The organism is Saccharospirillum sp. HFRX-2, assembly GCF_043196805.1.
Taxonomy (GTDB): Bacteria; Pseudomonadota; Gammaproteobacteria; order Pseudomonadales; family Natronospirillaceae; genus Saccharospirillum.
Genome location: NZ_JBEBMU010000004.1, coordinates 1 through 112369, shown reverse-complemented (window position 1 = coordinate 112369; position 112369 = coordinate 1). Strand labels below are relative to the sequence as shown.

General features: G+C 56.2%; 114 protein-coding genes (1 of these 114 cut by a window edge). 53 read left to right on the top strand and 61 right to left on the bottom strand.

Features of this window, described 5'->3' with window-relative positions; all coding sequences use genetic code 11:
* On the bottom strand, positions 1-474 hold the start of the coding sequence (locus ABMA60_RS10510) for a tetratricopeptide repeat protein (protein WP_392802583.1). 957 nt of this gene lie to the left of the window's left edge; 474 of the gene's 1431 nt are visible here — the first part of the coding sequence; its start codon is at positions 472-474; its stop codon lies off the left edge, out of view.
* 260 nt (positions 475-734) lie between these two features.
* Here ABMA60_RS10510 and ABMA60_RS10505 point away from each other — a divergent pair, with 260 nt between their 5' ends.
* The 4 genes from ABMA60_RS10505 to ABMA60_RS10490 all read left to right on the top strand — a co-directional run bounded on the left by ABMA60_RS10505 (position 735) and on the right by ABMA60_RS10490 (position 5254).
* Positions 735-2390, top strand: a complete 1656-nt coding sequence (locus ABMA60_RS10505) for a response regulator (RefSeq protein WP_392802581.1) — start codon at positions 735-737, stop codon at positions 2388-2390.
* 11 nt (positions 2391-2401) lie between these two features.
* Positions 2402-3094, top strand: a complete 693-nt coding sequence (locus ABMA60_RS10500; RefSeq protein ID WP_392802579.1) for a sensor histidine kinase — start codon at positions 2402-2404, stop codon at positions 3092-3094.
* A 91-nt stretch (positions 3095-3185) separates the two neighbouring features.
* Positions 3186-4505 carry a guanine deaminase gene (gene guaD / locus ABMA60_RS10495; RefSeq protein WP_392802576.1) on the top strand — a complete coding sequence of 440 codons (1320 nt, stop codon included), beginning with the start codon at positions 3186-3188 and terminating at the stop codon, positions 4503-4505.
* Between the two features lie 89 nt (positions 4506-4594).
* Positions 4595-5254, top strand: coding sequence for a TetR/AcrR family transcriptional regulator (locus ABMA60_RS10490; protein ID WP_392802574.1), 660 nt, complete (start codon positions 4595-4597; stop codon positions 5252-5254).
* A gap of 6 nt (positions 5255-5260) precedes the next feature.
* Here the strand turns inward: ABMA60_RS10490 and yfbR are convergent, their stop codons facing one another.
* Positions 5261-5875 (bottom strand): 5'-deoxynucleotidase, encoded by a 615-nt coding sequence (gene yfbR / locus ABMA60_RS10485; RefSeq protein WP_392802571.1) that lies wholly within the window; start codon positions 5873-5875, stop codon positions 5261-5263.
* Positions 5872-6501, bottom strand: a complete 630-nt coding sequence (locus tag ABMA60_RS10480; RefSeq protein WP_392802568.1) for a helix-turn-helix transcriptional regulator — start codon at positions 6499-6501, stop codon at positions 5872-5874. The genes yfbR and ABMA60_RS10480 overlap by 4 nt, the downstream gene beginning before the upstream one ends.
* A gap of 154 nt (positions 6502-6655) precedes the next feature.
* Between ABMA60_RS10480 and ABMA60_RS10475 the strand changes: the two genes are divergently transcribed.
* Together ABMA60_RS10475 and ABMA60_RS10470 are read left to right on the top strand one after the other, a co-directional pair.
* Entirely contained in the window at positions 6656-7708 is a 1053-nt protein-coding gene (locus ABMA60_RS10475) for a S66 peptidase family protein (RefSeq protein WP_392802565.1), read from the top strand.
* A gap of 57 nt (positions 7709-7765) precedes the next feature.
* Positions 7766-8923 carry a 1-acyl-sn-glycerol-3-phosphate acyltransferase gene (locus tag ABMA60_RS10470; protein WP_392802562.1) on the top strand — a complete coding sequence of 386 codons (1158 nt, stop codon included), beginning with the start codon at positions 7766-7768 and terminating at the stop codon, positions 8921-8923.
* Here ABMA60_RS10470 and ABMA60_RS10465 read toward each other — a convergent pair.
* The 4 genes from ABMA60_RS10465 to ABMA60_RS10450 all read right to left on the bottom strand — a co-directional run bounded on the left by ABMA60_RS10465 (position 8917) and on the right by ABMA60_RS10450 (position 12948).
* Positions 8917-9540, bottom strand: a complete 624-nt coding sequence (locus ABMA60_RS10465; RefSeq protein ID WP_392802560.1) for a hypothetical protein — start codon at positions 9538-9540, stop codon at positions 8917-8919. The genes ABMA60_RS10470 and ABMA60_RS10465 overlap by 7 nt on opposite strands.
* The gene (locus tag ABMA60_RS10460) at positions 9512-10186 is read right to left on the bottom strand and encodes a class II aldolase/adducin family protein (protein WP_392802557.1); all 675 of its coding nucleotides are present in this window, start codon (positions 10184-10186) and stop codon (positions 9512-9514) included. The genes ABMA60_RS10465 and ABMA60_RS10460 overlap by 29 nt, the downstream gene beginning before the upstream one ends.
* Positions 10187-10636: 450 nt before the next feature.
* Positions 10637-11197: a lipoprotein insertase outer membrane protein LolB gene (gene lolB, locus ABMA60_RS10455; RefSeq protein ID WP_392802555.1), complete on the bottom strand. Its 561-nt coding sequence runs from the start codon at positions 11195-11197 to the stop codon at positions 10637-10639.
* Positions 11194-12948, bottom strand: coding sequence for a tetratricopeptide repeat protein (locus ABMA60_RS10450; RefSeq protein WP_392802552.1), 1755 nt, complete (start codon positions 12946-12948; stop codon positions 11194-11196). The genes lolB and ABMA60_RS10450 overlap by 4 nt, the downstream gene beginning before the upstream one ends.
* A gap of 270 nt (positions 12949-13218) precedes the next feature.
* Here ABMA60_RS10450 and hemA point away from each other — a divergent pair, with 270 nt between their 5' ends.
* From hemA to prmC, 3 genes are all read left to right on the top strand, one after another.
* Positions 13219-14475 (top strand): glutamyl-tRNA reductase, encoded by a 1257-nt coding sequence (hemA, locus tag ABMA60_RS10445; protein ID WP_392802549.1) that lies wholly within the window; start codon positions 13219-13221, stop codon positions 14473-14475.
* An 82-nt stretch (positions 14476-14557) separates the two neighbouring features.
* Positions 14558-15640, top strand: coding sequence for a peptide chain release factor 1 (prfA, locus tag ABMA60_RS10440; RefSeq protein WP_392802547.1), 1083 nt, complete (start codon positions 14558-14560; stop codon positions 15638-15640).
* Entirely contained in the window at positions 15637-16455 is an 819-nt protein-coding gene (gene prmC / locus ABMA60_RS10435) for a peptide chain release factor N(5)-glutamine methyltransferase (protein ID WP_392802544.1), read from the top strand. Before prfA ends, prmC begins: the two co-directional genes overlap by 4 nt.
* A 23-nt stretch (positions 16456-16478) precedes the next feature.
* Here prmC and ABMA60_RS10430 read toward each other — a convergent pair whose 3' ends face one another.
* The 4 genes from ABMA60_RS10430 to ABMA60_RS10415 all read right to left on the bottom strand — a co-directional run bounded on the left by ABMA60_RS10430 (position 16479) and on the right by ABMA60_RS10415 (position 21713).
* Positions 16479-17150 carry a MaoC family dehydratase gene (locus ABMA60_RS10430; RefSeq protein ID WP_392802541.1) on the bottom strand — a complete coding sequence of 224 codons (672 nt, stop codon included), beginning with the start codon at positions 17148-17150 and terminating at the stop codon, positions 16479-16481.
* Between the two features lie 183 nt (positions 17151-17333).
* On the bottom strand, positions 17334-18272 hold the full coding sequence (locus ABMA60_RS10425) for a D-2-hydroxyacid dehydrogenase (protein ID WP_392802538.1): 939 nt from the start codon (positions 18270-18272) through the stop codon (positions 17334-17336).
* Positions 18273-18374: 102 nt separating this feature from the next.
* A complete protein-coding gene (gene pta, locus ABMA60_RS10420) occupies positions 18375-20513 on the bottom strand; it encodes a phosphate acetyltransferase (RefSeq protein WP_392802535.1) in 2139 nt (712 codons plus the stop codon).
* Positions 20514-20516: 3 nt separating this feature from the next.
* A complete protein-coding gene (locus tag ABMA60_RS10415; protein WP_392802532.1) occupies positions 20517-21713 on the bottom strand; it encodes an acetate/propionate family kinase in 1197 nt (398 codons plus the stop codon).
* A 60-nt stretch (positions 21714-21773) separates the two neighbouring features.
* Here ABMA60_RS10415 and ABMA60_RS10410 point away from each other — a divergent pair, with 60 nt between their 5' ends.
* The 3 genes from ABMA60_RS10410 (at position 21774) to ABMA60_RS10400 (ending at position 27457) form a co-directional block, all read left to right on the top strand.
* A complete protein-coding gene (locus tag ABMA60_RS10410) occupies positions 21774-23258 on the top strand; it encodes an alpha/beta fold hydrolase (protein ID WP_392802529.1) in 1485 nt (494 codons plus the stop codon).
* Positions 23259-23448: 190 nt separating this feature from the next.
* On the top strand, positions 23449-24669 hold the full coding sequence (locus ABMA60_RS10405) for an ABC transporter substrate-binding protein (protein ID WP_392802526.1): 1221 nt from the start codon (positions 23449-23451) through the stop codon (positions 24667-24669).
* Between the two features lie 316 nt (positions 24670-24985).
* On the top strand, positions 24986-27457 hold the full coding sequence (locus tag ABMA60_RS10400; protein WP_392802524.1) for a kelch repeat-containing protein: 2472 nt from the start codon (positions 24986-24988) through the stop codon (positions 27455-27457).
* Between the two features lie 221 nt (positions 27458-27678).
* Here ABMA60_RS10400 and ABMA60_RS10395 read toward each other — a convergent pair whose 3' ends face one another.
* Entirely contained in the window at positions 27679-28428 is a 750-nt protein-coding gene (locus ABMA60_RS10395) for an SDR family oxidoreductase (protein ID WP_392802522.1), read from the bottom strand.
* 101 nt (positions 28429-28529) lie between these two features.
* On the opposite strand from ABMA60_RS10395, the gene ABMA60_RS10390 reads away from it, so the two are divergent.
* Complete coding sequence (locus ABMA60_RS10390) at positions 28530-29453, top strand: AraC family transcriptional regulator (RefSeq protein WP_392802521.1); 924 nt, start codon at positions 28530-28532, stop codon at positions 29451-29453.
* Positions 29454-29513: 60 nt separating this feature from the next.
* Here ABMA60_RS10390 and ABMA60_RS10385 read toward each other — a convergent pair whose 3' ends face one another.
* From ABMA60_RS10385 to lnt, 5 genes are all read right to left on the bottom strand, one after another.
* The gene (locus tag ABMA60_RS10385) at positions 29514-30779 is read right to left on the bottom strand and encodes a branched-chain amino acid ABC transporter permease (protein ID WP_392802518.1); all 1266 of its coding nucleotides are present in this window, start codon (positions 30777-30779) and stop codon (positions 29514-29516) included.
* The gene (locus tag ABMA60_RS10380) at positions 30779-31771 is read right to left on the bottom strand and encodes a branched-chain amino acid ABC transporter permease (RefSeq protein ID WP_392802516.1); all 993 of its coding nucleotides are present in this window, start codon (positions 31769-31771) and stop codon (positions 30779-30781) included. Before ABMA60_RS10380 ends, ABMA60_RS10385 begins: the two co-directional genes overlap by 1 nt.
* Before the next feature lie 18 nt (positions 31772-31789).
* The gene (locus ABMA60_RS10375; protein ID WP_392802513.1) at positions 31790-32494 is read right to left on the bottom strand and encodes an ABC transporter ATP-binding protein; all 705 of its coding nucleotides are present in this window, start codon (positions 32492-32494) and stop codon (positions 31790-31792) included.
* Positions 32481-33284 (bottom strand): ABC transporter ATP-binding protein, encoded by an 804-nt coding sequence (locus ABMA60_RS10370; protein WP_392802510.1) that lies wholly within the window; start codon positions 33282-33284, stop codon positions 32481-32483. The genes ABMA60_RS10375 and ABMA60_RS10370 overlap by 14 nt, the downstream gene beginning before the upstream one ends.
* Positions 33285-33625: 341 nt before the next feature.
* Positions 33626-35164 (bottom strand): apolipoprotein N-acyltransferase, encoded by a 1539-nt coding sequence (lnt, locus tag ABMA60_RS10365; RefSeq protein ID WP_392802507.1) that lies wholly within the window; start codon positions 35162-35164, stop codon positions 33626-33628.
* Positions 35165-35335: 171 nt separating this feature from the next.
* Here lnt and ABMA60_RS10360 point away from each other — a divergent pair, with 171 nt between their 5' ends.
* From ABMA60_RS10360 to ABMA60_RS10330, 7 genes are read left to right on the top strand one after another with little or no spacing between them, the layout of a single operon-like run.
* Positions 35336-36082 (top strand): outer membrane lipoprotein-sorting protein, encoded by a 747-nt coding sequence (locus tag ABMA60_RS10360; RefSeq protein ID WP_392802504.1) that lies wholly within the window; start codon positions 35336-35338, stop codon positions 36080-36082.
* A 15-nt stretch (positions 36083-36097) separates the two neighbouring features.
* Positions 36098-37324, top strand: coding sequence for an ABC transporter permease (locus ABMA60_RS10355; RefSeq protein ID WP_392803113.1), 1227 nt, complete (start codon positions 36098-36100; stop codon positions 37322-37324).
* Positions 37321-38544: an ABC transporter permease gene (locus ABMA60_RS10350; RefSeq protein ID WP_392802501.1), complete on the top strand. Its 1224-nt coding sequence runs from the start codon at positions 37321-37323 to the stop codon at positions 38542-38544. Before ABMA60_RS10355 ends, ABMA60_RS10350 begins: the two co-directional genes overlap by 4 nt.
* Positions 38545-38561: 17 nt before the next feature.
* On the top strand, positions 38562-39251 hold the full coding sequence (locus tag ABMA60_RS10345) for an ABC transporter ATP-binding protein (protein ID WP_392802499.1): 690 nt from the start codon (positions 38562-38564) through the stop codon (positions 39249-39251).
* Positions 39244-40383 (top strand): hypothetical protein, encoded by a 1140-nt coding sequence (locus tag ABMA60_RS10340; protein ID WP_392802496.1) that lies wholly within the window; start codon positions 39244-39246, stop codon positions 40381-40383. Before ABMA60_RS10345 ends, ABMA60_RS10340 begins: the two co-directional genes overlap by 8 nt.
* A gap of 19 nt (positions 40384-40402) precedes the next feature.
* The gene (gene hisI / locus ABMA60_RS10335) at positions 40403-40813 is read left to right on the top strand and encodes a phosphoribosyl-AMP cyclohydrolase (RefSeq protein WP_392802494.1); all 411 of its coding nucleotides are present in this window, start codon (positions 40403-40405) and stop codon (positions 40811-40813) included.
* Positions 40814-40851: 38 nt separating this feature from the next.
* Complete coding sequence (locus tag ABMA60_RS10330) at positions 40852-41739, top strand: DMT family transporter (RefSeq protein ID WP_392802491.1); 888 nt, start codon at positions 40852-40854, stop codon at positions 41737-41739.
* Here ABMA60_RS10330 and ABMA60_RS10325 read toward each other — a convergent pair.
* Positions 41736-42839: a citrate/2-methylcitrate synthase gene (locus ABMA60_RS10325; protein ID WP_392802489.1), complete on the bottom strand. Its 1104-nt coding sequence runs from the start codon at positions 42837-42839 to the stop codon at positions 41736-41738. The genes ABMA60_RS10330 and ABMA60_RS10325 overlap by 4 nt on opposite strands.
* A gap of 137 nt (positions 42840-42976) precedes the next feature.
* On the opposite strand from ABMA60_RS10325, the gene ABMA60_RS10320 reads away from it, so the two are divergent.
* Positions 42977-43861 carry a LysR family transcriptional regulator gene (locus tag ABMA60_RS10320; protein WP_392802487.1) on the top strand — a complete coding sequence of 295 codons (885 nt, stop codon included), beginning with the start codon at positions 42977-42979 and terminating at the stop codon, positions 43859-43861.
* Here the strand turns inward: ABMA60_RS10320 and ABMA60_RS10315 are convergent.
* Positions 43843-44751, bottom strand: a complete 909-nt coding sequence (locus tag ABMA60_RS10315; protein WP_392802484.1) for a hypothetical protein — start codon at positions 44749-44751, stop codon at positions 43843-43845. The genes ABMA60_RS10320 and ABMA60_RS10315 overlap by 19 nt on opposite strands.
* 181 nt (positions 44752-44932) lie before the next feature.
* Between ABMA60_RS10315 and ABMA60_RS10310 the strand changes: the two genes are divergently transcribed.
* Entirely contained in the window at positions 44933-46009 is a 1077-nt protein-coding gene (locus ABMA60_RS10310; RefSeq protein ID WP_392802482.1) for a PA0069 family radical SAM protein, read from the top strand.
* Between the two features lie 8 nt (positions 46010-46017).
* Here the strand turns inward: ABMA60_RS10310 and ABMA60_RS10305 are convergent, their stop codons facing one another.
* Positions 46018-47202: an aromatic amino acid transaminase gene (locus tag ABMA60_RS10305; protein WP_392802479.1), complete on the bottom strand. Its 1185-nt coding sequence runs from the start codon at positions 47200-47202 to the stop codon at positions 46018-46020.
* Positions 47203-47332: 130 nt separating this feature from the next.
* Between ABMA60_RS10305 and ABMA60_RS10300 the strand changes: the two genes are divergently transcribed.
* Together ABMA60_RS10300 and ABMA60_RS10295 are read left to right on the top strand one after the other, a co-directional pair.
* Positions 47333-47788 carry a YbjN domain-containing protein gene (locus ABMA60_RS10300; protein WP_392802477.1) on the top strand — a complete coding sequence of 152 codons (456 nt, stop codon included), beginning with the start codon at positions 47333-47335 and terminating at the stop codon, positions 47786-47788.
* 27 nt (positions 47789-47815) lie between these two features.
* Positions 47816-48769 carry a zinc transporter ZntB gene (locus ABMA60_RS10295; RefSeq protein WP_392802474.1) on the top strand — a complete coding sequence of 318 codons (954 nt, stop codon included), beginning with the start codon at positions 47816-47818 and terminating at the stop codon, positions 48767-48769.
* A gap of 5 nt (positions 48770-48774) precedes the next feature.
* On the opposite strand, the gene ABMA60_RS10290 is transcribed toward ABMA60_RS10295, so the two are convergent.
* From ABMA60_RS10290 to cueR, 3 genes are all read right to left on the bottom strand, one after another.
* Entirely contained in the window at positions 48775-49611 is an 837-nt protein-coding gene (locus ABMA60_RS10290; protein ID WP_392802471.1) for a mechanosensitive ion channel family protein, read from the bottom strand.
* A gap of 24 nt (positions 49612-49635) precedes the next feature.
* Positions 49636-50262: a LysE family translocator gene (locus ABMA60_RS10285; protein ID WP_392802468.1), complete on the bottom strand. Its 627-nt coding sequence runs from the start codon at positions 50260-50262 to the stop codon at positions 49636-49638.
* Positions 50263-50379: 117 nt separating this feature from the next.
* Positions 50380-50781, bottom strand: a complete 402-nt coding sequence (gene cueR, locus ABMA60_RS10280) for a Cu(I)-responsive transcriptional regulator (RefSeq protein ID WP_392802465.1) — start codon at positions 50779-50781, stop codon at positions 50380-50382.
* A gap of 123 nt (positions 50782-50904) precedes the next feature.
* Between cueR and ABMA60_RS10275 the strand changes: the two genes are divergently transcribed.
* A complete protein-coding gene (locus ABMA60_RS10275; protein WP_392802463.1) occupies positions 50905-51159 on the top strand; it encodes a DUF4404 family protein in 255 nt (84 codons plus the stop codon).
* Positions 51160-51214: 55 nt separating this feature from the next.
* Here ABMA60_RS10275 and ABMA60_RS10270 read toward each other — a convergent pair whose 3' ends face one another.
* A complete protein-coding gene (locus ABMA60_RS10270) occupies positions 51215-52009 on the bottom strand; it encodes an iron chelate uptake ABC transporter family permease subunit (protein ID WP_392802461.1) in 795 nt (264 codons plus the stop codon).
* Complete coding sequence (gene znuC / locus ABMA60_RS10265) at positions 52002-52757, bottom strand: zinc ABC transporter ATP-binding protein ZnuC (protein WP_392802458.1); 756 nt, start codon at positions 52755-52757, stop codon at positions 52002-52004. The genes ABMA60_RS10270 and znuC overlap by 8 nt, the downstream gene beginning before the upstream one ends.
* 128 nt (positions 52758-52885) lie before the next feature.
* Here znuC and ABMA60_RS10260 point away from each other — a divergent pair, with 128 nt between their 5' ends.
* Genes ABMA60_RS10260 through ABMA60_RS10230 form a run of 7 tightly spaced genes read left to right on the top strand, consistent with a single transcriptional unit; the run spans position 52886 to position 56950 of the window.
* Positions 52886-53818, top strand: a complete 933-nt coding sequence (locus ABMA60_RS10260) for a zinc ABC transporter substrate-binding protein (protein ID WP_392802455.1) — start codon at positions 52886-52888, stop codon at positions 53816-53818.
* Positions 53815-54498 carry an HAD family hydrolase gene (locus tag ABMA60_RS10255; RefSeq protein ID WP_392802453.1) on the top strand — a complete coding sequence of 228 codons (684 nt, stop codon included), beginning with the start codon at positions 53815-53817 and terminating at the stop codon, positions 54496-54498. The genes ABMA60_RS10260 and ABMA60_RS10255 overlap by 4 nt, the downstream gene beginning before the upstream one ends.
* Positions 54495-54899: a YiiD C-terminal domain-containing protein gene (locus ABMA60_RS10250; RefSeq protein ID WP_392802450.1), complete on the top strand. Its 405-nt coding sequence runs from the start codon at positions 54495-54497 to the stop codon at positions 54897-54899. The genes ABMA60_RS10255 and ABMA60_RS10250 overlap by 4 nt, the downstream gene beginning before the upstream one ends.
* A gap of 12 nt (positions 54900-54911) precedes the next feature.
* A complete protein-coding gene (locus tag ABMA60_RS10245; RefSeq protein WP_392802447.1) occupies positions 54912-55217 on the top strand; it encodes a hypothetical protein in 306 nt (101 codons plus the stop codon).
* Between the two features lie 41 nt (positions 55218-55258).
* Positions 55259-55993, top strand: coding sequence for a pyridoxine 5'-phosphate synthase (locus ABMA60_RS10240; RefSeq protein ID WP_392802444.1), 735 nt, complete (start codon positions 55259-55261; stop codon positions 55991-55993).
* A gap of 26 nt (positions 55994-56019) precedes the next feature.
* On the top strand, positions 56020-56679 hold the full coding sequence (can, locus tag ABMA60_RS10235) for a carbonate dehydratase (RefSeq protein WP_392802441.1): 660 nt from the start codon (positions 56020-56022) through the stop codon (positions 56677-56679).
* 4 nt (positions 56680-56683) lie between these two features.
* Complete coding sequence (locus ABMA60_RS10230; protein WP_392802438.1) at positions 56684-56950, top strand: hypothetical protein; 267 nt, start codon at positions 56684-56686, stop codon at positions 56948-56950.
* Between the two features lie 101 nt (positions 56951-57051).
* Here ABMA60_RS10230 and ABMA60_RS10225 read toward each other — a convergent pair whose 3' ends face one another.
* Genes ABMA60_RS10225 through ABMA60_RS10215 form a run of 3 tightly spaced genes read right to left on the bottom strand, consistent with a single transcriptional unit; the run spans position 57052 to position 58941 of the window.
* On the bottom strand, positions 57052-57489 hold the full coding sequence (locus ABMA60_RS10225) for a VOC family protein (protein WP_392802436.1): 438 nt from the start codon (positions 57487-57489) through the stop codon (positions 57052-57054).
* A complete protein-coding gene (locus ABMA60_RS10220; RefSeq protein WP_392802433.1) occupies positions 57489-58010 on the bottom strand; it encodes a GNAT family N-acetyltransferase in 522 nt (173 codons plus the stop codon). Before ABMA60_RS10220 ends, ABMA60_RS10225 begins: the two co-directional genes overlap by 1 nt.
* A gap of 31 nt (positions 58011-58041) precedes the next feature.
* Positions 58042-58941: a LysR family transcriptional regulator gene (locus tag ABMA60_RS10215; RefSeq protein WP_392802430.1), complete on the bottom strand. Its 900-nt coding sequence runs from the start codon at positions 58939-58941 to the stop codon at positions 58042-58044.
* Between the two features lie 110 nt (positions 58942-59051).
* Here ABMA60_RS10215 and ABMA60_RS10210 point away from each other — a divergent pair, with 110 nt between their 5' ends.
* Positions 59052-59669, top strand: coding sequence for an FMN-dependent NADH-azoreductase (locus ABMA60_RS10210; protein WP_392802427.1), 618 nt, complete (start codon positions 59052-59054; stop codon positions 59667-59669).
* A 147-nt stretch (positions 59670-59816) separates the two neighbouring features.
* Here the strand turns inward: ABMA60_RS10210 and ABMA60_RS10205 are convergent, their stop codons facing one another.
* Genes ABMA60_RS10205 through ABMA60_RS10195 form a run of 3 tightly spaced genes read right to left on the bottom strand, consistent with a single transcriptional unit; the run spans position 59817 to position 61524 of the window.
* On the bottom strand, positions 59817-60224 hold the full coding sequence (locus tag ABMA60_RS10205) for a DUF3052 domain-containing protein (RefSeq protein WP_392802424.1): 408 nt from the start codon (positions 60222-60224) through the stop codon (positions 59817-59819).
* Positions 60225-60257: 33 nt separating this feature from the next.
* Positions 60258-60614: a nuclear transport factor 2 family protein gene (locus ABMA60_RS10200; RefSeq protein ID WP_392802421.1), complete on the bottom strand. Its 357-nt coding sequence runs from the start codon at positions 60612-60614 to the stop codon at positions 60258-60260.
* 16 nt (positions 60615-60630) lie between these two features.
* On the bottom strand, positions 60631-61524 hold the full coding sequence (locus ABMA60_RS10195; protein ID WP_392802418.1) for a LysR family transcriptional regulator: 894 nt from the start codon (positions 61522-61524) through the stop codon (positions 60631-60633).
* Between the two features lie 179 nt (positions 61525-61703).
* On the opposite strand from ABMA60_RS10195, the gene ABMA60_RS10190 reads away from it, so the two are divergent.
* Both ABMA60_RS10190 and fghA read left to right on the top strand, forming a co-directional pair.
* The gene (locus ABMA60_RS10190) at positions 61704-62819 is read left to right on the top strand and encodes an S-(hydroxymethyl)glutathione dehydrogenase/class III alcohol dehydrogenase (protein WP_392802416.1); all 1116 of its coding nucleotides are present in this window, start codon (positions 61704-61706) and stop codon (positions 62817-62819) included.
* A 73-nt stretch (positions 62820-62892) separates the two neighbouring features.
* Positions 62893-63723, top strand: coding sequence for an S-formylglutathione hydrolase (fghA, locus tag ABMA60_RS10185; RefSeq protein WP_392802412.1), 831 nt, complete (start codon positions 62893-62895; stop codon positions 63721-63723).
* A gap of 219 nt (positions 63724-63942) precedes the next feature.
* On the opposite strand, the gene ABMA60_RS10180 is transcribed toward fghA, so the two are convergent.
* The 13 genes from ABMA60_RS10180 to ABMA60_RS10120 form a co-directional block, all read right to left on the bottom strand.
* Positions 63943-64356: a cupin domain-containing protein gene (locus ABMA60_RS10180; protein WP_392802409.1), complete on the bottom strand. Its 414-nt coding sequence runs from the start codon at positions 64354-64356 to the stop codon at positions 63943-63945.
* Between the two features lie 205 nt (positions 64357-64561).
* Positions 64562-65098 (bottom strand): alpha/beta hydrolase, encoded by a 537-nt coding sequence (locus ABMA60_RS10175; RefSeq protein WP_392802406.1) that lies wholly within the window; start codon positions 65096-65098, stop codon positions 64562-64564.
* Between the two features lie 184 nt (positions 65099-65282).
* Entirely contained in the window at positions 65283-65978 is a 696-nt protein-coding gene (locus ABMA60_RS10170) for an SDR family oxidoreductase (RefSeq protein ID WP_392802404.1), read from the bottom strand.
* 149 nt (positions 65979-66127) lie between these two features.
* Complete coding sequence (locus tag ABMA60_RS10165; RefSeq protein WP_392802401.1) at positions 66128-66520, bottom strand: hypothetical protein; 393 nt, start codon at positions 66518-66520, stop codon at positions 66128-66130.
* Positions 66521-67554: 1034 nt separating this feature from the next.
* Positions 67555-67980, bottom strand: coding sequence for a hypothetical protein (locus ABMA60_RS10160; RefSeq protein WP_392802398.1), 426 nt, complete (start codon positions 67978-67980; stop codon positions 67555-67557).
* Between the two features lie 593 nt (positions 67981-68573).
* Positions 68574-68846: a hypothetical protein gene (locus ABMA60_RS10155; protein WP_392802395.1), complete on the bottom strand. Its 273-nt coding sequence runs from the start codon at positions 68844-68846 to the stop codon at positions 68574-68576.
* 1145 nt (positions 68847-69991) lie between these two features.
* Positions 69992-70405: a hypothetical protein gene (locus ABMA60_RS10150; protein ID WP_392802392.1), complete on the bottom strand. Its 414-nt coding sequence runs from the start codon at positions 70403-70405 to the stop codon at positions 69992-69994.
* A 48-nt stretch (positions 70406-70453) separates the two neighbouring features.
* Positions 70454-70762, bottom strand: coding sequence for a hypothetical protein (locus ABMA60_RS10145; RefSeq protein ID WP_392802389.1), 309 nt, complete (start codon positions 70760-70762; stop codon positions 70454-70456).
* A 544-nt stretch (positions 70763-71306) separates the two neighbouring features.
* A complete protein-coding gene (locus tag ABMA60_RS10140) occupies positions 71307-74159 on the bottom strand; it encodes a valine--tRNA ligase (protein ID WP_392802386.1) in 2853 nt (950 codons plus the stop codon).
* 90 nt (positions 74160-74249) lie between these two features.
* Positions 74250-74705 (bottom strand): hypothetical protein, encoded by a 456-nt coding sequence (locus ABMA60_RS10135; protein WP_392802383.1) that lies wholly within the window; start codon positions 74703-74705, stop codon positions 74250-74252.
* Positions 74705-75133, bottom strand: coding sequence for a DNA polymerase III subunit chi (locus ABMA60_RS10130; protein ID WP_392802380.1), 429 nt, complete (start codon positions 75131-75133; stop codon positions 74705-74707). The genes ABMA60_RS10135 and ABMA60_RS10130 overlap by 1 nt, the downstream gene beginning before the upstream one ends.
* A gap of 109 nt (positions 75134-75242) precedes the next feature.
* A complete protein-coding gene (locus tag ABMA60_RS10125; RefSeq protein ID WP_392802377.1) occupies positions 75243-76715 on the bottom strand; it encodes a leucyl aminopeptidase in 1473 nt (490 codons plus the stop codon).
* 119 nt (positions 76716-76834) lie between these two features.
* Positions 76835-77302, bottom strand: a complete 468-nt coding sequence (locus ABMA60_RS10120; protein WP_392802375.1) for an RDD family protein — start codon at positions 77300-77302, stop codon at positions 76835-76837.
* 138 nt (positions 77303-77440) lie between these two features.
* On the opposite strand from ABMA60_RS10120, the gene ABMA60_RS10115 reads away from it, so the two are divergent.
* Complete coding sequence (locus tag ABMA60_RS10115; protein WP_392802372.1) at positions 77441-77758, top strand: ArsR/SmtB family transcription factor; 318 nt, start codon at positions 77441-77443, stop codon at positions 77756-77758.
* A gap of 267 nt (positions 77759-78025) precedes the next feature.
* Entirely contained in the window at positions 78026-78424 is a 399-nt protein-coding gene (locus tag ABMA60_RS10110; protein WP_392802370.1) for a hypothetical protein, read from the top strand.
* A gap of 53 nt (positions 78425-78477) precedes the next feature.
* Here the strand turns inward: ABMA60_RS10110 and ABMA60_RS10105 are convergent, their stop codons facing one another.
* The 3 genes from ABMA60_RS10105 to ABMA60_RS10095 are packed head-to-tail and all read right to left on the bottom strand — an operon-like array spanning position 78478 to position 81640.
* The gene (locus ABMA60_RS10105; RefSeq protein WP_392802367.1) at positions 78478-78873 is read right to left on the bottom strand and encodes a diacylglycerol kinase; all 396 of its coding nucleotides are present in this window, start codon (positions 78871-78873) and stop codon (positions 78478-78480) included.
* A complete protein-coding gene (gene hrpB, locus ABMA60_RS10100; RefSeq protein WP_392802364.1) occupies positions 78870-81245 on the bottom strand; it encodes an ATP-dependent helicase HrpB in 2376 nt (791 codons plus the stop codon). The genes ABMA60_RS10105 and hrpB overlap by 4 nt, the downstream gene beginning before the upstream one ends.
* Positions 81242-81640, bottom strand: a complete 399-nt coding sequence (locus tag ABMA60_RS10095) for a hypothetical protein (RefSeq protein ID WP_392802362.1) — start codon at positions 81638-81640, stop codon at positions 81242-81244. Before ABMA60_RS10095 ends, hrpB begins: the two co-directional genes overlap by 4 nt.
* A gap of 133 nt (positions 81641-81773) precedes the next feature.
* Between ABMA60_RS10095 and ABMA60_RS10090 the strand changes: the two genes are divergently transcribed.
* Complete coding sequence (locus tag ABMA60_RS10090; protein WP_392802359.1) at positions 81774-82157, top strand: hypothetical protein; 384 nt, start codon at positions 81774-81776, stop codon at positions 82155-82157.
* 5 nt (positions 82158-82162) lie between these two features.
* Here ABMA60_RS10090 and ABMA60_RS10085 read toward each other — a convergent pair whose 3' ends face one another.
* The 4 genes from ABMA60_RS10085 to bcp all read right to left on the bottom strand — a co-directional run bounded on the left by ABMA60_RS10085 (position 82163) and on the right by bcp (position 84721).
* Positions 82163-83146 (bottom strand): asparaginase, encoded by a 984-nt coding sequence (locus ABMA60_RS10085; protein ID WP_392802357.1) that lies wholly within the window; start codon positions 83144-83146, stop codon positions 82163-82165.
* A gap of 67 nt (positions 83147-83213) precedes the next feature.
* Entirely contained in the window at positions 83214-83588 is a 375-nt protein-coding gene (gene folX / locus ABMA60_RS10080) for a dihydroneopterin triphosphate 2'-epimerase (RefSeq protein ID WP_392802354.1), read from the bottom strand.
* Entirely contained in the window at positions 83585-84145 is a 561-nt protein-coding gene (gene folE / locus ABMA60_RS10075; protein WP_392802351.1) for a GTP cyclohydrolase I FolE, read from the bottom strand. Before folE ends, folX begins: the two co-directional genes overlap by 4 nt.
* 99 nt (positions 84146-84244) lie before the next feature.
* Positions 84245-84721 carry a thioredoxin-dependent thiol peroxidase gene (gene bcp, locus ABMA60_RS10070; RefSeq protein ID WP_392802348.1) on the bottom strand — a complete coding sequence of 159 codons (477 nt, stop codon included), beginning with the start codon at positions 84719-84721 and terminating at the stop codon, positions 84245-84247.
* Positions 84722-84932: 211 nt separating this feature from the next.
* Between bcp and ABMA60_RS10065 the strand changes: the two genes are divergently transcribed.
* From ABMA60_RS10065 to ABMA60_RS10045, 5 genes are all read left to right on the top strand, one after another.
* Positions 84933-86402: a Wadjet anti-phage system protein JetA family protein gene (locus ABMA60_RS10065; protein WP_392802345.1), complete on the top strand. Its 1470-nt coding sequence runs from the start codon at positions 84933-84935 to the stop codon at positions 86400-86402.
* A complete protein-coding gene (locus ABMA60_RS10060) occupies positions 86395-87222 on the top strand; it encodes a DUF4194 domain-containing protein (RefSeq protein WP_392802343.1) in 828 nt (275 codons plus the stop codon). Before ABMA60_RS10065 ends, ABMA60_RS10060 begins: the two co-directional genes overlap by 8 nt.
* A gap of 2 nt (positions 87223-87224) precedes the next feature.
* On the top strand, positions 87225-90857 hold the full coding sequence (locus tag ABMA60_RS10055; RefSeq protein ID WP_392802341.1) for an ATP-binding protein: 3633 nt from the start codon (positions 87225-87227) through the stop codon (positions 90855-90857).
* Positions 90858-90882: 25 nt separating this feature from the next.
* Positions 90883-91512, top strand: coding sequence for a uracil phosphoribosyltransferase (gene upp / locus ABMA60_RS10050; RefSeq protein WP_392802338.1), 630 nt, complete (start codon positions 90883-90885; stop codon positions 91510-91512).
* A 120-nt stretch (positions 91513-91632) separates the two neighbouring features.
* On the top strand, positions 91633-92346 hold the full coding sequence (locus tag ABMA60_RS10045) for a winged helix-turn-helix domain-containing protein (protein ID WP_392802335.1): 714 nt from the start codon (positions 91633-91635) through the stop codon (positions 92344-92346).
* A gap of 6 nt (positions 92347-92352) precedes the next feature.
* Here ABMA60_RS10045 and ABMA60_RS10040 read toward each other — a convergent pair whose 3' ends face one another.
* On the bottom strand, positions 92353-93327 hold the full coding sequence (locus ABMA60_RS10040) for a methyltransferase (RefSeq protein WP_392802332.1): 975 nt from the start codon (positions 93325-93327) through the stop codon (positions 92353-92355).
* 286 nt (positions 93328-93613) lie between these two features.
* Here ABMA60_RS10040 and ABMA60_RS10035 point away from each other — a divergent pair, with 286 nt between their 5' ends.
* Positions 93614-94228, top strand: coding sequence for a hypothetical protein (locus ABMA60_RS10035; protein ID WP_392802329.1), 615 nt, complete (start codon positions 93614-93616; stop codon positions 94226-94228).
* Between the two features lie 5 nt (positions 94229-94233).
* On the opposite strand, the gene ABMA60_RS10030 is transcribed toward ABMA60_RS10035, so the two are convergent.
* Positions 94234-94542, bottom strand: a complete 309-nt coding sequence (locus ABMA60_RS10030; protein WP_392802327.1) for a hypothetical protein — start codon at positions 94540-94542, stop codon at positions 94234-94236.
* A 509-nt stretch (positions 94543-95051) separates the two neighbouring features.
* On the opposite strand from ABMA60_RS10030, the gene ABMA60_RS10025 reads away from it, so the two are divergent.
* The 4 genes from ABMA60_RS10025 to ABMA60_RS10010 all read left to right on the top strand — a co-directional run bounded on the left by ABMA60_RS10025 (position 95052) and on the right by ABMA60_RS10010 (position 98201).
* Positions 95052-95771, top strand: a complete 720-nt coding sequence (locus ABMA60_RS10025; protein ID WP_392802324.1) for a hypothetical protein — start codon at positions 95052-95054, stop codon at positions 95769-95771.
* A gap of 138 nt (positions 95772-95909) precedes the next feature.
* Positions 95910-96605 carry a tRNA (adenosine(37)-N6)-threonylcarbamoyltransferase complex dimerization subunit type 1 TsaB gene (tsaB, locus tag ABMA60_RS10020; RefSeq protein ID WP_392802322.1) on the top strand — a complete coding sequence of 232 codons (696 nt, stop codon included), beginning with the start codon at positions 95910-95912 and terminating at the stop codon, positions 96603-96605.
* Positions 96606-96627: 22 nt separating this feature from the next.
* Positions 96628-97437 carry an undecaprenyl-diphosphate phosphatase gene (locus ABMA60_RS10015; protein ID WP_392802319.1) on the top strand — a complete coding sequence of 270 codons (810 nt, stop codon included), beginning with the start codon at positions 96628-96630 and terminating at the stop codon, positions 97435-97437.
* A 2-nt stretch (positions 97438-97439) separates the two neighbouring features.
* Positions 97440-98201: a class I SAM-dependent methyltransferase gene (locus ABMA60_RS10010; protein ID WP_392802316.1), complete on the top strand. Its 762-nt coding sequence runs from the start codon at positions 97440-97442 to the stop codon at positions 98199-98201.
* Here the strand turns inward: ABMA60_RS10010 and plsB are convergent.
* Both plsB and ABMA60_RS10000 read right to left on the bottom strand, forming a co-directional pair.
* Positions 98171-100657 carry a glycerol-3-phosphate 1-O-acyltransferase PlsB gene (plsB, locus tag ABMA60_RS10005; protein ID WP_392802313.1) on the bottom strand — a complete coding sequence of 829 codons (2487 nt, stop codon included), beginning with the start codon at positions 100655-100657 and terminating at the stop codon, positions 98171-98173. The genes ABMA60_RS10010 and plsB overlap by 31 nt on opposite strands.
* A gap of 131 nt (positions 100658-100788) precedes the next feature.
* On the bottom strand, positions 100789-100995 hold the full coding sequence (locus ABMA60_RS10000) for a SlyX family protein (protein ID WP_392802310.1): 207 nt from the start codon (positions 100993-100995) through the stop codon (positions 100789-100791).
* Between the two features lie 205 nt (positions 100996-101200).
* Here ABMA60_RS10000 and ABMA60_RS09995 point away from each other — a divergent pair, with 205 nt between their 5' ends.
* A complete protein-coding gene (locus ABMA60_RS09995; protein ID WP_392802308.1) occupies positions 101201-101662 on the top strand; it encodes a cold-shock protein in 462 nt (153 codons plus the stop codon).
* Between the two features lie 64 nt (positions 101663-101726).
* Here ABMA60_RS09995 and ABMA60_RS09990 read toward each other — a convergent pair whose 3' ends face one another.
* Together ABMA60_RS09990 and ABMA60_RS09985 are read right to left on the bottom strand one after the other, a co-directional pair.
* Entirely contained in the window at positions 101727-102131 is a 405-nt protein-coding gene (locus tag ABMA60_RS09990) for a hypothetical protein (protein WP_392802306.1), read from the bottom strand.
* Positions 102128-102418, bottom strand: a complete 291-nt coding sequence (locus ABMA60_RS09985) for a hypothetical protein (RefSeq protein ID WP_392802304.1) — start codon at positions 102416-102418, stop codon at positions 102128-102130. The genes ABMA60_RS09990 and ABMA60_RS09985 overlap by 4 nt, the downstream gene beginning before the upstream one ends.
* A 68-nt stretch (positions 102419-102486) precedes the next feature.
* Between ABMA60_RS09985 and dapE the strand changes: the two genes are divergently transcribed.
* Positions 102487-103617: a succinyl-diaminopimelate desuccinylase gene (gene dapE / locus ABMA60_RS09980; protein WP_392803111.1), complete on the top strand. Its 1131-nt coding sequence runs from the start codon at positions 102487-102489 to the stop codon at positions 103615-103617.
* Here the strand turns inward: dapE and ABMA60_RS09975 are convergent.
* Complete coding sequence (locus ABMA60_RS09975; RefSeq protein WP_392802301.1) at positions 103610-103996, bottom strand: DUF2721 domain-containing protein; 387 nt, start codon at positions 103994-103996, stop codon at positions 103610-103612. The two genes, dapE and ABMA60_RS09975, sit on opposite strands and share 8 nt — an antisense overlap.
* Positions 103997-104039: 43 nt before the next feature.
* Between ABMA60_RS09975 and ABMA60_RS09970 the strand changes: the two genes are divergently transcribed.
* Together ABMA60_RS09970 and ABMA60_RS09965 are read left to right on the top strand one after the other, a co-directional pair.
* Positions 104040-104477: a TerB family tellurite resistance protein gene (locus ABMA60_RS09970; protein ID WP_392802299.1), complete on the top strand. Its 438-nt coding sequence runs from the start codon at positions 104040-104042 to the stop codon at positions 104475-104477.
* 323 nt (positions 104478-104800) lie between these two features.
* A complete protein-coding gene (locus ABMA60_RS09965; RefSeq protein WP_392802296.1) occupies positions 104801-106123 on the top strand; it encodes a D-alanyl-D-alanine carboxypeptidase family protein in 1323 nt (440 codons plus the stop codon).
* A gap of 219 nt (positions 106124-106342) precedes the next feature.
* Here ABMA60_RS09965 and ABMA60_RS09960 read toward each other — a convergent pair whose 3' ends face one another.
* The 3 genes from ABMA60_RS09960 to ABMA60_RS09950 form a co-directional block, all read right to left on the bottom strand.
* Complete coding sequence (locus tag ABMA60_RS09960; protein WP_392802293.1) at positions 106343-107695, bottom strand: class II 3-deoxy-7-phosphoheptulonate synthase; 1353 nt, start codon at positions 107693-107695, stop codon at positions 106343-106345.
* A gap of 125 nt (positions 107696-107820) precedes the next feature.
* Entirely contained in the window at positions 107821-110877 is a 3057-nt protein-coding gene (locus tag ABMA60_RS09955) for an FAD-binding and (Fe-S)-binding domain-containing protein (RefSeq protein ID WP_392802291.1), read from the bottom strand.
* Positions 110878-111018: 141 nt separating this feature from the next.
* Entirely contained in the window at positions 111019-111507 is a 489-nt protein-coding gene (locus ABMA60_RS09950; RefSeq protein WP_392802288.1) for a CBS domain-containing protein, read from the bottom strand.
* A gap of 317 nt (positions 111508-111824) precedes the next feature.
* Here ABMA60_RS09950 and ABMA60_RS09945 point away from each other — a divergent pair.
* On the top strand, positions 111825-112369 hold a 545-nt coding region (locus tag ABMA60_RS09945; RefSeq protein WP_392802286.1), incomplete at its 3' end, for a hypothetical protein.

Here is a 112369-nt window from a genome sequence, read left to right as displayed (position 1 = left end):
GGCCTGAACCTGGGGCGGCGGATTGGTGGCCAGTACCCGTTCGAACTCGGTGCGGCTGCGTACCAGATTGTTGTTGGCGTAGTAGGCCCGGGCCAGGTCAAGGCGGGCGCGGTGTTGTTCCGGCTGCATGATGAGTACGCGTTCCAGCGCGAAGATGGCTTCGCGGGTGTCACCATCGTGCAGCAGCAATTGGGCGTAGTAGAAATCGAAGCGCGGCGTGCCTTCAAAGCGATCCAGCAGCTCTGGTGCCATGATGCGGGCCGGCTGCCACTGGCCGGCACGAATCATGCTGATAAATTCTTCGAGCACCGGGCCGTTAACATCCTGGTCCAACGGCACAACCGGACCGTTGGTGTTGGAGGATTCGGCAGTAGCGAGCAGCGGCAGGGACAGCGCGAAAGCGAGTGCTGAAGCAGAAATGATGCCGGTCCGGCGGCGGAAATGAGCAGAGAGATCCATTGATACTTCGTCCATGGCAAATGATCCCGTCCTCAATTGCAGCCCCAAATGGACGATAACTGCAATAATCGGGCTGGGAACTACTTAAGTTGAGCGTTGGTTGCTATGCTTAGGAGCAGTTTGCCTATCAGTTCACAAAGTAGACCTTTTCGGTCTGGCCAACCACGCGGTCAGTCCACTATTTGACTGGAAATTGTCCACTTTGTGATCAGTTTAACAGTGCGACCTTGTAATTGGTATTCCAGGCGTGCTGGTGCAGTAATAAAGGAGCCCTAATGGGTTTGGACCTATCTGATTCGCTCAATAAGCACGTCTTGTTGGTTGACGACTTTGCCAACGTGCGCAAGTCGATCAAAAGCATGATTACCTCCATTGGGCTTCGCAATGTTTTTGAAGCGGCACATGGTAACGAGGCGACCCGCATTGTGCGGGAGCAAAAGCTCGATATCGTCATGTGTGACTACAACCTGGAAAAGGGCAAAAACGGCTCTCAGTTGCTCGAAGAGTGGCGTAAGCGTGGCTGGCTGTCGCACGAAACCATCTTTGTGATGATCACCGCGGAAACTTCCCGTGACCGGGTGATGGGCACCCTGGAATTCCAGCCGGACGACTATCTGGCCAAGCCTTTTGCCATGGATACGCTGAAGCAGCGCCTGGTGCGCTGGATGGACCGCCAGGAAGAGCTGCGGCCGGTCAATGCCGCTTTGGATAAAGGCGACTGGGCGCAAGTGGCCAAGATGTGCCGCGATCTGATCAAGAACAAGAGCCGCTATCGTTCCTGGGCACAGCGCAAATATCACCAGGCGCTGTTGAAGCTGGACCGACTGGAAGACGCCACCAAGTTTCTGGGCATCGTACTCAAAGAACGAGAATACCCTTGGGCGCGCTTGGAAGTGCACCGCATTCAGGTTGCCCGCAAAGAACTGCAGAAGGCCGAGAAAGGCCTGCGTACTCTGATCAACAAAGAACCCAACCTGATCGACGCCTACGATCTGCTGGCTCAGGTGCAGAACATGTTGAAGCAGCCGGAGCATGTGCAGCACACCCTGGAGCAGGCATTGGAGCGCTCGCCGCTGAGCATTCCGCGGCAGCGCAGTCTGGCCAAGGTAGCAACCGGCAATGGCGATCTGGCGACGGCAACCCGCGCCTACAAAGAGGTGGTCAATCTGTGCGAAGGCACCATGCACGATGCGCCGGACGTTTATAAAGACGCCCTGCGCGCCACCCGGACCCGCATGGCGCTGGAAACCAATGAAGCCCAGCGCCGTCGGTTACGTCTGGATGCGATGACCTATCTAAAGAAGTTGATGAAAAACTTCCCCGACGATACCGATGCCGATCTGGTATCACGCGCGTACCGTTCTTTCCTCAACGATCCGCAGGATACGCGTGCCCGCGCCGATGGCTTTATTAAGGAGCTGGCGCAAAAGGCTTCGCGCAAGATGGAAGAGTTGTCGCAGGACAGCGCCGTGGACATCGCCGAGATCATCTACGAAAAAGGCGAGAACGAACTGGCGGACGAATTGATCGACAAGCTGCGCGATTATCACCGCTCGTCCAAGGCTTTCCTGGAACGCTTGAACCAGGTGCAGACCGAACCGACGACGACCGTGGAGACGCGCGAGAAAGCGCATCAGATGAACATTCAGGGCATCGAGCATTACAAGAAGAAGCGTTACACCGAAGCGGTGGGACAGTTCGAGGAAGCACTGGAATTGTCGCCGCGTCACCCGGGTATCATTCTCAATCTGGTGCAGTCGAGTCTGTTGGAAGTGGGCACCGGTTCGCCGACCAAACAGCGGCTCGATCAATGCGTGGAGCTGGTCAAACGACTCAGCTATCTGCCACGGGACCACTATCAATATGATCGTTACCTGACCATCCGCTCCAAACTCAACGACCTGACCGATGGCGCAGTCATCGCTCAATGACGAGGCAGTCGATGAATAAGCTGGAACTCGACATGAACACCATCATGGCGTCGACCGTTCATGATGTGAAAAACGCCCTGAGCCTGATCGACGATCAGATTCGCGATGTGATGACCGAAGTGGCACAAGCCAGTCCTGAAGGTGCGGCTTACTTGAATCGCATCCGTCTGGAAACCGGCCGCATTAATAACGATCTGGTGCACATGCTGGGTCTGTATCGCATGCATCAAAACACCTTCCATCCCAGCTTTGACGATGTACCGGTGGAAGAGGTGGTGCAGGACGCCAGTTCACGCTACACCGAAAGCCTGGCGGCGCTGGGCATCGAACTGAATATCCAGATGGATGACCGGGATTGCGTTTGGTATATGGACCCGGCGCTGATCGAAAGCGTGCTGGCGAATATTCTCACCAACAGCATTCGCTATACCAAGGATCGTGTGGATCTCTTCGTGTCTGAACGTGACGGTGGGCTGTCTATTCGCGTCATCGATAACGGCGAAGGTTATCCGGAAAAAATGCTCAATTTTATGGGCACCGAAGACGAACAGGGCGATGTGAATTTCCAGACCGGCAGCACCGGTCTGGGCTTGTTTTTCTGTTACCAGATTGCTGGCTTGCATCGTAATGGCAATCGTCACGGTACCATCAAGCTGTCGAACGACCCCAAGGGTGGCGCCAGCTTTGAACTCTGGTTGCCCTGAACGACTCGTAACCGCCGAGGCCAGGGAAGAGAGTTGACCGCATGGTCAGCTTTGCTATCCTTGGCCCGTATCAACTACCCCTCAGGCCGTCATGACCGAGACCGCCCTACCTGCTGGCGCTACGTTAGTGCTGGCTCAAACACTGGATTTCCCAACCCCGACTGAATGTCGTCATCAGCCACAGGCTGCGCTGGTAATGGCCGATGGCCGCATATACTGGCACGGTGATCGTGCCGATCTGCCCTGGCCACGCGACGCCTTCGATGCCATCTACGATTACGGCGCTGCCTGGCTGCTGCCCGGTTTTATCGACAGCCATGTTCACGCCGCCCAGATGCCGGTGATGGCCAGCTGGGGTGAACAGCTGCTCGATTGGCTGGAACGTTACACCTTTCCGGCGGAACGTCGTTTTGAGGATCCTGCGGTTGCCCGCCAGGCCAGCGGTGCCTTTCTCGATAACCTGCTGGCGCACGGCACCACCACAGCCATGGTATTCGGCACGGTGCACGAAGATGCCACCGATGCGTTGTTCGAGGCGGCACAACAGCGCGGCATGGCAATGATTGCCGGCAAGGTATTGATGGATCGCCATTGCCCGGATTTTCTGCGCGATACCGCCCAAAGTGGTTTTGATGCCAGCGCCCGCCTGATTGAGCGTTGGCATGGCCGTGACCGCTTGCGCTATGCGGTAACACCGCGTTTTGCGCCGACCTCGACCGAAGCTCAGCTGGAAAGCGCTGGCGCGTTGATGAAGTTAGCCGAGGGTCTGTATAGCCAGACTCACGTCTCGGAAAACCCGGACGAAGTCGCCTGGGTGCAATCGCTGTTTCCCGATGCCCAAGACTATGTCGACGTCTATGAACGCTACGGTCTGCTGAACGATCATGCGGTGCTGGCGCATGGCCTGCATCTGACTGATCGCGAATGGCGAACGCTGGCCAGCACCGGTACCCGCCTGGCGGTGTGTCCGACCTCGAATACCTTCCTCGGCAGCGGTTTGTTTGATTTTCAGCGCGCTGAAACTGAAGGCGTTGTGTTGAGTCTGGCGACCGATGTCGGCGGCGGTACTTCCTTGTCGCAACTGGTGTCGGCGGCCGAGGCTTACAAGGTGGCGCAGTTGCGCGGCAAGAAATTATCCGCCGGTTGGCTGTTGCATCAGATTACTCAGGGCAATGCGCAGGCGCTGCATCTGGGCGATCAGATCGGTACTTTGGATGTGGGTAAGCAAGCCGATCTGGTGGTGTTGAACCCGTCGGCCAGCCAGAATCTATCGATGCGTCTGGAGGGAGTCGAGGCGCTGGATGAACAGTTATTTGCGCTGGTGATTCTTGGCGACGAGCGTTTGACCGAGGCAACCTGGGTTGCCGGTGTGCGTCGTTATTGCAATGGCCAGACAACATCCATAAGCTAAAAACAACGCGGAATCAGTAAGTTAAGGACCTTCTGCGGGCTTTGCCGGAAGTTTCCTTAACCCACCCCTTTGCAGTGTAGGAATCCACCATGGTCGATCAGGCCCAGAAACGGCTGAAGCAAGAATTTCAGACCAAGGAAAAAGCCGGACGCATACGTCAGCAAAATGAAGCCGTCATTCTGAAAGCGGCGGAAATGGAATTTTCTCAGCATGGTTTTCGTGGTGCTTCGTTAAACGCCATCGCCGAACGGGCCGGCTTGCCCAAGTCGAACATCCTCTATTATTTCCAGAACAAGGCCGGGCTCTATGGCGCTGTCTTGTCGGACATTCTGGGCATGTGGAACCAAGCGTTTAACGACGCCACCGTCAATGACGACCCGGCCGAGGCCATCGGCGCCTACATTCGCGCCAAGATTCGTTATTCACGCAGCCATCCGCTGGCGTCGAAAATCTTTGCCATCGAAGTGATTCAGGGTGCGCCGCATTTGAAAAAATACCTGGCGGATGATCTGCACATCTGGGCGCGTGGTCGTGCCAAAGTTATCCAGGCCTGGATCGATGCCGGCAAGATGGACGCTGTCGATCCCTTGCATCTGATGTTTTTAATCTGGGGTGCCACTCAGCATTACGCCGACTTTGCGACCCAGGTGCAGTGGGCGCTGGACAGTGACGAATTGGATGAAGACGACTACAACACCGCCGTAGAAACGGTGACGCACGTGGTGCTGAAAGGCATCGGCCTGGGCTGATTTAACTCAGCCTTGTGGGTTGTTTTTCTCGTGCTGAATCAGTAATTCATCCAGCGTCAGTTGGTAGGATTCGACGAAGTGGGTCATAAAATAATCCGCTTCCGGATGTTCCAGCTTGCGGATCTTACGTTCGATATCGAGCGCCGCCCGGGAAAATTCCTGATTGTTGGCGTTGAGTTCTGACTGACACTTCAAATAGGCGCTGATCAGATCGGCCGCCTTCACCAGTTCGGCGACTTCCGGGTCCATTTCTTTATGGCGCAGATAGGGCGTATAAGCCTTGCGCATCCAGGCCGGTAATTGCTCCAGCATTTCCTGCTCGGCTTCATCTTCAATGGCTTTGTAAGCGGCGGTAATGGTGCTCGAGTGGTACTTGATCGGCGACGGCAAATCGCCAGTGATGATCTCGCCAACATCATGATAGAGGGCAGCAGTGGCGACGCTTTCCGGGGAACACTGGCCGCTGAACTGTTCGTTGCGAATCACCGCCAGAGCATGAGCGATGGTCGCCACCTGCCAGGAATGTTCCATAACATTTTCTTCGATGACATTGCGCTTCAGGCCCCAGCGTTTGATCCAGCGCAGTCGGCTCAAATAAGCGAAGAAACGGTAGGTGGTCATGGTTTCTCCCGGCGGCGAATGGCGTAACGGCAGCGCTGGCCATCGCTGAGCAGATGTTCGGCGCGTTCGACCTGAAAATCCGGCCCTAAGCTGTCACGAAATACCGACAATTCCGAACGACAGAAATTCTGACAATGCTCGGCCGCCGAGCAGATCGGACAGTGGTGTTCAATCAATTCCCAACCGCCATCGGTGGCGATGACTTCGGCCATATAACCTTCACGTGAGCGTTCACTGGCCAGGGCGTCCAGCTTGGCATCGGCATTGCCGGCAACCTTATTCAGCGCAGTGCGATAACGCTCGCGTTGACTGTTTTCGCGTTCGGCGATTAAACGCTCCAGTCCTTGCTCACCAAACAGCTGACGTACCTGGCTGATCAGTTCCACGGTTAAGCGGTCGTGACCATCGCCAAAGCGATCGTGTCCGCTGCGCGTCAAACGCCACAGCCGACGCGGCCGACCACGGCCACTGGGGGTATCCTGCCAGTGCACCAAGCCATCGCGTTGCAAGCGTTCCAGATGGCCGCGCGCGCCCATGCTGGTCAGACCGGTAGCGTCACCGACATCGGCCGCCGTCAGGGCATCGCTGCGTTTAAGCAGCTGCAAGATATCATCGCGGGCACTCATGGATTGGGCTATCTCGGTTTACAGGCTGGTTACAGCCTTAGGTGGTCTTCACGACAGACTTTTCAAGTCTGGCGCTTGGCGTGGGCGCTGACAAGGACTGGCAATCACCGGGATGGAATGTTGAGATAATCACTGATCGAATTCAGAGGTGATGATGTTGCAGTTAAGTATTCCTCGCGCCTTGCGCGCTGGTGATCGTCTGGCGGCGGTCAGTTCGTCCTGGGGTGGTCCGAGCGTTTTTCCGCAGCAATATGAATTGGGCAAGCGACAGTTGGAGACCGAATTCGGCGTCGAACTGGTGGCCATGCCTAATGCCCTGCGTGATGCCGATTGGCTGGCGCAAAACCCGGCGGCGCGCGCGGATGACTTGATGCAGGCCTTTGCCGATTCGAGCATCGCCGGCGTGATTTCGACCATCGGCGGGGATGATTCCATTCGACTGCTGCCGCATCTCGATGTCGATGTGGTGCGTGCTAACCCTAAGGTGTTTCTGGGCTATTCCGATACCACCGTCAGCCATCTGTTCTGTGTTCAGGCTGGCTTGCGCTCCTATTACGGCCCTTCAATTATGGCCGGCTTTGGTGAACGCGGTGGCTTGCTGCCTTTTATGGTCGAGTCGGTGCGCGCCACTCTGTTTGAACCGCAACCCACCTGGATATTACCCGCCAACGCCGACGTCTGGTCCACCGAGGTCGTCGACTGGTCCATCCCGGTGGCAGGCAGCCCAACCCGACCGCGCGAACAGCCGCTGCCTTGGCAATGGCTGCAAGGTGAGGGGCAAGTGCAAGGGCATTTGCTGGGCGGCTGCATGGATACCCTGGAAGGGCTCAGAGGCACACCGTTGTGGCCAACGCTCGACCAGTGGAGCAGCGCCGTGCTGTTTCTGGAAACCTCGGAAAATGCGCCGTCACCGAACCGTCTGCTGCGCTTTATCCGCTCGCTCGATGCCATGGGCGTATTACGCCGCTTGAATGGCATTCTGCTCGGCCGTCCCGGTGGTTGCCGGCCGGAGCGCTTTGCCGATTACGACGCTGCTTTGCTGCAAGGCGTACGTGCTGAGGCCGGGCTCGATATTCCGCTGGTCACCCAGCTCGACTTCGGCCATACCGATCCGATGTGGGTGTTGCCGATGGGTGCGCAGATCGCCATCGATTGCGAGGCGCAGCAGTTGCGTCTGGGTGAGCCGGCAACCATGCCAAGTGACTGATTTTGCTTGGAAGATAGGGTAGAGTAGCCGGCACTGAATCACTGCGAAACGGCTGTTATGACCACCGAATTTGACGACATTCGCCCTTATCACGACGACGAAGTACCGGCCATGCTCAAGGCCACTTTGAATGACGTCGAATTGCACAGCGCCATCGCTTCCTGGGTGGCGCCGGGATTGAACCGCAAAGCGCCTTGGTTGATCCGTCCCTTGGTTAAGCTGGCGCTGAAGTGGCATTTTCGCGGCGTGCGCCGGGTCGATGATTTCCAGCCCAAGCTGCGCGGCTTCGTTAAGCGCATTCTCGATAAATCGGTTGCCGACTTGCAGGTGCGTGGTCTCGATAAACTCGATCCGAACAAGGCCTATCTGTTTGTTTCCAATCACCGCGACATCGTTATGGACCCGGCCATGGTCAACTGGGCGTTGTACCACGCCGGTTTTCAGACGGTGCGGATTGCCATTGGCGATAATCTGCTGAGTAAACCCTTTGCGTCGCATCTGATGCGGCTGAACAAGAGTTTTATTGTGCGTCGTGCCATTAAAGGTGTAAAAGCCAAGTGGCAGGCGGCGCAGACGCTGTCGCGTTATATCCATCACTGCATCACCGTCGACAACGCCAACGTCTGGATTGCCCAGCGCGAAGGTCGCGCTAAAGACGGTTACGACCGCACCAATCCGGCGGTGATCAATATGTTCAGTCTGAGCAAGCCGGCCGATCGCGACTTCGGTGATTACATTCGCGAGTTGAACATCGTGCCGGTGTGCATCAGCTACGAACTCGATCCGCTTGATCTGGCCAAGGCGCGCGAGCTGCACGCTCAGCTGGAAAAGGGCGGCTATCGCAAACGCGCCCACGAAGACATTCAGTCGATTGCCCGGGGAATGACCGGTTGGAAAGGCCGGGTGCAGCTGACCTTTGGCGATGTGCTGGATGGCGATTACCAATCCGACGAGGCGGTGGCCGAGGCGATTGATCAGCAGGTGCATCAGCTGTATCGCGTCTTTGAAACCAGCGACTGGGCTTATGCCGTGCTCGAAGGTGAGACGCCTGTGCCGGCCAATGCCGAAGTCGAACAACTGGCGCGCCGTGTCGGCAGTGCCCGCGCAAGCCTCAAACCTTATCTGCTGCGGCAATACGCCAATGCGGTGCGCATGAAACAGGGCCAGGCGCCCTTGGTGTCGCCGCTGCCTGGCGACGACAGCGCCGCTCAGTAACTGCGACTTTCCTGCGGCAATTGGCCGTTCATCACCCGCACGGCGGCGGCGCGCTGATCATTGCGCAGCCGTCGGTTGGCGACAAAGCGCACCAGCCAGGGCAGCGGCCGAATTGCTTGACCAGTCGCCGACGCCAGCACATAAGCCTTAGCACATTGCTCGAATAACTCAGCATTGAACACCAAACGATGGGCGGTGGTGCCCAACAGCAAGGGCTGACCGGCAAGCCAATGAACGTTACCGCCGCTGTCGAGATGTTGCGTGTCCTGTTGGCTGACCGCTGCCATCTTGCCCAGATGCCGGACTTGGGCGTCGAACACCCCAGGCATCTGACCGTCCAGGTCGAACAAATGCTGGCCATAGCGACCGCAGCCCGCGGCGATGGCGCAGACATCCAAGCGGCTGCGGAACAAATGTTCGGCCAAGGCTGACTCGCCGTTGCCGGCGCCGGCCATCCACTGCGGCCGTCCGGCGCTGGCCTTGCCAAACCAAAAGCCGTCGCCGCCAGGTACGCGCAAAGCCAGCCAGGCACTGGGTGTTTGCAGCAGTTGCTGGTTCTTGAGCCGGCTCAGACTCGATTGCCAGAGCTTACGCTGAGTCTCGATCAGCTCGCTCATACGCCACCTCCTGTTGCAGATCGCTGAGCAGAGCGCTCAGTTTGTTGGCCTCATCCGGTTGCACAGACCTCAGGCGCTGTTCAATCCGTTGCTGCAAATGCGCCGCTGCGAACTGTTCCAGCTGTTCCATCGCCGCTATGGTGGTATCGCTGTCGATGCCGGCGCAGAGCACGCCATGATTGCGCATCAGCCAGATGTGGCCGTGTTGATCAACCGCACGTTCGAGTCGGTTAGCCAGCCAGCGTGTGCCAGGCGCGTAGCCAACCAGGGCGATTTGTTGCCCAAGCACGGCTTGGTGTGCTGCCGGTACGGCAATGGTTTCGCCCAGCAGGGCGCAGGCGCTGGCCAGGGGTTGGTGGCTGTGAATGCTGCAGTTCAGGTCGGGTCGGCGGCGCAGCACCCGGGCGTGCAGTCTGGATTCGACCGATGGCGGTCGCGTCGCTTCAATCAGCGACAGGTCGTTCAGTCGCAGTACGCAGATATCGGCTGCGGTCATGCTCAGACAGTCGGTTGCCGGGGGCGTAACCGCGACCACGTCCTTGTCGAGGCGCAACATCAGACTGCCGCCAGCGTTAGCAAAATACCCTTGGTCGGACAGTTGCAGGCACAGCTCAACCAGGGCCTGGCGCTGGTGTTCAAATAGCATCGTTAGCTTCCCTTGTTAGTGCATCCTTGGTCTTACCCGCTACACCATAGTACCGATGTCAGAGTTCGCTATAACGATGCCATTCGTCATGCCAACCTCTGCTCCAGAATGTGAAGCGGTTCTAGCTGTTTGACCTTGTTGGCTGCCAGCAGCTCGTCGATATGTCACTGCCCGCCACCGCCCGGTGCTTTGAAGCGCTCAGCATTTACCGCCATCCGCTGCTGAGAAATCAGGTTATACCGTTATCTTTCGGAGCGGTTTTGTATCTTGGTGGGTTGAGGTTGAGGTGAACAGGACTGGGTTGTGGGGTTAGATGAAGCGGGCAGGGGGAACAGGGAACAGACAAGGGAAGCAGACAAGGGAAGCAGACAAGGGAAAAGGTCAGTTGGTTCGGCGCGGTGGTGAGTGGCGCTGGACCGGCGGGCTGGACGTGCAACCGGTCCGTGACGGTTAGCTGGCGTCGGCCAGCCAGTTACGGATCACCAGTCGGCCACTGGAATCATCACGTTCGAAGTCGATGCGTCGCGGCAGGGCGTCGGCACCTTCGCCATAGTAGGACGGGAAGCTGACGGTCCAGCCGGATTGTTGCAGCCGGGTCAGGCGGCCCTGGTTATCGAGCGTCAGGGTGCCGATATCTCGCGGTGAAGCCCGACCACGCACCCAGTATTGCAGGTGATCCAGCGGCAGGTTCATATCGGCCAGCCGTTGACCCAGTTCGGTCAGGCTGCGCGCGCGCCAGACATCATCGCCCTGACGCAGCGTGACCCGTCCCGGTCGGCCGGCCACTTCAACCCGGCCCTGGCCAAGCGGGCCACTCAATTCGATTTCAAAATCGGCTTGCGATTGCACCCAGTCGACATTGAAGCTGCTCGCTTCCCTGGCATTGCGCACCGCCATCTTGCCGCTGAAGGCCCAGGTTTCGGTGAGGTCGGCGTAGTCGGGTTGCGGTTCGCGGTTGGCGCAGCCGGCGAGGACCAGCAGTGCGGTTATCAGTATCAGCAGCTGTTTCACAGTTCCACTCCGAAGCGTTCCACCATGCCTTCGGCGGTCGGGCTGCTGGCGTTCAACTCGAAGGCATGACGCAACCAGCGCAACGCTTCGTCGCGTTCACCCTGAACCCATAACACTTCGGCCAGGTGGGCGGCGACTTCATCGTTATCAAAGTCGGCCAGCGCTTTGCGCAACCAGTCTTCGGCAACCACCAGATTACCCAGTCGATATTCCACCCAGCCTTTGGAGTCCATGATCGCCGGATCGTCCGGCTCCAGTGCCAGAGCGCGATCGATGTAGTCTTTTGCCTGCGCCAGATTGATGTCGCGATCGGCCCAGCTGTAGCCCAGCGCATTCAACGCCGAGGCGTTATCCGGGTCCAGTTCCAGAACGGTACTGAGGTTGCTGTCGGCCAGCTCATAGTTGCCGGTGCCGGTGGCGATCAGCGCCTGGTCGTAGAGCAGGGCGGTGTCACGCGGGTTCTGTTCCAGGCCATCATCCAATACCGCTATGGCGCGTTCCGGTTCACCCCGGCTGCGCAGGGCGCCGGCTTCCAGTCGCCAAAGCAGGGCGTTCTGCTGTGGAAGATCGGTGCGTGCCTGAGCCAGCAAGTCGCGCAGTTCCGCCAGATTATCCTGTGCCCAGAGTTCGCTCAGTTCGGCCAGCGCCGAAATCCGGTAAGGCGCATCCTGCACTGCCAAAAAGTGATTGGCGGCCAGCTCTGGACGGGCGTATTCGACGTTGATGCGGCCCAGATAATAGTGCGCTTCATCGGCGTGAGCGCTTTGTGTCAGTCGTTTGAACAGCGCTTCAGCGGTGTCGTAATCGCCGGCTTCGAACGATTCACGGGCGAAGGTGCGCACGATCAACGGTTCGTTGGGGAAACGGTTGAACAGCGATTCCAGCACCTCGGTTTTATCGGCCATGCCCTGGCTGAAGGCGAAACTGGCATAGGCGCTGGCAACCTGGCTGTTGTCGGGAAAGCGCTCGGTCAGGTCGGCGATCAACTGGTGCGCCTGATCAATCTCATCGCGCTCCAGGTGCAGGCGGTAGGCCAGCAAGCCGGCGCCCGGGCTGTCGGATAGCTGACGCGAGCGCTGCACCTGAGCGTAGGCCGCATCGAACTCGCCGGCATCGGCCAGCAGACGGGCGCTGCCATACGGCAGATTGGCCGATTGCGGATATTGTTGCTGCAAACGCTGGTACATGTTCGCCAGTTCGATCTGACGTTGTGGCGATAAGTGACCGGTACCGATCAGAGCGGTTTCTACCGGCGCCTGAGGGTCACGATCGAGCCAGGCGATAAGCGCTTGCTCGCCGGTATTAAAGTCGCCGTTGGCCAGACTCGATACCGCCAGACCCTGCCAGGCTTCAGGCACGTCTGGTTCCAGTTCCACCCAGTGTTGGGCGTGTGTCTGCATGCGGCCATAGTCGTTGATCAACTGGCTCAGCGCCGAGGCGCGGCGCGCCACTTGCGGATCGTCGATGCGGTTGTCGAGGCTGCTGTACAGTTCGGTCGCAGCCCCAAATTCACCTCTGTTGGTGGCAATTTCCGCGAGCAATAACTGATAGAAGCTCTGACCATCGAGCGGTGTGTTGGCGATTTCAGGCTCACGATTTGTCGTGGCTTCGACAGCGCTGGTTTGGCCTGCTGACTGGGCACTGGGCGATGTCATGCCGGTGGCGCAACCACTGAGCACTAAGCTAGCCAGGGTAAGGGCGGGCAAAACACGAATAAGACGGAAACGATGTTCGGTGTTAGCTGACTTCATGCGATGACGGTTGTCCTGATCAGTAGAAACGGCATGACTGCGCGGCTCATTGTGCCAGATGGTGATAGCAGTGTCCCATCCAGCCTTGGCGCGACTTTGCTGCGATGCCGTCGATCATAAGGGGACGCCGCTACTAGGCTGGCTGTTGTATTGAGTAAAGCCGTGTAAAGGCCGGCTTAGGGTGGTTTCCGGCGCTGGGGCTGTCGCCTCGAACCGGGAAAATCGGTAGACTACGCGCCTTCCAGCGATAGCGAGTGGACCCCGCCTGAGATGTCATTAGTGGCCATCGGCATCAATCATCAGACCGCCCCGATTGATATTCGGGAGAAGGTCAGCTTTGCGCCTGAAACCATGTCGGAGTCGCTGGCAGCGGTGTTGTCGTTACCGGGTATCGAAGAAACCGTCATTTTGTCGACCTGCAACCGCAGCGAAATTTATTGCGCCGCCGACGAGCGCAGCATTGAAGCGGTGGTGCAATGGCTGGCGGATTACCACAACGTCGATATCAATCAGTTGCGCGATGCGCTCTATATTCATGTCGATCGGCCTGCCATTGAGCACCTCGGTCGCGTCGCCGCCGGCCTCGATTCCATGGTGCTGGGCGAGCCGCAAATTCTCGGTCAGTTAAAATCCGCCTTTGCCGTGGCTCAGGAATACGATTCGGTCGGCCAGCAACTGAATCATCTGTTCCAACACAGTTTCCGCGTCGCCAAATCGGTACGGACGCAAACCGCTATCGGCGAGAATGCCGTCAGTGTCGCCTTCGCGGCGGTCAGCCTCAGCACCCGCATTTTCGATACCTTAAGTAATTGCCGCGCGCTGCTGGTCGGCGCCGGTGAAACCATCGATCTGGTGGCGCGTCATCTGCGCGATAAAGGCGTGACCGATCTGGTGGTCGCCAACCGCACCCTGACCCGGGCGCAGCAACTGGCCGAACAGTTTGGCGCTCGGGCGGTGTTACTGTCGGATATTCCCGATGAATTACCCAAGGCCGATATCGTCATCAGTTCCACCGCCAGTCAGTTGCCGATCATCGGTAAGGGCATGGTCGAACGCGCTCTGAAAAAACGCCGTCACCGTCCGGTCTTTATGGTCGATATCGCCGTGCCGCGTGATATCGAAGCCGAAGTTGGTGAGCTGGGCGATGTCTATCTGTACACCGTCGACGATCTTAAGTCGGTGATCGAAGCCAATGTGCGCAGCCGGCGTGAAGCCGCCAAAGAAGCGTTGCAAATTATTGGCCGCTCGACCGATGCTTTTAATCAATCCTTGATGGAACGGCAGGCGGCGGATGTGATTCGCCAGTTGCGCAGCAAGACCGAAGCCATGAAAAGCAGCGAACTGGAAAAGGCGCGCCGGGCGCTGGCCCAGGGCGGCGATCCGGAGCAGGTGCTGGAACAGCTGGCGCGCGGTCTGACCAATAAACTGCTGCACGCCCCGACCGTGGCGTTACGCAAAGCGCACGGCGATGGCGAAGCCGATGCCCGTGACTGGGCCACACGCCTGTTCGATCTGGAAGATTCCTAGCGGTCCCATCCGCACAATCATTTTTTTTGTTCGGACCGTTGCTGACAACGGTTCGCTGCAACCACAGTTGGAATTCGAACGCATGAAAGACTCCATCCGCCACAAGCTGGCCGATTTAACCGAACGTTATCAGGAACTGGCCCGTTTAATGGCCGAACCCGATGTCATTGGCGATCAGAACCGCTTCCGCGCTTATTCCCAGGAATACGCCGAGCTGGAAGAAGTGGTTAGCTGTTTTGAAGATTATCAGGGCAGCGAAAGTGATCTCGAAGACGCCCGTTTAATGCTCAACGACAGCGACCCGGACATGCGCGAACTGGGCAAAGACGAAGTGCGTGCAGCCGAAGCCCGGTTGGCTGAACTCAGCGAGCAACTCGAAGTGCTGTTATTGCCCAAAGACCCGAACGACGGCAAGAACGTCTTTCTGGAAATTCGCGCCGGCACCGGTGGCGATGAGGCCGCGCTGTTTGCGGGCGATCTGTATCGCATGTACGCCCGTTATGCCGAACAGCTGGGTTGGCGTCTGGAAATTTTATCCGCCAGCGAAGGCGAGCACGGCGGCTACAAAGAAGTGATCACTCGCATCAGCGGCGAGCGCGTTTATTCGCGGCTGAAATTCGAATCCGGTGCGCACCGGGTGCAGCGCGTTCCGGCCACCGAAAGTCAGGGCCGCATTCATACCTCGGCCTGCACCGTGGCGGTGATGCCTGAAGCCGATGAACTGGCCGAAGTGGAAATCGATAAGAATCAATTGCGCGTCGATACCTACCGCGCCTCTGGTGCTGGTGGTCAGCACGTCAACAAAACCGATTCAGCGATTCGTATTACTCACCTGCCGACCGGCATCGTCGTGGAGTGTCAGGACGAGCGTTCGCAGCACAAAAACCGCGCCCGGGCGATGTCGTTGCTGGCGGCGCGTTTGCAGGATGCGCAGCAAAGTGCCGCCGCTCAGGAACAGGCCGATACTCGTCGCTCGCTGGTTGGCAGTGGTGATCGTTCGGAGCGCATTCGCACCTACAATTTCCCGCAGGGACGGGTCACCGATCACCGCATCAACCTGACTTTGTACAAGCTCGATGAAGTCATGACCGGCGATCTCGATCCCGTCATCGTGCCCTTGGTGCAGGAAGACCAGGCACGGCTGCTCGCGGAGATGGCATCGTGAGCAACAGCGTCAAAGCGGTACGGCAGTCGGCGCTTGCCCGTGGGCTCGATGCGCTCGACGCCGATCTGCTCTTGGCGCGCGCTCTGGGTCAGACCCGCACCTGGCTATTCACCTGGCCGGATAAAATCGTAGAGCCGGGTCCGTTAGCCACCTTTGAAGCGTTGCTCGAGCGTCGTCTGGCGGGCGAGCCGGTGGCGCATATTCTGGGTGAGAAAGAATTCTGGTCGTTGCCGCTGGCGGTTGATAATTCCACCCTGGTGCCGCGTCCGGATACCGAAACGCTGGTCGCCGCCGTACTCGATCGCTTTGCTACCGCGCCGTTGAATCTTGCCGATCTGGGCACTGGCACCGGCGCCATCGCTTTAGCGCTGGCCAGCGAACGGCCGGCTTGGAATATCGTGGCGATTGATCGCATTCCCGAAGCGGTAGCGTTGGCACAACTCAATGCCGAACGCTTAGCTTTGCCGGTTAAGGTGTTGGAAGGTAACTGGTGTGCGCCGCTGGCCGATGCCAGCCTGGATGTGCTGGTCAGCAATCCGCCTTATATCGATGCCCAAGACCCGCATCTGGCGCAGGGTGATGTGCGCTTCGAGCCGCGTTCTGCGCTGGTGGCGGATGAACAAGGCTTAGCCGATATTCGGCGCATCATCGGAGCAGGGCGTCGGGTGTTAAAACCAAGTGGCTGGTTGTTTCTGGAACATGGCTGGCAGCAGGGTGAGGCGGTGCGTCAGTTGCTTAAGCAGGCCGGTTATCACCAGATTAAAACGTTGCATGATCTGGCTGACCGCGAACGGGTCAGCCTGGGGCATTTATAGTTGGGAAGTTGTTCAGAGGCTTCCTAATAAACCAGTCGAATAACGGTTTGAGCGACGCAAGCCGGACGGCGCATGTTTTCGATTTCGACGGTAATTTCCTCGGTCACTTCCAGACCACGACGCACGATCTTCACGTCAATAATTTTCTTGCTGCCGCGAACCCGGCTGCCGGCTTTTAACGGGTACGGAAAGCGCACCTGATTCAGCCCCATATTGACCACCATCTTGGCGCCTTTGTAAGGCGGGTTTTCCGGATCGACGGCGTTGGTCAAACGCGGAATCAGCGACAGCGTCAGAAAGCCATGAGCGATGGCGGCTTTGAATGGCGACTCTTCAGCGGCGCGTTCCGGGTCGGTATGAATCCATTGGCGATCTTCAGTCACTTCGGCGAACTGATTGATGCGATGTTGCTCCACAGCCATCCAGTCGCCGACATAGACCACGGTGTCCAGTTGGGCGAGCAACTGCTGACGCATCAGTTCCGCTTCCGGGCTATCGCAACTGGGTTGGGCTTCATCGTCACTCAGGGCGCGATGGTCGCTGTCGAGAATCCAGTTAACCCACTGATAATTGCGCGCGCTTTGCCACAGTTCGCTCCAGTATTCGCGCCATTGCGGCGCAATTAAATCGCGAAATTCCGCCTGATTGCGCGTCAGGCGTTCGGTTTTCTCTTTCAACATATCGATGACGTTCATCCGGCATCCCTCTTTCCCGGGTGATGACTGATAACAGGCCGTACAGGGTGATGGCCAATTGGAACGGTACCGGCGACGTACACCGTTCTGAGTCTATTAACTGCTGTTGATTCTATTAACTAACAAAGCACGAATAATGCCATATTTTTTGCGGCCATTCTTGGCCACAAGTCACAACTCCATTTAACCGCGACTGTTTATCCAGCTTGCCAGCTTGGCTTCGATCTGGCGCAGCAGAATCGCCATGGCCTCGTTGGATGCCCAGCCAACATGCGGCGTCACAATAACGCGCGGATGTTCCGCCAGCCGCCAGATGGTGTCCGACGGCAGCGGTGGCTCGTTGGTGGCCACATCCAGACCGGCACCGCCCAGCTGGCCGGTGCGCAAGGCATCCAGAACAGCGCTTTCGTCAATCAGACCACCGCGACCGGTGTTGATCAGTACACAGCCAGGTTTGAGCAGGGCCAGCGTTTCGGCGTTGATCAGTTTCGCCGTCGCGGCAGTGAGCGGGCAATGCAGGCTGAGCACATCGGCCTGGCCCAGGGCAGTTGCAAAGTCGGTATAACCGTCACGGACTGAGTCGGCACCGGCACGTTCGGCGTAGCACAGTTGCATGCCCAGGGCTTCCGCCCGGCTGGCCAGCGCATCGCCCAGAGCGCCGCGACCAATGATGGTCAGCGTACGACCGGCGAGGTTTTGAATTGGCGCCACACGGTTGCAGAAAAACGGGCTGTCCGACCAACCGCGCTGGTCGGCATCGGCCAGGTATTCCTTGAGGTTTCGAGCCAGCGCCAGCATCAGCATCAGGGCGTGTTCGCCGACCGCTTCACTGGCGTAACCGACGGCGTTGATCACGGTAATGCCGGCTTCGCTGCAATAGTCGAGATCGACGTTATTAGTACCGGTCGCGGTGACGGCAATGCATTCGAGCTTGGGTAATTGCGCCAGCAGCGGCGCGTCGAGCACGACTTTATTGACCACCGCCAGTTGGCAGTCGGCCAGGCGTTCGAGTCGTTGGTCGGCTTGGGTGAGGCTATATTCGGTCCAATCGGTGATGGCGGCTGGCGGTTGCAATGCCAGCTCATCAGGGAAGGTACCGCGGTCGAGAAAAGCGCCTTTCATTTTGGCTTCCCGTGTCGCAGTTAATAATGAGCTAAGAGTAACGGTTGGCGGCGCTGCAGGAAAGCTGGGGCGGGTGCCGGACCCGCCCTTGAACGGTGGTACTCAGGCCGGATTTTGCGCCGCCTGTACCGCCGTCAGCGCGATGGTGTAGAGAATGTCTTCAACGCCCGCGCCACGCGATAAATCATTCACCGGTTTGCGCAAACCCTGCAGCATCGGACCGATGCTGACCACGTTGGCGCTGCGTTGCACGGCTTTATAAGTGGTGTTGCCGGTGTTCAGATCGGGGAACACAAAGACGTTGGCGCGACCGGCGACTTTGCTGTTCGGTGCCTTGCTTTTACCAACGCTTGGCGTGCTTGCCGCGTCGTATTGCAGCGGACCGTCGATCAACAAATCCGGCCGTTTTTGCTGCGCAATTTTGGTCGCTTCACGCACCTTTTCGACGTCGCTGCCGGCGCCGGATTCACCAGTGGAATAACTGATCATGGCAATGCGCGGCTCAATGCCGAACGCCAGTGCTGAATCACCGGATTGAATGGCGATGTCGGCCAGTTCACTGGCATTCGGATCGGGGTTGACCGCACAGTCGCCGTACACCACGGCCTGGTCGGGCAACAGCATAAAGAATACCGACGACACCAGCGCCGCATCCGGTTTGGTTTTGATCAACTGCAAGGCCGGGCGAATGGTATTGGCAGTGGTGTGTACCGCGCCGGAAACCAGACCGTCTACTTCATCCTGCGCCAGCATCATGGTGGCCAGTACCACGGTGTCTTCCAGTTGCGCTTCGGCCATGGGTTCGCTCAGACCTTTGTGTTTGCGCAACTCGACCATGGGCGCGATGTATTGCTCGCGCACCGCTTCGGGATCGATGATTTCCAGGTCGTCCGGCAAGCTCAGGTTCTGGCTGGCGGCAACGCGCTCTATTTCATCCGGACGACCCAGTAACACACAATGCGCCATGCCTTTACGGTGACACAGCACCGCCGCCTGAATGGTGCGCGGTTCTTCGCCTTCGGGCAGTACGATGCGTTTGTTGGCGGCACGCGCCTGCTGCACCAAACGATGTCGGAACGCCGGCGGTGACAGGCGTTTTTCTAAATCCAGACGGGCGCGCTCCAGCAGCCAGTCGCTTTCCAGGTCGCCGGCAACGGCGTTCATCACCGCCTCCATGCGTTCGATGTCATCGGTCGGCACTTCGGTGTTCAGCGCATTCAACTGCTGGGCGGTGGTAAAGGTATTGGTGGGCACCTGCATCACCGGTAAGCCGGTTTTGAAGGCGGCTTGACACAAATCCAGAACTGCGGCGTCCGGTTGAATGCCGCCGGTAAAGACCAGTCCCGCCAGCGGCACGCCATTGAGCGCCGCCATGCAACTGGCCAGCAGAATGTCTTCGCGGTCGCCAGGCGTGACCACCAAGGTGCCAGCGCGCAGGGTGTGCAACATATTGCGCATGGTGCGCGCACAGACAGTAATGGTCTGGACGCGGCGCTCGGCCAACTGACCTTCATACAACAGCGTCGCCTGCAGATGACGTTGCACATCCAGCGCACGCGGCGCGACCAACAGCGGATCCCACGCAATGGTGCCCAGACAACGGAAATGATCGTTGAACACATTCAGCGAACGGGCGGTCACCCGAACGTCTGGCACGCTGGCCGGTTCCGGTGGGTCTTCACCGGCCAATACCTGCTGGCTTTCTTCACTTGGCGCGCCGACCTTGTTGAGAATGCAGCCGAGCACGCGGTCATTGCTGGTGCCGCCAAACAAACTGGCGGTCATGCGGATGCGTTCGGCCAGCGTGGACCAGTCATCATCGTTACGCGCGCCGACCAGAATGACATCGGCATCCAGCGCCCGCGCCAGATTGACATTGAGTTTGCCGATGTAACTTTCATCGGCGACCGGCACCAGACCTTCGACAATCACCACATCGGCATCGCCCGCCGATTGCTGATAAACATGGATGACTTCTTCCATCAGCGAGTCGGTGCGGTTTTCTGACAACTCTTGTTGCGCATAAGCCAGCGTCAGAGGCTGCGCCGGCTCCAGACCGAGCGTCGCCTTAACCAGATGCGTCGAGCGTTCCGGCCCGGCGTCGCGTCCCAGGGTCTGAGCGATGGGTTTGCAAAAAGCGACCTTAACGCCGCGTTGTTCCAGCGCCCGAACCAGACCTAAACAGACCGAGGTCAAACCGGTGCCAGTACCGGTGGCGGTCACAAAAAAGCTGTGTTGCATAAGTCAGAGAACCTCAGTCAGGCGGCGGGTATCTTGGGCGATCATCCATTCTTCGCGCGTTGGGATCACCAGCGCAGCGGTGGAATCGGGGCGGGTGATGCGTGCATGGTCGCTTGGTTTCAGGTTGGCGGCTTCATCGCAACTAAAGCCCAGCAGACTTAAATGGCCAAGCACCTGGCTGCGAATAACAGCCGCGTTTTCGCCAATGCCACCGGTAAAAACCAGCGCATCCAGACGCGACAAACTCATGGCGATACCACCGATTTTGCGCGCCAGCCGGAAGCAAAAAACATCGATGGCCAGACGCGCATCTTCGTTACCGGCATCGGCTGCTTCGATCAGGGTGCGCATGTCGTTCGATAAACCCGACAGTCCTAACAAACCCGATTTCCGATTCAGCGCTTCGGTAATCTCGTCGAGCGATAATCCCAAACGATCGGCCAGATAAGCATGCAGGCTCGGATCGACATCGCCGGAACGGGTGCCCATCACCAAACCTTCCAGCGGCGTCAGTCCCATGGTGGTATCGACAGCGCGGCCATTGCGCACCGCCGTGGCGCTGCAACCATTACCCAGGTGGGCGCTGATTACGCCGTGGTCATTTGGGTCCAGTTGCAATTGCTCAACGGCTTGCCCAGCAACATAACGATGGCTGGTGCCATGAAAACCGTAGCGACGCACACCGAGATCGGTGTACCAGTCTTTGGGGACGGCGTAGAGGAAGGCCTCGGGTGCCAGGGTTTGGTGAAAAGAGGTATCGAAGACCACCACTTGTGGTACTTCGGGGTAAAGCGATTGTAAAGCCCTGATGCCCAGCAGCGCCGCCGGATTATGCAGCGGTGCCAGGCTGGCGCAGGCGTCAATATTCTTGACCACCGACTCGTCGACCACCACCGATTGATTAAAGAACTCGCCGCCGTGAACAATGCGATGACCAATGGCTTGCGGCGGGCCATAGTCGGCTTCCAGACGTTCGACGATCACCTCAAGAGCGGCCTTATGACCTTTACCATCCAGCGATTGGCGCTGCTTTCCAGATGCGTCCTGCCATGTTAAAACCGCCTCCGGTGTGCCCAACCGTTCGGCCAAACCGCTGAACAATTCAGTGTCGTCGGTTGTTTTCGACGCGCCGCTGAATAATGAAAATTTCAACGAGGACGAACCGGAATTAATCACCAGGATGTAAGTCTTCAACGTCAAGCAGGCCACCACACATAACAAGAAGGGGAAGTTGTGCCCAAAGTGTATAAGAGCGCAGGTATGAAAGGTATGGCTCGGTTACTGAGCTGCGTCATGGTTTGGGGTTGTTCCCTGGCGGTGTCGGCCGCGCAACTGCCATCGGGTTATGGTTCCTGGGTCAGCGGTGGTTTCTTTATTGGCCACACCGAAGCGGGCAGTCGGGTGGTGTTTAATGGTGTGGACATTGCCGTTGATAGCGACGGTTATTATCTGCTGCCGTTCGAGCGCGACAGCGAAGGCGCGCAACAATTAAGCATTACCCTGGCCAGCGGTGACACCCAGCATTTCCAACCCGAGATCGCCGCACGCGATTTCAATATTCAGCGCGTCGATGGCCTCGATCCCAACCGGGTTGATCCGCCGCCGCAGGTGATCGATCGCATCATTGCCGAAGCCGAAAAGGCCGCCCTGGCCAGAGCGCAAATCGTTGTTAGCGATGCCTGGCGCGAGCCGTTTATCTGGCCAGTCCGTGGTCGCATTTCCGGTGTTTATGGCAGCCAACGTATTTTAAATGGCGAACCACGTCAGCCGCATTGGGGCATTGATCTGGCGCGCCCAACCGGCACGCCAGTGCGCGCGCCCGCCGGTGGCGTTATTACCCTGGCCGAGCCCGATCTGTATTTCAGTGGCGGCACAGTGATGTTGAATCATGGCGCCGGTTTATCGTCGACCTTCCTGCATTTGTCGCGGCTGGATGTCGAAGTCGGGCAGCGCTTGCAACAGGGTGATCAGATCGGCGCCATCGGCACCACCGGTCGCTCCACCGGGCCGCATCTGGATTGGCGCATCAACGCCGGTGAAGCGCGCATCGACGCCGCCTATTGGGTGCCGCCGCAGGATGAACTGTGTGAACCCGAAGGCGAGGGCGCAGAAGTCGTGTTGCTGTTGCACGGCCTCGGTCGTGGTGAAGGTTCGATGAATGCATTGGCCGGTGATCTGCGCGCCGCCGGCTACGTCACTTGCAATCAGGCTTACCCCAGTCGTCAGCAGAGTTTGCCGCAACTGGCCGGCTATGCGGCCAATGCCTTGGACAGTCTGGAGCAGGGCGGTTATCAGCGCGTGCATCTGGTCACCCATTCGATGGGCGGCATTTTAGCGCGCTATGTCTTGCAGTTTCGTTCCTTGCCTGGCGACGGTCGCCTGGTGATGTTGAGCCCGCCCAATCATGGCAGCGAAATCGTCGATGCCTTTGGTGACCAAGGTTGGTTTCAGTGGTTGATGGGTCCGGCCGCCGGCGCGCTGGCAACCAATGATCAGTCGCTGGTGAATCGTCTGGCACCGATTGATGCGCGCACTGGCATCATCACCGGCACTCGTTCGAGCGATCCCTGGTTTAATTTTCTGTTCGAAGGCGAACACGATGGCAAAGTCTCGGTCGATAGCGCTCGGTTAAGCGAAGCCGATGGTTTTCGTCTGGTCGATGCCGGCCATACCTTTATTATGCGTGACCGGGAAGTGCGCGCTCTGGTGATTGAATTTTTGCAGCAGGGCGTTTTTACCCATTAAGTCTGACCTTTACATTGGCCCTGTTTAACGCAGAAATGCGACGGGCTTCATAGCGGTGTTCAAAACCCGGTAGGAAGCCCGCGCTAGAGCCGCCAGCCCCCTTGTTTTTCTTTACAAAACTCCGCAACATGGCGGGGTCCGTCCCTTAGGTAACCTCTAGGGAATGACCAACCTTTTGCGAGAGAGACTCATGAATAAAAAACTTACCATTGGCGCCATTGTGGTCGCCGTTGTGATTGTTCTGGCCGTTGTTTTCGTCCAGCAATCACGTCCGCAAGAAGTCAAAATTGGCTTTCTGGGCGGATTCACTGGTCCGATTGAAAGCCTGACCCCGCCGATTTTTTCCGGCGCTGAACTGGCTGTGGCTCAAGTGAATGCCCAAGGCGGTATCCTCGATGGCGAAACACTGCTGATGCCGAGTGCCGACACTTCTTGTGCCGATTCTTCCGTTGCCACCAGCGGCGCTGACCGTCTGGTTAACACCGAAGGCGTTACTGCCATCGTTGGTGCTCTGTGCTCCGGCGCCACCATCGCTGCGGCCAACAACGTTGCTGTTCCGGCCAACGTGGTGATGATTTCTCCGGCTTCCACTTCGCCGGCGCTGACCGATCTGGACGACAACGATCTGGTTTTCCGTACGCCGCCGTCTGATGCTTATCAGGGTGAAGTACTGGCTCAGTTGCTGATCAGCAAAGGCATCGAAGACGCCGCTGTGACCTACGTCAACAACGACTACGGTAAAGGCCTGGCAGATGCGTTCGCAGCAGCCTTCGAAGCCAACGGTGGTGAAGTCACTGCCAACCTGGCGCACGAAGACGGCAAAGCGGACTACCGCGCTGAAATCGGTTCACTGACTGGCAGCGGCTCTGAAAACCTGGTTGTACTGGCTTACGCCGACGGCTCTGGTCAGACCATCCTGCGTCAGGCATACGAAAGCGGTGCCTTCAGCACTTACGTCGGTGCAGATGGCATGGTCGGTGACGCTCTGGTGTCCGCGGTCGGTGCTGACGTTCTGGCTGGCATGATCGCCACTCGTCCGGGTACTCCGGAACTGCCGGGTGCCGAACTGTTCGCTGCCCAGGCTGAAGAAGCTGGCTTCGATCCGAACTCTGTGTTCGCCGGTCAAGCTTACGACGCTGCCTTCATGCTGGCGCTGGCCATCGAGAAAAACGGCAACAGCCGTGAAGGCCTGAGCGCTGCACTGCGCGACATCGCCACTGCTCCGGGTGAAGTCATCCTGCCTGGCGAATGGGAAAAAGCCAAAGCCCTGCTGGCTGAAGGTGCTGACATCAACTACGAAGGTGCCACTGGCTCCCACGAGTTCGATGCCAACGGCGACGTCCCGGGTGTGATCGTTGAAATGACCGTCCGTGGTGGTCGTTTCGTCGAAGTGGGCCGCGCAGGTAACTGATCAACGCGAACTGCTTAAAATAAGAAAGCCGGCCCAGTGCCGGCTTTTTTTATGATGTGTCTGCCTGTCTTCAAACGCATTTCTCCCTGGGTAACGAGCCTCAGTCACCCCCGCACGTCTAAACACTCGGCCTCCATGCCCAATCTCTAAAAACCTCGCGGATGCGCTATTACGATAGCGTAATGTCAAAAATATGACGTAATTCACACTATATAACGCCAATAAAATGGCGTTATATAAACGGTCATTCGACAATCCTCGCACACCAGAGCGGTCAGGCCGCTCGTTTCAAATCCATAAACCAGAGGATGGTCTTATGAACGTTTTGGCAATCAGCCAGCTAGCCAGCCAGGTAAGCAGCGGCCGGTTTCGTCTTTTTATACATTGGTTCGTCTCAGTGGGGCTGGTGGCAGGCTTAGCCGCCTGTGATTCCGGTTCCAGCAGCGCGCCGACGAATCAAGGCCCTGGTCCTGTTGTAGACGACCTTCAACTCAGCGTTTGGGTAGGGCCAGACAAGCAGGCGGAGGACGGCTCGCAACAACGCAATAACCAGCTCACACTCACCGGTTCGATCGTCGGTCATAACACCAAACTCTATACCTACAGCGATCCGGAATGTCTAAACCGTCTGGATGAGCTTTGCTCTAAGTTGGAGTTCCCCAAAACCACGCCCTTCAGCGTCGAGAATGACGACAATATCAGCCTGACAGCACCCAGCTACGCACTGTTGCAAACCGATGGACGCGACTATGTGACCGAACTGAATGCGCAGCGTTTTCCAAACACAGGCTCCCACCAAGTGGTGTATTTCAGGGATCGGTCTTGGCTGGTGGGGGGTTATTTCTCTGACGGTGAGCACGACCTTTGGTCTTCCACCGATGGGCGGACTTGGGTGCCGCACCGTTCGGTCAATGCGGGTGATGTTAGTGAGACAGCGCTGTTTCGTGGGCGCAATGGGCATCAAGTGGTGGTGTTCGATGCGCGGGATGGAGAGGGTGAGCAACTTTGGTTGATTGGTGGTAGCGACCGCAACGATGTCTGGTCCTCAACAGACGCAGTTCACTGGACCTTACATCCGATCCAGAACGACCAGCGTTTCTCTTCCCGATCTCGTCATCAGGTCGTGGTGTTTGATTCTGACCAGGATGGGCAGCCGGAGTTGTGGTTGTTGGGTGGCCATTCCGACAGCGCCGACTGGACATTCGATGATCTCTGGAAATCAATCGACGGAGTTAACTGGGTCCAAGAGAAGGAGTTGAAGAACACCGATCCGCAAAATCCGAAGATGTTGTTCTACTATCGGGAAAGGCACCAGCTAGTGGTATTCGACGGCGACCGTGATGGTGACCCGGAAATGTGGCTAATTGGCGGGTACTACTTCGTAGATGGGAGTGGTACTTTTGTCAACAGTGAAGTTTGGTCGTCAGGTAATGGTATTGCTTGGACTCGCCGTAATGATTTACCCGTTAGCGCACGCTACTTTCACCAAGTTGCGGCTTTTGATGCTGGGGACGGTAAGGGCGTACAACTCTGGCTGGTCGGAGGTCAAGATAAAAGTGGCACCCGATTCAACGAAGTCTGGTCCTCGTCCGATGGCACTGGCTGGACCCAACACAACAATCCCGCTGTTCCGTTTAGCCCGGTCGCCGAACACCAACTGCTCGTCGCCGATGCCAACCACGATGACCAAAACGAACTTTGGCTGATAGGCGGTTTTGGCATCGGCAATCAAACCTGGTCCACCGAAAACGGCGACGACTGGGTTTATCAAAGCCCCTACGCCGATTTTTCACCGCAGGCCTGGCATCAGGCTGTGGCTTTTGATAGTGGCGACGGTGAACGGTTGTGGATGGTGGGCCACTCGGCGGGTAAGAGCGAAGTCTGGTCGTCCATCGATGGCGTCGATTGGACGCGCCAAACCGCCGTTAACAGTGATCCTGAAGAAGGCTTGTTCACACCCCGCGAAGGTCATCAGTTGGTGGTGTTTACAGACCCGGTCGATCAGCAGGAGAAACTCTGGTTGATTGGTGGTGAGGACGCCGATGAACATAAGCTCAATGAGGTCTGGTCGTCGCCCGATGGCATTCAATGGACCCAGCGAGACTGCACCGCTAACTGCTTCTCGGCGCGTTTTGGTCATCAGGTGGTCGTGTTTGACGAGCAGTTGTGGTTGGTGGGTGGCGAAGATGATAACGGAAATTACCTGAATGATGTCTGGTCTTCGTCCAATGGCACAGACTGGTCGCAGAAGAAAGCTAATGACTCGGAGCCTAATATGTTCAGCGGTCGCTCTTTTCATCAACTGGTGGTCTTTGACGGCGACGACAATGTGGACGGCAAAGAGATGTGGTTGATTGGCGGGGGTAGTGGCCAAAGTAAGTACAGAGATGTCTGGTTTTCATCGAATGGCGAAGACTGGGAGTTGCGTCACTCACAGTGCCCGGATGATGCTTGCTTTTCAGGGCGCTCAGGTCTTCAGGTCGTAGCCTACGATGCGAAGGACGGCGAAGGCGAACGGCTTTGGCTGATCGCTGGAGATCGGAAAAGTGACGTCTGGTCGTCAACCAATGGCGTTGAATGGCAGAAGGAAACAGATGCAGCCGCTTTCTCTGGCCGTGAGGGTCATCAAGTGGTGGTTTATCCGACCGCCGACAATACCAGTAGCCAATCGCAACTGTTGTTAATCGGCGGTGAAAGCAATGATGGAGAGGACAACCAAATCTGGCGATCCACCGACGGCAAAGACTGGCAGTTATTGCTGAAAAACGCGTTCCGGCCAAAGCCATAACGTCCACTTCAAACTGATAAAAAAGGATGCTTCGGCATCCTTTTTTATGGGCATTGCTTTTGCGTGAGGCGTCTCAACTGAGCCGGATGCCAGCGCTCGATGTGCGTGGACGAACGCATAAAACAGCCAGTTACTGGGCGCAACTGGCTTGATTAAAACCATCAACCTATTTTCGGACGGGTCACGGCGATTGAACCGCTGTTGGTTTAAACACCGTTGCTTTATCCGGCCAGCGCCACCGAGTCGGCACCAGCGGGCAGCCACAGCGGGCAGTCGTCTTGTGTCGCCGCGCGCCAGATCGCCGCCGTCACATCCTCAATGCGGGTTACCTCGCCCGAAGCCGCTGCTGAATGCGCCGCAAACACGCCATCGGCAAAGGTCTGATAGGTTTCCGGAATGCTGCCGGCGGCTGCCATACGCGGCCGGGCATTGGCCGAGAACTGAGTCTCCGGCGCCTGGCCGGGCAACACCAGATGGGTGCGGATGCCGAAATCGGCGAGCTCCAGCGCCAGGCTCTCAGTAAAGGCATTAACGGCCGCTTTGCTGGCGGTATAGACCGACAGCAAGGGCAGGGCTTTCAGCGTGGTGCTGGACGACACATTAATGATGACGCCACTGCCACGGGTACGAAACTGCGGCAGCAAAGCGCGGATCATTTCCATCGTGCCAAAGGTGTTGGTGGCAAACAGCTCGCGCACCATTTCCGGCGCAGTGCCTTCCAGCGGGCCCATCCAGCCGATGCCGGCGTTATTGACCAGCACATCCACCTCGCCAGCGGCCTCGACGGCGCGGGCAATGGAATCGGCATCGGTAACGTCCAGCGGCAAAATGGTGAGCTGTTCGGATGTTGGTAAAACGCCCTGGCGGGGCACACGCATGGTGGCGATCACCTTCCAGCCCTGTTGCAGAAAGAAAGCGGCGGCGTCGCGGCCAAAGCCGGAGGAACAGCCGGTAATCATGACGGTTTTCATAAGGTTGGTGTCCTGAGTGGTGAGTGACGTCGTTATTGTCGACCGCCGCAACTAAACTATCTATAATCAAAAATACGGTTTGTATTAGAGATAGTCTTTTTATGATCGACCCCTTTTTACAGGTGATCGAGCTGTTGCAACCCCGGGTGCCCTATTCCAAACAGGTCGATGCCGCCGGTGCCTGGCGGGTGCGGCGCAACGATGTCGGCCGAGCCTTTTATGGTTTGGTGTTGAGCGGTGGCAGTCGCCTGGAACTGGACGGCCGCCCGCCGCTCGACCTGCACGCCGGCGATTTTGTGCTGGTGCCCGATGCACTGTCTTTTGCCATGTCGAGTCAGCAACCCGCGGCCCCGGCCGAGCTGGAAAGCCAGCCGGTATTGGTGGCCGGCGAGGCCGGCCACGTTCGTGTCGGGGAAGCCGACCAGCCCGTCGATACCCAGTTACTGATCGGTTACTGCCAGTTCGACGCCACCGACAGCGACATGCTGCTGCCGTTATTGCCGGATAGAGTAGTGGTGCGCGGCGACAGCCGGCTCGGCCATCTGGCCCAGCTGGTGCGCGATGAAGCACGCCACCAGCGCCCGGCGCGCGATCGCGTGCTGGAGCATCTGCTGCAGGTGTTGTTGATCGAAGCGCTGCGCAGCGCGCCGGAAACCGAAACTTCCTCCGGCCTGCTCAACGGCCTGGCGGATGAACGCCTGGCGCTGGCACTGCACAGCATGCACGACGCGCCTGAACGCAACTGGAGTGTCGCCGATCTCGCGGCCCAGGCAGCGCTGTCGCGTTCGGCGTTTTTTAATCGCTTTATCGAACGGGTCGGCATGCCACCGATGAGTTATTTAAAACGCTGGCGTATGTCCCTGGCCAAAGCCTATCTGCGCGCCGGCCACGACAGCGTCGCCGCTATCGCTGCCAAGGTCGGCTATGGCTCGGGCAGTGCTTTCAGCGTGGCTTTCAGTCGCTACGTGGGGTGTTCGCCGGGGCATTATCAGGCGTCGGTGGCGAACCATTTGAGCGCAATTTGAACTTGCAGCAGGCAATAAAAAAGCCACCCGAAGGTGGCTTTGTTAACGGCATTTTTTTACTCAGGTGTGGTGTTTCACCTGTTCGGGGATCAAACCTTTGGGTGCGTAACGCAACACCAGTGAAATGATCAGCCCGATCACAAAAACCCGCGCTTGCAGCGCACGGCTGTCGAGATCGCTCGGGGCTTGCCAGCCAAACCAGGCATCGCCCAGGTGACGCACCAGGTCGATCAACAGCAAAGCGACGGGTTCGGACATGGTCCAAACCACGTACACAAACACCGCGCCAAACAGCGTGCCCAGGTTGTTACCCGGACCACCGAGAATCACCATTACCCAAATCAAGAAGGTGTGGTTCAACGGCATAAAGCCGCTTGGGTCGAAAATGCCGTTAAAGGTCACCAAGGCGGCGCCGCCAATGCCCATCAACACCGAGCCCAAGACGAAGACTTCCAGGCGACGGCCGTTGACGTTTTTGCCCATGGCGGCCGACGACAGTTCATTGTCGCGAATCGAACGCATGGTGCGGCCCCAGGGTGCGTTGTAAGCCCGGTGCAATAAGAAGAACAACAGCGCGATGATCACCGCCGTGAGCGACAAATAAGCCGCCCGCGCACCAATAAAACCAATGTCCGCCGGGCCGGGAACCGGCCAGGGAATCGGCGATACGGTTAAGGTGCCGCGGGTCAGCCAGTCGGCATTTTTCAAAAACGCCTTAATGATTTCAGCAATACCGAGGGTGGCAATGGCCAGATAATCCGAACGCAGACCCAAACAGATATGGCCGATGAAATAAGCCACAGCGCCGGCCAAAGCACCGCCAATCAACCAACCGAGCCAGACCGGCAAGCCCAGACCGCCGATAAAACCGGCTTCAGATTCAATCGCCGAGGCCACCGGGTCGAGCGAAATTTTGATCCACAAATAACCCAGCAAACCAACAATAATGCTCAGCCAGGCGCCGAGTTTTTTCGGTACGCCGAAACGCTTCAACTGGGTCAAACCGACGACCACAGCCACAACTAACAGCGCTTTTAACGCAACGCCGCCGAGTTGGCCGGGCAGGTCGGTGGCCCAGAAGTCGTCGTTGATCGGGAAGCCGAGCAACACCGACATATAACCGCCAAGCGCGACAAAACCCATGATGCCCGCGTTAAACAGACCGGCGTAGCCCCACTGAATGGTCAGGCCCAGTGCCAAAATGGCGTAGCAAGCGGCTTCGGCGAGCAGACGAATGCTGAACGGCGCGCCCATAAAGGCGAACACCAGCACCAGAATCAGCGCCAGGCCGCCAAACAGATAAAGATTCTTTTCGGATTGATTCATTACAGGACCTTCCCTTTCAGGATGCCGGTCGGGCGCCAAACCAGAATCGCGACCAGAATGAAGAACGGAATGGTGATTTTGTATTCAGTTGGAACGAACGACAGGTCGGCCGGCAGATCCCAACCGAAGGCGGTTTCCAGCGGGCGCAGCAAAATGGCCCAGTTGAATACTGCCAGGGTTTCGGCAAAACCGACCACAAAACCGCCGACTAAAGCACCGTAAGGATGACCTACACCACCGACGATGGCCGCCGCAAAAATGGGCAGCAGAATCATAAAGGACAGGTCGGGTTTCAGCGTGACATCGAGCGACAACAAGGTACCGGCCGCACAGGCCAGGGCACCGGCAATCACCCAGGTGACACCAACTACGGTGTTGGTGTTGATGCCGGACACACGAGCCAGATCGGGGTTGTCGGACATGGCGCGCATCGCCTTACCCAAGCGGGTACGGTTCAAAAAGAAATGCAGCGCGACGACCGCGAAAATCGTAAACAGGAACAGCAGAATTTGCGGTTCGGTGATAACGATTTGTTCCGAGGCTTCGGTCAAACCAAAACTGAAAATGCTTTTGCGATCGTCGATGTACAGGCTCTGGGTGCCGGTGCCGGCGAAGAAACGAATCAGGCCTTGCAGCATCAGGGTGACACCGACCGACGCCATTACCATCACCACTGGCTTAACGTTGTTTTCACGCAGCGGTTTGTAGAAGGCTTTATCGAGGCCGATGGCGATGACTGCCGTGGCGGCCATGGCGACTGGCATCATCACAAAGGCGGTGGGCAAACCGATGGCCGGACCGACCGCCGGGAATAACGCCGTCAGCACCAGAACCAGAAAGGTGCCCATGGTCATCATGTCGGCGTGGGCAAAGTGCGCGAAACGCAGAATGCCGAAAATCAGCGTCACACCGATAGCGCCGATGGCGTAGATGGAACCGATGACGGCTCCGGAAATCAGCACGAAATTGATGAAAAAAATCAGCTCGTTCAAAACGGACTCCTTGTAACCTCAACCACCCAGGAAGCTTTTCGCGACTTCCGGGTCGGCGAGCAAATTGGCGCCGGTGTCTGTGTAACGGTTCTGGCCGGCGGCCAAGACGAACCCCTTGTGCGCAATGCGCAGTGCTTGCTTGGCGTTTTGCTCCACCATCAACACACCCACACCGCTTTCGTTCACGGCAATCACCCGCTCGAAGATTTCATTCATATAAAGCGGTGACAAACCAGCGGTCGGCTCATCCAGCAGCAACAGGCTGGGTTCGACCATTAGCGCCCGGCCCATGGCGACCATCTGACGCTGACCGCCCGAGAGTTCACCGGCCGGTTGGCGGCGTTTGTCTTTTAAATCCGGGAAGAAGGAGTAGACGCGCTCGAGCATGTAGCTGTAGTCGTCTTTGCGCGTGAAGGCGCCCATTTCCAGGTTTTCTTCGACGCTCAGGCTGACGAACACATTGTGTTCCTGCGGTACAAAGGCCATGCCTTTGCGCACCAGCGCATCGGGGGCGTTGTTGGTGATGTCTTCACCGCGCAGGCTGATGTTACCGTCGTTGATATTGAGCAAACCGAAGATGGCTTTCAGCGTGGTCGATTTACCGGCACCGTTGGGGCCAACAATCACACCAATTTCATCCTGCTCAATGCTCATATTGACGCCATTGAGAATGTTCATGCCGCCGTAACCGGCGAAAATGTTATGGGTTTCAAGCAGGGCCATTGGATGCTCCGGTGGTCGGCTCGGTGGGGTCGCTGCCGAAATAGGCTTCGATGACGGCGGAGTTGTTCTGAATTTCTTCGATGGTGCCTTCGACCATGACACTGCCTTGCGCCAGCACGATGACCGGATCACAGAGCTCGGCGATCATATCCATGTCGTGCTCGATGACCAAAAAGCTGTAACCCATCTCCTCGTTCAGGCGCTGAATGTTGCGCACTAGATCTTTGAGCAGGGTGCGGTTCACACCGGCGGCGATCTCATCGAGTAACACCACCTTGGCATCGACCATCATGGTGCGGCCCAGTTCCAGCAGTTTTTTCTGACCGCCAGAGAGGTTACCCGCCAGTTCGTTGCGCACGTGGCTAAGGCCGATAAAGTCGATCACATCGATGGCTTTTTGGCGCACCTCGGCTTCACGGGCGGCGACGAGGCCAGGGCGAAACCAGGTGTTGAAGATGTTTTCGCCCGGCTGTTCCGGCGGCACCATCATCAGGTTTTCCAGAGCGCTCAGATGACTGAATTCCTGGGCAATCTGGAAAGTCCGCAACAGGCCTTTGTCGAATAATTGCTGGGACGGCAGGTTGGTGATGTCTTCGCCGTCCAGGGTGATGCGACCGCTGTCGACCGGAAAGGTCCCGGCGATCAGGTTGAACAGTGTCGATTTACCAGCGCCATTGGGGCCGATCAAACCAGTGATGGAACCTTTCTCGACACTGATCGAACAGTCGTTGATGACTTGCAGCGCGCCGAAGGCTTTCGAAACACCGCTGACGTCAATGATGGAACTCATTAACCCTCCCACATTTCTTGGGTTGGCCGCCGCTCTTCGGCGACTGGCCGCTCTGATGGGCGTGCACTGATATCCAGGCCGGTGCAGCAAGGTCGCTTCGCCGAGGCAAAAGCAGACGGCCATGCACGGCACACTGGAGTGGCACGCTCGAGATTTTGCAAAGTTAGTGCGTCAGTGAGGACGCCGGGCGCTTCGGTGGTACCTTACGCCTCTTTTTCAGGTGTTTTTCGCAGCCGGGATCAGCGATTGACGACGGCCGATCAAAATCCGGGCGATTCTACACGTTTCGGGCGGGGAAATGAACGCGCCAGGCCGCTATCTCGGGCCCGGCACAAAAAGTTTCACTCGGTCTCGGTGCCTTTGGCCGGCCGCCAGCACAACGCCAGCATCAGTAGCGGCAACAGCAGCCAGGCCTGACCGCCAAAACGTTGATAGGGCGTGATGCCCTGACGCAGCTCGACCTCACCTTTAACAGCGGCAATCTCAAACTGAGCGCTGCGCTGCAACACCTGGCCGCGCGCGTTGATCAGCGCGGAAATGCCGTTCTGGGTGGCGCGCACGATGTCGCGGCCGTTTTCAATGGCGCGCATCCGGGTGATTTGCAGATGCTGATGGGGCGCCAGCGAGTCGCCAAACCAGGCGTCGTTGCTGACCATAATCAGCAAGTCCGACGCGCGCGCCAGTTGGCGCACTAAGCCAGGGTAGGCGGCTTCGTAGCAGATCACCGGCGCCAGCTGACGCGTCTGCCCGGCATAGTTCCAGGGCAGGGTGCCTTGCGGGCTTTGCGCCGGCGACATGGTCGACATCGGAATGCTGAAGAAGTTGATCAGGCCGCGCAGCTGCGCCTCGAACGGCAGATACTCGCCGAAGGGCACCAGATGCTGTTTGCGGTATTCGCCGGACGCCGTACCGAAGCCGAGCAGGCTGTTAAAGTAGCGGCCGTCCTCGCTGTTGATGATGCCGGTGACGATGCCCTGGTTGCGGTCCAGCCCCAACTGATCCAGTTGACTCAAGTAGGTCGAGAGCCGTTCCGGACGCGCGGTCAGCGCTGCTTCCGGCCACAGCATCAGATCGACATCGGCGTGCAGGCCGGCCTGACGTCCATAGAAATCGAGCGTTGGGCGCAGCATGTCCGAACGCCATTTCTCGGTCTGGGCGATATTGGACTGCACCGCCACGGCACGAATGCGAGCGGTCGATTCGGTCCAGGAATCGGCCGGTAAGAGCGCTCCGGTGCCAAAGGCAACTAAGGTCAGCACCACAGCGCTGATCACTCCCCAGCGTGCGGCACGGCCAACGACCACCAGGCGTGTCAACTGAGCAGCGCCCAGCGCCAGTGCCAGACTCAACCCATAGACACTGACCAGCGACGCCAGCTGCCCGAACCAGGTGCCGGTTTGTGAGTAGCCGACCAACAGCCAGGGCATGCCGGTAAACAACCAGGAACGCAGCCATTCGAACAGCACCCAGAGTGCCGGTGCGCCAAGGCTCAAGGCGCCGGGCCGGCCAGCGAGGAAGCGGTGATAGAGCCAGGCTTGCAAGCCAGACAGCAAGGCAAAGCCAAAGCAGAAGGCGGAGGTCATCAACACCGACAGAACCACGCCAGTGTGAACGGTGCGCATGGAGGCATAGACCCAGGAAATACCCAGGCCAAACAGGCCGGCGCCAAAACACAGACCCAGCCAGAATGCCTGGCGATTAGTGCGCGCCTGGTGCACCACCCAGAAAAACCCGGCCATGCTCAACCAGGCCAGTGGCCACAAATAAAAGGGCGCTAACGCTAGTGGCAGTAACAGACCAAAACACAGAGCCAATAAGGGTAAAACACGCGGATGAGTGGCGGTTTTTATCAGGCCAGCGAAGCGGGGGGCGGACGGCATGGCGGCTCCTAAACCGCGAAACGAGGCCCGCATCATGCCCTGAGCCGAGGGCGTTTTAAAGTCGCTGTTGTTGGAAGCTGGCTTGGTTAATCGGTCGCTTGATGTTGGTCATTAATCTTACCCAGGCACCGTGCTAGTCTGGCCGCTCACTGCGCTATTCAGGGAATTCGAATGAAGCCATTGTTGTTAAGGTTGTTAACGTTGCTGGGAACGCTGATCGCTTTGTCTGTCCAGGCAGAAGACAGTCCCAGCGCCACCGAATTGCTGGAACGCATGGACACCCTTTACCAGCAGAATTCCGCTCACGCCATTATGACCATGACGGTGGTGACGCCGGATTACCAACGCACCATGCAATTGGAAAGCTGGTCGCTGGGTTTGGACTATGCGCTGGTAAAGGTGCTCGAACCCGTCCGCGAGCGCGGCGTGGCGACCTTGCAGCGCGATACCGAAATGTGGAATTTCCTGCCCAAGATCAACAAGGTGGTGAAGGTGCCGCCATCGATGATGATGGGTTCCTGGATGGGCTCGGATTTCACCAACGACGACCTGATGCGCGACACCTCCTGGTCCGAAGAATACGACGTCTCTCTCAGTGAAACCGCTGACACCTACGAGCTGCAATTAACGCCCTTCGAGAACACCGTCACCGTCTGGGGTGGCATGACGTTGAGCATCGACAAAGCCAGCCTGCTGCCGCTGCAACAACGCTATTTCGATGAAGATGGCGAGCAGATGCGCGTTATGACCTTCTCTAATGTCACCGATTTTAACGGTACCGCCTTACCCGCCACGATGACGCTGACGCCACTCAATAAAGACGGCCAGTACACCGAAGTTGAGTATCAACAGCTCGACTTTAACGTCGATCTCGACGACGGCTTCTTCACGCTGCAAAACCTGCGGCGACGCAATTAGGAGACTGCTGTGCTGATGCTCAAACTGGCACTGCGCAACATCCTGCGTAGCCGCCGCCGTACGATCTTGACGTTACTGAGCCTGGGCGGCGGTTATTTGCTGACCGCGCTGCAACTGTCGGTCACCGAAGGCAGTTACGATCAGATGCTCAGCACCTACACCCGTGACACCACCGGCCACGTGCAGATCACCGCCGAAGGCTATGTGGAGACGCCGCGTCTGTACGACAGCCTGAGCGTTAGCGAATCCGATCTGGATGAACTGACAACTCAGCCCGGCGTGGTCGCAGTCACGCCGCGCATCGAAAGCAGTGCGCTGGCCTATGGCGAGACTAAGAGTTTTCCGGTGGAAGTGGTCGGTATCGATCCGCAGCGCGAAGCCGCGGTGTCTTTTCTGGCCGACAAGGTCAAAGCCGGAACCTACCTGACTGCCCAGCCCGATGCCGAGGGTTATTTTTCCGCCATGATCGGCGCTCAGGTGGCGCGGCAATTAGCGCTGGGTGTCGGTGATGAACTGGTGCTGGTGTCCCAGGGTGCCGATGGTTCTTTGGCGAATCATCTGTACCGCATCAGCGCCCTTATCGGCAGCATCGACAGCGCCGAATCCCGGCGGGTAATGCTGCCGCTGCGCGCCGCCCAGCAGTTCTACGCCATGCCCGGCAAAGCGCACCGCTTGATTGTGCTTGGCAATGATTACCGGCGCGCGCCGCAACTGGCCGAGCAACTCGACGGCTGGGCCAGGCAACACTGGCGCGAGGCTGTCGAAGTCAGTTCCTGGCAGGTGGTCGCAGCCGATTTTTATCGCACCATGGAAGCCGATAAATCCGGAGGCCAGGTGACCATGGTGATTTTGATTTTCCTGGTCTGCGTCGGTGTACTGAACACTATTTTGATGTCGGTGATGGAGCGCACCGGCGAATTCGGTGTACTCAAAGCCATCGGCACCTCGCCGGGCCGGTTGTTCCGGCTGATCATGCTCGAAGCCGGATTACTCGCCGTCATCGCCTGCCTGCTGGCGTTGATTTTGTTGTTGCCGATCAACGCCTGGTTTAGCTGGGTCGGTCTGGACATCGAACCGATCGAATTTTCCGGCGTGCTGTTTACCCGCTACGCCGGCCAGATGTCGTTTTATGTCTTTGCGCAACCGGCGCTGCTGATCGTTTTGGCTACTTTGATCGTGGCGCTGTGGCCGGCCTGGCGCGCAGCGCGTCTGGTTCCGGTGGAGGCGATGCGACGCTTATGAACTGGCAACTGGCACTGCGTAATCTGGCGCGTAACCGGCGGCGCACCCTGTTAACGGGGATGATCATCAGCCTCAGTCTGGCGGCGCTGGTGCTGACCGATGGCGTCATTTCCGCAATGACCGACACCATGGTGCGCTCGGCGACGCGTCTCTATGGCGGCGATGCGCAAATTCACCAGCGTGACTATCTGGCCGCGCGCGATGAACAATTCACCTTTGGCGAAGTGGCTGAGCTACTGAACCAGCTCGACCAGAGCGAACTGGTCGAAGCCGCTACGCCGCGTGCGCTGGCGTTTGGCATGGTATCGAGCTCGGCGAGCAACCGGGCGGTGCAGGTGATGGGCATCGACCCCCAGCGTGAAGCGCAGGTGTCGAAGCTGGAAAGCGTGGTGGTCGAAGGCGACTATCTCGACGCCGCTGGTAGTGAAACCCAATTGTTAATCGGCTGGCGGCTGGCGCAATTGCTGGAAGCGGAACTGGGTGACCGCATCGTGCTGTCGCTGCACAACCAGATCGATGAAACCGCCGAGCAACAGCTGTTTCGCGTCTCCGGCATCTTCCGTTTTAACGCCCGTGAACTCGACGAAAACGCCGCCTTTATTCTGTTACCGCGCGCTCAGCAAATGCTCGGCATTGGCAACAGCGTGCATGAGCTGGCGTTCAATCTGCGTCAGGCATCGCTCGCCGGCCAAGCGGATTTGCCGCTCTTCGCGGAACTCAGCAATGCCGACCGCGTCGCCGAAGGCTGGCCGCAATTAATGCCGCAACTCGATGGCATGTTGCAGATGACGCGCTATTCGACGGTCATCGTCGGCATCATTTTATTTGTGCTGGCCGCATTGGGCGTGATCAACGGCCTCTTTATGTCGATCTACGAACGGACCTGGGAATTCGGTGTGCTGCTCGCCATCGGTACGCGCCGATCCAGTCTCTTTGGTTTGATTCTGAGCGAAGGTCTGTTGCTCGGTATCGGCGCCATTGTCATTGGTCTGTTGGTCGGCGTGGTGGTTACGGTTTTGGTGGCGCAGATCGGCATCGATTACGGCGGCATGGAAGTGGCCGGCGTGGCGCTGAACGAAGTGATTCGGCCACAGTTACAGCTCAGCCAATTGATCATTTTGCCGGTCTGGGTATTGGCGTTAACGCTGCTCGCCTGCCTCTATCCGGCGGCGCACGCGGCACGCATTGTGCCGGCCCAGGCGCTGCATAAAAGCTTATAGCATCGGGAGTAAACCGCATGACGACGGTGATTGAAACCAAAGGATTGAGCCGGCATTACGGCAGCGGCGATACGCTGGTCAAGGCGCTCGATGCGGTCGATCTGCGCATCGAAGCGGGCGAGTTTACTGCCATTGTCGGGCCTTCGGGTTCTGGCAAATCGACGCTGTTGCAATTGATCGGCGGGCTCGATCATCCCAGCGAAGGTGAGGTGCATCTGGCCGGTCAGCCGATTTCCAGTTACAGCGGCCGGCAGCTGTCGGATTTTCGTCGCGATCATATCGGTTTTATTTTTCAGGCCTACAACCTGATTCCGGTGTTGAGCGCTGCGGAAAACTGCGAATACATCATGCTGTTGCAAGGCATCAAAGCCGAGGAACGCCAGCAGCGGGTGGCGGCTATGCTGCAGCAGGTTGGTTTGGCCGGACGTGAAGATCGGCGGCCATCGCAGCTTTCTGGTGGTCAGCAACAAAGAGTGGCGGTGGCGCGGGCCATGGTCAGTCAACCTGATATTATTCTCGCCGATGAACCCACCGCTAATCTCGATTCACAAACCGGCATGGACCTGCTCGATATGATGGTTGACCTGAACCAGCGCGATGGCATGACCTTCGTGTTCTCCACCCACGACCCGAAAATAATGGATCGGGCGCGGCGCTTAATTTATCTGCGCGATGGCGTGGTCGAACGGGAGGAGCGACGTGATTGATCGCCGCTTCGTCGTTGTTTTATTCAGTTGCTTGCCGTTGTCGGTGTTCGCGGCCAAGGATGTCTGGCTGGATCTTGGCGCTGGTTTTGATCAGCAATGGCAGAACGGTTCCGGCGAGGATGCCAGCGTGCAATCGCTCGACGCGCGTTTTAATACCATCTGGCATCCGCAGGCACCGCTCGAATTCGGTCTGCAATACGGCCTGGAACAACGCGCTTTTCTCGCCGGCAGTGCGACCGATACCGAACCGACCACGGCCGATTTTCGCGTCGCCGATCTCGACGCAGCCTTAGTCGAAGACGATGACGTCGCCCTCTATCAAAATCTCGATCGACTCTACGGCCAGTGGTTCAGCCCGGTCGGCGATATCACCCTCGGCCGTCAGGCCATTGGTTTTGGTCTGGCGAAACGCTTCTCGCCAGTCGATGTGGTGCAACCGGCCGGGTTGCGCGCCACTGAGCGCCGCTACCGACCCGGTGTCGATGCTGCGCGTTGGCTGATACCGGCCGGTGCGGTCAGTGAAATCGATCTGGGTTGGGTGTTTGGCGATGACGAACTGCTGTTCGCGCGCGGCTACAGCCAGGCCGGTTCAACCTCGTTGGAGTTCACGGCGCTGACTTTGAACCAGGAGCAACAGCTGTACGGTTTCGGTGCCCAAGGCTCATACAAATACTGGGGCTTATGGCAGGAAACGGCCTGGCTGACCGATGACGATGAAGAGGGTTTGCGCCTGACGCTCGGTTTCGATCAACAGCTTTGGCGCGATATTTATCTGCAATTTGAATATCACTTCAATGGCCTCGGTGTCGACGACAGCGACGATTACAGCGAGCAGGCCAACAGCGATTTTTACCGCAGCGGCCTGGTGTTGCCCCTGGCGCGGCATTACTCAAGCCTGCAGTTGGTTGGTTCGCTGGGTGCGCTCTATCAGTTCCAGTTGGGCACCGAAACCAATGGTAACGACGGCTCGCAATTATCGACGGCCAGTCTGGTGCGCAGCCTGGGTGACAATACCGAATTAACCCTGGCGTTGACGCTGCCGGTCGAACGCAAAGGGATCAATTCGAATAGCAGCACAGAATTCGGAGTGTATCCGACGGTGTTTTCAGTAAACTGGTCCACCGTTTTCTAGTCACCATTTTGGATGGGTTATGTTTAAGGATTGGGAAGCCGCACCGGCTGGGACGACGCTGTCGCTGACTGAAGTGCTCGACCAACTGCGTTACAACGACGCTGGCCTGGTACCGGCCATCGCTCAACAGCACGACAGTGGCGAGGTGCTGATGCTCGCCTGGATGAACCGCGCCAGCATTGAGGAAAGTCTGCAAACCGGCCAGGTCTGTTACTGGTCGCGCTCGCGTCAGACCTATTGGCGCAAGGGCGAATCTTCCGGTCACCGTCAGCATTTGCGCGAATTGCGCATCGACTGCGACGGTGATGCGATTTTGCTGCTGGTCGATCAGCAAGGCCCTGCCTGCCATACCGATCGTCGCGATTGCTTCTATATTACTGCCGATGCTCAGGGTGCGCGCATCCTGACTGATCCGGCCTCGGGTCGTTAACGCTTTTTAAACGCCTGCCGCGTTGCTGAGGAGTTCTGATGTCTGCCATTGATGCCGGTCGGCTGTTATTGCTGTCCACACTCTGGGGTGTGTCGTTTTTGTTTATGCGCATCGCCGCGCCGGAATTCGGTGCGGTGTCGTTGATTTTTATCCGCATGAGTGTGGCTGCGTTGGTGTTGCTGCCGCTGTTTACGGTGCGTCGTTACCGTGAATTATTTGTGCAGCATGTCGGCCGCTTAGCGGTGCTGTCGCTGACCAATCATGTCATTCCTTTCAGCTTGCTGGCCTGGGCCACGCTCAGTCTGGAAGCCGGTTTTACCTCTCTGATCAACGCCACCACACCGCTCTTTACCGCCTTGCTGGGCGCGGCGCTGTTCGCCACGCCGGTGCAGAAACAGCAGTATCTGGGTTTGGCGATTGCCTTCGTTGGCGTCTATGTGTTGTCGGCAAATCGGCTGGATTTTTCCACCGGTGGCGATGGCTGGTCGATTCTGGCGGCGCTGGCTGCGACCTTCAGTTACGGCATTGCCGGTAACTTCTCCAAGGCGCGCCTGTCGCATCTGCCGGCGCAAGTAGTGGCCAGCGGCTCGACGCTGATGTCGGCGCTGATTTTGCTGATTCCCGGTGTCTTGCTGTGGCCGGAAACCGCACCGTCGATGGTGGCCTGGGGCAATGTGCTGGCGCTGGCGGTGTTCAGTACCGCTCTGGCGTTCTTCTTCTATTTCCAACTGCTGGCCAGTGCCGGTGCCACAGCGACTTCGACGGTCACCTTCCTGGTGCCGGTCAGTGCGCTGGCCTGGGGCTATCTGATTCTGGGTGAGGTGCTCAGCGTGCAGGTCTTGGTGGGCATGGCCATCACCCTGGTGGGGACGGCCATTACCACTCGCCTGCTGCGCTTGCGAGCGCCGAAAGCGCCGGTCGTTTAACGACCGACGTACTCGGCGCGCGGCCGGATCAGGCGCGGGTCCTGATTGAATTCCTGGTAATGCGATACCCAGCCGAAGACGCGGCTGGCGGCAAACAAGGAGGTGAAATACTGCTCCGGAATGCCCAGCGCCAGGTAGACCGCGCCTTTGTAGAATTCCAGATTGGCGTAGATTTCCTTGCCCTTGTCGGCAAACACCGCCTGGCAACTGTCTTCGACGGCGACCAGCGTTTCCATCAGACCTTCCCACTCGGTACCCGCGCAGAATTTGCGCGCCATCGGTTTTAAGATGGCCGCGCGCGGGTCCAGCGCTTTGTATTCGCGGTGCCCCATGCCCATGATTTTGATCTTCTTATCCATGGCATCGCGCACCCAGGCGTCGGCTTTATCGGCCGAGCCAATCTCTTTAGCCATCATCACCGCTGCTTCGTCGGCACCGCCATGCAGCGGGCCAGACAGGGCGCCCAGACTGCCCGCCAGACTCGCCGCCAGACGCGCCTGAGTACTGGCAACCACGCGACCGGCGAAGGTGCCGGCGTTGTAGCTGTGATCGAGCTGCAGAATCTGGGTGGTGTTCAGCGCCTGGAGTGCTTCGGCCGAGGGGGCGCTGCGGTTGATGCCATAGAGCAGCTTTTCCAGAAAGCCGAGATCCTTGGGCAGCGCAAAGACGGTGCCCTGAGTACCCAGGTTATGCCAGACGCGGACTGCCGCGTTGAGTCGCGCGCCGAGCACCATGCCGGGTACAAAATCCGCATTCAGCCAGGCCGGGGCAGGGTGGTGCGGCTGGTCGCTGTGTAACGGCATCAGCGCCTGCAATACCGTCATCGGATGGGTATCGCGTGACAGTTGCTCCAGTACCCGTGTTTCAATAGCCCCCAGTTCGGCTTCGCCGGCGAGCCATAAATCCAGTTCGCGGCAGGCGTCGGCGCTGATCCATTCGCCGCTCATCAGCCACATCACCACGGCCGCAAAATCGCGCTCGACCAGCTGTTCGATGGTTTCGCCGCGATAGGTCAGGCGGCCAATCTCGCCTTCTACATTCGACAGCACTGTTTGACCGACGATAACGCCTTCCAGACCTGCATTAATGTCGTTGCTCATGACAGCCTCCTCTCTTTGAATTCGGGGATTCGGGGTTTTCGGATGGCGCTATTAAAGGGCCACAACCGTTGTTAATCTAATTAAACTTAATAAATTGATGATCAGTCAGGCTTATCATGAGATTGGAAAGCAGTGAGATGCGCATCTTCCACGCGGTCGCCCGTTTTGGCGGCTTTCGGGCCGCAGCGGCGGACGTCAGTCTGAGTCAGTCAGCGGTCAGCCAGGCGATCAAACAGCTGGAAACCAAGCTCGACCAGGCGCTGGTGGTGCGCGACCGGCCGATTCGTCTGACCCGCGCCGGCCGCCGTCTATACCGCTATGTCGACGATCAGCTGCAGCGCGAACACGCCTTGCTCGCAGAAATGGAGCGGCTGGCGCACGGCCGCGACCAACAATTGAGCGTTGGCATCGACAGCACCACCAACCGTTTTGCCGGTGCCGATCTCATCGCGGTACTGGCCGGGCGTTGGCCGGAAGCGCGGTTGCGGCTGGTGGAACAGCCGTCGCGCGCCATCGTCGCGGCGGTGCTCAGCGGTGAGGTGGAGTTGGGGCTGGGTCCGTTTCAGACGCGCATGGATCGCTTCGAATGCTGGCCGCTCTATGAAGAAGAACGGCTGCTGATGATCAGCCCGACGCATCCGTTGCACCGGCCGCGCATGTCGCTGGCCGATCTTGAGCGCATTCCGCTGGTGGTGTCGTCGCTGGATGAGCCGGACCAGCGGCCTTATCAGGATAAATTGCGCGATCGCTTCCGGATGATCTGGCAGATCAGCAGTCTCAACGTGCGGCTGGATTTGATCGATCGCGGTCTGGCGGTGGGGTATCTCAGTACCGAAATGGCGCGGCAGCTACCGCGTATCCGCCATTTCCGCGCGCTGCGGGAATTTGAATTCGCCCGTATTGAGCGTCAGGTTGGCCTGTTCCATCGCCGAGATCGCGACCCTTCCGCGCTGGCGCGCGATTTTATTGCCTTGTGCGAGCAGCGCTTGGCGGGCGCCCAGGGTTATTCCAGACGCAGCTGATCGAGGTGGATGCGGCTCGGTTGTTCCAGATCGACAGCGAAGATTTCCACCCGGGCAATGTCGCTTAAGTTGAGCAACTGTTCAGCTTTGGAATCCTGCGGCGGGTGCAATGGAATCTGCACCAGATTCCAGCCGAATTCGACGATAAAACTCTCGTTGAAGCGTTGCCCAAAGGCGACATTGCTGTCGAGACTGTTGTGGTCGTCGATGCGCACCGTCAGCGTTAAGGGCGTGAGTTTGGGGTTATAGACCGCCATCGACAGGCGGCTGTAGGCGGACCAGTCACGCGGCGGCGTAATCATGCGCGCGCTCTGGTATTCACCCGGTTCCAGCTCCACCGCCAAACTGCGATGGCCTTGCCAGGCGCGTTCCTCACTGAGGCTGACCGCGCCTTGCCACCAGTCGAGTTCGTAATCGGTTTCGAAGCTGCCCAGGCGCGGCAGTTGAGCGTCGAGCCGATAGATGGTCAGCGCTGCCAGCAGCACCAGACTGAGCTGATGCGCGAACAGCCCAGTGGCGATGACGCGGCCGGTCCATACCTGAGGCGTGCCTTTGTTGAGCCAGAAAATACCCAGCCAGGCACCGACCAGATTGCGCTCGATATCGCTCCAGTCCTGTTGATGACCGACGTCGTAGCGCAGGTATTCGAGCATGATACTGAGGATAAAAACGGCCAGGCTGATCGCCAGCCAGTGCGGCCAGGTGCGCATGTCCAGACGGGAGCGCAAAGCGGTGATGGCCAGCGCAAAATAGATGATATGGCCCAAATCCCAAAGCGCACGGTCGAGCGCGGCGTCACGGCTGAGCGGGCCTTCCATAAACAGAAACGGCAGGCCGATCAGCAACAGGGCGGTAAGCCCCCACTTGTTGATCCAGGAGAAGAGGGACATCGAGGCTTGGTTCAGGTCGTATACGAAGGCGCCACTATGCCTGTCGAGTCTTGTGTTGTACACCGACGGCCTTGCCTTAAACCGGCGCTGGTCACAGCGAAAATACTGTATAAATAGACAGTATTTGATGGCAATATTGGCACCAGACTTACCAGCAATAATCCAGCAAGAGCCCAATACCATGTCTGCTGATCATCGCATTAAAACCCGTGGTACCGGTGCCCAGCCGGCCAATCGTTATCAGCCCCAGCGCATCGAGGCGGCCAGCGATGACTGGCCGCTGGACCCGGATGATGACCTTACGCCAGACAGCCTGGCCACCCAGGTCGACGATGAAAAGGTGCGTACCATCATCAGCACCAATCAATCGCCCGATGTGCCTTTCGAGCAGTCGATTAATCCCTATCGGGGTTGCGAGCATGGCTGCATCTATTGCTTTGCCCGGCCGACGCACGCCTACTGGGATTTCTCGCCCGGACTTGATTTCGAAACCCGGCTGATCGCCAAAACCGGCGCTGCCGACCGCCTGCGCGAAGCGCTCGATAAGCCCAATTACCGCTGCAAGCCGATTGCGCTGGGCATGAATACCGATGCTTATCAGCCGTTGGAAAAACAGCGCCGCATCACCCGCGAACTGCTGGAAGTGATGCGCGACTATCGCCACCCGGTATCGATCATCACCAAGGGCGGGCTGATTCTGCGCGATCTGGATTTGCTGGCTGAGCTCGCGGCCGATGGCTTGTGCAGCGTCAGTGTCAGCCTGACTACTTTGGATAACGATTTAAAACGTCGACTGGAACCGCGCGCCGCCTCGCCGGCAACGCGTTTAAAAGTAGTACGCGAACTGACCGCCGTCGGCGTACCCACCAGTGTGCTGCTGGCGCCGATGATTCCCTTTATCAACGATGCCGAAATGGAAGCACTGCTGGAAGCCGCCGCAGGTGCTGGCGCCAGACAAGCCGGCTGGATACTGCTGCGCTTACCGTTGGAAATCGCTGAATTATTCGAAGACTGGTTGCAGCGCCATTACCCGGACCGGGCTGAGCATGTGATGGCGCGTATTCGGGATTTACGCGGCGGCAAGCTGTACCAGAGTGAGTTTGGCAAGCGCATGCGCGGCCAGGGTGTTTACGCCGACTTGCTCAGTCAGCGCTTTAAACGCGCCTGTCGTCAGTTGGGGTTGAACCAGACCGAGCCGCCAGCACTGCGCACCGATTATTTCCGGCGCTGGGGCGGTGGGCAGCTCGACCTGATCTGAACCGGCGATCAGGCGCCGATGGCGAGAAACCCTTTGACCACCGCCGGAATATCACCTTCCTTCATGCCCGCCACATTCATGCGGCCACCGCCGACAAGGTAGATGCCGTGGTCGTTGCGCAAGGCTTCGATCTGGTCGTTGCTCAGGCCGGTCACCGAAAACATGCCACGGTGTTCGCTGAAGTAATCGAAGCGCTGGCTGTCGCTGTGCTCACGGAAAGTCAGGGTGAGTTGCTCGCGCAGTCGTTTGATGCGCTGGTTCATGCTCGCCAGTTCGCTCAGCCATTCGGCTTTCAAAGCTTCGTTGCCGAGGATGTTGGCGACGATATCGGCACCGTGATCCGGCGGCATGGAGTAGGTGCCGCGCGCCAGTTCCAGCGCCCGGCCGCGTGCCTTGGCGGTGGCTTCCTGGCTGTCGGCGATGATGATGGCGGCGCCGGTGCGTTCACGGTAAAGGCCAAAATTCTTCGAGCAGGAGGTCGAGATCAATAACTGCGGTACTGCATCAGCGAGCAGACGCATCCCGGCGGCGTCTTCCATCAAACCATCGCCAAAGCCCTGGTAGGCGATATCGACAAAAGGCAGAAAGCCATTGCGTACGGCCAGATCGGCAATTTCGCGCCAGGCTTCCAGGCTGATGTCACCGCCGGTCGGATTGTGGCAGCAACCGTGTAACAGCAGCACATCGTCCTGACCGAGTTTGGCGATTTGCGTCAGCATGGCCGCTTCATCGACGGCCTTGGTCTCGGTATTAAAGAACGGATATTCGCGCACGCTCAGACCGGCGGCTTCCATAATCGGTTGATGGTTGGCGTAGCTGGGACGGCTGATCCAGACAGTGGTGTTGGGTTTAATGCTGGCAATCAGGTCGGCCAGCATACGCAGCGCGCCACTGGCGCCGGGGGTCTGAATGGCGCTGGCGCGATCGTAGGCCGCGGTGCCAGACAACAACAGATCGGTGATCGCCTGATTAAACGTCTCATTACCGGCCAGGCCAATATAGGCCTTGGTTGGCTGGGTTTCCGCCTGCGTCAGCATGGCTTTGCGCACCGCGCTCATGATCGGCGTAACACCTTCGCTGTTGCGATACACCCCAATACCCAGGTCGATTTTGTCAGGGCGGGGGTCTTCTTTAAAGACGGCACTGAGCGACAGAATGGGATCGGCTTTGGGGGTGGCCAGCGAACTGAACATGAAGATCTCCGTGAATGACACCGTGAGCGGAGCCGCAAGGATACCCCCAGACGCAACGTGATTCGATGCCTGGCTGAAAAATCCCCGCGGTGGCCGTACAATGCCGCCCAAAGCAAGACAACTGGACATTATGAAATCGATAAACCGCGACACCCTTGAAGATTGGCTGGCCGAACACGGCATCCGTTATTACCTCTGCCAGGACTGCGATGGCCTGCATCTGAGCGATACCGAAGAGAATCTCGGCGTACTGGAAAGCCGGCTGTTGCTGGAAAGCGGCCTGGTGATTGTTTCAACTGAATTGTCGGTGCGCCCCTCAGCCGTGTTGCCGCTGCACGGTTCGATGCAGCTGATTAATTTCGACAATCCGCTGGTCAAGGTCGGCCTGAGTTTGTACGACGACGATGTACCGCGTTTGGTGATCAGCGGCGCTTTACCCACCAAGGGCCTGGAAGCCGACTACTTTATTCACTATCTGGAGCAGGTACTCAGCGCCACTCAACTGGTGCTGGACCACGCTACCCAGATGGATGTGCTGCTCGACGATATGGAACTGGACGCGCCCGATGGTGACGCCCTGCACTGAGCCATCAATTTGAGGTGACGTTAAACCATGACCGCCGCTGCTTTTGTGATCGACCAATGGGATTTCAGCACCACCCCGGCACAACGCCAGAGTGAGTTGCCGGCCAACCTGAACGGTCGTTGGGTGCATTGTCAGCGCGATGCACCTGAGCTGGTGCCCTGGCTCGATGAATTGGGTATTCAAAACGGCGTGCAGCAGGCGTTATTGGCGGAAGATACCCGGCCGCGGTTTGAGATCGTCGGTGATGGTTTTTTGTTGAACCTGCGCGGCGTCAATCTCAACCCCGGCGCTGAGCCGGATGACATGCTGTCGCTGCGGTTTTTGTGGCATGGCGGCGGTCTGATTACGCTGCGCAAGCATTCGTTCAAAGCGGTGGCCTCGGTACGCGAGCGCTTGGCGGCGGGCGATGGCCCGGCCAATCTGGGCAATCTGCTGACGACGCTGGTGGCGGCGCTGAACAGCCGCATTGATGAAGTACTGGATGCGCAGGAAGCCGAGCTGGTGGTGCTCGAAGACGAAAGTTCCGGCCCGAACCCGCAAGAACATCTGGCCAAGCTGACGCAACTGCATCGACGTTTATTGCGTCTGCATCGGTTTATTCGGCCACAAGTGGGCGCGTTAAATGAGTTTGTCAGCGAAGCCGAAACCTGGTTATCGCATAAGGATCGACTGGGGCTGTCGAACCAGCGCGATACCACTCAGCGCATTCTGGAAAATATCGAAATGCTGCTGCAGCAAGTGCAATTGATTCGCGACGAACTGCAGCAGAATCTGGCCGAACGGATGAACCGCAATACTTATTGGTTGTCGGTCACCGCCGGGGTGTTTTTGCCGCTGAGTTTTCTCACCGGCTTGTTCGGCATCAACGTCGGCGGCATGCCCGGCGTGGAATCCAGCACGGCTTTCTGGATTGTCTGCGGCGCACTCAGCACCATAGCGGTGGTTGAGTTTTTACTGCTGCGCCGCTTACGTTTCTGGTAGTTTTCTCAGTCCGCCTTGGGCGCGGAATTGTAGTGATGCACATCGCGTTGCGGGAACGGAATGGTCAGGCCGGCCGCCTCAATTTCGTCTTTCACGATGCGCTGCATATCCCACCACAACGGCCAGTAATCATCGACCGTCGCCCAGGCGCGAATTTGTAAGTTCACCGACGAATCACCCAGCGATTGCACCATAATCTGCGGTTGCGGGTCGGGCAGAAAACGCGGTTCGGCATCGACGATTTTGCGTAACGCAGCGAAACCGGCGTTGAGGTCGTCGTCGTACGCCACGCCGACGACAACATCCATACGACGGGTGCCATTGCGCGTCGAATTCTGAATGGTCGCGCCCCAGACATTGGAGTTCGGTGCCGACACATACTGACCGTCGGGCGTGATCAAAATGGTGTTGAACAGAGTGATTTCTTCGACGGTGCCACTGGTGCTGTTGAAGCTGATGTAATCGCCGGTGCGAAAGGGGCGCAGCATCAGCATCATAATGCCGGCGGCGATATTGCTCAGGGTATCTTTCAGCGCCAGGCCAACCGCAAGACCGGCGGCGCCGAGCAGCGCGACGATGGAGTTGGTGTTGACGCCAAAGATATCGAGCACAATAACGACGGCGATAACGTACACCGAATAACCCACCATGCCGGCAAAAATCGGCACCAGCATGGGGTCGAGTCGGGCAAAGCGTTTGGAGTTTTTAGTGACCGACGACTTCAGCGTGCGCGACAAAATGCCGGCAACGATAAACACCAGCAATACCAGAATGATCTGATAGCCGACACGTATCATCAACGGTGCGTGACTGTTCCAAAAATCAATAATCCAATCGATCAAAACGATCTCCTTAACGACATGGATTTAAGCGGGTAAACGTTTCGACAGCAACAGGCCCAAGCCTGCACTGCCTAATAACAGCGCGCACAGACGGTTGAAGGCGCGTTGCCAGCCGGGCTTGCCCAAGCCTTTATCGAGCAGACGACCGGCGCTGGCATAGAGCGCAATCGCCAGCCATTCGAGCAACAGAAAACAACTGCCAAGTGCAAAAAACTGCCAACCGATGGCCGCTGACGGATCGACAAACTGCGGCAAAAAAGCGGTGAAAATCAGAATGGCTTTGGGGTTACCGGCGGCGAGCAGAAATTCCTGGCGAGCTAGGGCAGTCAAGCTGAGTGCGGCCGTTGAATTCACCGCATCAAGGTTGTGGTCGCTGCGCCACATCTGCACGGCCAGCCAGAATAAATAGAGCGCACCGCCGACTTTAAGCAGCGTAAAAAACAGTTCCGAAGCGTAGAGCAAGGTGGCGAGGCCGGAGGCGGCCAGAGTGATCATCACCGCAAAGGCACTGAGCCGACCGAGACCCGCCAGACAAGCGTGGCTCCAGCCATAGCGTTTGGCGTTGCTCAGCGCCATCAGATTATTGGGGCCGGGCGTCATATTCAGCGCGAAACAGGCGGGTATAAACCAGGCGAGTGTCAGCCAGGACATGGCATCCTCTTGTTATATTAACAGTGAGTATAGTCAGCGAAGGCTTTGAGCATAGCTGGCTTTGTCTCGGTGTTGAATGAACCAGCAGCTTACGTTCTTGTCTGGCAGATGGATGACTCAGGCGTGCTGCACTTCGCCCTGAGTCAGGCCATCGAGAATACTGCAGTGTGAGGACGCATCGCCGGGGCATTGACTGACCCAGTCGGACAGCTGGGCTTTCATCTGCTGCAACTGCTCGATTTTGGCATCGACCTCCACCAGGTGCTGCTCGGCGATGGCACGCACCTGCGCACTGGCGCGGTTGGGATCGCGCTGCAATGCCAGCAGATCGGCGCATTCATCGAGCGAAAACCCGAGCAGTCGGGCGCGCTGCAAAAACTGCAGTCGTTCTATGTCATCGTTGTGGTAATGCCGATAACCATTGGCGGCACGTTGCGAACTGATCAGGCCTCGGCTTTCGTAATAACGGATGGTGCGTGCCGGCAGGCCACTGGCCTTGGACGCTTGTTTGATCTGCATCACAGCCTCCTGTTGTCGTGGTGGGGCATTATCAACCTTCCCATAATGCTAAGGTCAAGCCTTGTTGTTCCATGGCTGATCCCAACTATAGTCACTACCGACCCTCGATATAAGGAGACGCAGATGGCCGACCAAGAACTTCGCAGTCTGATGGAGCGCCTGCGCGCGACCATGGATGAATCCGAAGTCAGCGAGCAGCAACGCGCTATGCTGGAGAAACTGGAATACCACCTGCATAACGAAGGCGAACCGGACCCGGAAGAGCCCAGTCTGCGTGAATCGGTTGAGGTGTTGATCGAAGATTTGAGCGTCGAACACCCGCGCAGCGCCTCGGTAGCGCGCAGTATTCTGGAGGCGCTGGCGTCGATGGGTATTTAGCGATTGCCCGCGCCGCGTCCCATAAAAAAGGCCATCCTCGGATGGCCTTTTTACGTCAGTTGCGACGACTTAACTGACTCAGACCAAGCGTCAGCATAAAGGCCAGCACCGCCGCGACGACGATGGTCGGCCCGCTCGGTGCGTCGGCGAACCAGCTGGCGGTCAGACCCAACCAGACCGCAGCCAGACCGAGCACTGCCGCGCCAATGGCCATTTGCTCGGGAGTGCGCGCCAGCCAGCGAGTGGCGGCGGCGGGAATAATCAGCAGGGCGGTGATCAGCAGAATGCCGACGATCTTCATGGCGACTGCGATCACCAGCGCAATCAACACCAGATAGAGCACGCGCAACCAGTCGGTGGCGATGCCTTCGGCGCGGGCCAGATCTTCATTGACCGTCGCCGCCAGCAAGGGCCGCCAGGCCAGAGCAATGACCGGCAAGGCCAGGGCAACAATCACCCAGACCACCACCACATCGCCGCCGTTTACGGCGAGCAGATCGCCGAACAACAGACCGCTCAAATCCATGCGCACCGTCGGCGAAAATGCCAGCACCAACATGCCGATGGCGAGTGAACCGTGCGACATAATACCGAGCAAGGTATCGGCCGGCAGTCGGCGTTGGCGCTGTAACACAAACAACAGCAAGGCGAGCGCTGTGGTGACCAGCGCAATACCGACAGTCAGATTCAGGTTCAGTACCACCGCCAGCGTCACACCGAGCAAACCCGAGTGCGCCATGGTGTCGCCGAAATAGGCCATGCGTCGCCACACCATCAACGAACCCAGCGGGCCGGCGACCAGGGCGATGCCACTGCCGGCGAGCAATGCCGGCCACAACAGATCAATCATGGCTGTGACCTCCCTGATGGGCGAGGTCGTGTTCGTGGTCGTGGTGGTGGCTGTAAAACGCCAGCGCATCGGCCTGATGCGGGCCGAATAAAGAGGTGAAGGTCGGTTCCTGAGTGATGCTTTCCGGTGTACCCGAACAACACAGATGACCGTTCAGGCAGAGCACCTCATCGGTGGCGGCCATCACCAAATGCAAATCGTGCGACACCATCAAGACCGCGTAGCCGCGCTCATCGCGCAGCCGTTGGATCAGTTTATAGAGCGCGACTTCGCCGCTGAAATCGACGCCCTGAACGGGTTCGTCCAGCACCAGCAAATCGGGTTGCTTAAGCAGCGCCCGCGCCAGCATCACGCGCTGGAATTCGCCACCACTGAGCTGCTGCACCGGGCGGTCGATCAGGTGTGCGACTTCCGTTAACGCCAGCGCTTCGCTCACCTGGTCGCGGCTGGCGCGGTGGGTCAGCGTCATCAACCGATGCACCGCCAGCGGCAGGCTGTCGTCGATGGGCACGCGCTGCGGCATATAGCCGATGCTCAGGTTGGCTTTGCTGTAGAATTCGCCGTCGGTGATTTTATGAACCCCGAGCAGGGCTTTGATCAACGTCGATTTGCCGGCGCCGTTGGGGCCGATCAGGGTGACAATCTTGCCGGCATCGATACGGATATCGACACCGCTGATGATGCTTTTTCCGCCGAGCCGGACGCCCAGTTGGCGGCCTTCAATCAGCCGAGAGCTTGGTTGTGACACAAAGCGTCCTTATTAAGGGCGGTACCTGTTGAACCGGTTCAGGGCCGTCGCAGTAGAAGTGAACGTTGGTGCGATATGTTACTGTATATCACCCAGCCTGTTAATGTCCCTGTCCCTTTGGAGTACGCATGACCATTGCTTTCCGGCGCCTTTTGTTAGTCGGCGCTGTCGTTCTTTTTTGGCCGTTGTCGGCGCTGTCGGCTCCCCATGTTGTGGTCTCACTCGCCCCGCTGCACAGCCTGGCAAGCGCCGTGACTGCAGGCATCAGCGAGCCGGCTTTGCTCTATGATCGGCAGCAGTCGCCACATGGGTCCGGTTTGTCGCCGGATCAACTGCGTACCCTCACCGAGGCTGATTTATTGGTCTGGGTCGGCCCGGAGCTGGAAACCGGACTGGCGCGTTTGGTTGCGCGCTTGCCTGCTAAAGCGGTGAACTGGCACTGGCACGATTATGACAGTGGTATGGTGCAATACACGCCGCGTGAAGCCTTGTTCGAAACCGCCGCCGGGGCTTTGCATGGCGATCATGACCATGGCGAACTGGACCCGCATTTCTGGCTCGATCCGCGCAATGCCGAGGTGTTCGTCATCGCTCTCGCCGACGAACTGGCACAGCTCGATCCGGCCAATGCCGACACCTACCGCGCCAATGCCGAACGCGAACAGCAGCGCCTGCAACAGCTCTATAGCGATCTGGATGCGCGCTTGGCGCCGGTGCGCGAACGGCCCTTTATCGTCTTTCACGACGGCTTTCAGTATTTCGAACGCGCCTTTGATTTGAACGCTCTGGGTGCGCTGGTGGTGACACCGGAAATTCCACCCGGGCCGCGCACCGTGGCGCAACTGGCGCAGCGCGCTAACGACGCCGGCGGTGTTTGCCTGTTGCACGAACCCCAATTCAGTTCGCGTTGGATGCAGCCGTTGTTGCAAGCAGTGCCCAATGGCCAGCTGTCGCAGATCGATCCGCTCGGCTCGACACTGGAACCGGGGCCTGATCTGTATGAACGTATCCTCACCGACCTGGCCGATAACCTGGCCAACTGTCTGGAGACTTTGCCATGAGCTTTGTTGCAATCCAGTCTGCGCCTCAGGGCGTGTTGTGGGACATGGACGGCGTACTGATCGACTCCGAACGCCTGGTGCGCGATGCCTTTGTCGAAGTGAATACCAATGGCGGCCCGGTACCGGATGCGTCGCGACGCTATCTGGAAACCATCGGCCTGAACCGCAGCGGCTTGATTGACTGGTTCAGCCAGTTTGTCGACAGCCAGGAGCTGGCCGAGTACTGGATTGACCAGACCCATTATGGTTTTCTCGAACGCGCCAAGACCGAACTGGAATTGAAGCCGGGTGTCGCCGCGGCGCTCGACCACATACGCAAGCTGGGCTTGCCACAGATGGTGGTGACCAGCACTCGCACCGAGGTGGCGCAAATGAAACTATCCAGCCTGGGTGTGCTGGACCGTTTTGATGGCGTGCTCGGTGGCGATCAGGTGAGCCGGGGCAAACCCCATCCGGAACCCTATCTGCGTGGCAGCGAAATCCTGGGTCTGGAACCGGGCAGGGCGCTGGCCGTGGAAGATTCCGCCAACGGCGTGCGTTCGGCACTGGCAGCGGGCTGTCATGTTTTGCACGTACCGGATTTGATCGCTACCGACCCCAGTTGGCACGGTCAGTTAAGTGTCTTGCCATCGCTGGTCGAATTCCCGACCTGGTTTGATGCACTGGGAGCGGCCGAATGAAACTCGACCAAATCGAACCGCTGGCCGCCTTAGGCATTGAACGGGTTGCCAGCGACGCCGATCACAGCCGCTTCCACATTCCCCTGAACGGCAACCGCAACGACAAAGGCACCTTGTTCGCCGGTAGCCAATATTCGGCGCTGGTGCTCGCCGGCTGGTACCACAGCGGCGCCTGGGCCGAGCAGCATCAGTTGGGCGATACCGTTGCCATTCGCGATTGCCAGGTGCGCTATCCCAAACCAGCAACCAGCGATTTAACCGTGGTCGCCCAGTTCGAAGCCGAACCTGACCTGCGACCGAGTGGCCATTGGCGCGCTCGCGTTCGGGTAGAGGCGCGCGATACGGCCGGTGAATTGGTGGCGGAGCTGATCGGCGATTACCGCATCATTGTCGCTAAATAATGGCCTAAACCGATGCGCCAAGTGCCTTTCAATCGACTGCTGATTCAGCCTCAGGTACATCGCGATTGGTTCCGTCGCGCTGGCGGGCTTTGTTTTGAGCTTGATGCTGCCACCGCCCAAGCCTTTGCGCAGCTGTGGCGGGTCTATGAACATGAGCATCGGCCGGCCCCAGCGGAATTTTTAAACCGCCATCCGATGGCCGAGAACGACGCACTTTTTGCCTTGTTTGCTGCGGTTCAGATCCTGTTGCAGGATGAGCCGGCACTGCAAGTCACTCCTGGCGAACTCAGCCTGACACTGGGCCGCGCAAGCGGCTGAGGTTTTGGTACAATCGCCGCGTACCTCGTTGGAATTGCTTCATGACTCAGCTGAGCGTTAACTTGAACAAGATTGCCCTGTTGCGGAATTCACGTGGCCGGGACTTCCCCAATGTCGTCGACTTCGCCGAGAAATTCATCGCACTGGGCGTGCAGGGTATTACCATTCATCCGCGTCAGGATGAACGCCATATCAAGCGTCAGGATGCCTACGATCTGGCCGCTTGCCTGGCCAAATACCCGACGGTGGAATTCAACATCGAAGGCTATCCGAGCGAAGACTTCCTGCAACTGGTCGAAGCCACCAAACCGGATCAATGCACCCTGGTGCCAGACGCACCCGGCCAACTGACCTCCGACCACGGCTGGGATTTCAGCACCCAGGGCGAATTCCTCGACGGCATTCTGGCGCGCATCGAAGCCGCCGGCATTCGCACAGCCTGTTTTCTCGATCCCGACATCAAACAGGTGGAACTGGCGGCTGCCTCACGCACCCAGCGCATCGAACTCTATACCGAAGGCTACGCCAGCGCGCATGGCACCGCCCGTCAGGCGCAGGTGCATGAAAGCTATCGCGCGGCCGCCGTTCGTGCCCATGAATTGGGCTTGGAATTGAACGCCGGCCACGACCTGGATCTCACCAACCTGAATGATTTTTTGACCATTCCGCATATTCTCGAAGTCTCCATCGGTCATGTATTGACGGTGGAGTGCATTGAGCACGGCATGCCTTACGTCATTCGTCGCTATCTGGCCGCCTGCGCCAATAGTGCCTAAAACCAAAAAACAGAGGAATTGCTGCGATGCCGCACAGAAGCCTGGAACACCTGCTGAAAAATAACCGCGAATGGGCGGAGCGAATTAAATCGGAAGATCCGGATTTTTTCCGTCAGTTGGCCGAGCAACAAAAACCGGAATTTTTGTGGATCGGTTGTGCCGACAGTCGCGTGCCGGCGAATGAAATTATGGGTCTGATGCCCGGAGAAGTCTTCGTGCATCGCAATGTTGCCAACCTGGTGGTGCACACTGACCTGAACTGCCTGTCGGTGATTCAGTTCGCGGTGGAAGTGCTCAAGGTAAAACACATCATCGTCACCGGTCACTACGGCTGTGGTGGTGTGGCTGCGGCGCTGAAAAATCAGCGCCTGGGTTTGATTGACAACTGGCTGCGCCACATCCAGGACATCATGAAACTCTACGGCAAATACTTCGACGCCATACCCGATGAAGCCACGCGTATTTCACGCCTGTGTGAAGTCAACGTCATGGCGCAGGTACAGAGCCTGTCGGAAACCACCATCGTCCAGCAAGCCTGGGACGAAGGCCAAAAGCTGACTATCCACGGCTGGATCTATGGCCTGGAAGACGGCATTTTAAAAGACTTGGGTGTATCGCACAGCGACAACGCCCCAATGCGCGAAAAAATTCACCGCTCTATTAAAGCCACCCTGACTGGAGGTTAATGGAATGTTGACCGGTTTCATTCCGACTTTGGATACGGTGGTTCAGTCCGACCGAACGGAAGCCATTTCTCAATATCAAAATACCCTGGGTGCAGAAATTAACTGGGTAGCCATAGGTGCCATCGGCGGCGGTATCGTGTTTTTGGTATTAGTATTGGTCGGCCTTAATTCCGACCAAAAACGCGGTAATAAAAAGAAGAAAAATGTGAAGATGTACAAAATTCACAAGCACGATGATGATTCGCGGACGGATAAGCTGAAAGACGACTGAGGTGGTTCTTTTTATGGGTACCGAAGTGATCGGGTGTAATCCGTTTTCGGTACCGACAAATAAATCTGAAAAGCCCGCTGGCTGGTTATCGTTCTGCCTTGCTACGGTTTGTGGCGGCAGACATATTCGACATCGTAGGTGGTGATCTCGAATGGATTGCCATCCGGGTCTTTAAAATAGATCGACCAGGAAAGATCGTGATCCACTTCCCTAAATGAAACGCTGTGGTCACTGAGGGTGTTCATCCACTGAAAGTAATTCTCGCCATCGACCGCCAGGGCAATGGTGGTGCTGACGCGACCACCGGGTTCAAACAACGCCAAGTGCGCACCGCCGTTGTGAATCGTTAACGGGCCACCACCTTCCATCCAGACTTCAAGCTCCGGTACTCGCTCGAAACCCAGCACACGGCTATACCAGCGTTCCAGCTCGAGGCGATCATCAGTGTGGAGGTGGATGTGGTCGATTTTTTGAAAAATAGGCAGGTGATTTACCTCCGGGTGTTCACGTGCGTCATGGCTGATGGCGTGTTTCTGCATCAGTCAGCATAACGCACCATAGCAATACGATCTTCCGGCGCCGGCAGCACCAAGCGTTGCTGGCGCAGTATTTCACTCAGTTCCGGGCCATAAGATGGCTCAGGTACCACGACGAATCCATAACGCTCGTAGAAGGGTTGGTTCCAGGGAATACTGGCGTAGGTGGTCAGCCAAAGTGGGCCTTCTGCGCTCCATTCAATGACCTTCATCAACAGCTGGGTGCCAATACCTTGCCTCATGTAATCGAGGGCGACAGACAGTTGATCCAGATAGGGTTGGTGGTCGACCAGGTTGCAAGCAGCAAAGCCAATAGATGCCCCTCCTGAATTCATCGCAACATAAACCTGCCCTTGGTCGATGGCGCGCGACCATCTGAGCGCTTCACCCTGGACAAAGGGATGATCATCATCCAGTTCAAAATGAAGGCCCGCCTGCTCAAAGAGCGTGCTCGATTCATTATCGATGTCTATTAGTGATTGCAGGTCGCTGGGTTCAGCGATGCGCAGCTTGGGTTGCTTCATAGATTCCCAAAATACATTTCCTGTGTTGAAGTTAACCGTCACTCATCTTTGCCGTTAGAAAATCAATAAAACTCCTGAGCTTCGAGGACATGTATTTCCGATTTGGGTAAATCAGAAAAATATCTACGGTAACCGGAAGAAAATCTTCAAACAGCAGGACTAAGTCACCTTTATCCAGTTCGTCGGTCAATACCAGCTTGGGCACTCTGGCGATACCTTGACCTTGCTTGCACATCGCCAATTCCATTTCGGCACTGTTGGTGAGTAAGTGGCTGTTTATTTTGACCGTGGTCTGGCGACCGGTTTTATCCTGATACTGCCAGACGTTCTGGTTAACCGTAGAGCGAAAATTAATGGTGCGATGATGCACCAGTTCGTCAGGCGATTGAGGTGTGCCCCACTGGGTTAAATAGTCTGGTGAGGCAATGGTAACAATATCGACACTGGTTAATTTACGGCTGACCAAGCTTGAATCGGGCAGTTGCGCCGAGGCGCGCAGTGCCAGGTCGTAACCGTCTGCGATAACGTCCACCAACTGATCATTCAGTTCCAACTCAACAACGACCTGCGGATATTGATCCATATATTCGCCGAGAATCGGCTTTATCGTCGCTAACGCAAAACTGACCGGGCAGCTGATCCTCAGGTTGCCCTTGGGCGTGTGCTGCTGCCCACTCAGTTGCTGCTCAACTTCCAGCGCTTCGGTGATGATGTTTTGGCATTGCCGATAGTAGATGTCGCCGGCAGCCGTCAGGCTGATTTTTCGGGTGGTGCGGTTAAGTAACCGGACGCCCAACCGCTGTTCCAGCTTGTTAATCTCAGCACTGATATAAGACTTGCTGTGGTTGAGTAGGTTAGCGGCGTCAGTAAAGCTGCCGCTATCAACCACCTGCTTGAAGGTCACCATTCCACTGAGTAATTGAGTATCCATGGATAAGCTCGATTGGTAGTCAGATAAGAACAATCATTGCACAGGCGGCTGGTTAATCACAGTGAGCGAACAATATAGGCTCGTTACTCCTGAGAAATTGGAGTCTAACGATGAAAAATGTGTTGATACTGAATTCGAGCCCTAACCCCAAAGAGAGCATTTCGACCCAGTTAACCTCGTTCTTTAAAGAGGAGTTACAAGCGAGCGCTGCCTTTAAGGTAGTCACCCGAGAGCTGGGCGTAACACCACCCAGTCATTTAACGGCCTTAGCGCTATCCGGCTTTTTTAACGATCCCAGCGAGCACGATGCTGATCAGCAGCAAGCCTTGAGTGAAGGTTTAATGTTGATCGAAGAATTGAAAAATTCGGACATCGTTATTATCGGTGCTGCCATGCACAATCATACCGTGACGTCTGGTTTGAAGGCTTATATCGACCAGGTAACGCGACCGGGATTGACCTTTAAATATTTGCAAGACGGCCCTCACGGACTGGTAACGGGGAAGCAGGTCTATGTCGTTATTTCGGCGGGTGGCGATTACAGTTCTGATGAAACTCAAAAAGGCGATTTTGTGACGCCGCTACTGAAGGAGGTGCTGGGTTTTATTGGCTTGAAGGATATTAAATTTATTCCCGTTTTTGGTGTTTATGCGGGTGCTGAAACGGTTGAAAGGAATATCCGTCTTGCTAAGGAAATAATCAGCGCAGAGGCCCGGCATCTGAACTAGTATTTTTTGCTAAGTCATAAGGGTAATCAACGATCAGCAGGATACCGACCCGCTAAAATGGGTGTCCTGTTGATTGACTATCCCGTCGATTGCCGGCCAATAGATAAACCCAACTGGTCCGTTGGGTTTTTGGTGCCGGGGTCGTTTCTACTTTCTGTTTTCCTTACGGATCACCAACTTCAAGCCTGACCAAATATCGTCCACGGCGCAGACTTTAACGTCGACCAGGCCCATGGGTAAGGCCACTTCGCGGACCACGTCTTCGGTGATGTCGGTTGCCACCTTCGACGCCTTCTTCGGCCAGCTAACCCAGATCATGCCATCTTGTTTGATCATGGTGAGCTGCCGTTCCAGTTCCCTTTCTAACTCACTACGCTGCTTGGTGAAGAAATGAATAAAATCCAGTTCGGGCGTTAACCGGCTAACGACCTTTAAATGAGTTGGTAGCGGCTGAAGCAGGGCATCGTAGTCGCTCGGCGGGTTTTTAAAATAGACGGAGTAGCCTTCCTTGATTCCCAGTTTCTTTGCCAGTGGTGTACCGGAATAGCCTGACATAGTGTTGTCCTTTTCGAAGTGAGCTTCAGCTTATTACTGGTAATGTGCCGAAGCTTTATAAACCTTTCCGTGTTGATTGAAATGAAAGATCTCTGCAACCAGGCCTTTGCGTCCTTGGTAGTAGATGATCAGACTGCCAACTCCGCAAAACACATGGATGAGTTCAAAGTGTAATGGAGGCTTAATGGCGAGACCTTTAGCCCAGTATTCGCCGACCGCAGACTTGCCCGTTAGTTTTCCATCCTCGACGCCCATCCTTTCTGCGATCAGCGGCGAGTGCATTTCAAAGTCTTCGGTGTAGTGGGAGAGGATGGCATCCAGATCATGAGCGTTCCAGGCTTTAACCCAGTGTTTGGCAAATTGTTCAGCAAACGCTTTATCGATTTTCATGCTCGGCTCCGGAGTTCTATGACTGGGCAAAGTTCGGATGCTCTTTAAAGTGCTGAATCAGATAATCGCAAACGCTTTGCAGCTTAGGTGACGGCTGACGGACCTTAGGGTACACCAGCCAAACACCGCTGTAGGGATACTGGTATTGCGTTAACAGCGGCACCAGCTCGCCGCTGGCCAGGTCGTTGGCTACATAATAATCAGGTAATTGTGCAATCCCCAAGCCCTTACGCACGGCATCTAGCAAGGCCGGGCCGGAATTGCCGCGCCAGCGGCTGGTGACCTTCACTTCTTTGCGCTGGCCGTCTTGCTGAAACAGCCAATGGTTTTTCGAGCCGATCAAGCAGTTGTGCTTGTTGAGTTCGGCCAAGGTGTGCGGCATGCCGTGTTGGTTAACGTACTGGCGTGAGGCGCATAGATGTTCCACCCGATCACAGAGGCGTCGTGATAAATGGCTGGAGTCTTTCATTGCGCCCATGCGGATAGCCAGGTCATAGCCTTCTTCGATTAAGTCCACAGCGCGATTGGTGAGGTGAAAATCGAGTTCAATCTTGGGGTGCTGGATTAAAAAATCATTCATAACCGGCGCAATGTAGCGCTCGCCAAAGGTGGTGGCGCAGGTCATTTTAAAGGCACCAATGGGGGCCTGGTTTAGGCTGGAAATGACTTCCTCGGCACTGCCTAAGGCGGATGGCAAATCCCGGCAATGTTGATAGTACAACTCGCCCGCTTCGCTCAAGCGAATGCGGCGCGTGGTGCGGAACAGCAGAGTGCTGCCCAGAGAGTTTTCTAGCTGGCTAATCAGCCGGCTGATATGAGAGGCCGACACCCCCAGTTTCAGCGCCGCTGCCGAGAAGCTGCCTTGTTGAACCACCTCGACAAAGGCCTCCATGGCTTCCCAGTTCTTCATAAACCCTCTGCAATAACGGTCGTTTTGAGCGGGCTGATTATAACTCAAAGGTCAGTTTTCGAAATGATTGTTGCTGTATGACAACAATCATTTGCCGAATTAAGCGTTATCCGGTTCGGCGGCCGGGACTACACTGCCGCCATCGCAGTTAGGTTTAACATCACAGGGTAGAGACCATCATGAAATGCAAAGCAGCCGTAGCCTGGGGCCCGGGCCAACCCCTTAAGATTGAAGAAGTCGACGTTCAGGATCCGCAAGCCGGGGAAGTTCTGGTGCGTATCGTGGCCAGCGGCGTTTGCCACACCGATGCCTTTACTCTGTCGGGTGATGACCCGGAAGGTGTGTTCCCGGCCATCCTGGGTCACGAAGGCGCCGGCATCGTCGAAGCCGTGGGCGAGGGCGTGACTACTCTGAAAGTTGGCGACCATGTGATTCCGTTGTACACCGCAGAATGCGGTGAATGTAAGTTCTGCAAATCGGGCAAGACCAACCTGTGCAGCGCGGTTCGTGAAACCCAGGGCAAAGGCTTGATGCCCGACGGCACAACCCGTTTCAGCATCAACGGCGAGCCCATTTACCACTACATGGGTTGCTCAACTTTCTCGGAATACAGCGTGGTGCCGGAAATTTCGCTGGCAAAAATTCACGTCGATGCGCCACTGGAAAAAGTCTGCCTGCTGGGCTGTGGCATCACCACCGGTATTGGAGCGGTGCTGAATACCGCCAAGGTTGAGCAGGGCGATACGGTCGCGGTCTTTGGTCTGGGTGGTATCGGGTTGTCGTGCATTCAAGGTGCACGCATGGCGGGCGCATCGCGAATTATTGCCATCGACATCAACGAATCCAAATTCGAAATGGCCAAGCAGTTTGGTGCGACCGATTGCGTGAACCCGAAAAATTTCGATGCACCCATTCAACAAGTCATCGTCGATATGACCGATGGCGGTGTCGATTATTCATTCGAATGCATCGGTAATGTGCAGGTGATGCGTTCGGCGCTGGAGTGCTGCCACAAGGGTTGGGGTGAATCCATCATCATTGGCGTGGCCGGTGCCGGTCAGGAAATTTCCACGCGTCCGTTTCAGTTGGTGACTGGTCGAGTCTGGAAAGGCTCAGCCTTCGGTGGCGTGAAAGGCCGCAGTCAGTTGCCGGGCTATGTCGAAGATTACATGAACGGCAAAATCGAGATCGACCCTTTCGTGACGCATACCATGCCGCTGGAACAGATCAACGACGCCTTCGATTTAATGCATAAAGGCGAGAGCATTCGTACTGTCGTTCTGTTCGATCAATAACCTAACTGTTGTTTTAACAAGTGATCATCCAAGCCCGCTCAGCGGGCTCTTTGCTCCCGACTTGGAGACATCTATGGAACTGCTATCGAGCACCAAAAGTTTCGGCGGCTGGTTAAAACGCTACCGCCATGAAAGCTCGGCCGTAAACGGCGAGATGACTTTTGCTATCTACCTGCCGCCACAGGCCGAGCAGAAAAATGTACCGGTGCTGTATTGGCTGTCTGGCCTGACCTGCAACGATGAAAACTTCACGCAAAAGGCGGGCGCTTTTCGCAAAGCAGCCGAGCTGGGCTTAGCCATTGTTTGCCCGGACACCAGTCCACGTGGCACCGATTACCCGGGCGAACATGAAAGCTACGACTTCGGTTCTGCTGCGGGTTTTTATCTCAACGCTACTGTTGAGCCTTATTCGAAAACCTATCGGATGTACGACTACGTGGTGAAGGAATTACCGCCGTTGGTCGAAGCCAACTTCCCGGTTACCGACAAGCGTTCTATCTCCGGCCATTCCATGGGTGGCCATGGTGCTTTGATCTGTGCGTTGAAGAACCCGGGCATCTACCAATCGGTCTCCGCCTTCGCGCCCATCGCCAACCCAATCAACTGCCCCTGGGGCGAAAAAGCCTTTACTGGTTATCTGGGTGACGACCGCGCTCAATGGGAAGAATGGGACGCGACCTTATTGGTTGCCAATGCCAGTGAACGTTTGCCCCTGTTCATTGACCAGGGCGAAGCGGATAACTTCTTAGCAGAGCAGTTAAAGCCAGAAGCGCTGGAAGCGGCCTGTGAGCAAGCAGGGCACCCGATTACCTTGCGCCGTCAGCCGGGTTATGACCACAGTTACTACTTTATCGCCAGCTTTATTGATGATCATCTGGAACATCATTTTAAGGCTTTGGGTTAATGCAGAAACCCTTCTGTCGGTATTAACCGATGGAAGGGTTTCCATACGCATTTTATTTGCAGAGAAGTTATTGAGTTGTATCGAGCGTTAACTAATTAATGTCGCCGAACTTTCACAGTGGCCATAGTGGCTAACCTAAATCTGGATCACCCGCCATCCAGGTAAGGCTTGCAGGCGCGAGATCTCACTGGCTCGTTAAACACCGAACAAACCGATTTATTACTCTTCCCAGCCAGCCTTCCCAGGTGGATGCTCTTCAAACCAGGAAACAATACTTGGCATATTTTGCTCGAAGTTACCCGGTACTGAGAAGTTCAGCACGCCCGCGCGCTGAGCGCTGCGGTTTTCAAAGTCGTGCGTCAAGCCAGCGGGCGCAAGTACAAAGGAACCGGTTGGCGCATCTGTCCATTGGTCACCGATCAGAAAACTCATGGTGCCTTCAATCACAAAAAAGACGTCGTCTTCATCATGGCTGTGAGCGCCAGGGCCTTGGGTGAAAGGTTCTAACCACCACTCAGAAATCGAGTACTGTCCATTAGATTCTGTACCGTCTGCTTTGAACAGCGCAGCGATGCCGCCCATGGAATATCGGCGGCCTTCACCGGGTGACAGTAATATGGGTTTTCGGCTCATGGTGTCTTCCTTTTCGTTGAGTCATCTACCAAGGCTGAATAGGACACTCACTTTAAGTCTTTATTCGGGTGTGTGCATTTTACTTGAACTGGCATAGGTTTTTGCATTGCATTTCTGTGTTTAGGCGTCGACATCTATTCGATACGATGAGTACCTGATAACTGCCTTCCAAGAAAAACGATCTAATACCCTAATGTAATTAAGTTCAAGATATTAGTCGGTCCAAGAATGGGAAAACAGGGTACTCCTGATTCCAGTCTCCAAAGTGGCCTTCATTCATGATGATTTGCGTTCCACCGATTTTCTCAAATATGAAGCGCCCTTGATCTGCATCGCAACCATAGGGGTCGACCAATGAATTTATTATGTATGCATCTCCACAGTTGGCCTTAATCGATTCCCAGTTATAGGTTTTCTGTAAAACTGGCTCATCTTCCTCGTTTGGCTGGGTATGATATCCCGCAATCAGGTAAGTTGCTTTTACTGGAACTTGGGATTTCTCGAGAATGGCAAGCAGTAAAGCAGCACCAGCCGAATGACCGATCAAAATAGTATCTCTGGTAAGAACGTGGCTGCTTAAAATTTTTGGCAGAAACGTTTCAATTGGCTCTTGGTTTATTTCGGGCCAATGAGGCGTTTCGACGTCAAAACCTTTGCCTTTGAGCTGCTCTGCTAGCCAGGGATACCAAATGGCTTGAGGGTCACTGCCAGTCCCATGAAAAATTATTGCATGTTGCCCCATCGAATATACCTTTCATAAATTGCCAGTCTGATGGCAGTTATTAAGCTACTTGCCATAAATTATCACGCTAATCAGGAATATCACCATTATTGAGGTGGGTGTCCTATTTTAACCTCTGCGGTTAACGCTTACAGCATTAGCGCGGTCTTTTGCGTCAACTACCTGCACCTGAATTTATTCATTTCTACCACCGCAAAGAACCTGATTCCATGCACAGGTAGTCTCGGTTTTCTACTTTTCCATTGACGACTAATTCACTTATCAGTTCAGCCGACTTTTCGGGTGTCATATGAGCATCTTTTGATGCCATTTTGGTCAGTAGTCTACCAGGATGGATAGCTGCGACTTTGATGCCATCTTCTTCCAGGTCATCTGCTAAGCAAAGAGTAAGCATGTTTTGAGCAGCCTTACTTATGCGATAAGAGTAAGAACAACCAGTACCTTTTGCTGCGCCTGATGCCTGCATTGACATCGAACCCCGCCGAGAACTTATATTAATGATCAGTGCATTCTCAGATTTGCAAAGAGCAGTGTAAGCACCTTTGACCGTAGAAAAAACACCTAGGCAATTGGTTTCAAAAGCAGTTGAAATTTGCTCTATAGTAGCAGTATCTAGACTTGATCCCTTACTACCTACACCAGCATTATTGATTAATACGTCTATCGATAGATCACTCAACCAATCTTTGACTCGAACATCGTGGTCGGGTGACCGTACATCGGACTCAAGAATATGTGCCTCTGGGAACTCTTTTAATAAGTCTTCCTTAGCTTCAGGGCTTCTAACAATAAGGAATAAATCCCATTGGTAGCTATCGAAGGATCTAGCAAGCTCCTTTCCAAGCCCTTTCCCAGCTCCTGTGATTAAAACTCTTGACAACTTTCTTCACCTTTGAAGTGAACAGTTTATTCATTGTCACTTACGTTTTTTATTTGGGCACGACCTTGGAATGATGTTACCACGTTGTATCGCTTCGGTGCTGTATCTATCGTATGTCTCAGCGCTACGGTGGGTGTCCTGTTAGACAGTTAATTATTCTCAGGTACCAGCGGATAACCACTTGGCTGATCGTATTCTATAATAGAAACAGGAGGCTTATCATCAATCTTCAATGCGAAGACTCTTCCATCCGATTCAATCTGTACCTTTAGATTCCCATCAAAGTAATCTCCATTCTCTCCAGAGTGAGGGATATCTCTTGGGTATATCCAAGTGCCAATGTCTGAATAAATTTCATACCCATTCGAAGTGTAATCTAATACGGCGCTATCCTTATACAATATAACACCTGTTGTCCCACCAAAGTTGTAGTCGAGCGCAACCCCACTGTTATTATATATTTCGATAGTCGCAGTTCTGACGCATCCAGATACCAATCCAGTAATGACCAACAAAATTAGTAACTTAATAATATTGTTCAATAGTTTTTTACTCCATGGCATTGAGCTTTAATTGCTTACTGCTCGAATATTAACAATATTTTTCATATGAACCACCAAACAGTTGTTAAAAGGACATCCATAATAAATGGCGCTTGAAGTGGGTGTCCTATTAGTCTTCTACGAGCAGCGCGGTGTATCGGATACCACGCAAGAAGATGCGTTGCGGTACTGGGAGCAACACGCACAGTGCGGTAGCAGGCAACACCGATAGCATGCGGTCGGCAAAAGGCGGAGCTTCTACAGAGTTCAACTCACCAGACAGGTTGACTATCGCGCTCATGGCCAGAAAGAGTGCCAAGAGAATGCCGAGAGTTCTAGCTATGTAAATTGCTGAGGTCATGATCTGCCGCCTAACGCCTTTGTCAGCCGCGTTTTGGTTGTAGTGTATTTTTGTGCAAAGATGGCCGAAGGCCATGCACAAAAAGGAGCGAAAGCCAAAACGTCGGCTGGACAAATTTGTTAAGTGCTTTTTGGTACAAACCAACCACCGTTACTTACAACCCATTTTAGTTCTTCAAAGCGCTCATCTTTAAAATTTATATTTTTTAGAAACTCTTTAGCTTGCTCCCATGTCGGGTGACAAGCTACATTTCCTGAGTTGCAATCCCCGAGGAGCACCAAAGGTTCATAATATCGCTTACAATCAGCGGGCGAATCTATAACCATTTTTAGGAAGAGTTCGTATCTCTTCCCATTTTTTGCTTTATAACCGAAGGAATACTAACCTCCATCTCTATTGATGTCGGCGTATTCTGGCGTTTTACATTGAAGCGATTTAAATTCCATAATCGATTACCTAACTAGCCGCACCTGGCACTTAACGCCCGCGTAAAGCGCGCGAGGAATTAAGAGGACACCCACCTCAACCCTCTTCTCAGCCGCCGCCTTTGCATTATGGCAGATGTCTTGTTTAGCCAACGGGATACTCAAAATAGCTGACCCTTAAGATGGGTGTCCTGTTAGTTTTGCGATTGGTGCCCTGTTAGCCTCTAGGGTGGGTTTCCTATTAGCCGCTACTTTTGACTAAGGGTCATCAATAGAAATGGCGTATAGATCAATACAAGGTAGAAAAACACATAACCTAGTGTAATTCCAGCAGCGGTCATCAGCCTCCTGAATTTGTATATGTCGTCTTCCAAATGGTGGTAGAAGAAAGTGGTGGCAATGATGGCAAAAACCAAAAGATAAGGTGGTGTGACATTTTTAATAAAGCTGTTGGGTAAATAACCGAGGACTATTTCTCTAAGAATGGCAAAGGCAATGTATGCCAGGTAGGCGACAATCAGCACTAGATAAGAAGTTCTGACGGGGCGGGTGACTCTGAACGTGTAATGTCTTTTCCCTAGCCAGGATAACAACAAACCGAGCAGTAGCGTTGCTAATAAAAAAGTGACGAGAATAGCAACGACGACTAAGAAAAACGGAGGTGCAACTGTCATATTTTACCTAGTTCCTTTGGTGGCCCTTTAATTTAAGCATTCTATGTTCGATAGCAAACGGCCGCTGCTATCAAAGCTGAGCCGATCAGAATAGCAACTCATACCGAAGCTCTAGTAACTCAGCTGACAAGACACCCACAATAGTCGACTCTTAAGGTGGGTGTCCTGTTAACTCATAACCGAAGCGATAGCGTAGGTTGTCCGGCACGCATTTTTTGCGTGCGCACATAACAAACATGTTATGTGCTGTTGATTTAATAAGTCTTACTTTCAATTTGGAAAACACCAAAAAGCATTTTTCTACACTCAAAACCCGAATATTTTTGGCTTCCGTCAGAATAGATGGACATTGCCTCTTCCTCGCAAGCTTTCATGGTCAAGAATCTCTGCGTTGGACCATCTGAGAGAAACCGTGAATTTCCTTCTGCCGTGCACCCGGTTGTCAGTGCGCAGATGCCACAGGCGAGAATCATCGTAAGGTACGCTTTCTTCATTCTATTACCCGAAACTGATCGCACACATAACGCCAAGCTTTGGGGCGGACCACACTGTGGGCCGTCCCAGCAGCCGAAGGCTGTGACAACAGCTCCTTGTTATGCATTTAAACTGCACCTAAACGCCAACGTATATTGAGCCATTTCAATTGACTCCCAGTCATCCGATTGATGCACAGGCATATCAAGATTCGATTTGATTTGCTGTTCACCATTGTCGAAAACCCGCAACTCAATGCGGGCGATGTCTTCGATTAATTGATGCTTCAGAGATATGACATCATTTCTATAGGTTTGCTCTTGCTCGGTAACTTTGATCTTACCTTGCTGGAGCAATTCATCCCCCTGAAATAAACCGATATCGATCAGCACTTGTCTCTCCCATGATGCATAACGCCAGTGGTAATGGGCGGCAACGGAGCGCAGCGTAGTTGGCGTCCCGTTGACCACACTGTTAGTACTAATTGGCTTTTGAGAGAGTAACCTCTTGGTCCAGTTTATCGAAATTCCAGTTCGAGAAATTTTCTCTTACCCGGAATCCGTCGAGATTCTCCTCCCACGTGAAATCGGTATCCTCACCACTCCAATTGACTGAATAACGCAATGAATCACCACCTTCTGAACAAACAAGCTTTTTTGGTTCTCCATTCGCAAATTGCTGTGATGTCACGATCTCATTACCGGGCTGGCAATCAACTTTGAACGCAACCATGACGCTCAGACTGTAATCATCGTTCTTATATCCGTATATGACATACTCGTAGTTCAGATTAACTTTCCGGAGGATGCTCCGAGCCGCTTCGGGGATATACAGAATTTGAACCCGGTTATATTTATCATGCTATTCCCATTCATGAGAGGAATTATAGGTGAGAAGCTTTTGGTCGTACTTGAACCGTGAGTACTGGTCATAACCAATCAGAGCCGCGAAACCTATTGCGATTACCAAGGCTGACACAGCGATGATTTTGATGAGCTTTCTCATTGTTACCGGCAACCCCAATTCAATGTACTAACAGTTTATTCATTTTCATTTGCGCCACTTATTTCGGAGGGACCTTGGTTTAACGTTACCGTGGTGTTCTGTTCCGGCCCAGTAGGCATGGTGCATCCCAGCATGGTTGATGGTCTATAACCGCTTACATCCATTCCGTAAAAACCGTCTCATCAGACCCTTATTTCGTATATCAGTGTCTCCATAGACGGATATGCTGTGCGTTATCGGGATATGCGTCGCACTACAGTAGGTGTCCTGTTAACTTGTGGTGATTCTCAGAACATGCTTTGATCTTGTTATTACAAAATAGGCGCCAAAGGGTTTGTACAGAGACACGCGATCCATTTTCAAAAGAAAAAGTATATACGAATCCACCATGCTCAATTGTTGATAGCCTTGATCCAATGAAGGAATTGAAAGCCGGTTCTAGAACACTCATTTTTTGACCTAACACCCACATAAACGGCGGAGCCTCAGCGACGTCCAGCGTAACGAAGTGGAGCGATGTTTGATGTGATTGTTATAAAGCATAGCTGACGACTGCATGACCGAAACCACCTTTTGAATCATAGCCTGCCCAGATATTACCCCAAGAATACTTGCCGACTTTATGGCCAATATTAGAGAGCCATTTCTCGGTATCTTTTGCTCTTAACTTTTCCTTGGATTCGCTAAAGTCGCTCCAACTGCCGCCATATTTTTCTGGATTTGAGAGGGAAATACTTAAACTTTGCATTTGTGACTGAAAGAAACAAAGATTAAAAACAACTATCTCTCCATTTAATTCAATGGGTGGGAATTTATACCAAATATACCCATTTTTCATATCGCGTTGATTTACATCATGCACGGTAGCAACTTCTGATTCAGATAAGTCCGAACAGATAGTAATGCCGTTTTGCAGTTTAAGTTTAAACTCTTGCACAGTATTCATCTTGCCTTATAACGCCGCGCTCTGCGGCTTGTCGGCAGCAGCGTCTTGCTAACTGATTTCTCTGACTTCAATTGAGCCATTGACCAAAAACTCTTCTTTCGTTTTCTTTTCTACGACCTTCGAGCCGCCGCCACAGGATATACATGAGAATATCGCTTCCGGCGCTTTGTAGTGCTTGCGAAACTCTTGGAAGGAAAGGCCTGGATTAACGGAATGTCTTTTATATCGAACAGGAATCGACTTGAATCCGCCGCCAACTCTCTCCTCCACCTCCGAGATAGATTCATCCCCCATTTGCTCAGTAAGGACCACGCGATTTCCAGGCGCTGTGAGCGCAATACAACCAAAAGTTACCATATCCGTGTCCGCTACGAAGATGAAAACAGGAAAGGTCGTATGACAAGACTCACACTGAGCAATCGCTATTTCGCCTTCCTGGTACATAACTTCCCTATTCAGTTAACAGTTTATTCATAGTCACTTACGCCTCTTATTTCGGCGGGACTTTGGTTTGACGTTACTACGCTGTTCTACTCCGGCCCTGTAGGCGTAGTACATATCCGTGTGGTTTAAGTCTTATTACCACTGTCATCAATTCCGGAAAAAACGCTCGGACCTCTGCTTATTTCGTATGCAAGCATTAGCATGGGATGGTGATGTCCGGTGGATATAGTCTAACCATAAACACGCTACCGCCCGGCCAGTTACACGGCTGCCAAAGTGGTTAAGTTGTGAAGCTGTACAAGTATCACAACTGACATTTTGCTGCCTTCCCAACAGGCGCATTTCTGTCCGCTTTTGTCACAACTGTAGCCCTTAGCCTTTCCCGCGCCCAATAAAAAGCCCCCTGTCGGCGAAAACAGGGGGCTTTCTCTAGAACTATAGAGCAGTGGTCGTTAACTCACCCCAACTCATCCAACTGCTTCAACTGACCTTCCAGGTCTCGAACGCTGGTCGCCAGCCCCTCAGCCTTCTCCCGCTCCTTAGCAATCACCGCTTCCGGTGCTTTGCTGACGAAGCTTTCGTTGTTCAGTTTGCCTTCTACGCGGGCCAGGTCTTGCTTGGCTTTGTCGATGGCTTTGCTGAGGCGGGCTTGTTCGGCGGCTACGTCGATTAGGCCGGCTAGCGGTACCAATACTTTCAGTTGGCCAACGAGCTGAGTGGAGGCGGGTGGGGCGTCGTCGCCTTCGTTTAGCCAGGTGATGCTTTCCAGTTTCGCCAGGGTTTTCAGGAAGGTTTCGTTTTCCTGCAGGCGGCGTTGGTCTTCGCTGCTGCCGTTCTGGAACAGGACGGGCAGTTCTTTGCCTGGGGCGATGTTCATTTCGCCGCGGATGTTGCGGATGCCGACGATGACGCCTTTGAGCCATTCGGCGTCGGCTTCTGCGGTGGCGTCGATCTTGGCTTCATCTGCGCGCGGGTAGGGTTGCAGCATGATGGTGTCGCCGGTTTTGCCGGCGAGGTCTTTGATCGACAGCCAGATTTCTTCGGTGATAAACGGCATCACCGGGTGTGCCAAGCGCAGCAGGGTTTCCAGGACGCGCACCAGGGTGCGGCGGGTGCCGCGTTTGCGCTCGGCGCTGGCGTTGTCGTCCCACAATACTGGCTTGGAAAGTTCCAGATACCAGTCGCAGTATTCGTTCCAGATGAATTCGTACAGCGCCTGGCTCATCAGGTCGAAGCGGTAGTTGCTGTAGTAGCGTTCCAGGTCCGCTTCCAGGCGTTGCAGGCCGGAGATGATCCAGCGGTCGGCCAGCGTCAGTTCGACGTCGCCGCCGTTTTGGCCGCAGTCTTCGCCTTCGGTGTTCATCTGCACGTAGCGCGCTGCGTTCCAGATTTTGTTGCAGAAGTTGCGGTAGCCTTCCAGACGTTTGACGTCGAAGTTAACGTCGCGGCCCTGGCTCGCCATGGCGGTCAGGGTGAAACGCAGGGCGTCTGTGCCGGAAGGTTCCATGCCTTCGGGAAAGGCTTTGCGTGTGGCTTTTTCGATTTTTTGTTCGAGCTTGGGTTGCATCAAACCGTAGGTGCGTTTGGCGACCAGGTCGTCGACGCTGATGCCGTCAATCAAGTCGATCGGGTCGATGACGTTGCCTTTCGACTTGGACATTTTCTGGCCGTTTTCGTCGCGAATCAGCGGCGTGATGTAGACCTGCTTGAACGGCACTTGCGGTTTGCCGTCGTCGTCTTTGATGAAGTGCATGGTCATCATCATCATGCGTGCGACCCAGAAGAAGATGATGTCGAAACCGGTCACCAGCACGTCGGTCGGGTGGAAGGTTTTCAACATTTCAGTGTCGTCGGGCCAGCCGAGGGTGGAGAAGGTCCACAGGGCGGAGCTGAACCAGGTGTCGAGTACGTCTTCGTCTTGCGTTAATGCGATGTCGGCACCGAGGTTGTACTTGTCGCGCACTTCCGCTTCGCTGCGGCCAACGTAGAAATTGCCCTCGGCGTCGTACCAGGCAGGAATTTGGTGGCCCCACCAAAGCTGACGCGAAATGCACCAATCCTGAATGTCGCGCATCCAGGCGAAGAAGGTGTTTTCCCATTGCTTGGGTACAAATTGAATGTCGCCATTTTCCACGGCCTTGATGGTCGGTTCGGCCAGCGGTTTGGCAGAGACGTACCATTGGTCGGTGAGCCAGGGTTCGATGACGGCGTCGGAACGGTCGCCGCGTGGCACCATTAAGGTGTGGTCTTTAATGGAGTCGAGCAGGCCGGCGGCTTCAAATTCGGCGACGATTTTCTTGCGCGCTTCGAAGCGATCCAGACCGGCGTAACCGGCGGGCAGTTTGGTGTCGTAGTCGACTGGTTTGCCTTGGTAATCGTAGGCTTCGGCCTCGCTTAATACGGCGGCATCTTTGTCGAAAATATTGACCAGAACGGAGCCGTGGCGTTTGCCGACTTCGTAGTCGTTAAAGTCGTGCGCCGGGGTGATTTTTACGCAGCCGGTGCCGAATTCGAGGTCGACGTAATCATCCGCCACGATTTTTAAACGACGGCCAACCAGCGGCAGTTCCACTTCTTTGCCGACTAAGTTGGTGTAGCGTTCGTCTTCCGGATTAACGGCGACCAGGGTATCGCCGAGCATGGTTTCCGGGCGAGTGGTGGCGACGACGATGTAGTCTTTGCCTTCGGCAGTTTTGGCACCGTCTGCGAGCGGGTAGCGGAAGTGCCAGAGCGAGCCCTGTTCTTCTTTGCTTTCCACTTCCAGATCGGAAATGGCGGTGTGGAATTTCGGGTCCCAGTTGACCAGGCGTTTGCCGCGATAAATTAAATCGTCTTCATATAAACGGACGAAGACTTCGCGCACGGCGTTGGATAAACCTTCGTCCATGGTGAAGCGTTCGCGCGACCAATCGACTGAGTCGCCCAGGCGGCGCATCTGGCCGGTGATGGAGTTACCGGATTCTTCTTTCCATTGCCAAACGCGGTCAATAAAGGTTTCGCGGCCGAGATCGTGGCGGCTGATGCCGTCGCGTGCCAGTTGGCGTTCCACCACCATCTGGGTGGCGATGCCGGCGTGGTCGGAACCCGGTTGCCACAGCGTATTGCGGCCAGCCATGCGGTGATAACGAGTGAGCGCGTCCATCAGCGTTTGCTGGAAGGCGTGACCCATGTGCAGGCTGCCGGTCACGTTCGGCGGCGGGATCATGATGCAGTAAGAATCGCCTTGGCCACTGGGCTGGAAGTAGTTGTTCTGTTCCCAGCGCTGGTAGTGTTTGCCTTCAATCGCCTGAGGTTGGTACGTCTTCTCCATGGGGCTGCTCGTCAACTCGCTGTCGTCTTGGCTCGGAATGTCCGCTGCTGGCGGACGCACGGAACCGCGCATTATACATGGGCGAGTGGGCTAAGCCGAGCCGTCTGGCGAGTGCTTTTGATGTTCGTTGAGCAGGCGAATGAAATCGGCGCGCAGGCGGCGGCGCAGGTCGCGTTCGAACAGCGAAATGTAGTCGGCCAGTGCTTGGTCGGCCCAGCTATTAAAAGCCGCTTCGAGTTCGTCGCTTAAGGGTTGGTCGAGCGGCGGTGCCGATTGTGCCTGTTCTTCGGCGGCGCGCCGTTCGGCTTCGTTACGAATGCGGATCAGCTCTGAGAGGGAATCGGACGATAGAAAGGGGTTGTCCGGGTTCAGCGGCGAGGGTCTTTTGTCGAGCTCTTTGTCCGGCGCGCCATCAACCCCTTTATCGACGACTTTGTCGACAATGGGTGGCACGGTGGAGGCTGGAGTCTGGGCAATATGATCCAGGCTCTGGCGCAAGGCTTCCAGATCGTGCAGCAGCTGTTGGCGAACGCTGTCGTTGGTCACTAGACACGGTCTCGCAAGTCATGGCGGTTCAGTGGATAGCCGCGATCCTGGTAGAAACGATAACGCTGACGGCTGGCTTCGAGCACTGTCGATTCCTGACTGACCACTTCGAACACACGTTCAAAACGAGAGAAATAATCGGGCAGGGTTGATGCCAGATTGACCAGCACATCATGGTGTTGGCCGGGGTGATCGTGCCAGCCGATCTGCACACCTTCGGGTTCGCCGTCGAGCAAGCCGTGCGCCAGGAAACTGTCCGGCGTTAAGCCCCAGAGCACGTCGCTTAGTTGTTGCGCCTGGTCGGCGTCATCCACCGCCAGCAGCACCGAGTGCTGACGTGAGCGGGCTTTGCTGACCAGTCGGGCGGCGTACGCCAGGCGGTCAAGCGTCTGGACGGCGGGAATGATATGGAAGTCGATGCGGGTCATAAGCCTGTCGATGGTGGTTCGGCCACTAGGGTAATCAAACTAGAGAATAGAACAAAGGCGGCATCAAAAAAGGGGCGCACGGCCCCTTTTTGAAAACTGCAGCGGGCGATCAGCTCAGACGGTCGAGCAGATAACGCGTCAGCATGCCGACCGGGCGACCGGTGGCGCCTTCTTTGGCACTGGTCCAGCCAGTGCCAGCGATGTCCAGGTGCGCCCAGTTGTAGTCGCGGGTGAACTCAGACAAGAACGCAGCTGCGGTGATTGAACCGGCAGCGCGGCCAGCGCCGATGTTGCGCAGGTCGGCGTAGGGGCTTTCCAATTCTTCGTTGTATTCCTCCCACAGCGGCATCGGCCAGCCGCGGTCCCAACTGGCCTGGCCGGCGCCGACCAACTGTTGTTGCAGCTCTTCGTTGTTGGCGTAAACCGCGGTCGGGTGGTGACCCAGGCCGACGATAACGGCACCGGTCAGGGTGGCGATATCGACCACGCTGGCCGGCTCGAAGCGGTCGACGTAAGTCAGGGCATCGCACAGTACCAGGCGGCCTTCGGCGTCGGTGTTGATGATTTCAATGGTCTTGCCAGACAGGCTGGTGACCACATCGCCCGGGCGGGTGGCGGTGCCGGAGCACATGTTCTCGGCAGCGCAGATCACGCCGATGACATTCAAGGCCGGCTTCAGTTCGGCCAGCGTATTGAGCGTGCCGAAAACGGACGCCGCGCCGAGCATGTCGTACTTCATGTCTTCCATGCCGGCGGCTGGTTTGATGGAAATGCCGCCAGCATCGAAGGTCAGGCCTTTGCCGACCAGGACGTGCGGTTTCTGGTCGCTCTTGCCACCGTTGTACTTCATGACGATAACGTAGGGCGGGTTGGCGCTGCCCTGAGTCACCGCCAGGAAAGAACCCATGCCGAGTTCTTCCATTTCTTTCTGGCCCAGTACTTCGACGCTGATTTCGTCGTAGGCGTCAGCCAGGTTTTTGGCCTGTTCGACCAGGTAATCCGGGTTGCAGATATTGGCGGGCAGATTGCCCAGCTCACGCGCCACATTCATGCCGTGCGCCAGGGCGCGACCGGTTTTGATGGCGGTGTCGAGGTTCTGCTCGACAACCAGATAATCCAACCGTTCCAGTTTATTCGAGTCGGCTTTTTTGGATTTGGTGGTGTCGTATTGATAGAGGCCGGTGAGCATCAGTTCAGTGGCTTTTTCGACGCTCCACTGAACGCTGCGGCCGGCCGGTTTGAGATCATCCAGCGCCAGGCTGGCGGAGCTGACCTTAGCCTGTTTCAGCGCTTTCAGGGTGGCTTTGATGACCTTGATAAAATTGTTTTCGTTCAGCTTGGCGCGGCTGCCGGCACCGACCAGCAGTACCTGGCCGGCCGGCAGATCGGCATGACCGATCAGCGGCGTGACCTGGCCAACCTTGGTCGCCAGCAGGTTTTGATCTTTGAGGGTATTAAACAGCGCCGTGTGAGTGCCGCTGAGCGCGGTCAGGCTGGCTGCGTCTTCATCGTCGAACAGGTAGATCACCAGAGCATCGGTGTCGATGGCGTCGATTGCGCCGTGATTGACGTTGAATTGCATGTTGTCTCCAAAACTGTGACTGATAAATGAACTGGCGCCGGCCAAGAGAGGTGTTTACAGGTTCTCTGGTGACGTCTTGGCTACCATGATAGCGAAACGCCCGACGGGCGGGCAGGGCATCAGGCTTTCTTTTTCGCCTTGGGGGTGTAAACCAGATGTGTCTGGCTGGCGCGATCAGCCCAGCTGAGCCGTTGCGGATGGGCGTAGCGCCACAGAATACCGATCAGTGCCAGACCCCAGGCCGGCAAGGCAACGGCAAAGCGGATCAGCCCCTGGCGCCAGCTAACGCGCTCATCGGTGTTGTGTTCAATAGAGTCGCTTTCAATATGAAGACGCCAGACGCGCATGCCGACGGTCTGCTTTTTGGTGCGCCAGAAGCCGATGAAATAAAGCATGATAATGCCCAGGTTCCACAGCCAGAACAGCACCGCAGGCAGACCGCCTTCGATGGCATCGCGGCCGAGGGTGAAATGGCTGATGGTGACCGGAACAAAGCCGGCGAGAATCAGCACGCCGATCAGAATAAACCAGTCGTAGAGGACCGAGCCGATTAACCGAAGCAGCGAAGGGTGTTCAAAGGTAGTCATGGCGCCGTTGTCTTAGCTTTAGCAGGGAGGGCAGGCTAACGGATTGCTACTAAAGTGCCAATAAAAGGCCTGCTTAGTTGGTTTTTTTTGACTATCCTTAACAGCTTGTATGACCTATGACCTGCAAGGAGTGGTTCGATGGAAGCGCTTGCTCAATCTAAGACGCTGGCCATCATGGAAGAACAGGCCGGTCAGGCAGCGAAGCTGCTGAAAGCGTTAAGCAATGAAAGACGTCTGCTGATTTTGTGTAATCTGGTGGGCGGCGAATTGTCGGTGACTCAGTTGAATGAACGTATTCTGCTCAGTCAATCGGCGCTGTCGCAGCATTTGGCACGGCTGAGACAGGACGGCCTGGTGGCTGTCCGCAAGGAAGCTCAGACGGTGTATTACCGAATAGCCAGTGACGAAGCCCAGCAAGTGCTCGGTTTACTCTACAGCCTCTATTGTCCTGATTGATGGCTGCTGCGCTCTGCGGTCTTCGCAGAGCGCCATTTCTTTGTCAACACCCTAAAATTTCTGCTCAAAAACACCCTGCCGTCATGTTTTTGGCGTTTTTTGTGGTTAATTATTGAACTGCTTCACGTTTTTTGGGTGACATTGTTGTCCGCCTGCTGATCTGTTTGACATTGTCTATATTGTGTATAGGTTGTTTTTTGAGCAGGGATAGGTTCACAAGGATTGTTCTATCTTTCCACCGGGTCTTCCTAAGCAGATTGAAAAACGATGTCAGAAGCGAAAGCCAGAAACGACGCCAATATCAGTCGGCTCCGTTTACCGGAGTACAACAGCCACGAACACCCGCCGTTACCGCCGCGTATTCGTCTTGCCTCCAATTGTTGGGAGCGGACCTGGTGGTTAACTCTGATTCAGCCGGTGACTCAGCCGGAGCGCTTAAAATCCTTCGTGAAGCGTTTTTGCACCGACAAGGTGGATATTCGCGCCACCTTGCGTACCAGTCGTCGGCTGTGTTTTGCGGTGACCGGTGCAGAGCTGGATCAACAATCCGAATTCGAAATCGCCATGATGGTGATGGCCCATATCGAACGTGATTTTGGCCACATTGAACGGGTTGAAGATCGTCCGGCCTCTACCTGGCCGTATCGGGAGTTTGCCCGCGGTTAAGGGTAAGTTTGCCCGCGGTTAAGACTGTTAGCTCAACAAGTCATTAGGGTCGTTCAGCCCAAAAAACGCTGCCACAAAGCGGCCGACCAAAGCGCTATGGCGATGACAATGGTCAACAAGACCGCTGCCGATCCCATGTCCTTGGTCCGGCCGGACAGTTCGTTGTAATCCGTACTTACCCTGTCCACCAGCGTCTCCAGGGCGCTGTTGATCATCTCCACCACCATGATCAACATTAACGCTGATATCAGTATTGCCCCCTGCCACACCGATTGCGCAACCCAGCATGCCAGCGGCACGCCAGCCAGCAGCAGCCAGCTTTCTTGTCGAAACGCGGCTTCGTGTCGGAACGCCGAGCGCACGCCCTGAACGCTGTAACGGGTGGCGTTGATCAGTCGGCGTACACCGGCCGATTGATATTGGCGCAGGTTTTCATAAGGCGAAGTCATGACGTCGAGTGTCCTTGATGACGAAGTTGGCGGTTGGTGGCGGCTGTAGCCAGGGCTTGGATGGGATCTTCCGGCCAGGGATGGCGGTTGTAGCGGCCGCGCATTTCTTTGCGAATCTCCGGGTAAATGTTGTTCCAGAAGTGCGGCAGATCGGTGACCTGCGCCAGTACGCGGCCGTTTGGAGCCTGCAGCGCCAAAGTCAGTTGCTGGCGACCGTCGACAAGGCTGGGCGTCTGCGCCAGACCGAAAGCTTCCTGCAGTTTTAACGCGGCGGTGACGCGGTGTTGATCGGGCTCATAGTCCAGGGCGCAACGTCGGCCTGAGGGTGCCTGCCAGTGCGTCGGGCACAGACGCTTTAAGGCGTCAGCGCGTTCATAGCCGATCCAGGCGTCGAATACTGCGCAGCTGTCGAGTTCATCCAATCGCTGGAGGCCGTTCAGCCAGGGTTCGATGCTTTGCGCCAGTTCGGCGGCACTGGCCGGCGCTGGCCAGTCGTCGAGTAACTGGCTGGCGCAGCGATAACGCTGCAGCCGGCTGTTCAGGGCGTCGGCCTTGGGCCAGTTCGATAAAGGCTGTTCAGCCAGCCAGTTTTGCCAGGCCAGACGTTGTTCGCTGGCGTCGGCGCGGGTTGGCTGGGAATCGATTAAAAACGGACCAAGCCAGCGGCGGCGCACAAAACGGCTATGATCCTGGGCGCTGGCGAGCACGATATCGCTGTGCTCGGGCAGGACGTTACGCACCTTGCCTTCAGCAACCGGCAACGCCTGCTGGATATCGACCTCGCCGTTGCGGTTGCGGCCGTGCAATAACAGTTGCCAGTTGGATGAAGATTCAAAACCACGCACGGCGGCGCCATTGGCTAAGCGAGTGCGGCCCTGGGTGTCGCGGTGCATTAAGCGATGACTGAGCGCCTGGATGAGTATTGGCTCGGGCAGCAGTTGAGCGCTGTTGGACAATTCGCTATCGAGCCTTTGGGCCAACAGATGAGCTTCGCGTTTTAGCGTGCGATCAGCTTGTTGAACCGCTTGGGCGAAACCCTTGTCGCTAGCCTCCGGCCAAGGTGTTTGTTGGCTGAGCAAGGCGCCCAGCCAGGCGGCATCGCTGCCATGGCCCGCTTGATCACCGGTGACGACCAGATGTGCCAAAGCCGGTTCCAGACCCAATCGAATCAGGCGTCGGCCGTGGTCGGTCAGTTGCTGGTCAGCATCGAGTGCCCGCCAATGTCTGAGTTGCTGCACCGCCGACTGCCAGCGCCCGGGCGTTGGTGGCGTCAGCCAGAAGGCGTCGCTGCGTTCCAGACCCCAGTCGGCGAGTGTCAGTACCAGCGAGGTTAAACCGGCCTGGGCGATTTCCGGCGGTTGGTCCGGTGCCAGGCCGTCTTGCTCGGTCTGAGACCAGAGTCGATAACAATGCCCCGGTCCTAAACGTGCCGCCCGCCCGGCGCGCTGGCGAGCGCTGGATTTGCTGATGCGGCGGGTCTTCAGTTCCGTCAGGCCGGTGGCGGGGTCTATTTCGGCATAACGTTCCAGACCGCTGTCGACCACCGAGCGCACGCCCGGCAAGGTGACGCTGCTTTCCGCCAGATTGGTGCTGAGAATGACCGTCGGCTCGGCCTGTTGTAAGTGGCCGTGTAGATCGTCTTGCGGGACCTGGCTGTGCACCACGCAAGCGGGCCAGTCGGCAGGCAGACGTTGGCGGATGCGTTCGATCTCAGCCAGACCCGGTAAAAACACCAAGACATGACCCGGCCAGTCAGCGCGGGCCTGAGCAATCAGCTCAACCATCAGCGCCTCGGCATCACCGCGACCGGGCGGGTGGTACGACTCGGTCAGCGGATGCAATTGGCCGTCGGATTCAACGGTCGGCAGCCCCAGCGCCTGTTCCAGCAGGCTCATGCTGAGCGTGGCCGACATGATTAGCAGACGCAGATCCGGACGGAATAGTTCGCGGCAGCTGTGCACCAGGCTGAGACTGACGTCCTGATCCAGCCCGCGCTCGTGAAACTCATCAAGAATAACGGTGCCGACACCGTCAAGTTCCGGGTCTTGTTGCAGGCGGCGTAAAAAGGCGCCGTAGGTGGTGACCGTCAGCCGGGTTTTAGCGCTGCGCTGGGTGTCGTGGCGCAGACTGTAGCCAACTTGCTGGCCGACCGGTTCGCCGAGCTGTTCGGCCAGACGCTGCGCCGCCAACTGTACCGGCAGCCGGCGTGGCAACAGCAAAATGGTTTCGCGCTGGTCAGCCTCGAGCAACCACAACGGCAAGCGCGTGGTTTTACCCGAGCCCGGCGGCGATTGCAGCAGGCAACCGCCATCCTGCCAGTGCGCCAGCACCGTTTCGCGCAGCGCATCGACGGGCAGCGCGTCGAGTTTCATGCCAAGGGGTTGCCGTAGGGCAGAAAGCGGTTGTCGGTGTGGTCTTTGATCCAGCGGGTCAGGTCGGCATCGGGGAATTCGCCGCGGGTTTTCAATTCTTTGCACAGCCACACCACCGGATTGCGGTCGCGGCCTTCCCAGCCAGCCCAGTGGTGCTCGGCCAGGGTAAAGAAACGCACCAGCCCAACCAGAGTAGCGGAATCCAGAGCTGATAATATTCCGGCCCAGTCGGCCTGCTGGCGACGCATCCAGGGTTGCAATGCGCTCAGTTCGGTCAGTGGCTGATCGGGAAATTGATCGGCATTGGCCTGCCCCAGTTCGGCAGCCTGTGCGAGTACGGCCGAATCGGGCGGGGTGGGGGCGGTGGCGTCGGGTGTCCAGGTGCCCGTAGTCATCTTGGCTCCATTGGTTCATAGCATTCGGGGCGGCATTATATCGGCTGTGAGGGCTGAGGACACGGAACAACTGAGGGCTGTGGTATAAGGCCTGTTGTTAGCGTGATTAGTAGCTGATTTCCATGACAGGAGAATGACAACCGTGATGTTTCGGATGTTGAATTGGGTGTTTCATCGCCGCTGGCTGACGCGTTATCGCTGGGTGCACGATCGCTTGATGCGCGGCTTTCGTCGTCTGGCCGATCGCGGTGATGCCGATGCGCAGGAGTTGTATGGTTTTCTGTTGCTGCACAAAGGCAGCGACAGCGGCGCCCGTGCTACCGGTGCCGGCTATTTGGCCAAGGTGGCCGGTGTGTCGCGGCCCAAAGCCGCCTGGCAGTTGTATCAGTGTTATGTCGACGGCCTGACGCCCGGCTTTGCGGCCAACGCTGACAAAGCCGAGCATTACCTGCAATTGGCCGCACGCGGTGGCCATCCGCTGGCAGAAGCGCAACTAGAGCAAAGAGCGCAGCCCTGAGTTGTTCAGCGGCCTTGCCACTCGCGCGCCCAGGGTTCTAAAAAGCCGCGCACGATGGCGTCGCCGCTGTCGAATTCACAAGCCAGAATCTGCAATTTGGTGAGCACCGCTTCGAGCGGCATATTGCCGCAGGCGATGGCGCCGATGTCGGCCATCATGCTGCTGGCGGCGTAGTGCCCCAGCTGCACGTTGCCGTCGGGCACCTGGCTGCGCACGAACACGGGAATGCCTTTGTCCTGGGCGCGTTCGAGGATGCGTTTTAGGTCGCCATCGTTCATCACATTGCCGTTGGCGTAAGCGTTCAACACCAGCGCCCGGTAGTTGCGTTCGATCATGCTCATCAGGCCATCGAGTGGCATACCCGGAAACAGCGTGATTAAACCGATGGCCGCCGGACGCCAGGGGCGCATTGGTGGTTGCTCAGCACGACCGGCCGGCAGCTCGAAATCATCATCGTTCCAGCCTGGCGCGAACAACGCATCGTCTTTGCTGTGGTCGGTGTACTTGCTGACGCGGCTGCCCGGCAGGCAACGGGCGTTGCCGTCACCGCCGAAGGCGACGCAGACTTCCGGGCGGACTTGCTTAAGTATCTGCAGCGCTATCTCCAGATTGGCAAAGCCGTCGCTGTCGCTGTGCGTCAGTGAGCGCATGGCGCCGGTAATGACCACACTGCGCTCGGTGCCAGACAGCAAAAAACTCAGTGCGGCTGCGGTGTGAGCCAGGGTGTCGGTGCCATGCACGATCAAAACAGCATCGGCATCGCTGGCGACAATCTGATCGCGCAGTTGATACCACTGCGTTGGGCGAATATCGGATGAGTCGAGCAGCGGTTGCCATTCCTGCCAAAGCAGTTCGTGCTCACGCCAGCCGGCAAGGCGTGGGTGACGTTCCAGCGTTTCACGCAGTAGACCGGGTTGAGGTTCCAGGCCATTGCTGCCTTCGGCCATGCCGATGGTGCCGCCGGTGTTGATGATCAGATAACGCGCCATGATTTCTATTCTCGTGCGAAAGCCCGCGCCGATCGGCACAGGTGATAGGTATGAAAAAGTGTCGGGTTCAGCTTTGGCGTTCAGCGCTCAATGCAATGGAAACCGATTCGGCAAAGCGCAGGGCATGAGGTTTATCGATTTCAACTTCGGCGGCGTGCACTTCCGGATGTTCCATAATCAGCGTCAGTACCTGATGCGTCATGCGTTCGAGCAGCAGGAACTGGTTGGTCTCGACAAACTCGATGATTTCCTTGCAGATGGAACGATAGTTCAGGGTGTCTTCGATCTCGGTGGAATTGATGGCGTCGCTGGCATCAAAACGAATGCTGATATTCAGCAGCACGTCCTGCTTGTTTTTGATTTCCTCTTCCTTGATGCCGACGTAGGTGCGCAAGCGCAGGTCTTTGATGCGGATACGGGCTTGGGTATTTTCGCGAATCATGAGGGCTTGCCGATCAGGTTAAGGAATTCATTGCGGGTATTTTGCGAGTGACGCAAGCCGCCGAGCATCATCGAAGTGGTCATCCAGGAGTTTTGCTTTTGCACGCCGCGCATGGTCATGCACATGTGTTTGGCTTCGAGAATAACGCCAACGCCCTTGGCATCGGTGACGGTTTGAATCGCCTCGGCGATCTGCTTGGTCAGTTGTTCCTGAATCTGCAAACGGCGCGCGTACATATCGGTGATGCGCGCAAATTTGCTCAGGCCCAGCACCTTGCCGTTGGGAATGTAGGCGATGTGTGCCTTGCCAAAAAACGGCAGCAGATGATGCTCGCACAACGAATAAAATTCGATGTCTTTGACCACCACCATCTCGTCGTTGTCGGCCTCAAACACTGCCTCGTTGGTGACCGCTTCCAACGACAGGCCGTAACCTTCGGTGAGAAAACTCATCGCTTTGGCGGCGCGTTCGGGGGTTTTTTGCAGGCCATTGCGTTCCGGGTCTTCACCCAGTTCCAGAATGATGTTGCGGTAGTGGTCGGTCAGACTCGGCGGCATGACAATTCTCGATCTGTGATTGGACGGCAGTATACGACACTTTGATGACGGAGGATCAGCGGTCAGAAACCAGACCGCCGATTGTCCGAGGCTATTGGCTTAAAGGCTGTCGATGACCGCTAAGACATCATCATGGTGCGATTTGGTTTTCACCTTCTCCATGACATGCGCCAGCTTGCCGTCTTCGTCGATGATAAAGGTGATGCGGTGGATGCCATCGAATTCGCGGCCCATGAATTTTTTCAGGCCCCAGACGCCGTATTGATCGGCGATGGCGTGGTCTTCATCGCTGAGCAGATCGAAGTTCAGGTTTTCTTTCTCGATAAACTTCACCAGCCGCTTGGGCGCGTCCGGGCTGATGCCGAGGGCGACGGTGTTGCGTTTTTCCAGTTCAGCCTTGCTGTCGCGCAGACCGCAAGCCTGGGTGGTGCAACCGGGTGTCATCGCCTTGGGGTAGAAGTAGAGCACGACCTTTTTGCCGCGGTAGTCCTTGAGTGAAACGCGCTCTTCGCGTTGATTGAGGGTGGTGAACTCAGGCGCCGGCTTGCCGGTTTCGGGTAGTTTTAAAGCGGTCATCGAGCGGTTCCTTCTGTGTTCTGTGGTGAATAATCGGTACGGCCACAGCCGCGAATCCGTTCAGACATAAGGCCCGCCGGCGCACTTTCAAGCGTTGCGCCGCTATTGCGCCGCCGATCACTGTTTGGCGGCCTTTGTCTCTGTCCGCCAAGGGCAATTTGCGGTATCCTCAGGGCCTCGGTAGCGCTACCTCCAAACTATTGATTTCCCTATGTTTTTTGAAAAGGACCGCAGTCAGTTCTTCAAGCCGCTGACGGGCAAGTACCGCGAGCAGTTTGTTGAATGTCTGAAGGAGCTGTATCACCGGCTCTATACCTCATCGAGCGCCGATTATGGCCATGCACTGTCGCGTGAAGACCTGGTCGATACCTTCCAGGGTGCGTTGGCGCGCGCACCGGAATTGGCCAGCGAGGATGGCGAAGCCGAAGGTCGCTTTCGCAGCGATCGCGATCAGGCGGTCTGGGTGCTCAACGCCTTAATCGAACACGGCTGGATCGACAAGCAGGTCGATGAAGCCACGCTGCAATCCAGCTTCACCTTCAGCCGTTTTGGCCGTCAGTTTACCGAGCCGTTCGTCGCTGGTGATCTGTCCAGCGTGCGCTCGCACCATCGCAACACCCGCAATGTGCGTAACTCCCTCCAGGCATTCCTGGAACGCGGCGAGGTTTACGACCTGCTCGATGCCTGGGAAAACTCCGAACGCATCATCGCCGACTTCACCGACATCATTGCCGAGCTGGATGATCGCAAGCGCGATCTGGTGCGCGAAATGGGCGATCAGGTGCTGGTGCAGCGCGCCACCCAAGACTTCTTCGACTATATGGAGAAGCGCTTCCAGCCCGACCTCGCCATCCGCCTGTCGGCCGATAACGTGGAAAAATACCGCGACGAAATTGCTGAGTGCGTGCGCCGCATTCGTCATCAGAAGCGCGAATTCAAAGCGCGCGCCGAAAAGCGTCTGCGCGAGCTGCTGCCCGAGCAGGTGCGTGAAGGGCAGAGTCTGTTGTGGGCCTTGCTCGATCATATCGAAGGCCGCCTGAAGTCCGCTTCCGACATCATGCTGCCGGCATTGCGCCGGGCGCTCGCCAGCTTTACCAAGCGTGCCGACATCGTTATTCGCCAGATCAGTTATCTGGCTGGGCAGCAACACAACGATGTGGTGCAGGTGTGCCAGCAACTGGTCGAGCAGGATGACGACAGCGTGGCGGCGGCGCTGGAACGCGCCAGTGATCTCATGTCGGTGCCCAATATTGGCTTTGTCGACCCCGGTGGTGTGCGGCTGCACGCGCCGCGTACCCGACGCTCGTTCGAAACCTCGGTGCTGGAAGACAGCAGCGATGATTTCGATATGGATGCCCGCCGCGAACTCTATGTACAGCAGTTGCTCGATCAGGCGTTCTTAATTAACGACAACCGCGTGCGGCAATATTTGGCGCGCCGGTTAAGTGATGGCGATACCGTCACCACTTCCGAATTGCCGGTGGCTACCGCCGACGATCTGCTGGCCTTGGCGCACGCCATTGAAGTGGGTGCTAACCAATCGCTGGCGTCCGACTATCAATTCAGCGTCGAGTGGAAAAACGCCGATCAGCCTGGCGAATATTTTGAATCAAGTGACAACTTTACTATCCGGCTGGTGAACAAGAACGCCAACCAGCCCGAGGAGACTCCCGATGTTTGATGAGTTGGATCGACTCCTGGATCGTCAGGGACTCAGCCGCACTGAATACAGTGAGCTGCTGATCCGTCTGTTGGATCACGGCGTCTTGTGCCGTGATGAAAGCCAGGTAGAACAGCAACTGTACGATCGTTATCTGCGCCTGGAAGAACCGGTGCGTGACTACCTGGAATTGCTGGGCATTCAGATTCAGCACGATCGTCGTTTTCATTTTGTCCGCTTGTTCCCGCCCGGTGCCGAAGTGCCCGGCTTGGATAACAGCGGCGAAGGGCCTTTTAGTGGTGGTTTCCGGGCGCGTTTGTCACAGCAGGAAGTGGCGCTGGTGCTGGTGCTGCGCAGTTTGTATGACCGGGCGCTGCGTGAAGGTCAGGTCGATGAAAACGGTTGCGTTCTGGCGTCACTGGAAGGTGTCAGCATTGCCATGCGCAATGTGTTGCGTCGGTCGCTGCCGGAGAATATGACCGAACGTCGCCAGTTGTTTCGGCGTTTGCGTCAGCTGCGCCTGATTCAATTGAATCAGGATGAAGCGGTGGAAAGTGGCGATTTTTGGCTGCGTATCCGGCCGATGATTCTCAGCTATGTTTCCGATGAAGTGTTGTCGACCTTAACCGACGCGCCGGCCGACGATGAGGCTGAATTAACTTCTGAAGAAGACGCAGCAGCCGAAGCTGACGGCTCTTTAGTCGAAGCTGAAGGCTCTTTAGACCAAGCTGAAGGCTCAGTTGCAGAGGTTGATGCCGAAGACGAATCAGCAGCGGATGACGCCGACGATTCCAGCATCACTGTTACCGACGACACCGCTTCTGTCTTTGCACGGGACTGATCATGTTTCTGAAGAAATTTATCTACGTAAACTGGGGCAACATTCCACTGCTGGAATTCGATTTCGGCCCTATCAATTTGCTCAGCGGCGGTAACGGTTCCGGTAAAACCACAGCGGCCGATGCCATCCAAACGGTAATGACCGCCGCCCACGATACGCTGTTTCATTTTAACCCTGGTCAGGACGAAGCCACCCAGCGCGGTCGCGGCAAACAGGTGCGGACCCTGGCGTCCTATATTCTCGGTTGTGACGATGGCTCCTACGCCCGTCCCGACGGTGCCGTGGGTTATTTGGCGGCTGTGTTTCATCCCACCGAAGGCGAACCGGGCGATCCCTTTACGGCGGTGATTGGTGCCAGCGCTTTTATCGATCGCGCCGGTGGTCAGGCCGTCGCCCGTCTGGGTGATATGGTTTATCTGGTGGCGCAGGGCGAACAGCTGGGTAAGGTCGACTTCGTTGCCGAAGGTACCGACGGCCGCCAGGTCGTCACCCTCGATAAAATTGTGCCGTACTTAAAAGCGCGCGGTTTGTCGGTGGAAAAATACGACACCAAGAAACAATATCTGCGCCGTTTTTATGCCGCCATTCGCGGCCGTGAAGATGCCGTCAGCGAGCGCGAAGCACTTAATGCCGCGCGCGCTTTTTCACGCTTTATGGCGTACAAGCCGGTGCGTTCGATCAACGGTTTTGTGGCCCAGGAAATTCTCGAACAGAAAGATCTCGGCGAAGCCATTCGTACGGTGTCGGACCTGATGAAAACCATCAGCGGCATGGAAGGTGAAGCAGCGCGACTGAAACGCACCGTGGAGCGTTTGTCCCAAGGTCGTGGCCGTGCCGATGCTTATATCGACCAATGGCTGGATTTCAACCTGGCCGACTACACCGCCGCCCGGGCGCGCTTTGTTAAAGACCAGCAGCAATATCTGAACGCCAAGAATGAACAGCAGCGACTGCGTCAGGAACGCGACGATGTGCAGTCCGAGCTCGATGTCACTGAACAACGTCGTGACCAGACGCACGAACAACTGGTGTCGCTGGAAGCACAGCGTCGCGGTGTCGACGCGCTGCAAGAAAAAGACAAGCTGGAGCAAGAGATTGAACAGGCCAAAACCCGGCTGATTCAACAAGCCGAACCGCTGCTTAAACAAGACGACGCCTTAGGACGCAGTCTCGACGCCAGCGAAACCATTATTCAGGCGCTGAGCAAAACCAGTCTGGTGACCGAGATCGCCGATCTGGGTGACAAGTCGTTGAGCCAGTTATCCAAGAGCGTCGCCAAACACAACCGTCGCCCGGTCGATTTCCGCACCTTGATGAATCAGGACTGGATCGATATTGCGCCGCTGGAACAGCATCTGGATGAAGTGCTGGCACAGCAAAGCGCTTTGAACCAATGGCGTGACGCCTGGTTCAGCGACGAGCGCACCAGCAGTGGTGTCAGCCTGCGCGATCAACTGCAACGCGTCCAGGACCGTCGCGAACAACGGCTCGCCAAGTTGCGTCTTGATCTGAATCGCAAACAGCAGGATATCGACAGTCTTGCCGGAGAACGGCTGAACTATCCTTATCATGTGCGTACTGCCTTAGAAGCCATTCGCGATGCCTGGCCGCAAGCCGATCCGCGCGTGCTCTGTGACCATGTCGAAATCGAAGACGATGACTGGCAATCGGCGATCGAAGGCTATATCGGCGGTGGTCGTTTCGCCATTTTGGTGGAACCGGAATTCGAAGCTCAGGCTATTCAGACGGTGCGCGAATTACCCAAGGAAAACCGCGCCCGGGTGATCCAAGGTTCCAAGGCACAGGCCGATGCTGACCGGGTGAAATTACCGGCCAATTCCATCGTCCATCTGATGCGTTTTGATCACGCCATTGCCCGCGCTTATATGACCGCGAGCTACGGTTTGGTCGAGCAGTGCGACAGCACCGATGAACTCAAGCGCACGCGTCGCGGTGTCACCAAGGCCGGTATTGGCTCGGGTTCTTACGCCATGTATCGCTGCGATCTGCCGATTGCCGATCTGGTTTTCGGCCAGGGCGCGCGCGAACGTGCGCTGGCGGCCAAAAAAGATGAACTGAATCAGTTGGCGAGCCAGGCCAACGATCTGCAAGCTCAGGTTGCGGAAGTCAGTGCTTTGTATCAGGCGGTGAATCAGTTGGCGCATCTGGCGCATGGCGATCTGGTGCGTGACATGCTCGATACCCAGCGGCGTCTGGGTGCGGCCGAAAAAGCCCTGACCAATCTGGACTTAAGCGACGCCAGCGCACTGGAAAAAGAATACGCCGAGGTCAACGAACAACTGAAAACGCTCGATCAGCGCATTCGCGAATTGATTGAACGCAAAGGCAGTCTGGGTGAACGCTTGGAAAGCCTGTCCAAACAGTGTCAGGCGCTCAGTGATCAGCAGGAAGAAACGGCGCTGCGTTCAGAGCAAAAAGAAGGCTACCTGCGCACCATCGCCACCGACTGGCCGGACTTTGATGTCGACGCCCGCCTGGCCGATGCGGATGAAACCGCCGAGACGGCAGACCCCGCTGTGCAGGATAAATTGCGGCATTCATTAGAGAGCGAACTGAACAGTCTGGCGCACAGCCTGGAAGGCTCCTTAACCGAGCACAATCAGGAATGCCAGCCGCAGGATGCCATCGCCCTGGACCTGAATTATTCCGACCTGCATTCGAGCGACTTCTTTAAAGGCATCGTTTCGCTGCGCCGTCAGATTGACCAGATTTATAACCGCATCAAGAACAACATTCTGGTGGAGAAGGTCGATAATCTGGGCAGCCTGAAAGAAAGCTTTAACAACGCCTTCGTTACCAACCTTTGCCATGCGATCTATCAATCGATCAACGACGGCAAACGGGTGCTGGAAGATCTTAACCGCGAGCTGGAACACCATCGCTTCGGTGCCGACAGCGAACGCTACTGGTTCGACTGGGAATGGTTGCCGGAGTACAAGGAGTACTGGCACTTCTTCGACGAAGTGATCAAGAACCCGACACTGGGCGAAGGCCAGACGCTGTTTGATGCTGAACTCAGTGAACGCTCGGCGCGCATTCGTGATCAACTGATGGCGATGCTGCTCGACGATGACGATCAAAAAGCACTGCGTGAACTGGAGCGGATTTCCGATTACCGCAACTACCGCAACTACGAAATCTACAAACAACCGGAAGGCAAACAACCCATTGCCTTGAGCCAATACGGCACCGGTTCCGGCGGTCAGTTGGAAACCCCGGCCTATATCATTCGTTCGGCGGCGATCACCTCGGCGTTCCGTTTCAATGAAGGCGACAGCCATCTGCGCATGGTGCTGGTCGATGAAGCCTTCTCGAAAATGGACGAAACGCGCTCCAAAGAAGTGATTCGCTATCTGACCGAAGCGCTCGGCCTGCAATTGCTGTTTATTATGCCGACCAGTAAATCCGGTCCCTTTATGGACATGATTTCCAACCAGTTTGTGTTTTCCAAGGTACCGCTGGCCGGCGGTCACCGCGTTGGAGAATTGCAGTCGCGGGTACTGGTTGATCGCCAGCGCTGCAATCAGGATAAAATTAAGGCGCTCTGGGCTAATCATCGCAAGGTGATTCGTCAGCAAGCCGAACTCGATTTTTTGGCGGATGTAGACGCTTAACTTCAGTTAATGACAGGAGAGACTCATGGCCGTTCATGAAATTAAACATCCGCTGATCCAGCACAAACTCGGTCTGATGCGTGAAGCGGGTATCAGCACCAAACATTTTCGCGAACTGGCCGGGGAGGTGGGTAATCTGCTGACTTATGAAGCCGGTCGGGAACTGGAAACCGAGCATTTCGAGATCACCGGTTGGACCGGCGAGCCGATGACGGTGGAGCGCATCAAGGGCAAAAAAATCACCGTGGTGCCAATTTTGCGTGCCGGCCTGGGCATGCTCGACGGGGTGATGCAGTTGATCCCCAACGCCAAGGTCAGTGTGGTCGGTTTTTATCGCAACGAAGAAACGCTCGATCCGGTGCCCTATTTCGATAAGGTCATTGAAGACGTTGATGACCGCACCGCCTTGATTGTCGATCCCATGCTGGCCACCGGCGGTACCTTGATCGCCACCATCGATCTGCTTAAAGAGAAAGGCTGTAAGCGCATCATGGGTTTGTTTCTGGTGGCAGCGCCGGAAGGTTTGGCCGCGGTGACCGAGGCGCATCCGGACATTGATCTGTATGTAGCGGCCATCGATGAGCGACTGAATGAGCACGGCTATATCATTCCCGGTCTGGGCGATGCCGGCGATAAGATCTTTGGCACCCGCTAAAAAAGCTGCAATTTCGCGAATACCGTCTAGAGTAATGGCATGACAGAACAACATGCCATCGCACGCTGACGTCGATGGCCTCAATGGAGTTGGACATCCGTGGCATATCGGGCGGACACGATGGGCAAGAAGCGTATTCTGATGGTGGACAGCCACCCTGAAGACGTTCGCAAACTTCGCGAGTACCTGATCAATAACGAGTACGACGTTGAACTCGAAACCGACAGCAGTCAGGCGTTAAAACGCATTCGTGAAGAGCAACCGCACCTGGTATTGATGGAAGTTGATCTCGAGGGTGAAAGCGGCCTGACTATCTGCAAACTCTGCCGTAAGGACTACGACGGCGGCATTCTGTTTTATACCCACCGCGACAGCGAGATGGATCAGGTGCTTGGCCTGGACATGGGCGCGGATGATTATCTGATTAAAAATACCGGCCATCGCCTGGTGCTGGCGCGCTGTCAGACGCTGACGCGTCGCGCCGAACGCGGCCGTCGGCTGGAAGCCAGACGTCAGACTGAGCGTCTGGAGTTCGGCGATCTGATCATCGATAACACCATGCGTGAAGCCTGGCTTGGTCAGCAACAGATTGATCTGACCAGTGCCGAATTCGACCTGCTGTGGCTGTTATCCAGTCATGCCGGTCAGATCCTGACGCGGGAAGAAATTTTCAGTCGCCTGCGTGGCATTGAATACGATGGCCAGGACCGCTCAGTCGATGTTCGGGTGTCGCGCATTCGCCCTAAAGTCGGTGACGATCCGGTGCACCCGCGCCGTATTAAAACCGTGCGTTCCAAAGGTTATTTATTCGTCGGCGACCTTTCCAAGCACTGAAACAGTTCAGCCTTTGCGCAGCGCCCGATAAACGCGAAAGCCGCGTTGTTGGGTGACTTCTTGTACTTCGAACGCGCCTTTTTTCAGCACCCTCTGGTAATCGAGAAAATCGTTAGCGACCCACCACAGACTGCCGCCGGGTTTCAGCCAGTCATGACTGACGGCAAAAAAACGCTCGCTGGGTTCATAGTGAGTCCGCAAACCGGTATGAAAGGGCGGGTTGGTGATCAGATGATCATAACGCGCCGGCGGCACTTCACTGAGTCCGTCAGACCAGATCACTTGCGCACGATCGGCAACGCCGGCTTCACTCAAGGTGCGCTCGGTCGAGGTGGTCGCCAACCAATCAATGTCCAAGGTCGTCAACTTATTTTCTGGATTGCTGTTGAGCAATGCCAGACTGAGCACACCCGAGCCGCAACCCAACTCCAGCAAATTGCCAGATAACTCGGGTAACTGATCGAGCAAGACAGCCGTGCCGGTATCCAACCGATGCTGACTGAATACACCCGGCAGCGCATAAATACTTTGGCCGTTCCAATCGAAGCTGAGCCAGTCCTGATCGGTCGGCAACGGTTTTTCCAGTTGAATCTCAAACAAACCGCAGTGGCGGGCACTGTCGAGTTTGTCGCAAGCGGCCCAGGGCGCAACGCGTTTGGGCAGACTTTTGATACCGCCGAGATTTTCTCCCGCTATCCACAGCCTGGCAGACGCCAAATGCTGTTGAATTTGACGCAACCACCATTCCAATCGACCTTTGGCTTTGGGGTAGAACAGTACCAGTTGATCGACAGATTCCGGCCACGCCCTATCGGGTGCCAACCACCGATCGGGTTGTTGAATATGCAAAGCGCGATTGGGCGTAATGCAGTGATCGCCGGCTTTGATCAGCGGATGAGTCTCGGGCGGGTCGAGCCACAGAACTGAAGAGGCGTCCAGGCTGTCGCGGTGGCGTTCCAGTATTTGCCAGCAAGGGTGCATTGCAAGTCGCTTTAATAATAGGGGAGGCGCAGTGTACCAGCGCTTATAAAAAAAGCGGATACCGGGGAAGATATCCGCATCAAAGTGGGGTAAAACCCCAGTTAGGGAGTAGTCACCATTACTGCTGCTGCTACGACCAACAGTTATTTGACTATAGAACAACTGCTCAATTTGAAGGGCGATTTGTTGAACGATTGTCTTCTAACATCAAGATTTTTAGTGCCGTACCGACATAATAGAAACTTTCCAGGCTCAACAGCGCCATCTGGCGCGGGTGACAAACGTTATGGCCGCTAAGACTGTTTTTTTCTCACTGTTATTGCTGATATTACCGACGCTGAGTTTCGGCTACGGCGCCACGGGTCACGCTCGTCAGCAACTGCGGCTGATTGCCATCAATCTGATCGAACCGCGTCTGACTCCCAACGCCATGCAATTCAATATGCCTTCGCTGCCGGCGATGTTGGTCGACGGTGAACACGATCGATTGATTGCGCAGATGAATGTGTTGGTCGCCGAAGGGTTGATGGATCGGCAACCGATGATCGCCACCGAACGAGCCCTGAATACCGATGGTCTGTTGACCCGTCGTATTGGCGCGCACCGTTATGATCGTCCTTTGATGATACGCCAGGCACCGGTGCGCTTTGGTCACGCCCAATTGATCGGAACGGGGGAAATCTGGGTGACATCCTCGGCGACGGACGCCACCCGCGCCGAAATTCATTTCCAATGGGTTGCCGACCAACTGGCAGAATGGCTCTGGGCACCGGCTTTTGATCAGGAGCCGCGCCTGGAACGTTTGAAGAGCAGTGTTAATCAGCCGTTAAACGGCGTAGCGACCCTGGTGTGGCAAGACCAGCAATGGCAGTTAACTCAACTGGAACCTTACGCAGACTGATTCCGCTATTGCAGACGGCGTTGCAGTTGACCAAGGGCACATTGCAAATGGGTGGGCAGGGTGCTGCCGCCTTGGGTTCCAGGGTTCATCAGCGCCTGTACAACCTGTGACAGGATCTGAGTCCAGTCATCGGCAATAAAACAGGCTTCAGGCAACTGCTGCAGGGAATCGATCAGTAAGCCCTTCAGCTGTGGCAGCCGCTGACGCGCTGCTTCGTTAAACGATAATTCCACAATCATGTCGGCGACCTGCTGACGACGTAAAAAGACCAGCGATGAAGACGCCTCAACCATCACTTGAGCGGAAACTGCCACTTTGAGTCCCTCTGTCAGATTAGCTTGAATGCAGCGCGGTCAAGCTACCGCCGGGATGGATTGGCTGGCAACGGATAAGTCTGGGGAGTGTTTGTGGATAAGATGTCGGTAACCCGATGTTAGCGCGCACTTACTCTTAGTGCATTGAAAAATAAAGGTTTTTACTTTGTAGTTCTTTGTAATTGAAAGCTATTGCCAAGGCGTGATGCGTGGTCATCAAACGATCAAAAAATTCATTTCCCGGCTCAATTTCAATATATCGACTGCGGCTTTTTTGTTATTGCTTTTTCCCGGATTTGATCAAAAATTAATGCGTGATCGGTTAAGTCACAATTAGGATTTTAGTTCAGAAATTGATATTGGAATCACTTCACATTTTAATTGTTCCTGTTTGAGTAGAGTTTTACTTACTTTTTTATTGCAGTAATTTGCATCTTAGGTTTCAACTGACTAAATTGTTCACGGGTTTAATCGAATAAATTCGATGATTCCAACATAAGGAGAAAAGGATGGCAGCTGCCAAGAAAAAAACTGCGGCCAAGCGCGGACCCAAGCCGGGCTCTAAGCGTACGCCGAAAAAAACTGCGGCAAAGAAATCCACCGCACGTAAATCCACTGCACGTAAAGCCAAAGCGAAAGCAACAGTCGCTGAACCAGTTATGACGGCTGGCGTTGTATCCGCTACCCGTAAATTGGATAAAGCCGAAGCTGACGTTGTGAAAGCAGAGGCGAAACTGGGTGCCGCTGCAGCGAAAAAAATGACGGCTCGTACCAAGGCCTCCACCGTTAAAACACCGGCGGCTAAGCGTCAACTGGATACGGCTCTGAGCCAGGAAAAAACAGCTCGCGATGCAGTAACCGCAGCCAAGCAGGCTGTTAAAGCTGCTAAGTTCGATTTGAAAGTTGCAGAAATCGAAGCCCAGGCTGAAGAGTATAAAGCCAAGGTCGATTTGCGGGTTGCCGAGCAGGAACTGAACCTGACCGCCAAGCTGGAAGAAGATCTGGCCGGTGCATTGGCCAAGTTCGAATCTCAATGGCGTGCCGCTCGTAAGAAGAAAGACGTTAGAAAGCTGAAAACTTTCCGCACCAAAGAAGAAGCGAAGATCAAAGCCAACGCTCGCAAGATCAAGGCCAAGGTCAAAGCTTTGGAAAAGAAAGAAGCGACTAAGCAAAAACCAGGTCCCAAGAAAAAACGCGGACCGGGTCGTCCTCCCAAGAAGAAAGCCTGATTTTCGGGATAGTCGACAACAAGAAAGCCACCTTCGGGTGGCTTTTTTTATGGGCGCGATAGCTGGCCGGCCGCCTGGCTGTGATAAACTGCCGGTTTTTCATAACGGCGACAGCGCCGCCAGGCTGGAAGAGATCTCATGCTTCGATTATTGGCCATCGATACCACCGCTGACGTGTGTTCGCTGGCATTGCTCGGGCCCGATACCGAGCTCAGCATTCATGAAGAATTACCCCGTCAACATGCTCGCCAACTGCTGCCCCGACTGGATGCGCTTTTTACCGAAGCCGGTTGGGCCAAGCGCAGTCTGGACGCCGTTGTATATGGCCGTGGTCCGGGTTCCTTTACCGGCATTCGCATTGCTGCCGGTGTGGCTCAAGGCATCGCCCTGGGCGCCGACTGTCCCATCTTGCCGGTCAGTACACTGGAAACGCTGGCGTATGAAGATTGCCAGTTGGGTGAGCAAGTCTGGGTGGCGTTGGATGCGCGCATGCAGGAACTGTATTTTGCCCGTTATCAAATGGATGCGGATGGTCTGCCGGCTCTGCTGGATAAAGAACAATTAATCGATCCGGCAACATTGCCCGAGCCGTCGTCCGATGTTCGGTTGGTGGGTAATGGCTGGTTAACCGACTATGGTTTTTCGCAGCCATGGCAAACCCATCTGTCGACCCGGGAAATAACCCTGACCTTACCCAAGGCTGCGGTTGCCGCGCGTTTGGCGCAGCGACGTTTGGCGGCCGATCCTGGTTTGGCACTGCCGCCGGAGTCGGCTTTACCGATTTATTTACGCGATAAGGTCACCTGGGATAACAAGCCCAAGGTTGGCTCCTGATCGCTGTTATAAGGACATTGTTGTGCTCAGTGATTTGCAAGTCATTATCCTGGCTCTGGTTCAGGGCCTGACCGAATTTTTGCCGATTTCGAGTTCCGCCCATCTGATTTTGCCGTCGCAATTGTTGGGTTGGCCGGATCAGGGGCTGGCGTTCGATGTTGCCGTTCATCTTGGCTCGCTGCTGGCTGTTGTCGGTTATTTTCGACGCGATGTCTGGGCCATGCTGACTGCCTGGCTGGCGAGTCTTGCTCGCAAACCTCATGCAACGGCCGACAGCCGACTCGCCTGGTGGGTTATTCTCGGCACCATACCGGCGGGTCTGGCCGGTTTATTGTTGGAAGATTTCATCGAACAGCATTTGCGTTCCATGCTGGTGATCGCCGTGGCGACCATTGTTTTTGGTGCCTTGCTGTGGTGGTCGGATCGTCGCAGTGGTGCCAATCATGATCTGTCGCAGCTTGGTTGGCGCTCGGTATTGATCATCGGTGCAGCGCAGGCCGTGGCTTTGATACCCGGCACCTCACGCAGTGGTATTACTATGACCGCTGCTCTGGCCCTGGGTTTTCAAAAAACTCAGGCGGCGCGGTTCAGTTTTTTGCTGTCCATTCCGTTGATCGCAGCGGCGGCTTTGTTGAAAGGGCTGGAGTTGGCGCAATCAGCGCTGCCGGTCTATTGGGGTGAAATTCTCGCCGGAGTATTGTTGTCGGGCCTCAGCGCTTATCTGTGTATCGCTGTATTCCTGAAATGGATTGAACGCGTTGGTTTTCTGCCCTTTGTATTGTATCGCTTTGCCTTGGGCGCGCTCTTACTGGCGGTCTATTTCTGGAGCTGAGCATGGCCGCTATTCCGGTTCTGGCGGATCGCAACCAACGTCAACAGCTGCTGGCTGAAACTCAGCAAGCCTTGGCCGGGCTGGACGTGCAGTGGTTAGCGCAACCCACGGATAGGTTGTTTTTAACGGTGCAGGATGGCTGCCTGGGTTTGGTCGATGGCGGTCAGCCTCAGCAAAAACCGGTGCTGGTCGATTTTGTCGGCGGCAAGGCGCGTCACCGACAGCTATACGGTGGCGGACGCTCTCAGGCGATTGCCAAGGCGGTGGGTTTGCATCAGCGCGCCCAGTTGGAGGTGATTGATGCAACCGCCGGGCTGGGGCAGGACGCCTTTGTGTTAGCCGGGCTGGGCGCCGAGGTGCGTCTGCTGGAACGTCATCCCTGGGTTTATTTGCTGCTCAGCGATGGGCTGGCCAGAGCTCAGCTGGCCGGCATAGAGGCGGCGATGCGGATGGCATTATTGCCGCAGTCGCAAAGCCTGGCCGATATCGAGGCGGCCGACGTGGTTTATCTCGATCCGATGTTTCCCGAAGGGCCACGCAAAGCAGCGGTGAAAAAACCCATGGCGATGTTTCAGCAACTGGTGGGCGGTGATGCCGACGCTGATGCCTTATTGCCTGCCGCTTTGGCCGCTGCCCGCTTACGTGTGGTGGTGAAACGTCCGCGCCTGGCGCCGGTTTTGGCAGAACAGGCGCCGAGCTATGCGTTGACCGGCAAAAGCAATCGCTTTGATATCTACGCCTTGCGTTCCATTTCTTCAGACTGATCGCTGCTGGTCTCGCCCAGGCTGGTCACCTGCATGATGTTGTACAACACCTCTGCCGGAACTACCTGATCGGAAGCGCGTACCACGCGCGGCAGACGATCATCGAACACAATACAGCTGTCGGCATTGACGCTGACCACGCCCTGTTGCTTGAGCGTCTGAATAAAGTACTTAAACAAGTCCTTATCGAAGAACTCCGGCGCATCCAGACCGTTCAATACCGACAAACGCTGCGCCATCTGTTGCGATTGGTTCTCCAGCTCCTTGGTGGAAGCTTTGGCCGAACCCAGACGAATCAACACCGCCAGCGTCAGCAAATAGCGCTCCAGAGTCGGCAGCATGATGGCAGCCAGCAGTTCCAGTTGCAGTCGGTTAGCCGAACCTTTATCGGCGGCGTACCAACGTTCCTGGTCCTGGAAAATCAATTGTTGTTTGGCCAGGCACGCCAGCCAGATCGGCACACTGTCGGCCGCTTCTTCAGCACTGATATCGAGGAATAATTCGGTGCGCACATAGGGGTAGATCAGTTTGACGCCATCCTTCAGTGATTTTTCATCAATGCCCTGACCTTGACCGAGCAACGCCGCAATCAACGCCGGCAGCGCATAAAGATGCTGGATGTTGTTGCGGTAGTAGGCCATCAACACGGCGTTTTGGCTGTCGAAACCGTAGAGGTCGCCGAGCTTTTGCGGAATATGCCGCAAGGTGCCCATGGCCAGAGCGTATTCGATCCAGTCATCGGCGTCGCCTTCCGGCAGGGTGATGAACGGACTGTAAGGATGGTGTTGCTGCAAGGCACCGAGCAGCGTCAGTTGTCGGCGCAACAGGGCGCCATCGATGGCCCGGTGGGAGGTTGCCAACAGCGTCAGAGCCACCAGATTGATCGGGTTCAGCGCCGCAGCCTGGTTGATGCGGGTGCAGACCTGGCTCGCCAACTTATCAACGAAAGGCACCAGCCAGCCGGGTTTGTCTTCAGCGCTGTATTGGTGATTGCGCCAGTCCGGGTTGTGGTCATCGAGCAGTTGGCTCAGCGCCATTGGCTGGCCAAAGTTGAGATAAACATGGCCGTAGTTTTTCAGTTTGCGTACGGTTTTAACCAGATCGAACAGGTTTTCTTTTTTCTTTTCCTTGCCGCGTAATTCACCCAGATAAGAGCGCGATTCCAAGACCTTTTCGTAACCGATATAGACCGGAATAAAGACCACCGGCCGGGTGTAATCGCGCAGATGACTGCGCACCGTCATGGCCAGGGTACCGGTGGCCGGATGGCGCATACGACCGGTACGCGAACGACCGCCTTCAATAAAATACTCAACCGGATAACCGCGGGAAAAAACGCTGTGAATGTATTCGTTGAAAACGGCGGTATAGAGTTTATCGCCACCGAAGCGGCGGCGGATAAAGAAGGCGCCACCACGGCGCAGAATGCTGCCCACCACCGGCATATTCAGGTTTTCGCCGGCGGCAATATGGGGCACGTTCAGGCCCTGGTAATAGAGTGAGTAGCTTAGCAGCAGATAATCCATATGGCTGCGATGGCAGGGCACGTAAACGATGGCGTGATCGCGCGCCAATTCACGCACCGGTTCGATACCGCTGACTTCCACGCCGTTGTAGATGCGATTCCACAACCACGACAAAATCAGATCGAGCACCCGAATGACGTTGTAAGACACGTCAGCGGCGATATCCGTCGCGTGTTTGGCGGCCAGTTTTTGCGCTTTTTCCAGCGGAATTTTCTTGTTAGCCGCGTGCTGTTCAATGGCTTTGCGTACCGCTTCGGTGTTTAACAACTGGCTGATCAACACCCGCCGATGCGACAGATCCGGACCAATAACGGCGGTACGCACCCTGCGGAAGTGAATGCGTAAAACCCGCGCGACCTTGCGTGCAGCAATCTTGGGTTCCGGTTCGTCTTCGGCTAGGCGGCGTAAGGAAATAGGTTCGTTTAATTCAAAGAAAGTATTGCGACCGTTAAACAGAATGGTCAGCAACTTTTGGAAGCGGCCGATCAGATTCCAGTTAGAACTGAGCAGAGCCTTGACCAGGCTGTTCGACTTACGCGGGCCGCGTCCCCAATACAGCGCGACGGGCACCAGCAGGATGTCTTCTTGCGGATGATCGCGCAGATGATCCAGCAGTTGCGATAAAACCGGCGTTATACCGGAACGGCGGCGACGCAATACCGAAGGGCGGGCGTGCAGGGCAATAACCGGGCGACGTTTTTCCAAACCTTCCAGTTGCAGACGCCGGCTAAGGTCGGGCAGACCCATTTTGCGGCATTGGCGGTCCAAAACCATGGCATCGGCCGTGGACTGTTGTTCGAGAATATAAACAACGGTGCGTGCCTGCTTTAAGGGTTCCAGATCGATCTTGGCGGGTTGGTTATCGAGTCGGACCCACCAGAACAGGATGGTTTGAGCAAAGCGACCGATCAGGTCGAACAGGGACCGCATGATGAGGTGTCCTATGAATTGGCCGATGAAAGGCGCGAGTGTAACGGATTGGGGGTGGTTCAGCCCAGTGCCCGAGCGCGGTCAATCGTCTGATTCGTCGTTGGCATGCGCAACGGCGATGAGCGGCCAATTCAATAATGCGGTGGCGGTTTGTTGTCGATGTCCTCAGGCAAGGCATCGCGCAGGCTTTGTTGGTCCGACAGTACGCGCTCTAAAGCACGTTCCAGGCGTTCAATGCGGTCCTGTTGGGCGATCACCACTTGATCCAGCGCTTCCAGGGTGTCGTCCAGGTGAGTCAGGCGGGTTTCCAGGTCAATCAGGCGGTCGGTATCGCTCATGTTCAGTGTTCCAGGGCTGGTTTTTACGGCGGTTTTTGGCATTATGACGGCCGTTACAGGGATTTTTTCTGTCGTTAACTGCATAGCATGATTCAGGACAGGACGTCAGGCCCGCCGGCGCTGCCAATCAAACACCATAGCGGGCGACAGCATAGCGTATCTAAAGACAGAGCGTCATAAAGACAACAACATCTGAGTGGACACTATGAAGTTGAAAGCGTTTTTTATTCGAACAGGGGTTTCCCTGCTGGTGGCTGTTCCTGGCCCCGTTATCATGGCGGCGTCCTTATCGCTGTCATCCGTACCTGAAACCTGGACTCTGGACGAACTGACCGATGCACGGGTTCATCCGGTTGAGTGGAGTGCCTATGCAATAGCCGCGCTGGTTATGCTCATTCTGACAACACTGGCACAGTATATTGCCCAGCCTATTTTGTCTGAAATCGACGTCGACACCCGCGAAGAAGGCATCGTCAAATGGTTCAACGTCAGCAAGGGTTTCGGTTTTATCACCCGCGATAGCGGCGAAGATGTGTTCGTGCATTTCCGTTCTATCCGCGGGCGCGGTCATCGTTCGTTGCAGGAAGGTCAGCGCGTTAAGTTTGGTGTGGTTGAAAGCACCAAAGGCCTGCAGGCTGAAGACGTAACTGTGGTCCGCCAGCGTTGATGGTTGAGCGGCAACACTAAAAAAGCGAGCCTGGCTCGCTTTTTTTATGTCAGTCGAATCAGGCTTAAGCGCCTGCGGTTTGCCAGGTGATCTGTGTCTGGCTGCCATCGGGTTGCACGCTGATCCAGGCATCGGGGTCGGCACCTTCCTGCCAACTATCGGCGGCAATGCGCACTTCGCGCTGAAAATGCGCCGCTGCAGTGAGCGCGCATTCCAAATCGTCGCGCCAGGGCAGGTCAGGGCTGTTCAGCCACAGGCTGGTAAAACCCTCGATCTCTTTTTCCAGCACCACGATGGTGAAGCGTTCGCCTTCCCAGATACCTTGAAAGGACCGTGCATTTTTGGGCATGCCGGCGACGCGCTTGGTCGCGGTCAGGTCATCCAGTTGGTCGGTGAGCCAAGGTTCGAGATCGGCAACACCAATCCCCTTGAGATAAATTTCGATGTCAGAAGCGCGGTGATGGGTCACGGGCGAGGTTCCAATATAAACAATAAAACACGAAAAACGCTGAGCGCCAGATAACCACCCAGAGCATAAAGTCCACCAGCCAGAATTAACAGCAAACCAAAGAGCGAAACGGCTTCCTGAGTGATGCTCGGATCAAGCAACTGGTCGGTAAAAACCACCACCATCATGCCGGCGCAGAAGATAAAACCGCCGGTGGTGAATTGTTTTAACGCTCGTCTGGGCGACTCGGTTTGGCGGCGCAGCCAATCGACCAAAACAGAGCGCACGGCAGATAATCGGGACAGCATGGGCGATGACGCTGAAGGCATTTAACCGTATGATAGCGCGCTCCAAACCCGCTGCACAAAGGTTGTCCATGTCGTCCGCCACCCTGGCTTTGGCCAAAGATCTTATCGCTCGCTCCTCTGTCACACCCGAAGACGCCGGTTGCCAGGCACTGCTTGCCGAACGTTTGGCCGCCGTGGGCTTCCGTAATGAGCCGATGCGTTTTGAGGACGTTGATAATCTGTGGTCTGTTCACGGCGAAGGTGGACCCTTATTGGTGTTCGCCGGCCATACCGATGTGGTACCCACTGGCGACGCCAGCCAATGGCGCTTTCCGCCGTTCGAGCCGACCGAGTCTGACGGTTATCTGTACGGACGTGGCGCGGCTGATATGAAAGGCAGTCTGGCGGCGATGACCGTCGCGGCCGAACGTTTTGCCAAGAAGCACCCGAATCATCCGGGTCGACTGGCGTTTTTGATTACCTCTGATGAAGAAGGCGACGCCTACAACGGCACCACTCGGGTGGTCGATACGCTGGTTGAGCGCGGTGAACGCATCGACTGGGCGGTGGTCGGCGAACCCTCCAGCACCGATAAAGTCGGCGATGTGATTAAAAACGGCCGGCGCGGTTCCATGCTGGGTTATTTGACCGTTAAAGGCATTCAGGGCCATGTTGCTTATCCGCATCTGGCCAGTAATCCGGTGCACCGGGTGGCGCCAGCCATTGCCGATCTCAGCACCGAAGTCTGGGATGAAGGCAACGATTTTTTCCCGCCGACCAGTTTTCAGATTGCCAATTTCCAGTCCGGTACCGGCGCCACTAATGTCATTCCTGGCGAGGCGCATCTGGTGTTCAGTTTCCGCTTCAGCACCGAAGTGACGGCCGAGCAATTGCAGCAGCGAGTGCGGGTACTGCTCGATAAACACGAACTCGAATATGAGCTGCGTTTTGAAGTGAAAGGTCAGCCGTTTTTGACCGAGCGCGGCGCGCTGGTGCAGGCCGCCACTCAGGCGGTACAGGATGTGATGGGATTTGAAACCCAGCTATCGACTGCCGGCGGCACTTCCGATGGTCGCTTTATTGCCCCGACCGGCGCTCAGGTGGTTGAGCTGGGGCCGGTCAACGCCACCATTCATAAAGTCGATGAATGCGTCGCCATTGCCGACCTGGATCAACTGACCGAGCTCTACCTGGCGGTCATGGAAAACCTACTTACTTAAATTCCAGGCCTTTGAGCTGCAGATTCAGCGCGCGACCGCTGATCTGCACTTCATAAAGACTGAAGCACAGCGACGCCACCAGCAAGATCAGCGACAGTGCAAAACAGCCGGTGCCCAGCATCGACTGGTCGAGAAACAGAAAGAACATCGCCAGCACGCAACCAATAAAGGCGAGTACGCCAAGTACCTGCATGCGGCGAATGGCTTCAATGCGAATTTTCAGATTAAGAATCTGGTCGGTCAGATCGCTGTTCGGATCATCCTGGTTTTGCCGGATCAAGGTGCGAATTAATTGCGCGACCACCAGAAAACGGTTGGTATACGCCAGCAATAACAGCGAAATGGCGGGAAAGAGTAAAGCGGGTGTGGTCAAATTCATCAGCTTGCTACACTCCGGCGTTCAGCAAGGGGAGGAGAGTCGTATGTTAGCCAAATTGCTGGGTTGGTTTGAAGCACCACAGCAAGCACCCGATGAATTAAGCGCCGAAGAAGCGGCGACGGTTTTGATGGTTGAGATCATGCTGGCCGATCAGGATCTGGACGAACGCGAGGTCGATCTGATTGCCGAACGTCTCGCCATTCGTACCGGAGACGACAAAGCAACGGCCACGTCGCTGGTGCAAAAAGCACAGCAACGCCATAATGAAAGCCCCGATTTGTATCCTTTCACCCGAGCGATTAACGATCGCTTCAACGAAGATCAAAAATACGATCTGATTGTCGACCTGTGGCGCACCGCCTTGGCTGATAACAATATCGATAAACTCGAAGAGCATATGATCCGGCGCATCGCCGATATGCTCTACCTGCACCACAGTCACTTCATCCAGGCCAAGCTCGAAGCTCAACAATCAAGCTAATCGGCCGATAAATTTCTGACGCTTGTCAGTATGTTGTCCATTCGGCGCTTTTTTGTGCCGGAATTTTGGCGCTCTTTAACCTAAATTTCGGCAAAGGTGTTGATCGGAGTTCACAAAGCGGGTCATCACATTGCAACCTTTGTGAACTCGGTCAATACTAGTGACAATTCGGGTTGCGAGAACAGTTGCCTGCAACCGCAGTCGGATTGGAAAGCGGCTGTCTGACCGTTTTCCCCAATCTGGGCGCAAGGATATATTCTGGTTGGAGTTATAAAGAAGTGAATCGTAGACAGTTCCTATTTCAGGCGCTTTCGGTCTCTGCCATGGCCGCAGGAACCGGTTATGCGACCTTGGATATGATTCGTAGATCTTCACCGGAATGGGCAATCAGCCAGGCTGAGAAAGCCCGCAAGGCAGCAGAAGACGCATTGAAATCCGGCCCGGTTTCCGATGAAGGTACTCTGGCCAGTGCGCCAGCCCAGCCTGCAACCAATCCAAGCCAAACCAATTCCCCTGTTGCTGAACCGACACCGGCGACTCCGGCCAGCGATATTGCCAGCCAACAGCCAACTCCGGTTGAACCCGGCAGTGATGCTTGGCGGCGTACCCTGGCGCGACAGCAAGCCCAGCAGCAAGCCCTGACCGACACGCCGGTACAGCAACCGAATAATGTCGCTCAGGCTGAAGCAGCGCCCGACGTAACACCCGCGCCGCAGCCGAGTCGTGAACAGCGCCTGAATCGTTTGGCGCGGCAAGAAGCGGCGCAGCAATCATTGACCTCAACGCCATCGCAGGTTGAGCAGGCTGCTGTTGAGACAACTCCCGACCCCGCAACTGAGCCGAGCACGCTGGCGCAATCAGAAACGCTGCTCGATGAAAGCCAGGTGACCAGTGATGCGCCGGTTTACGTTGAAGAGTCGCAGGACCAGGCTGAGAAAGTTCGCCAAAAAGTTGAGCACTTCGAATACGATTTTTCCGATGATGTGTTCGTGACCACTGCCGATTTCCAAACCCTGGTATCGGCACTGGAGCGCATGAACCGGGTGCAGGCTTATGTCGGTCACGGCAACTTCAATATTATCGCCTTCGACGACATGCTGCGTTATGCGCGTTATCAGCCGCGCATCGGAGAATTCACGCCGGCGGAATTGAATTATCTGGAACAGTTGTTTTATGACGATGTTCGGAATTTGGGCTTTTTCGGTGAGCGGGTCATCAGTCGTCTCGATCACCGGTTAAACGCCAACGACATTCAGAAAATTCAGGGCACCGGTCATTTCCTGCTGCGTGGCCAGTCGGAAACTTTCTATAACCAGTTGCGTGCTCAGGTCGGGGATTCGTTGATTCTGACCAGCGGTGTGCGCGGCGTGGTCAAGCAATACCATCTGTTTATGGCCAAGGTAGTGCAGGCCGAAGGCAACATTTCGCGTGCCTCACGTTCACTGGCACCGCCGGGACATTCCTACCACGCCATCGGCGATTTCGACGTTGGCCGTGTCGGCGGCGGGCTCAGCAACTTCACGTCCGACTTCGCCGAAACCGACGAGTACAAGCGTCTGCGTGACCTGGGTTTTGTGCACATTCGCTACACCCAGGACAACGAATTCGGCGTGCGTTTTGAGCCATGGCATATCAGAGTCGTCTGACTCTGATGGGAGACGCTTGACGCTTAACGGAAGACGCTGATTAGCGAAAACCTAGCTAGCGTCTCACGTCTGGGCGGCACTCCGCTCCCGTCCAGCAGGGTCGCGCTAGCGACCCCTAGCAGTCTGACACGACCCGTGGAAGACGCTTGACGGGAAACGCAGGGCGCCGATTAGCGAAAACCTAGCCTGCGTCTCCCGTCTCCCGTCAAGCAGGTCGCCTCAGCGACCGCGCGCGGTCTTCACCGCATCTGCAATCAGAAACGCCAATTCCAACGCCTGATCGGCATTCAATCGTGGGTCACAGTGGCTGTGATAGCGCTCGGCCAGATCGTGTTCGGTGATCTGGAAAGCACCGCCGATGCACTCGGTGACGTTGCGGCCGGTCATTTCGAAATGCACACCGCCTGCGTGAGTGCCTTCGGCGCGGTGAATCTGGAAGAAATCCTTCACTTCGGAAAGAATCGAATCGACGGCGCGGGTTTTGTAGCCGTTGTCGGTCTTGATAGTATTGCCGTGCATGGGGTCCGAGCTCCACACCACCTCTTTGCCTTCTGCTTTGACTCGCTGCAGCAACGCCGGGAAGTAATCGGCGATCTTATCGGCGCCCATGCGCACAATCAGGTTCAGCCGGCCCGGTTCGTTTTTCGGGTTGAGAATATCGATCAGTTTGATCAGCTCATCCGGATCGGTGCTCGGACCGGTTTTCAGGCCCAGCGGGTTGTTAATCCCGCGGCAGAATTCGATATGAGCGCTGTCGAGCTGACGGGTGCGATCGCCGATCCACACCATATGCGCAGCGCAGTCGTACCAGTCGCCGGTCAGGCTGTCCTGGCGCGTCAATGCCTGCTCGTAAGGCAGCAGCAGCGCTTCGTGTGAGGTGTAGAAAGACGTCTCGCGAATCTGTGGCGTGTTGTCCGGCGAAATACCGCAGGCGCTCATAAAGGCCAGGGTATCGTCGATCATATCGGCGAAGTGCTGGTAGCGTTCGCCTTGCGGGCTTTTCTCAACGAAACCCAGATTCCACTGATGCACCTTGTGCAGATCAGCCAAACCACCCTGAGCGAAAGCGCGCAGCAGGTTCAGCGTCGATGACGACTGATGATAGGCCTTGAGCATGCGCTGCGGGTCCGGCGTGCGCGAGGCTTCGTCGAAGTCGATGCCGTTGATGATGTCGCCGCGATAAGCGGGCAGGGTCACATCGCCCTGGGTTTCGCTGTCGGACGAGCGCGGCTTGGCAAACTGGCCGGCCATGCGACCGATTTTCACCACCGGGCTCTGGCCACCGAAGGTCAGCACCACGGCCATTTGCAGCAGCACCATAAAGGTGTCGCGGATGTGGTTGGTGTTGAACTCTTTAAAGCTCTCGGCGCAGTCGCCGCCTTGCAGCAAGAACGCCTCGCCCCGGGCTACCTTGGCCAGTTGTGCTTTCAGTTCGCGCGCTTCGCCGGCAAACACCAGCGGCGGCTGACCGGCCAGTTCGCGTTCAACCGCTTCCAGCGCGGCCTGGTCCGGGTAGGTGGGCATCTGGCGGATGGTTTTAGTGCGCCAGGAATCGGGCGTCCAGCTTGTCATCGTGCTTCCTGAATGATTTGAGTATGAGCAGAAGCGCGATTTTGCCTTAAAAGGCGAGCGGCTGCATGTTATGCACTGCATTACCGAAAACTATGACGAATTCGGTAATGCAGTCTATCGGTGGCTCAGTCGGCCTGATATTGACCGGCCAAAAACTGCAATGGATGACGCAACTGCACGCCTTGCAGCCGGTTAACCTGAGAGCGGCAAGAATAGCCGGTGGCAACCAGGCCTTCGCTCGGTTCGCTGTCGATGACCTCGCGCCAGGACAGATCGTAGATGCGTTCCGAGGTCTGGCGGTTACGGCTTTCGTGGCCATAGGTGCCGGCCATGCCGCAGCAGCCAACGTTTTTCAGCGTCAGCTCCTGGCCCAGGGCTGCGAAAATCTTGCTCCATTCGGCCATGCTGGCGGCGGCGTTGGTTTTCTCGGTGCAATGGCCGAGCAACTGCACCCGGCCCGGGCGGAACTGGCTGCGTACGCTTGCCAACTGGTCAAGCCGCTGGCCGAGGAATTCTTGCAGCAACAACACCTCAGGCAAATCACCTTCAAGATATTTGCGGTATTCGCTGCGGTAGGCGAGCGTCATCGAGGGGTCGATGCCGACCAGCGGAATACCGGCCGCCGCCAGGGCATTGAATTCTTTCTGCCGGCGTTTTGCGACCTTGGTGAAGGCGCTCAAAAAACCATGCACATGCAGCGGTTTGCCGTTGGCGCGGTAGGGCATCACCCAAACGCGGAAGCCGAGTTGCTGCAACAACTTAAGAATGTCGCCGACGGTGTCGGTATCGAAGAAGGAGGTAAAGGCATCCTGAACGATCACCACCGAACGCTGGCGCTCTGCATCGCTCAGTGCGGCCAGGCGTTTGGGGCTGGCCCAGCCGATGTTGTAGCGGTGCATCAGGTTGGCCAGGTGGTGGCGGTGAATCAAGGGGCTGTCGACCATGCCGGCGCCGCGATCGAGCAGCCAGGCCACCGGCTTGGCGCGCATCAGGCCGTTGTAGATCCACTTGAAGGGCGCACGCGCCAGCAATGGAATCACAAACTCCAGCGTGCCGATAAAATAATCCTTCAGCGGGCGTAGATAACGGCCGTGGTACAGATGCAGAAACTTGGCGCGGAATTCCGGCACATCGACTTTAATTGGGCACTGGCCGCTGCACGATTTGCACGCCAGACAGCCGGCCATCGAATCGTAGACTTCCTGACTGAAATCGTAATCGCCGCGCTTTAATGACAGGCTGTTTTTGACGCGCGCCGGCCATTGTTTCCAGCCCGAGCTTTTCAGTTGGGCGTTGGCAATATCCTGAGTGTTCACACCTTGCTCACCCAGCGCACGCAACCATTCACGCATCAGCGAGGCGCGGCCTTTGGGCGACTGGCGACGGTCGCGGGTGCCTTTCCAGGACGGGCACATGGCATCGTTGGGGTCGTAGTTGTAGCAGGCGCCATTGCCGTTGCAGTACACCGCTTCTTTCTGGTGCTGCCAGCTTTTCAGCGGAATGGTGCGGTCGAGTTCGCCGCGCGTGGTGACGGCATCGATGATGGTCAGCTTCTGGTCGGCTTCGGCGGTGGCAATCTTGCCCGGGTTTAATTGGTTGTGCGGATCGAAGGCGCGTTTGATCGCCTGCAATTCCGGGTATAAGTCACCAAAGAAACTCGGTGCGAATTCCGAACGTACGCCTTTGCCGTGTTCGCCCCAGAGCAGGCCGCCGTATTTTTGCACCAGCTTAACCACCTCGTCGGTGATTTGCCGTACCCGCGCCAGCGAGGCTTCGTCTTTCATATCGAGCGCCGGGCGCACGTGCAGTACACCGGCATCGACGTGGCCGAACATGCCGTAGGCGAGGCCTTCACGGTCGAGCACGGCGCGAAAATCCATAATAAAGTCGGCCAGGTTTTCCGGCGGCACGGCGGTGTCTTCAACAAAGGGCACCGGTCGCGCCTCACCCTGAGCATTGCCCAGCAAACCGACCGCACGCTTGCGCATACCCCAGATGCGGCCCACCGCCGCCGCGCCGCGAGCCACTGTGTAGCCGTTGCACTGGCCTGGCTGTCCGACCAATCCATCCAATCTGTCAGTCAGGCGCTTAATGCCCGTTTCCAGTTCGGCTTCGTCGTCGGCGGTGTATTCCACCAGGTTAATGCCTTCAACCACTTCGCCGTCGGCGGCCGGGAAAAACTCTGCCACGCCGTTCCAACTGATGTCGTTTTTGGCGAGACCCAGCACCTTGCTGTCGACGGTTTCAATCGAGGTTGGCTGCGCCTGCATTAACGTCTGGGCGTCGCGCAGCGAGGTTTCGAACGAATCGTAACGTACGTTCACCAGCGCCGAGTATTTGGGGATGCGCAGCACGTTCAGCTTGGCTTCGACAATAAAGCCGAGCGTGCCTTCGCTACCGCACAGAATGTTGTTCAGGTCGAACTGGCCAGCGTCGTTGCGGATATGCGCCAGGTCGTAACCGGTCAGGCAGCGGTTCAGCTTGGGAAAGCGGGCGTCGATGTCTTTGCTGCGGCGTTGCTGCACATCATCGACGGTGCGGTGAATGGCACCGGTGAGGCCCGGTGCCTGCTTTAATTCATCCAGTTTAGTGTCGGACAGCGGGCCGCTGTCGAGGCGTTCGCCATCGAGCAGCACCGTGCTTAATGCCAGCACGTGATCGCGTGTTTTACCGTACATCACCGAACCCTGGCCAGAGGCATCGGTATTGATCATGCCGCCGATGGTGGCGCGGTTGCTGGTCGAGAGTTCCGGCGCGAAAAAGTAGCCGTGTTCTTTTAAGGCGGCGTTGAGCTGATCTTTCACCACCCCGGCTTCAACCCGCGCCCAGCCTTCTTCGGCGTTGATTTCCAAAATGCGGTTCATATGGCGTGATAGATCGACCACGATGCCATCGGTCAGCGACTGGCCGTTGGTACCGGTGCCGCCGCCGCGTGGGCTCAGTACGATGTCCTGCCATTGCTCCTGGCTGGCCAGGCGGGTGGCGCGCTGCAGGTCTTCGGCGTGTTTCGGGAAGATAACCGCCTGCGGCAATACCTGATAGATAGAGTTGTCGGTCGCCAGCACGGTGCGGTGGGCGTAATCCGGCGCGAGCTCGCCTTCAAAGCCAGCGGCTTTGAGCGCATCGATGTAGGCCAGGTAGTGGCTCTGAACTGGGGTGACTTCAGCTATTCGGGGGATCATCAGGGTCGGCACTGTTTCGTTTGGCGCTGGTTCGTTCTGCACGGTGTATTCGGCAATGTTGCAGGGAAGGCCGGTATTCTAACGAAATGCGCCCTGATTACGAGTTGACCGGCACGCTGGAACGCACCGGCCAGTTCGTATTCAGTTGCGGGGAGAGGGTGCCCGGGCAGCCAGTGGCTTGGCCATGCCCACCACGGGCCGCTTGCGCCCGGTCTCGGAAGCCTGGCGCCAGGCGCGCAGCTTGAGTAATGCCTGCACTACCTGAGTCCGGGTGATTTCACCAATCAAGCGACGCTGTTCAACCACTGGATACTTCTTCGGCTTGTCGCCGGTCATGGTCTGGGCCAGATCGACAATGCTCATATCGCTGTTCACCGTCAGCACATCGCGACGCATCACATCGGCAACCTGAGCGGCATCTTCACTGTGGTAGCTGTCGGTCAGTAGTTGTTTAAGGCAATCCTGCTCCGAAATGTAGCCAACCAGATGCCCTTCCTGATCAACCACAGCACTGCCCAGAATGTGATGCTTCAGCAGTATTTGAACGGCCTCGGTAACGGTAGCGGTGTCTTGAATGGTGACACGGGTTGGTGTCATGCAATCGGCGACTGTGAGTGGGTCGTGCTTCATCCGCGTTTTCCTCCCTGGTGTGCAAAAGGCTTTCAGGTGCAGCCGTGGGGACCAAAAGCAGAATAGTCAAGGGAGGAATGGCTGGCAAACGCCGGGAGTGCTAACCCGTGAAACCAGCTACAAAACGAGAATGCCAGCATTCGGCGCTTTGACAAAAATTGTCAGGCAAAAATAAACGCAGGGTAAATATTTGTCATTTTTTCATCGTTTCCAGCCACTAAACCTGAAAAAACCACGATTTTTCAAACGCTGAGTTAAACGATGATCTGAGATACTCAGCGTGTCTCAGTAGTGCCCTTTGGGCCATAGGAACGATCATGGATGCTCTGACCTCATTCTCTATTAAACACATTCTTCTGAGTTTTATCGTATTGCTGACGTTGGCTGGTTGTGAGCCACCGGATGAACTGGGAAATGCTGGTGAAAGAAATGCAGGACAGGGCATTCCGCTCCCCAACTTTGAGATCGACAATCCATTTGGGAATGGCGGCTCTGGAGATGGCGGCTCTGGAGATGGCTCTGACGGAGTGTGTACGTTTCCTTTCAATCTGGATGATCCAGACTGTGCCAAGTTATGTGACACCCAAAACCCGCCGCCTGCCGAGTGTGGGAATGGTAACGGTGGGGGCGATGGTACCTGCGATCCTTCGGATGTTGACTACCCCGCCTGTTTGGAACTGTTCTGCAGTGACGATCAAAATGCCGACGATCCCGCCTGCCTGGAATTGTTCTGCAGCGACGACCAAAATGCCAACGATCCCGTTTGCCAAGAACTGTTCTGCAGTGACGACCAAAATGCCAACGATCCCGTCTGCCAGGAATTGTTCTGCAGTGACAGCGACAATGCCGACGAACCGGAATG

Coding starts and splice junctions, on each gene's coding strand:
- ABMA60_RS10505 (WP_392802581.1), top strand. CDS start 735: ATGGGTTTGGACCTATCTGATTCGCTCAATAAGCACGTCTTGTTGGTT.
- ABMA60_RS10500 (WP_392802579.1), top strand. CDS start 2,402: ATGAATAAGCTGGAACTCGACATGAACACCATCATGGCGTCGACCGTT.
- guaD (WP_392802576.1), top strand. CDS start 3,186: ATGACCGAGACCGCCCTACCTGCTGGCGCTACGTTAGTGCTGGCTCAA.
- ABMA60_RS10490 (WP_392802574.1), top strand. CDS start 4,595: ATGGTCGATCAGGCCCAGAAACGGCTGAAGCAAGAATTTCAGACCAAG.
- yfbR (WP_392802571.1), bottom strand. CDS start 5,875: ATGACCACCTACCGTTTCTTCGCTTATTTGAGCCGACTGCGCTGGATC.
- ABMA60_RS10480 (WP_392802568.1), bottom strand. CDS start 6,501: ATGAGTGCCCGCGATGATATCTTGCAGCTGCTTAAACGCAGCGATGCC.
- ABMA60_RS10475 (WP_392802565.1), top strand. CDS start 6,656: ATGTTGCAGTTAAGTATTCCTCGCGCCTTGCGCGCTGGTGATCGTCTG.
- ABMA60_RS10470 (WP_392802562.1), top strand. CDS start 7,766: ATGACCACCGAATTTGACGACATTCGCCCTTATCACGACGACGAAGTA.
- ABMA60_RS10465 (WP_392802560.1), bottom strand. CDS start 9,540: ATGAGCGAGCTGATCGAGACTCAGCGTAAGCTCTGGCAATCGAGTCTG.
- ABMA60_RS10460 (WP_392802557.1), bottom strand. CDS start 10,186: ATGCTATTTGAACACCAGCGCCAGGCCCTGGTTGAGCTGTGCCTGCAA.
- ABMA60_RS10450 (WP_392802552.1), bottom strand. CDS start 12,948: ATGAAGTCAGCTAACACCGAACATCGTTTCCGTCTTATTCGTGTTTTG.
- hemA (WP_392802549.1), top strand. CDS start 13,219: ATGTCATTAGTGGCCATCGGCATCAATCATCAGACCGCCCCGATTGAT.
- prfA (WP_392802547.1), top strand. CDS start 14,558: ATGAAAGACTCCATCCGCCACAAGCTGGCCGATTTAACCGAACGTTAT.
- ABMA60_RS10430 (WP_392802541.1), bottom strand. CDS start 17,150: ATGAACGTCATCGATATGTTGAAAGAGAAAACCGAACGCCTGACGCGC.
- ABMA60_RS10425 (WP_392802538.1), bottom strand. CDS start 18,272: ATGAAAGGCGCTTTTCTCGACCGCGGTACCTTCCCTGATGAGCTGGCA.
- pta (WP_392802535.1), bottom strand. CDS start 20,513: ATGCAACACAGCTTTTTTGTGACCGCCACCGGTACTGGCACCGGTTTG.
- ABMA60_RS10410 (WP_392802529.1), top strand. CDS start 21,774: ATGAAAGGTATGGCTCGGTTACTGAGCTGCGTCATGGTTTGGGGTTGT.
- ABMA60_RS10405 (WP_392802526.1), top strand. CDS start 23,449: ATGAATAAAAAACTTACCATTGGCGCCATTGTGGTCGCCGTTGTGATT.
- ABMA60_RS10400 (WP_392802524.1), top strand. CDS start 24,986: ATGAACGTTTTGGCAATCAGCCAGCTAGCCAGCCAGGTAAGCAGCGGC.
- ABMA60_RS10395 (WP_392802522.1), bottom strand. CDS start 28,428: ATGAAAACCGTCATGATTACCGGCTGTTCCTCCGGCTTTGGCCGCGAC.
- ABMA60_RS10390 (WP_392802521.1), top strand. CDS start 28,530: ATGATCGACCCCTTTTTACAGGTGATCGAGCTGTTGCAACCCCGGGTG.
- ABMA60_RS10385 (WP_392802518.1), bottom strand. CDS start 30,779: ATGAATCAATCCGAAAAGAATCTTTATCTGTTTGGCGGCCTGGCGCTG.
- ABMA60_RS10375 (WP_392802513.1), bottom strand. CDS start 32,494: ATGGCCCTGCTTGAAACCCATAACATTTTCGCCGGTTACGGCGGCATG.
- ABMA60_RS10370 (WP_392802510.1), bottom strand. CDS start 33,284: ATGAGTTCCATCATTGACGTCAGCGGTGTTTCGAAAGCCTTCGGCGCG.
- lnt (WP_392802507.1), bottom strand. CDS start 35,164: ATGCCGTCCGCCCCCCGCTTCGCTGGCCTGATAAAAACCGCCACTCAT.
- ABMA60_RS10360 (WP_392802504.1), top strand. CDS start 35,336: ATGAAGCCATTGTTGTTAAGGTTGTTAACGTTGCTGGGAACGCTGATC.
- ABMA60_RS10355 (WP_392803113.1), top strand. CDS start 36,098: ATGCTCAAACTGGCACTGCGCAACATCCTGCGTAGCCGCCGCCGTACG.
- ABMA60_RS10350 (WP_392802501.1), top strand. CDS start 37,321: ATGAACTGGCAACTGGCACTGCGTAATCTGGCGCGTAACCGGCGGCGC.
- ABMA60_RS10345 (WP_392802499.1), top strand. CDS start 38,562: ATGACGACGGTGATTGAAACCAAAGGATTGAGCCGGCATTACGGCAGC.
- hisI (WP_392802494.1), top strand. CDS start 40,403: ATGTTTAAGGATTGGGAAGCCGCACCGGCTGGGACGACGCTGTCGCTG.
- ABMA60_RS10330 (WP_392802491.1), top strand. CDS start 40,852: ATGTCTGCCATTGATGCCGGTCGGCTGTTATTGCTGTCCACACTCTGG.
- ABMA60_RS10325 (WP_392802489.1), bottom strand. CDS start 42,839: ATGAGCAACGACATTAATGCAGGTCTGGAAGGCGTTATCGTCGGTCAA.
- ABMA60_RS10320 (WP_392802487.1), top strand. CDS start 42,977: ATGCGCATCTTCCACGCGGTCGCCCGTTTTGGCGGCTTTCGGGCCGCA.
- ABMA60_RS10315 (WP_392802484.1), bottom strand. CDS start 44,751: ATGTCCCTCTTCTCCTGGATCAACAAGTGGGGGCTTACCGCCCTGTTG.
- ABMA60_RS10310 (WP_392802482.1), top strand. CDS start 44,933: ATGTCTGCTGATCATCGCATTAAAACCCGTGGTACCGGTGCCCAGCCG.
- ABMA60_RS10305 (WP_392802479.1), bottom strand. CDS start 47,202: ATGTTCAGTTCGCTGGCCACCCCCAAAGCCGATCCCATTCTGTCGCTC.
- ABMA60_RS10300 (WP_392802477.1), top strand. CDS start 47,333: ATGAAATCGATAAACCGCGACACCCTTGAAGATTGGCTGGCCGAACAC.
- ABMA60_RS10295 (WP_392802474.1), top strand. CDS start 47,816: ATGACCGCCGCTGCTTTTGTGATCGACCAATGGGATTTCAGCACCACC.
- ABMA60_RS10285 (WP_392802468.1), bottom strand. CDS start 50,262: ATGTCCTGGCTGACACTCGCCTGGTTTATACCCGCCTGTTTCGCGCTG.
- cueR (WP_392802465.1), bottom strand. CDS start 50,781: ATGCAGATCAAACAAGCGTCCAAGGCCAGTGGCCTGCCGGCACGCACC.
- ABMA60_RS10275 (WP_392802463.1), top strand. CDS start 50,905: ATGGCCGACCAAGAACTTCGCAGTCTGATGGAGCGCCTGCGCGCGACC.
- ABMA60_RS10270 (WP_392802461.1), bottom strand. CDS start 52,009: ATGATTGATCTGTTGTGGCCGGCATTGCTCGCCGGCAGTGGCATCGCC.
- ABMA60_RS10260 (WP_392802455.1), top strand. CDS start 52,886: ATGACCATTGCTTTCCGGCGCCTTTTGTTAGTCGGCGCTGTCGTTCTT.
- ABMA60_RS10255 (WP_392802453.1), top strand. CDS start 53,815: ATGAGCTTTGTTGCAATCCAGTCTGCGCCTCAGGGCGTGTTGTGGGAC.
- ABMA60_RS10250 (WP_392802450.1), top strand. CDS start 54,495: ATGAAACTCGACCAAATCGAACCGCTGGCCGCCTTAGGCATTGAACGG.
- ABMA60_RS10245 (WP_392802447.1), top strand. CDS start 54,912: ATGCGCCAAGTGCCTTTCAATCGACTGCTGATTCAGCCTCAGGTACAT.
- ABMA60_RS10240 (WP_392802444.1), top strand. CDS start 55,259: ATGACTCAGCTGAGCGTTAACTTGAACAAGATTGCCCTGTTGCGGAAT.
- can (WP_392802441.1), top strand. CDS start 56,020: ATGCCGCACAGAAGCCTGGAACACCTGCTGAAAAATAACCGCGAATGG.
- ABMA60_RS10230 (WP_392802438.1), top strand. CDS start 56,684: ATGTTGACCGGTTTCATTCCGACTTTGGATACGGTGGTTCAGTCCGAC.
- ABMA60_RS10225 (WP_392802436.1), bottom strand. CDS start 57,489: ATGCAGAAACACGCCATCAGCCATGACGCACGTGAACACCCGGAGGTA.
- ABMA60_RS10220 (WP_392802433.1), bottom strand. CDS start 58,010: ATGAAGCAACCCAAGCTGCGCATCGCTGAACCCAGCGACCTGCAATCA.
- ABMA60_RS10215 (WP_392802430.1), bottom strand. CDS start 58,941: ATGGATACTCAATTACTCAGTGGAATGGTGACCTTCAAGCAGGTGGTT.
- ABMA60_RS10210 (WP_392802427.1), top strand. CDS start 59,052: ATGAAAAATGTGTTGATACTGAATTCGAGCCCTAACCCCAAAGAGAGC.
- ABMA60_RS10205 (WP_392802424.1), bottom strand. CDS start 60,224: ATGTCAGGCTATTCCGGTACACCACTGGCAAAGAAACTGGGAATCAAG.
- ABMA60_RS10200 (WP_392802421.1), bottom strand. CDS start 60,614: ATGAAAATCGATAAAGCGTTTGCTGAACAATTTGCCAAACACTGGGTT.
- ABMA60_RS10195 (WP_392802418.1), bottom strand. CDS start 61,524: ATGAAGAACTGGGAAGCCATGGAGGCCTTTGTCGAGGTGGTTCAACAA.
- ABMA60_RS10190 (WP_392802416.1), top strand. CDS start 61,704: ATGAAATGCAAAGCAGCCGTAGCCTGGGGCCCGGGCCAACCCCTTAAG.
- fghA (WP_392802412.1), top strand. CDS start 62,893: ATGGAACTGCTATCGAGCACCAAAAGTTTCGGCGGCTGGTTAAAACGC.
- ABMA60_RS10180 (WP_392802409.1), bottom strand. CDS start 64,356: ATGAGCCGAAAACCCATATTACTGTCACCCGGTGAAGGCCGCCGATAT.
- ABMA60_RS10175 (WP_392802406.1), bottom strand. CDS start 65,098: ATGGGGCAACATGCAATAATTTTTCATGGGACTGGCAGTGACCCTCAA.
- ABMA60_RS10160 (WP_392802398.1), bottom strand. CDS start 67,980: ATGACAGTTGCACCTCCGTTTTTCTTAGTCGTCGTTGCTATTCTCGTC.
- ABMA60_RS10150 (WP_392802392.1), bottom strand. CDS start 70,405: ATGAATACTGTGCAAGAGTTTAAACTTAAACTGCAAAACGGCATTACT.
- ABMA60_RS10145 (WP_392802389.1), bottom strand. CDS start 70,762: ATGGTAACTTTTGGTTGTATTGCGCTCACAGCGCCTGGAAATCGCGTG.
- ABMA60_RS10140 (WP_392802386.1), bottom strand. CDS start 74,159: ATGGAGAAGACGTACCAACCTCAGGCGATTGAAGGCAAACACTACCAG.
- ABMA60_RS10130 (WP_392802380.1), bottom strand. CDS start 75,133: ATGACCCGCATCGACTTCCATATCATTCCCGCCGTCCAGACGCTTGAC.
- ABMA60_RS10125 (WP_392802377.1), bottom strand. CDS start 76,715: ATGCAATTCAACGTCAATCACGGCGCAATCGACGCCATCGACACCGAT.
- ABMA60_RS10120 (WP_392802375.1), bottom strand. CDS start 77,302: ATGACTACCTTTGAACACCCTTCGCTGCTTCGGTTAATCGGCTCGGTC.
- ABMA60_RS10115 (WP_392802372.1), top strand. CDS start 77,441: ATGGAAGCGCTTGCTCAATCTAAGACGCTGGCCATCATGGAAGAACAG.
- ABMA60_RS10110 (WP_392802370.1), top strand. CDS start 78,026: ATGTCAGAAGCGAAAGCCAGAAACGACGCCAATATCAGTCGGCTCCGT.
- ABMA60_RS10105 (WP_392802367.1), bottom strand. CDS start 78,873: ATGACTTCGCCTTATGAAAACCTGCGCCAATATCAATCGGCCGGTGTA.
- hrpB (WP_392802364.1), bottom strand. CDS start 81,245: ATGAAACTCGACGCGCTGCCCGTCGATGCGCTGCGCGAAACGGTGCTG.
- ABMA60_RS10095 (WP_392802362.1), bottom strand. CDS start 81,640: ATGACTACGGGCACCTGGACACCCGACGCCACCGCCCCCACCCCGCCC.
- ABMA60_RS10090 (WP_392802359.1), top strand. CDS start 81,774: ATGACAACCGTGATGTTTCGGATGTTGAATTGGGTGTTTCATCGCCGC.
- ABMA60_RS10085 (WP_392802357.1), bottom strand. CDS start 83,146: ATGGCGCGTTATCTGATCATCAACACCGGCGGCACCATCGGCATGGCC.
- folX (WP_392802354.1), bottom strand. CDS start 83,588: ATGATTCGCGAAAATACCCAAGCCCGTATCCGCATCAAAGACCTGCGC.
- folE (WP_392802351.1), bottom strand. CDS start 84,145: ATGCCGCCGAGTCTGACCGACCACTACCGCAACATCATTCTGGAACTG.
- bcp (WP_392802348.1), bottom strand. CDS start 84,721: ATGACCGCTTTAAAACTACCCGAAACCGGCAAGCCGGCGCCTGAGTTC.
- ABMA60_RS10065 (WP_392802345.1), top strand. CDS start 84,933: ATGTTTTTTGAAAAGGACCGCAGTCAGTTCTTCAAGCCGCTGACGGGC.
- ABMA60_RS10060 (WP_392802343.1), top strand. CDS start 86,395: ATGTTTGATGAGTTGGATCGACTCCTGGATCGTCAGGGACTCAGCCGC.
- ABMA60_RS10055 (WP_392802341.1), top strand. CDS start 87,225: ATGTTTCTGAAGAAATTTATCTACGTAAACTGGGGCAACATTCCACTG.
- upp (WP_392802338.1), top strand. CDS start 90,883: ATGGCCGTTCATGAAATTAAACATCCGCTGATCCAGCACAAACTCGGT.
- ABMA60_RS10045 (WP_392802335.1), top strand. CDS start 91,633: ATGGGCAAGAAGCGTATTCTGATGGTGGACAGCCACCCTGAAGACGTT.
- ABMA60_RS10040 (WP_392802332.1), bottom strand. CDS start 93,327: ATGCACCCTTGCTGGCAAATACTGGAACGCCACCGCGACAGCCTGGAC.
- ABMA60_RS10035 (WP_392802329.1), top strand. CDS start 93,614: ATGGCCGCTAAGACTGTTTTTTTCTCACTGTTATTGCTGATATTACCG.
- ABMA60_RS10025 (WP_392802324.1), top strand. CDS start 95,052: ATGGCAGCTGCCAAGAAAAAAACTGCGGCCAAGCGCGGACCCAAGCCG.
- tsaB (WP_392802322.1), top strand. CDS start 95,910: ATGCTTCGATTATTGGCCATCGATACCACCGCTGACGTGTGTTCGCTG.
- ABMA60_RS10010 (WP_392802316.1), top strand. CDS start 97,440: ATGGCCGCTATTCCGGTTCTGGCGGATCGCAACCAACGTCAACAGCTG.
- plsB (WP_392802313.1), bottom strand. CDS start 100,657: ATGCGGTCCCTGTTCGACCTGATCGGTCGCTTTGCTCAAACCATCCTG.
- ABMA60_RS10000 (WP_392802310.1), bottom strand. CDS start 100,995: ATGAGCGATACCGACCGCCTGATTGACCTGGAAACCCGCCTGACTCAC.
- ABMA60_RS09995 (WP_392802308.1), top strand. CDS start 101,201: ATGAAGTTGAAAGCGTTTTTTATTCGAACAGGGGTTTCCCTGCTGGTG.
- ABMA60_RS09985 (WP_392802304.1), bottom strand. CDS start 102,418: ATGCTGTCCCGATTATCTGCCGTGCGCTCTGTTTTGGTCGATTGGCTG.
- dapE (WP_392803111.1), top strand. CDS start 102,487: ATGTCGTCCGCCACCCTGGCTTTGGCCAAAGATCTTATCGCTCGCTCC.
- ABMA60_RS09975 (WP_392802301.1), bottom strand. CDS start 103,996: ATGAATTTGACCACACCCGCTTTACTCTTTCCCGCCATTTCGCTGTTA.
- ABMA60_RS09970 (WP_392802299.1), top strand. CDS start 104,040: ATGTTAGCCAAATTGCTGGGTTGGTTTGAAGCACCACAGCAAGCACCC.
- ABMA60_RS09965 (WP_392802296.1), top strand. CDS start 104,801: ATGGCCGCAGGAACCGGTTATGCGACCTTGGATATGATTCGTAGATCT.
- ABMA60_RS09960 (WP_392802293.1), bottom strand. CDS start 107,695: ATGACAAGCTGGACGCCCGATTCCTGGCGCACTAAAACCATCCGCCAG.
- ABMA60_RS09955 (WP_392802291.1), bottom strand. CDS start 110,877: ATGATCCCCCGAATAGCTGAAGTCACCCCAGTTCAGAGCCACTACCTG.
- ABMA60_RS09950 (WP_392802288.1), bottom strand. CDS start 111,507: ATGAAGCACGACCCACTCACAGTCGCCGATTGCATGACACCAACCCGT.